We start from the raw sequence: 115,343 nt of genomic DNA on the forward strand, positions 1-115,343 counted from the left end.
GCAAGCTGCGCCTGCCGGGCACACGGCTCAGGCGGTTCAGACGTCTCAGGCATACACCGGAAGGCTGATCCGAAATGACGTCCCTTCCTCCTGCTTGCTCTGAATCTGAATCGAGCCTCCATGCTGTTCGATGATTTTGAAGCTGACCATTAAACCGAGACCGTTGCCTTTTTCCTTCGTCGTATAAAAAGGTTCCCCCAAACGGCGGATGCTCGCCTCCGCCATGCCGCTGCCCTGATCCGTAATCTGCACGACGACGGAGCGTTCGCTCTGCAGCAGCTCAACCCGGATTTCCCCTCCGTTCGGCATCGCTTCAATCGCATTTTTGATCATATTGATGAATACTTGTTTCAACTGGTTTTCATCGCCCCTGATCCCCGAAGCCGGCAGCGGGCAAAAGTACGCAAGCTGCACCCCGTTCAAAATCGCCTGCGCCTCCAGCAGCGTTATGACCTGCTTTAGCATCGGGCCCAGATCGATCTCCCGCACGTTCATCTTTTGATCCGGCTTGGCCAACACAAGCAGTTCGCTGACGATCAGCTCAATTCGGTTGATTTCGTCGAGCATAATGTCGAAATGTTCTTTTTTGCCCCCGGCGCCGGACTGGATAAACTGCAAAAATCCTTTCAGTGACGTAAGCGGATTGCGAATCTCATGGGCAATTCCGGCTGCCAGTTGGCCGGCGATATTCAGTTTCTCGGAAGCTTTCAACAGCTCCTGCGTATGATTCCGTTCGGTAATATCCCGCAAAATCGTATGTACAGCCGGTTCGTTCCGGTAAGTCGTCGGCAGCGATTTCACTTCCGCGTGGATAACGGACCCGTCAAAACGAATGAACTTATGTTCCAGCAGTTCCGGGACTCCGCCCTGCTCGACCTGCCGCAGCCTCTCGGCGATAACGTCCAGATCGTCGGGATGAATGCAGCCGGACGCCCGCTCCAGCACCTCTTCCTTGGACTTCGCCCCGAGCAGCTTGACGGTCGTAGTGTTCACATACAGCCACTTTCCCCCCGAGCTGATAATTACCGCGTCGGGCGAATGCTCAACCAGTTCCCGGTAGCGCTGCTCCTGCTCTCTCAGCTCGTCCTCCGCCAGCCTGCGGTTCGTAATATCGCGGGAAATGCCGAATACTTTTTCGATCCCGCCCTGCTCATTCCGTATCCCTTTGATCAGAGACTCGAGCCAGACGTAGCTGCCGTTCTTGTGGCGCATTCTGAACGTGTACAGCATTGTATCGGAAAAACGGAAAAACTCCGTTTCCTTAATACGGCGCAGGTCGTCGTCATGAACGAAATCCAGCACCGGCAGTCCGATAATCTCATCAGGCTCGTAGCCCAGCAGCGCAGGCAAAGCGGGACTTGCATAGCGGAAAGTGCCGTCAGCCGATACGTAGGCAATCAAATCCTGCGCATGCCCGGTAATGATGTCGAACAGCTCCTGGGAAAGCTTCAGCTGCTCTTCCTGGCGCTTTTGCTCCGTGATATCGCGGAATACGCAAATCGTCTCTATGGGCTCGCCATATTCGTTTTTGACGACGTTGCAGGTCACTTCGATCCAAATGAAGCTGCCGTTTTTGCGGATTAACCGAAACCGCTCCTGTGTCTGTTCGGGAAATTCCCGCATGTTCTGAAAAAATGAAACAATCTCTCCCGCATCGTCGCGGTGAATGATCGACCACGCCTCTTTGCCTTCCAGCTCTTCCGGTTCGTAGCCCAGCATCGGCTTCAGAACCGGGGATGCATACAGGAGCCGGCCATCCACGGAAATGCGGCAAATCAGATCCAGCGAGTGCTTGATTAAAAGCTCGTAAGTATCGTGGAGCCGCCCGCTTTGCTGCAAATAGACGAAAAACACAGGCCGGTCGTCTCCGGTTTGCAGAGACAAGTCGATCGTCGTACCGATCGAATGCCCTTTTTTATGTATGAACCGTTTGTGAAACCGGCAGGAGCTGCGGGCGCCCGTTTGCAGGGCATCCATGCAGGCGGTTTCAAAATCATGGTCCTCTGTCGGCGAAATGCTTTGAAACGTTAAAGCGAGCAGTTCATTTTCCGTATATCCGGTAAAGCGGCAAAACGCTTCATTGACATATATCCAGCGGCCGTCAAGATCGGCGATGCCAATCCCGTCAGGGGCCTTTTGAATCACGCTTTCGATAGGCAATTGCTGCGGCATCCTCATGACTCGTACTCCTCATCATTGTGCACGATTAGGCTTCCTAATATTAACCAAAGCATAAGACGAAAGCCGCCAATAATCAATAACAAGTTAAAAAAAAGTAAACCTTGGAAGAGGTTGCCTTCACAAGGTTTACTTGAATTCGGAGCACAGCGCTCAAACTGTCGTTGCCGCCGTTCCCTGAGCCGCCTGATTTTTGACGTTGACTTTCTCGATAATAAAATAAGCGCAGCCGAAATTGCAATATTCGTTTAAATAATCCTGCAAAGAAGCGATCGAGCTTTCCTTGGTCGCTTTCGGGTGATTTTCCTTAAAAAAGCCCCGCAGCCGCAATTGATTGTAGCCCCAATCGCCGACAATATAGTCGTAGCGCTCCAGCACTTCGCTGAACCGGTCCCGGAATACCTCGAAGTTCCAGCCGTTTTTGTGGTCGGTAACAAGCTCGTATGTTTTATTCGCTATGTGGATCATGCCAGGAACGTATTCCCCTTTCTAAGATCCGGAAGCAGATTGAACCTGCTCATGGGCATGGTAGGAGCTTCTCACCAGCGGGCCTGACTCTACATGTTTGAAGCCTCGTTGCATGCCTTCTTCCTTCAGCGTGGCAAACTGCTCCGGCGTATAATATAGCTTGACTTCCAAATGCGTCGGCGAAGGCTGCAAATACTGCCCGATCGTCATAATGTCGCAACCGACGGCGCGCAGATCGTCCATCGTCTGCAGCACTTCCGCCCATTCTTCCCCGACGCCGAGCATAATGCTCGATTTGGTGGGAATGCCCGGAGCGATGCGTTTGGAGCGTTCGAGAAGCTCCAGAGAACGGCGGTATTTCGCCTTGGAACGGACCCGGTCGGACATGCGCTCTACGGTTTCAATGTTATGGTTCAAAATGTCCGGCTTCGCTTCCAGCACGGCAGCCAGCGAAGCTTCCCGGCCCAGAAAATCGGGAATGAGCACTTCGACGGAGCACAGCGGCATTTTGCGGCGTACCGCCTTGATCGTCTCGGCGAAAATCATCGCCCCGCCGTCTTCCAAATCGTCGCGGGCGACCGAGGTGACGACGCAGTGCCTTAGCCCCATTTGCAGCGCGGCATCGGCCACGCGTTCCGGTTCCTGCAGATCCAGTTCCGTCGGCAGCCCCGTCTTCACGGCGCAAAAGCGGCAAGCCCTCGTGCAAATATCCCCGAGGATCATGAACGTAGCCGTCCGGTTCGCCCAGCACTCGTGAATATTCGGGCATTTCGCCTCCTCGCAAACCGTATGCAGCGTCTTGGAACGCATCATCGATTTGATTTCCTTGAAGTTGTCTCCGGTTGTAAGTTTGATTTTGAGCCAGTCTGGTTTTCTCTCTAAAGGTTTTGTAGGCATCCGTATCCCGCCTTTGTTATATGGTTTCTCATCCTGTCCGGACGTCTGCTTGGCATACTCCCGCGTTCAGGCGCGGCTTGATCTCATTATAGCATGAAAGCTTGACAAAACAATCCACTTTGACTTCCAGTTATGATACACTATGATGGATGACCAAAACAGCCGGCCGAGCAATTTGAAACAGAGCTGTGTGGGAGGGAAGAAAGATGAGCATAACAGAAGCAACGCGCGCGAAAGACCGTCGCCTGGGGGAAATTTTGCAAGGCATGGGCCGCGTGCTGGTCGCTTTTTCGGGCGGCGTGGACAGCACGTTCGTGCTGCAGCGCGCCAAACAGGAGCTGGGCGATCAGGTACTCGCCGTCACCGCAGCGTCCGAGACGTTCCCGACACGGGAATTTGACGCAGCCGTTGAGCTTGCGGAGCAATTAGGCGTCCCACTGTACAAAACAGAGGTCAAGGAGCTGGAAAATGCGAGTTTCGTCGCCAACAATCCGGACCGCTGCTACCATTGCAAGACGGGACTGTATTCACATTTGCAGCAATTAGCCAAACAATTAGGCTATCCTTATATTTTGGACGGCTCGAACGTAGACGATCTCGGCGACTATCGTCCCGGACTTCAGGCCAAGAATGAGCAAGGAGTAAGAAGCACGCTCCAGGAAGCCGGGCTGACCAAAGACGAAATCAGGCAGCTTTCCAAAGAGCTTGGGCTTCCGACCTGGAACAAGCCTTCGTTCGCCTGCCTCTCCTCGCGGATTCCTTACGGAACGCGCATCGAGAAGTGGAAGATCGATCAGCTCGACGAAGGCGAGCATTTCCTGATACAGCTTGGCCTTTATCAGGTGCGCGTCAGACACCATGACAAGATCGCCCGCATCGAAGTCATGCCCGACGAAATTCATAAAGTGCTCGAGCACCGCGACGCCATTTACGAGAAATTCAGCAAGCTGGGCTTCGCCTATGTGACGCTGGATCTCCAGGGCTACCGCACGGGAAGCATGAACGAAGTGCTTTCCAAGGAAACGAAAGAAAAGGTGAAAGAAGCGTCCCTATGATGGATTTGGAAAAAATATTAAAGCTGGTCCAGACGGGCGATCTGGACGTAGAAGAAGCCAAGCGGCAAATCATCAAGGACGGAACCGGTTCCGCTGGCGGCACCGGCACCCTGGACCTTGGATTTGCCCAGCTTGACATCGAGCGCGAGAAGCGGACAGGCTTCCCCGAAGTGATCTTCGGGGAAGGCAAGACCGCCGAGCAGCTCGAGGCGATTTTCCGGCGGCTCACGGAGCACACCGACCGCGTGCTTGCCACGCGGGTCGACGCAGCCAAAGCCGCCCATGTCGTCGCTGCCGTGGAAGGCGTCAGCTACCACGAAACCGCACGGGCGCTGACCTGGTTCAAGCGCCCGATGCTCAAGGTCCACGACGGCTACATCGCCGTCGTGTGCGCAGGCACCTCCGACCTCCCCGTAGCGGAGGAGGCCGCTCTTACGGCGGAATGCCTGGGCAGCCACGTCGAACGGGTGTTCGACGTCGGCGTCGCCGGCATTCACCGGCTGTTCCGCCGGCTGGATCTCATTCGCGGTGCCAACGCGATTGTCGTCGTCGCCGGCATGGAGGGCGCGCTCGCCAGCGTCGTCGGCGGGCTCGTCGCGAAGCCGATCGTCGCGGTGCCGACGAGCATCGGCTACGGCGCGCATCTCGGCGGCGTCGCGCCGCTGTTGTCGATGCTGAACGCCTGCTCGCCGGGCATCTCCGTCGTCAACATCGACAACGGCTTCGGAGCCGGGTACTACGCCGGCCTCATCAACAAAAACATGTCAAAAAAATCATAAGGCAGGAGAGCCTATTATGCGAATATTGTATTTGGACTGCTTCTCCGGCATTAGCGGCGATATGACGCTGGGCGCTTTGGTCGATGCGGGAGCGGATCGCGCTTACATCGAGGAAGAGCTGACCAAGATCAAGCTCGAGCCTTACACGCTGGAATGGAAGCGCGTCGTCAAGCGCGGCATTTCGGCAATGAAGCTCGACGTCATGCTCGACCCGCAGCATCCGCCGAAGCATCACCGCCATTATTCGGAAATCGCGCACGTCATTCGGCATGCCGGCTTCAACGAGCGGGTGACCGCTCTCGCCTTGGCGATCTTCGAAAAAATCGGCATTGCCGAAGCGAAAATACACGGAATTCCGGTCGAAAAAGTACATTTTCACGAAGTCGGAGCCATTGACTCCATCGTCGACATCGTCGGCGTCGCGCTGGCCATCGACTCGCTGCAGATCGAGCGCATTTATGCGTCCCCGGTGCCGCTCGGCTCGGGCACGATTCATATCGACCACGGCATCTACCCCGTGCCGGCCCCGGCTACGCTGGAGATGATGCGCGGCCTGCCCATCGCCTCGACGACGTACAGCCTGGAGCTGACGACGCCTACAGGCGCGGGCATCATTTCGGGCATCGTGGATGAGTTCTCCAAGAGCTTCCCGCCGATGATCGTAGATTCCATCGGGTACGGGGCGGGCACCCGCGATTTGCCGAAACAGCCGAACGTGCTGCGGGTCGTCGTCGGCAAAGCCGATCCTTTTATCGGCAAGTGGCAGATCACGCACGAGCATCTCGCTCATGAGCACGGCCATGCGCATACGCTTGAGGATCATCATCACCATCATCATGAGCATGGACATTCTCACCATGAGCACCATGAGCACGGTCACAGTCACGATCACGGACATGGGCATCATGAGCACGATCATGGGCATGACCACCATGACCACCATGACCATCATACTCACGGGCACGACCACAGCCATCCGCACGTTCCGGCTCCCGGTGAGCTGGACAAGCACAGGCATACCGGAACTTGCAGCGAAAGACATTAACGATGGGCCGCCTGCTCCGCTGCGCGTGACCCTAATAGCAAACGCCTCTTCCCGCACGTCAGGAGGAGGCGTTTATATGTTCGGCCATAAACTGTTTTCTCGCTTCGTCGTACACGCGTTTCAAGGGCACGTTATGCCGCTTGGCGATCTGCTCGCATTCCTTGAACTCCGGCGCATACTGCACCAGCTTGCCTTGATGGTAGCCGACCTTGACGGTCAACGGCCCCCATGCGGTCTGTACATGTCGGAATTCTCTGGCCAGACGATGGCAGGAAGCGTGCATGTAGCGAATGCCCAGCGTCGTCGTTTCACTGAAAATAACCTCCTCGACAGCCTCCAGCACGCCCGCATCGACAAGCACGTTCAGCATGACGCCGGGCCTGCCTTTTTTCATAATAATCGGAATGACATACACGTCATTGGCCCCGGTATCGAACAGCTTGTCCATAATATAAGAAACCCACTCGGGATTCATATCGTCCAGATTGGCTTGAATCAGCAGCATGCCGTCGTCCACATGCTCTTCCCTGTGATTGAACATACCCTCTCTCACCTCTTACCCGCATCATAGCAAAAAACGGCACCTTTGGAAACTCGGTACGAAACTGTTCACCGTTCGTGATAAAAATTCCATGATTGGCGCATGCTAGGAACTGACATTCCAGGAAGGATGGTAGAGATGAAAAGCAGACATGTTTGGCCGCGGGCTCTCGTTCTCAGCTGCCTCCTCATCGTAACCGAACCGGGCATGCAGGCGGATAAATTGCAGGCGCAAAGCGCTCAAACCGCACAGTCGGCGGCCCCCGTTTCTTCAAAAGACATGAAAAAAATCGCGGCGGACCGCAAAGAATTATTCGAAAAAACAAGTCTTGTCACGGGCATCCCATGGACTTACTTGGCCGCCGTCGACCAATATGAGCGGAGTTTGAATATCGCCCGCAAAAGGCCTGCGCGCCAAGGGCTGTTAAACATTTATTTTGCCGAAGCCGAATGGAGCGGTTTGCTGAACCCTGATCAGCAGGATACGAATCCGCATTCGATCGCGCTGTTTCACGGCTATGGCCGGGACGGCTCCGGCGACGGCGCGGCCGACCGCAATAACGATATGGATGTGCTCGCTTCGATGACGGCCATCATCAGCAAGGACGGGACCCGCGAAGACGATATGCAGATCAATTTGTGGAATTATTATCAAAATACTTTGAGCGTGCAGCGAATCAAGCAGTTTGCCCGGATTTACAGCACTTTTGGCACGCTTGATTTGAACGAGCACGCGTTCCCGCTTCCTTTGCAGGCCGATTATTCGTATCGCAGCACTTGGGGAGCAAGCCGGGGCTGGGGCGGCGACCGGATTCATGAAGGCACCGACCTGTTTGCCAGACACGGCGTCCAGGTACGCAGCACATGCTATGGCATTATCGAGGAAAAAGGCTGGAATCCTTACGGCGGCTGGCGGATCGGAATCCGCGATGTGGATAACATTTACCATTATTACGCGCATCTGTCCGCTTTCCAAAAAGGGCTCAAAGAGGGCGATATCGTCAAGCCCGGGCAGCCGATCGGATGGGTGGGCAGCTCCGGCTACGGCAAACCCGGCACATCGGGCAAGTTTCCGCCTCACCTGCATTTCGGCCTTTACCGCGATAACGGCTTGAACGAGTGGAGCTTCGATCCGTATCCGTACTTGCGCAAATGGGAGCGGGAAGAGAGCGCCCGCTTGCAAAGCAAGTAAAACGGCAGTCCGGGCTGATCGTCCTTAGTGGGACGAGGGCTCGGACTGCTCCTCTTTTTTGTCGGCGGACGCCGGTACATCGGCCTTCGGGACGGCTGCGCCCGACTGCGGCTGGACGGGGAGCGACAAATTCGGAGGAACGGCATCTTTGCTGCTGCCAACCGGGTTGCCTTTGTTGTCAAAATAGTAGGTCGGCACATCGCCGACGACCAGCGAGTAGGAAATCGGAATTTCCGTTTCGACGATTTCCGAATCCGAGTCGAACGGAATAATGACGGACACCTCGGCAATGATCCGCACATACACCTCGAACAGCACCATGTTGATGCCTGCGTTTTGCGAGCGCGTGTTCAAATCCACCTTCACGCTGCCGACAGGCAGCAGGCGGATCGGAACGTCCGGACCGAAAGACGCCAGGACGGCGCTGTTCATCGCCATCCCGAGCGGGATGTGCTCCGAAACGGAGCGAAGATTTTTCAGCTCGCTCTGCACGGTGTTGACCGTCTCCGAAGTAATCCGCATATGTTCGGCGTAATTCAGCATAAACCCGGTAATTTTCCCGTTTTTATCCGTTTTCCAATCCATCAGCTGCTCGGCGTTCACCTTCCTTGCAACGTTTTCCGCGATTGCCCTGTTGATCGATTCCGTCGCGATTTGCTTGATGCGCACCTTGGCCAAATTCATCAGCGGAGGACGCAAATTGCGCTCCACGAACGCGAACGATTGAACGGCAAACAAGACAAAGATGAGAAGCCCGATGAGCAGCACCTTTTTGCGGCTTACTTTGCCCGTCGGCCTGCTTCTCCACCGCCGTCTTCGCAGCATCCGATTCCCCCCTTAGCCTGCTTGTCATTACTACCACTTTATGCGGCGGCAGGCCAAAAAAGAAGGAAATCGCCGCTGCCGGGCAGCGCCTACAGCCGGAAGGCTTCCTCGATCTCCCTGATTTTTCCGGAATCGATCGGGATGATAGATCCCAGACATTCGGTGGCGATGACGGCTTTGGCGCTGTACTCCGCCACTTCGAGCCGGTCGAAGGCGTGCAGCAGGCTGTGCCCGGTGGCGATGACGCAATCGTTCTCCGCTATGACGACCGGAACCTCCTTCGTGAACATTGCGGCAGTCTCCCGGGGAGATAGGAACGTCGCGCCGAACGGCAGTTTGGGCAGCCCCCTGAGCAAAATATAGCTCTCGGGAATCGTTCTCGAATCCAGTTTCGCATCCGTGACGGCAAACGCCATAATATGGGGCGGATGGGCCATAATGATCGATTCGATATGCGGCTGCATTTCATAAATATACTGGTGCAGCAGCACCGAACGGCTCGGGACTTTGCCGGCCTCCTTGCGCCCGTCTTCGATTTTGACGAGGTCTTCGGCTTCCAGGTATTTGCGGTCCCGGTTGTACGGCGTAATGACGAACGAACGCTCGTCGATCCGCTGGGAGAATGTTCCCTGGGTGCTGGTGAACAGTTTCTGATCGTAGGCGCGCTGGATGAACTTGCACATGTCGCGGCGGATTTCTTTTTCTTTTGTCGTGCAGCGGTCGGGAACGAAGTCCGGGATGGACGCGGCAGGTTTCGTCCCGAGCTGCTCCGGAGCCAAAGTTTGCAGCGTTCCGATCCGCCGCGCGTTAATTTCCAGTCTGGCGCAGTAATCAAGCGTCTCAAAAGCCATGAACGCCTCGAACAGCGTCCGTCCGCCGACGACAACGCCGTGATTTTCAAGCATTACGGTGTTTATCCCCTGCTCGAAAACAGCCGCAATGTTTTCCCCCAGCCGTTCGCTGCCGGGCAGGCCGTAGGCCGCCATCCCTACTTTGCCGCAAATCAGATGATCGCTCGGCAGCACGTAAAGATTCGGAATTTTTCGCACGATGCTGAATGCGACGAGCGCAGGCGGGTGAGCGTGAACGACCGCCCTGAGATCGTTTCTTTTGCGGTAAATAAGCTTGTGGAACGGGTACTCGCTCGAAGGCTTATGGTGTCCGACTACGGTTCCGTCGGGCTTTACGCACACAATGTCGCGGCGGCTCAGCTCACCCTTGTCAATGCCGGCAGGCGTAATCCACATATCGCCGTTATCGTCGAGAATGGAAATGTTTCCTCCCGATGTCGTCGTCATCCCGTACCCGTAAATTCGTTCCATCATCATCAAAATTTGATCGGCCGGATGCAGCAGTTCGTCCTTCATGCTTCCTTCCTCCCCGGTTCGCTAATTTTCGTAAAATCGGCGGCGGCGCTGCCGCCTGTTGTTTCCTTTCGGTAAGCCAGTCCGTATATTCCCGCTACAAACAAAGCTCCGCCGATCAGGTTGCCCAAAAAAACGGGCGCAAAATTGCTCGCATAAGCGCTCCAGTTCGACTGCCCGGCGAAGATCGCGGCGGGGATCACAAACATGTTCGCCACCACATGCTGAAACCCGATCGCCACAAACGCCATCGTCGGAAACCAGATGCCGCCTATTTTACCCGCGCCGTCCTCGGCGCCGTAGGACAGCCAAACCGCAAGGGCGACGAGCCAATTGCAGCCGATCCCCGACAGCAGTGCGGCCACAAACGGCTCTTCCGTTTTGACATGCGCCAATTGGGCCAGCTTTTGGACAAAAACCCCCTGTTCGGTCAATCCCGCCAAATGCCCGAACGCGTAGGCGACGAACAGCGCTCCGGCAAAGTTCGCCACCGTAATGACGGCCACATTCCAGGCCGCGCTCCTCAAGCTTATCCGCTTGGCCAGGTAAGCGGCGGGTACCGCCATCATGTTGCCCGTCAGCAGCTCGCCGCCGCCAAGCAAGGTAAGAATCAGCCCGAGAGGAAACAGCGCGGCCCCCATTAATCCGCCGACCCCGCTCCACAAAGGCGGAAACGCGGCACTTACCCTGATGTAAAGCAAAAAGCCGAGCGAAATGTAGGCTCCTCCCAAAAAACCGAGCGAGAGCTGGCGTCCCAGGCTCATATGCGCCTTCTTTTCGCCGGCGGCTGCAGCATATTCCCAAATGGTCTCAGGCTTCGCAAACCCCATACCGCACGCACCTCCAACGAAGCTTTCTCGACCTCAGTATAGAAAAAAAGCGCGCCATAGTATGTGAAAATTATCACAATCATAGACGAGAAAAAAGGATACGGACTCCCGCCGCTGCCGCGGGAATCCTGTACTGAAGGACGGTCGTTACCGAAACTATGAGCTGACGGAAAAAATCGGCTTCCAGAACTATTCCTATTTCTCAAGCTGCCCAAAAACCCCCGCGTCAGAGGTGAGCGCTACAATCTGCCTGACTGCGCGAAAAAAAACTGCAAAAATACATGATTTTGCGTCCTTGATCGCTGGCTACGAAAAATTGCTGCAAAAGTGCAGGCTTTTCGCCGAACACATGGACTCAGATTCACTTTCAGCGAAAATTCCTGCACTTTTGCAGGCTTTTCGCCAAAATAAACGAATTTATCAGGAAAAACCTGCACTTTCGCAGGTTTTCTCCCTTTCAAGCTGCTTCCTGCCCCCTGGCGCAGTTCCACGACCTGCGCCAGGACAGGCTCGCACCCGGAAAAAGCGGCTGTCCCCCTAGGTTAGGGTCCCCTCTGGTTCCCCTAGTCCTAACAAAGTGTCTCCTGAGACAGCTTCATAAGCGCCGCTTCTCACTCCGGGACATGTACCCTTGCTTACCTTTTGGGCACAATCAGCGTAATCGCCGTCCCGTTCCCTGCGGCCGAGCTGATTGTCAGCTGTCCGCCGATGCTTTTGGCCCTTTCTTCCATGCTGAACAAGCCGACTCCTTTGGAGCCGCGGTTGCGGATAAAGCCTTTGCCCTCGTCCACAATGCGCGCTTCCACATAAGCGTCGTGGTCGCGGACCTCGACCTGCGCTTCGGACACGTCCGCATATTTGGCGATATTCGTGAGCGCTTCCTGGATCACGCGGTAAATCGCGGTTTCCTCCAGCGCGCCCAGCCGCTTGCGCAAGTTGCTCGTTAATTGGACGCGGATGCCATAATGCTCCGTGTAATTGTCGATGTAGGTTCTGAGCGCGGGAAGCACGCCAAGATCGTCCAAAACGGACGGGCGCAGCTCCCAGGCCAAATCGCGGACCTCCTCGATAATATTGGAGACGGTTTGGCGGATTTTGCCCAGCTCGGGGTTCGCGTCTTCACCGATCAGCCGGTCCATTTGGATCAGCAGAGAGAAGAGGCTTTGACCCACGCCGTCGTGCAGTTCGCGGGAAAATCTCCGTCGCTCCTCCTCCTGAATCTGCATCACCTGCGTCATCATCAGCTGGAGCTCTTCCTCCGCTTTCTTTTGCCGGGTCATTTCGCTGCGAATCGCCAAATACCGGTAGGGCTTGCCCTCCCGATCGAGAAACGGCACAATCGTCGTATTCACCCAATAATACGATCCATCCTTGGCCTTGTTTTTTATGTCTCCGCGCCATATTTGGCCCAAGGAAATCGTTTTCCACAGATCGGCCATAAATTCCTTGCCGTGATACCCGGAATTGATGATCCGGTGATCCCGCCCCAGCAGCTCGGAACGCGAAAATTTGGAAATCTCGCAAAACTTCTCGTTCACATACTGAATGCTTCCTTTATGGTCGGTTATGGCAACGATGGAGGACTCGTCAAGGGCGAATTTCACATCGGCCAACTGCTTTAGCGACTGTCTGACCTCCTCCTGAAAAGAAGGATCGGCGATTTGTTCGTCCAACCGGGCCAAAATATCCGGCACATTTTCCCCTATAGCCGTCTGCCGCTGCTCATTTCGCTCGTTATTCAAAGTTCAACAGCCCTTTCTTCAAAGCGAATTTCACCAGCTCCGGCCTCGTTTTCAGGCCCAGCTTTTCCATGACATTGCTCTTGTGGGTTTCCACCGTCTTCACGCTGATGATAAGCTGCTCGGCAATTTCCTTGTTGGAATAGCCTTTGGCAATCAAAGCCAGCACCTCTCTCTCGCGTTCCGAAAGGGACTCGTACGTGCCGCCGTTCTCGCCGTGCTTGAGTTTGTCGATATACTCGCTCATCAGCCTTTTCGTAGCGGTCGGGTACAAATAAGCGTTGCCTTCCGAAACCGAACGTATCGCGTTCAGCAGCTCTTCGTGCGGGGCGCTTTTGAGAATATAGCCCGATGCGCCGGCATGAATGGCCCGGAATAAATATTCGTCATCGTCATGCATGGTCAAAATCAGCACGGCGACTTGCGGCATCAATTTTTTCAGCTCGGCTGTCGCGGTCAGCCCGTCTTTGCCATGCGGCATGTTCAAATCCATCAGGATAACGTCCGGCTGCAGGCGCTGCGCGGCCCGGATGCCTTCATCCCCGTCCGCCGCTTCGCCGATCACTTCCATTTGATGCTTGCCGTCCAGCAGCATCATAAGACCCGATCTCACAACAGCGTGATCGTCAACGACCAAAATTTTCGGCATGTCCGTCCTCCTCCCGAGTCTTCTCTACTATTGTAGCAGAAAATGGAGCTCCCATCAGGGAATTCACTGATCCGTTTCGCCCATCATGCTGTGCAGCATGCTGCTGACCTCATTCAGTTCTTCCTCCCGGTACCCTGGCGGCGTGCGCTTCCCGATATAGAGCAAGCCCGTCAGCACAGCGCTGTGCTTGACCGGAATCGCCGCAGCGGTATGCAAATGCTCGGCCAACATGACCGGGCAATGCTGCCTTAACCGGTCCGCATCCGAATGCGTATCGTCAAGGCTGATCATTCTTTCCAGCTTGACGGCCGTTCCGGCCAGGCCGTATCCTTTTTTGATTCGCATATGCTGTATGCGGTCGTTCCGGCTGCCCAATGCATATTTCCAACGGATGGACTTCAGCTGTCCCGTTACGGGAGCCCACGCGATAAAATCGCTTGAAGTCAGGCTGCGCAAGCGCTCTAACACATGCAGGATGCTTGCCTCTGCTGTCATGACGACCACCTCCCATTTTTTCATGCTCAACCGGGCACAATGTTTTACTCTTAATTGTAGCCGTTTGCAGAGAACTTGTATGTCAGGGAAAACCCCGAAATCGTGCTCAGGGATTTTCCCGGCGATGGCGGCTGTTTCCCCGCCTCATTGCAGTTCCAAAGCGTAATGCTGTGATGTTTCTCACAAACTTTTAGGGGAATTTTTCCGAAAAGATCAGCGTAACCCCCGATAATCAAAAACGGTCTGCTGCGCTATGATAAATGTAAGCGAAACATAATCGAGGAGGCGGCGGAAAGATGACGAATTGCATAGAAAAACAAACGGTGGGCGGATGTAAAAAAGCGGGAGCGGCAACTTGCGGGGGAACGGGAGCAGGGATCGGAACCGAAAGCCGGGCCGGTAAAGGGATAGCGCAATTTTTTTCGGAGGAAAACTTCGAGAGGCTGCAAAGCATCATGTATACGAGACACGCCAATAAAGGGGACTATTTGTTCTGGGAGGGCGAAACCGCGGATAAGCTTTATTTTGTGAAAAAAGGCGGCGTGCGCATTACGAAGCTGTCGGACACGGGCAAAAGCTTCATTCTGTATTTGCATCAAGCCGGCGATCTGTTCGGCCAGATGGACCCGTTCCGCGATTCGATGCACAGCTTCAGCGCAGAGGTTACGGAAAACAGCGAGATCGGCATGATCCAGCGTAAAGATCTGGAAGTTGTGCTGTGGCAGCACGGGGATTTGGCCGTCGAGTTCATGAAATGGATGGGGCTCATGCACCGGATGACCGAAACGAAGTTTCGCGATTTGCTGATGTACGGCAAGCCCGGCGCCCTTTGCTCGCTGCTCATCCGGCTCAGCAATTCCTACGGCGTGCCGCAAGGGGAACATACGCGGATCGACTACAGAATCAACAATACGGAGCTGGCCGATATGATCGGAGCGACCCGGGAAAGCGTTAACCGGATGCTCAGCGATATGCGAAAAGAAGAAGCCGTCGAGTTTCAGAACGGCCTCATCGTCATCAAAGATTTGGCCTACCTGCAGGATATATGCCACTGCGAGAACTGCCCGGCGGAAATTTGCCGGATGTAGCGCAGCCGCTCTCGCCGGCTTGCCCGGCGTAGGGGCGTCTTCCGGCGCGGTCGACCGACCGCCGTCATGCAGCGCAACACCGCGCGCGGGGTGCTGCGCGCAGTGCGAAAAGATATGGGCGCGAAGCCATATCTGGCGTGCTGCCGCGGAAGACGGCGCGGCTTTTCATTGAGCGGCTTGGCCGAGTGCAGAGCCGACCACAACGCTGACCGCAACGCCGGCCACTGCGCCGGCCACTGCGCTGACCGCAAAGCCGCTTGCAGCGAAAAAGCCTGCAAAAGTGCAGGCTTTTTCGCTGCAAGCGGCTTGTTTTGGGGAAATTCCTGCAATTGTGCAGGAATTTTTAATTTTGAGGGGCTTGAGCCCACCCATCGGCGAAAAAAACTGTACTTTTGCAGGAATATTTCGCTGCAAGCGAATCAACGAGCAAAAGGCTGCACTTTTGCAGGCTTTTCGCTCATCGCCAACTGGATGCGTCCAGTTCCAGCTAGTAGTTCGTACAGGACGACAGATTAGTCTGCGTTATGGTCCGCAGGTTCCCAGCACTAACGGACTGGTCCAGCAGTTCCGGCAGGCGGTGTTCAATGCCGTTCTTCGAGGTAGCCCTGGAACAGCTCCTCTTCCGAAACCAGATGATCCGCCAAAACCGAGCAAGCCACGCTCAGAAGGGAAGCCGCCTCGGTCAGCTGTTTAATATCGGATGTGCAGCAGTTGTCCGCTGCGTGAATAAATGATTTGACAAACCGTTCCGCCAGTTTATGGTCTTCTTCCAAAACCCATTTGGTCGTCGCCAATGCCGGACCTGTTTCCCGGGATACGCAGCCCTCCCAAACTTCGTGCTCCTTAAGCTGGCGCAAGATAACCGCCATCTCCGCCCGGATTTCTTCCAGCAGCATCCTGCAGCGCTCGGTGCCGAGCTGGCTGACCATCAGATCCGCTTTATCCTGAACGGCATCCACTTCTTTTTTCAACGCTTCGTGCTCGGCGATGAACTGTTGAAGCTGCGGCATCGGAGCACTCATATCGATAACCATGGTAAAACCTCCTTCAATGCGTCGCGTCAAGTTACACCTTCATCATACCGTTTCCGCTGTCTGATGCTCTGTGAAGCAAGTCACACCGGATTTGACTATCTCGTGACTTTTATCATAGCTGCATTTCGGCTGCGGATTTAGTCTAGTTTTGGAAGACATCTATGCTGACGGAGGGAACTAATATGGATAACGCAGGCAAAGAAGCGTCGGACACTTTTATGCTGAACGCCAAATTTTTGCTGATCCTGCTCGTTGTAATCGCCAACTGCCTCGAACCGCTTATTGATCAAAATAGAGCAGTAAATACGCTGTATTTGTCGATTTACACTTTTCATATACCGATGTTCGTGTTTGCGATGGGCTATTTTGCAAAAGGCTTTCGGTTCGACGGCAGCGGCTTAAAAAGCCTGAGGACGATTTTTCACCAGTATCTTGTATTCCAAAGCATTTACTCGTTGATGGATGTGCTCGTGTTTCACGCTCCCGGCATCCGGTACTCGTTTTTTATTCCGTACTCGCTGCTGTGGTTTTTGTTCAGCCATCTTTGCTGGCGTCTGCTGCTGCGGGTTTTCGTTTCGTTCAAACACCCGCTGGCGGCGGCCTTTGCGATCGGGATATTGGCGGGTTATTTGCCTTTTTCGGGCGCTATTCTCAGTTTTTCGAGAACTTTGGTTTTCTTCCCGTTCTTTCTGGCCGGCTATTACTTCCGCTTTGACGGGGAGTGGCCGGCGAAAATCCGCGCCCTCCGAGGGCCTGGCATTGTTGCGGCTGCTGCTATCGCCATTGCCCTATATGCCGTTCCACTCGACCCCAAATGGCTCTACAGCAGCTTTACGTACAGCCAATTAAATGCGGCAGGCTGGGCCGCCGGCGCTTATCGCCTGGGCATTTACGCGCTCCAGATCGCAGCTTCCGTCTGCTTTCTAAGTTTTGTGCCGCGGATGCGGAGCATCCTCACTTCCTGGGGCCCGCACACGGGGTACGTGTTTCTTTTGCAGGGGCTCGCGATCAAAACAGCGATCGCCACCGGCATCTATGCCTACGTCAGCGGACCGCTGCACGTTGCGCTTGTGCTGCTCGCAGCGGGCGTCCTGACCTGGATGCTGTCCCAGGCATGGGTGAGACGGCTCAGCCGCCCGCTGATCGAGCCGGATTTGGACCGGCTGAACCGGGCCATTTTCCACCACTATTCCGTCAGGAAAAAGACATGAAAAAAAGACCGTTCCACAAGAACGGTCGAATTGCTCAATTCAGCAGCCGCTTTCTTCGCTTGCCGGCCTGTTTTTCAGCAGCTCTTTGATTTCCGCCAGCTCATTTCTGACTTCAGCTCTAAACTCGGCAAAATCCGCCTCAAGCCTATGCAAATGCCCTTGCATGTCGTCAATTTCCATCTCCGCCTTGTAGTTGATGGCAAAATCAATGACGGCTTCCCGCTTGTCCCTTGCGGCTTGCCTGTTTTGGCTCATCATAATGATCGGCGCCTGAAATCCTGCGAGAAAAGACAGGACCAAATTTAATAAAATAAACGGAAATTCGTCGAAATGAATCGCTTTAGTGAAGGAAAGGGAATTGACGATAATCCATAACACCAATACTGCAAAAAATACGTTGATAAATTTCCAGCTTCCGCCGAATTCAGCAATGTTGTCCGCCAGCTTATCGGACCATTTGGTTGACTTTATATACTCATCATTCAAACTTTTATGAATGTGCGTCTCAAAATCATCCACCAAACGGTTTAAACGCGCGCTGTAATCTTTTATATCCTTTGCCTGTTCTGTCTCCAACTTCTCTCCTCCTTCGCGGCAAGCCGTACATGGAATCAATTATAAAGCTTATTCCGCTCTTTTAGAAGAAGCGCATCTCCCTTTTGAAACAATTGGAAAACAAAAACAGGCCATCCCCTGAAGCGGCTTGTTCAACCGCCTAGAGAATAGCCTTTAATACGGAATGCCGTGCTCTATGTCAGGTTGTCGTAATCAGTCCATAGGACCCGTCATTGCGTCTGTACACAAGCTCCGTTTTGTTGGAGTCGCGGTTGAAGAAGAGGTGGAAATTATGATCCAGCAGGTTCATCTGCAAAATAGCTTCCTCGATATCGACCGGCTTGACGGTAACGGTCTTCACCCGGGCAACTTCAAACGGCTCTTTCTCCGGCTCCTGCGCCCCCGATACGACAGCCAGGTCTTTCAATCCCCCCTGATGGCGAACGCGGTATCTCAGCTTCTCTCTGAGCTTGCGGATTTTCCGCTCCAGTTTGTCAGCAACCAGATCGAGAGAAGCGTACATATCTTCGCGCCGTTCTTCCGCTCTCAGCGTCAAGCCATGGCAGGTGACAGTCACCTCGACTACATGCTGCAGCTTATGCCCTTGTACGGACAGCACTGCATGCAGCTCGCACGTTTCATCGAACCAGGAGCCCAGAGGGCCCAGCTTCCGCTCGGCGTATTCGTATAAAGCCGGAGTCACCTGCAAGTTTTTTCCGTGGACGATCAGTTTCATCGCTCTCATCCTCCTATGAGAAAAAGTAGTCTAAATCCGTGAAAACTTCTTCCGTCAAAGGCAGTACAAGCTGTTCTTCCATCGTCAAATGGTCGTTTAAAATAAGGCACGCCTGCAGCAAATGGGAGGCCGCCTCCACCGCTTGATCTTTTCTTGTGTTTTTGCGGGCGAGCAGTTGGCCTACCGACTCGTGAAACGACTGAAAAAACGAATCGGCAAGCTCATGGTCCCTTTCCAATACCCAAAAGGAAGGCATTATGGTAGGAACGGGATCGCGCCTCATGTACTCGATAAGAAAGGCAAAAAACTCCTTATCCTCCCATTCGGCGTGCCGCTTCAGTTCCGTCATAAATCCGGCCGTGCTTTGCTTCAATTTTGAAAGTATATCAAGACGTTGCTCCGCGTTATCCATCAGGCCGATCTCTTTGGCATGCGTTTCCAAAATTTTGATCTTGGCCCGCAAACGATGATGCTCATCTTTCCAGCGCTCCACGGCAAAGCTCAGTTTATTCGGATTCGTTGAGGCCATTCCCAGTTTGTAGCCGGTAGACTTAAGCGTCATATGCGATCCCTCCATGATCATGCAGTTGGTTCCTAATTTCATAGTAAACCGGCTCGCCTGTTTCCGCTGTGCGATTCCTCACATCAGAAAAAAATACTGGATGCTGCGGGATCGTTATTTTTGTATTATAGTGGAAGTTATTACGGAATGTCAGGAGGAGGAATCATATGGCCAATTTGGATTCATTGCAAACGGAACGATATCTCATTTTGCACGCAGACGATTTTGGAATGTGTCATTCAACCAACCGGGCGGTGCTGCATTTGCTGGAACAGCGGGTGATTTCCTCTGCGACGCTCATGGTACCCTGCCCATGGGCATTGGAAGCGGCTCGCGCCGCTGCAAGCAGACCCGCTCTCGACGTAGGCATTCACTTGACATTGACAAGCGAATGGCCCTCGTACAAATGGGGACCCGTATCGCGCAGCGGTAACGTAGACACGCTCGTTGACGATTACGGGCATTTTCCGGCTGATCCCACTTACGTCATACATGCGGACCTGGAACAAATCAGGGAAGAGCTCGTCGCTCAAATCGAGACGGCCATTCGCTTAGGCGTGGATCCTACCCATCTGGACACTCATATGGGAACGCTGCATTACCATTTGGACCTGTATTTGGAGCTGGCCGAAAAGTATGACTTGCCGTTCCGTTTTATGGCTGGTCCTCCCCGTTTTGAGGTGCCGGCTGCCAATGTGGCAAGCGTCGCGCAAAAAGCGAAAGAGAAAGGAATTGTCCATCCGAACGAAGTGCTCATGCTGCCTTTTTACTACCCGGAAAAAGTGGGCTACGAAACCGTCAAGAAGACGGCCGTCGATCTGATCAAAAGCATCAGGCCCGGCGTGACGGAGCTGCTGTTCCACCCTTCCCTCGATACGGATGAGCTGAAAGCGATAACAGATACGTGGGCATACCGGCGTTTTGAATACGACGTGTTCCTCGACCCGGATGTACAGGAGACGATACGAAAAGAGGGAATCCGCATCATCGGCTGGCGCGAGCTGCGCGATTTGCAGAGGAAGAGATAAGCAGACTGCGCCTCTTGGATATGGGGAGCGATCAAAGCGGCAATCCTTTGGACTTTCTCAACAGCCAGGAAAAATCTCGTCTCCCACGGTTTCTCCGACGGATAATTCCTGCACAAACGCAGGCTTCTCCCAAATGGACCGCTTTTTGAGAAAATGCAGCAGATTACGTTTGAGGTGACAGAGGAGGAGGGGCTGGCTGCGCGGGCACAAGCGTGGGGATAGCCTCAAAAAGCCTCAAAAAACCGCCCCATTTTTTGGATTATTGGAGGGGCCGCTCTTTCCCAACGCGACACCTCCTTCCGCGCAGGTTGCGGTGCTGCACAGAAGGTGCGCGAAGCGGCTTGGGCTTGGCCGGCTTGGCCGAGAGAAAACCTGCAAAAGTGCAGGTTTTTTCTGCGTTAGTGGTTCATTTTGGCGAAAAACCTGCAAAAGTGCAGGAATTTTCGATGAAAATGAACCTGAGCCCCTGTTTGCGACAAAAAGCCTGCACAATTGCAGGAATTTTTTCGTTGCGGCGTAGCAACGAGCAAAAAGATGTATTTTTGCAGGTTTTCTTCGCGCAGTCAGGCAGATTGCGGCGATCGGCGAGAGGTGTAGGTTTTTGCGAGGGGGTAGGGGTTGCGGGGTTCTGTGGCTTCTGTGGCTTCTGTGGCTTCTGTGGCTTCTGTGGGGGTTACGGGATCTGCAGGGGTTGCGGGGGTTGCGGGCTTCCGAGCCGCTTCGCTAGCGGCTGCTGCCATGGTACATTTGCCGGCAACTGTATGCGATACCCGGGTGCGCGCGTTGTAGTGCTGCCGCATAACGGCGGTCACCCCCTTCATTCTTCAGGCTTGTGGGCTTCATCGAGACAAGCCTTTTTGGCACGGCACAAAAAATTCCTCTTCATTTGTGAAAATAATCACATACTTATTCGGACGCACAAGGTATAGTTAAAGTAGAAACCGGACAAGGAGTGATTCATATGAAAACGACACAACCCGATGCCTATGAAATGCTGCGCGACGAATTTTGCTGTGAGTGCGGAGCCGTATTGGCTGAAAAAGCGGGAGGCATTCAAAGAAACCGTCAGCCTGCCGCCGGAGCCGGCAATGATGCCGCGCCGGAGCAGACGGACGGCCATCTGGACTACCTGCACCGCATCGGGCTTCAGGAGGAATACTTGCTGTGACGCTGAAGCTTTATAAAAAATAAGCAGCCCACCGAAACGTTATCGAATCGGCGGCTGCTTATTTTTTTTAATCGGATATTTGAGCTGTTTGGGACTGCTGCATGCTAATGCCTAGTTCTATGATCGACCTCGCCCGGGCTACTTCCCGGTCGGTTGGCGGTTGAACATGCTCCAGCGGGTATGCCTTGCCCATCTGCTGCCACTTGTAGACGCCCATGCGGTGATAGGGCAGCAGCTCCAGCTTTTCCACGCCCCGCAGCGAGCCGATGAACGCCCCAAGCTCAAGCAGGTCCTGGTAATCGTCCGTCCAGCCGGGGACGAGCACGTGACGGATCCACATCGGTTTATTCATCTCGCTCAGATGATAGGCGAACCGCTTGATCCGGTCGTTAGGCTGCGCGGTCAGCGAAATATGTTTGTCAGGATGAATTTGCTTCAAATCGAGCAGCACCAGATCCGTTGCCGCAAGCAGTTCCTCTGCGTGTCCCGGCTCGCAAAAGCCGTTGCTGTCCAGAACGGTGTGCAGCCCCCACTGCCGCTTGATCTCGGCAAACAATCGGGCGAGGAAGGGAGCCTGCAAAGTAGGCTCCCCGCCCGTCACCGTAATGCCTCCGCCCGAACGCCGGTAATATTCCAAATACGGCTCAATTTCCTGCATGATTTCCTCTACGTCCATCTGTCTGCCTGCATGCATATCCCAGGAATCGGGATTGTGACAGTATTTGCACTGCAGCGCGCAGCCCTGCATGAACAGAACAAAGCGGATGCCTGGCCCGTCAACGGTGCCAAAGGTGTCGAAGGAATGGATGCGTCCTTTCATCGGCTCTGCGCTCCTCTCTTGGTCTAAAATTTACATCGTGCCGTGGAACGTGCGGTGAATGACGTCGAGCTGCTGCTCGCGGGTCAGCTTAATGAAGTTGACCGCATACCCGGATACGCGAATGGTCAGCTGCGGATACTGCTCCGGATGCTCCATGGCGTCCAGCAGCTGCGCCCGGTCGAACACGTTGACGTTCAGATGATGCCCTCCGCTGGCCATGTAGCCATCCATCATGGCAACGAGATTGGCGATCCGCGCTTCGTCTTCGCGGCCGAGCGCCTTCGGCACGATCGAGAAGGTGTTCGAGATGCCGTCCAGGCAGTGCTCGTAAGGAATTTTCGCCACGGAAGCGAGCGAGGCCAGCGCGCCTTTGCGGTCGCGTCCGTGCATCGGATTGGCGCCCGGCGCGAACGGTTCGCCGGCTTTGCGGCCGTCCGGCGTGCTGCCGGTTTTTTTGCCGTAGACGACGTTCGACGTAATCGTCAGCACGGACATCGTCGGCAGAGCGTCGCGGTACGCCTTATGTTTGCGCAGCTTGTTCATGAACGTTTCGGCAAGCTGCACGGCGATCTCGTCGACCCGCGGGTCGTTATTGCCGTACTGCGGATATTCGCCTTCGATCTCGAAATCGACGGCAATGCCGCGCTCGTTGCGGATCGGCCGCACCCGCGCATATTTGATCGCGCTGAGCGAGTCCGCGACGACGGACAATCCCGCGATGCCGCAAGCCATCGTGCGCAAAATTTCGCGGTCGTGCAGCGCCATTTCCAGCCGTTCGTAGCAATATTTATCGTGCATGTAGTGGATGACGTTGAGCGTGTTCATGTACAGCTTGGCCAGCCATTCCATCACCTGGTCGAATTTGGGCGCGACTTCCTCATAGCTCAGCACATCGGACAGGACAGGCGCCGCCTGCGGTCCGACCTGAATGCCCAGCTTCTCGTCCACGCCGCCGTTGATCGCATACAGCAGCGCTTTAGCCAGATTGGCGCGCGCTCCGAAAAACTGCATCTGCTTGCCGATACGCATCGCTGATACGCAGCAGGCGATCCCGTAGTCATCACCATAGTAAGGACGCATCAGATCGTCGTTCTCGTACTGGATCGAGCTGGTCTCCGCCGATACTTTGGCGCAGTAAGCTTTGAAACCTTCCGGCAGCTGCGTCGACCACAGTACGGTCAAGTTCGGCTCAGGCGCCGGTCCCAGATTGTACAGAGTATGCAGGAAGCGGAAGGAGTTTTTCGTCACTCGCGTCCTTCCGTCCAGCCCCATCCCGCCGATCGATTCCGTTACCCAAGTCGGGTCTCCGCTGAACAGCTCGTTGTAATCCGGGGTGCGGAGAAACTTCACGATGCGCAGTTTCATGACGAAATGGTCGATCAGTTCCTGCGCCTGCTCTTCCGTCAGCACGCCTTCCTGCAAATCGCGCTCGATATAAATATCGAGGAAGCTGGATACGCGGCCAAGGCTCATCGCCGCGCCGTTCTGCTCCTTGATGGCGGCCAGATAGGCGAAGTACAGCCACTGCACGGCTTCCGCCGCGCTGGCGGCAGGCCGTGAAATGTCGAAGCCGTAGGACTTCGCCATCTGCTTCAGCTCGCCGAGGCTGCGAATTTGCTCGGACAGCTCTTCGCGCAGCCGGATGACATCCTCGGTGATCGCATCGACCTCGAGCTGCACCAGATCGGCGCGCTTCGCTTCGATCAGGCGGTCAACGCCGTACAGCGCGACGCGCCGGTAGTCCCCGATGATCCGCCCGCGGCCGTACGCATCAGGCAGACCTGTGATGATGCCCGCCTTGCGGGCGGTTTTCATCTCGGTCGTGTAGGCGTCGAACACGCCCTGGTTGTGCGTTTTGCGGATGTCCGTGAAGAGGCGGACAAGCTCCTCGGGCAGCTTGAAGCCGTAAGCTTCGCAGGCGTCGACGACCATGCGGATTCCGCCGAACGGCTGCACGGAACGCTTGAACGGCGCATCGGTCTGAACGCCGACGATTTTTTCTTTATCCTTCGCGATGTAACCCGGCGCATGGGAAGTGATCGTGGATACGGTGTTCACATCCACATCCAGGACGCCGCCGTTTTCCCGCTCCCGGCGCGTCAGCTCGCTGACGATGCGCCACAGCTCGGTTGTCGCTTCGGTCGGGCCCGCCAGGAAGGAACCCGATCCCAGATACGGAGCCACGTTCTTATCGATAAAATCCTTGACGTCGACTGCTTTTTCCCACTTGCCGCCTTTAAACCCTTTCCAGGAGCCGGCTTTGCCGGCCTGGATCGCGATGTCTTTTTCCTCAATCGCCATGTTTGTGACCTCCTATCAATTGGTATTAACGGTTATTCAAATTTGCCGTAGAACGCTTTGCGGTACACGTCGGCAAGCTCCGTCACCAGCGGCATCCGCGGGTTGGCCGTCGTGCATTGGTCCTCAAAAGCCCGGTCGGCCAAGTAGTCGACGCGCGATTCGAACTGTTGGGCGTCGAATCCGAGATCCTGGAATTTCTCCGGAATGCCGAGCGATTTGTTCAGCTTGCGGATCGCATCGATCAGGCTGTTCACGCCTTCTTCCGTCGTTTTGGCCGGAAGTCCGAGCATCCGCGCGATTTCGGCGTAGCGCTGATCGGCGACGAAATGATCGTATTTCGGGAACGATGCGAACTTCGTCGGCTTCTGCGCATTGTAGCGGATCACGTGCGGCATCAGGATCGCATTGGTGCGGCCGTGAGCCGTATGGTATTCGCCGCCCCACTTGTGCGCCAGGCTGTGGTTGATGCCGAGGAAGGCGTTGGCAAAAGCCATGCCGGCAATCGTCGAGGCGTTGTGCATTTTTTCGCGGGCAACCGGATCGCCGGTAGCGAACGATTTTTCAAGATTTTGGAACACGAGCTGGACCGCCTTCATCGCCAGGCCGTCGGAATAATCGTTGGCCATCACCGATACGTAAGCTTCGATCGCATGCGTCAGCACGTCCATGCCCGTGTCGGCCACCGCCGTTTTCGGCAGGCTGTACACGTAGTCCGGGTCGATGATCGCCACGTCCGGCGTCAGCTCATAATCGGCCAGCGGATATTTCGTATTGCCTTTCGCCTTGTCGGTAATGACCGCGAACGAGGTTACTTCCGAACCGGTACCCGACGTTGTCGGAATCGCCACGAACTTCGCCTTGTTGCCAAGCCGCGGATATTTGTACACGCGTTTGCGGATGTCCAGGAACTTTTGCTTCAGCGCATCGAAGCTCGTATCCGGGTATTCGTAGAACAGCCACATCGCCTTGGCCGCGTCCATCGGCGAGCCGCCGCCGAGCGCAATGATGCAGTCCGGCTGGAAGGAAGCCATTACCTGTCTGCCGCGTTCCACGGTATCCACGGACGGATCCGGCTCTACGTCGGAGAACACTTCGATGTAGACAGGCAGCTGGCGTTTGCGCAAATAGTATTCGACACGCTCCACATAGCCGAGTTTGACCATCATCGGGTCCGTCACGATCATGACCCGGGAGATGTCGGGCATTTTTTCCAGGTACTGCGTCGCGCCCTTTTCAAAGTACACTTTAGGCGGAATTTTGAACCACTGCATATTGACGGTGCGGTAGGCGACCCGTTTGACGTTGATCAGATTGACCGCGCTGACGTTGGAGGTCGTCGAGTTGTGGCCGTACGAACCGCATCCGAGCGTCAGTGACGGCAGGTTCGTGTTGTATATGTCGCCGATCGCGCCGTGCGTCGACGGCGAGTTGACAATGACGCGCCCCGTCTGCAGCTTCGCGGAGAACGCGCCGATCACATCGGCATTCTGCGAATGGATGACGGAGGAATGGCCCATGCCGCCGAAGCGAACCACTTCCGCCGCCCGTTCGATGCCCTGCTCCGCCGTTTTCACTTTGTAGCAGGCCAGCACAGGGCTGAGCTTCTCGGCGGACAACGGGTAAGCTTCGCCGACGCCGGCCAGCTCGGCGACGAGAATTTTCGTCGATGCCGGCACTTTGATGCCCGCCATCTCGGCGATTTTGACCGCCGATTGGCCGACGATGACGGCGTTGACCGCGCATTTTTCGCTGTTGATCACAAGCTTGGACACGGCTTCGGTCTCTTCCTTGTTCAGGAAATAGCAGCCCTGGTCGATCATCAGCTTTTTCGCCTCGGCGTAGATCGCCTCTTCGAGAATGACCGCCTGCTCGGAAGCGCAAATCATGCCGTTGTCGAACGTTTTGGACAAAATCAGATCATTGATCGCCTGCGGCAGGTTCGCCGTCTTCTCAATGAAGCACGGCACGTTGCCGGGTCCGACCCCGAGCGCCGGCTTGCCTGTGCTGTAGGCGGCTTTGACCATCGAAGATCCGCCCGTCGCAAGCACGAGCGCCACATCGGGATGGTTCATGAGCAGCCCTGTCGCTTCCAGGGACGGGTACTGCACCCACTGGATGCAGTTGTCGGGAGCGCCTGCGGCGACCGCGGCTTCCAGCAAAGTTCTGGCCGCCGCTGCGCTCGATTGCTGAGCGGACGGATGGAAGGCGAAGATGATCGGATTGCGCGTTTTGATCGCGATTAAAGCTTTGAACATCGTGGTGGAAGTCGGATTCGTCACTGGCGTAACGCCGGCGATAATGCCCACAGGCTCCGCCACCATCCGGTAGCTTTCATAGACGTTTTCCTCGATGACGCCGACGGTTTTGTTGTTCTTAATGCTGTGGTAGATGTACTCGGTCGCGAACAGGTTTTTCGTGATTTTGTCCTCGTACACGCCGCGCCCGGTCTCATCGACGGCCATCTTGGCCAGTACCATGTGCCGGTCGATGCCGGCCAGCGCCATTTGCTGAACGATGGCGTCAACCTGCTCCTGGTTCAGCTCGAGGAAAGCTTGCTGCGCTTTCTTCGCTTTTGCCACCAGTTGGTTCACTTCGTCTTTTGCGGAAATTTGTACGTTTACTTGGCTCTCTTTAACTGCCATCTTCTTCCACTCCTTTATATGATCAATAATGGGTGAATAACCTAATGTTGTGTTTGTTTCTACACAAAGAGTACCGCTTTTGGAGGGCTGCAACTATGAGAAAAATCACAAATGAAGCTTCGCAGGCGGCTATATTCGTGAAGATATTGTGAATTATTTCACAATATCTTTGGAGAGAAAAGGCATTCCCCGGCTGACAAGCCGAAATGCCTTCTCTTTTCCCGCATCACCTGTCGTTACCAGGTAATAAATCCTTTGGAACCCGGTGCCGGATTCATCACCATATCCATCAGCGGCAGCGTATAAGCGATGAGGATCAGCGCGGCTGACAAGCCGATCCACACGCCCCACCGCTCCAAATAAGCAGGGGTCGCTTCCGCTTGCTCCATCGGCTCGCCGATCGGATATTCCGTCTCCCCCCGAGGCGCGCGAAGCAGCGCGAATACGTTGTACACCATCATCAGCACCGCGATGAACAAAATCGTTCCGCCGATCGCCATCCATACGTAATAGGATGTCCAGCCTGCCGCGTCCGCATGATTTTCGTAAGTGGTGTACGCGGTTCTTCTCGGAGCCCCGAACAGGCCCACTATATGCATCGCACCGGACATAAAGAACATGCCTATGCACCAGATAACCGTTTGAATCAAGCCAAGTTTGTTCATCCGCGGGGTCAGCACGCGCCCCGTCACTGCCGGAAGCAGCCAGTACGCAATGCCGAAAAACGTCAGCGCCACGCTCGTCGCAACCGTCAAATGAAAATGCCCCGTCACCCACAGCGTATTATGAACGACCGCATTCATCTGGTTGCTCGCATTAATCAAGCCGCCCGCCCCTGCCGGTATAAAGATCAGCATGCCCATGAACGGCGCGAAAAAACGCACATCCTTCCAAGGCATCACCTTGACCCACCCGAACAAGCCCGTCGCGCCTTTGGCCCGCCCGTTCAGTTCGAATGTGGCGAACAGGGAGAACGCCGTCATCAGCGACGGAACCACGACCATGAAGGTCAGCACAACCTGCAAATATTTCCAGAAAGGGCTAATGCCAGGCTCCATCAATTGATGGTGAAAGCCTACCGGAATCGAGAACAGCAGCAGCAAAATGAACGACAACCGCGCCAAAGCATCGCTGTAAATTTTGCCGCCGATAATTTTCGGAATGATCACGTACCAGCACATGTAGGCCGGCATCAGCCAGAAATAGACGAGCGGATGTCCGAAATACCAGAACAGCGTGCGGCTCAGCATGACGTTAATCGTCTCCACCCAGCCGAACGACCACGGTATGAGCTGGATCAACACTTCGGCGGCTACGCCGAGCGTGGCGATTTGCCACATGAGAAAAGTGACGACGGACATGAAGGCGAACAGTGGAGATATCTCGCCCCGATTCGTTCTTTTCCAATAATTGTACTGATAAAACACGCCCCAGCCGCTGATCCAGCTCCCGACAACGACCAAAGCCAATGCGATGTAAAAATACGGAGAAGCTTTGAGCGGCGCGTAAAACGTGTAAAGCACGCTGGCTTTGCCCGCCAAAACCATCGCGACCCCAATGGCCGTGCCGGCCGTCATTAAGGCGAAGCCCGCCCACCCCATGCGGCGCACAATCGGCAGCAGCTTGCCTCCAAGCGTATAAGAAATGCCCGAATAGAGGAAGCCGATAATAAAATAAGTCGTAAAAATGAGCGCCATCAATACCCCATGGGCTGTCAGCAGCTCGTAATAGCCGATTCCGTACGGCAGCTTGACCGTCCCGCTGCGGACCATGCTCTGCAGCAGCCCCGCGATGCCGCCGATCAGCAAAGCGATGAACGCCACGATGATGTGCGCGACGACGAGCTTCCCGTCTTTCAGATCGAATTTCGTGCCGTTTCCGTGCAAATGCGCTACTTTCATGACCATTGCCACCCCCTTTTGCTTGCGTCCCGAATTCATTTGACGATAATCGTCGTTTTCATAAATTCATGCGCCCCGCCGCAGTATTCGTTGCACAGGATGAGGTACTCGCCCGGCTTTGTGAACGTATGGCTCACATGGCTGACCTCGCCGGGCACGATCATCATGTTCACGTTTGTGCCGGGAATTTCAAATCCGTGCACGACATCCTGGGTTGCCACGATAAAATTGATTTTCGCACCGACGGGCACCTCCATCTTGTCCGGAGCATACCCGAACGTGAACGCCGTCATCACAGCTTCGTACTCGTTGTCCCCGATTTTGCGGAGTCCGGGATTGTCAAAAGGAGCCGTTTCCTTCAGCTTGGCCGGATCGATCTGGTGATGGTGCTCGCTCGGGGGCTTGACGCCCATGGCAAAAGCGGACACGCCCAGCACGCCGAGAAACACGAACAGCATAGAGATGCCAATGGTCAACCAAATTTTTTCAAGCTTGTGAATATGCATGGCGATCCACCCTTCACATTTCTAGTTTCTGGAAATGAACAATAAATAAACGGCAACCCAGCTTGCAATCAAAAACGCGCCCAGCAGCAGTACGGCGGCAAACGTTCCATTCAAAACCGGTTCGGCCTTTTCCTTATTGTTATCCATGTCATCTTCCCCTCCATTTGTGGTCCAGCCTCTCATTACCTACATTTTAGTGTCCTTGATCCCCGCCCTCTGTGATATCGGTCACAACAACATCGAGCAAATATGAACAATCCGTTACCTTTACGTTTGGGGGACGGCCATGCGCTGCAAAGCTTCGTAATCGGCAGACGTCTTGATACTGGCGACGAAATTCAATCCCACATCGCGCTCCTGCAAATAGCGGTCATCCAGTTCCCCCCAAAAAATGTGGTTGAGCAGCGCCGACATTCTCGTCTCCCCCCGCTGCAGCAGGCCGACGATCGCCTCCTTGCACTTGCGGTCATAAATGCCGTGAAGCGGATACAACCCTCCGGCAACCAAAGGCACGACGGCGTCAAAGCCGTCCTTTTTCCGCTCCCACAGCAGCTCCGCCGCCTTGCAGGAAAGAAACGGCATGTCGCAGCCGACAACCCACACGGACGAATGTTTGGCCAGAGACAAAGCCGCATGCATGCCGACGAGCGGACCCTGGGCCTTGTAGTAGTCCGTTATGATCCGAACCGAGCGGTCGAGCATGGGCAGGAAAGGCCGGACATCGTTCGTTACGACAATCAGCTCATCGCACAGTGGCTTCATCATTCTCATTTGTCGAATAATCAGCGGCTCGCCTGCGAAAGGAAGCAGCGCTTTCAGCTCCCCTTTCATCCGGCGGCCCGCTCCGCCTGCCAAAATGACTCCGGTCAGCATCTCCCTCACTCCCTTGCTATGTTAAAATGGGTTACGATATCTCAACTTTAGAACAGCGAAACCGTATTGTAAGTGAAAAAGATCACAGTTGCCACAGCAAACAGGGCTGCCCCATCGGCAGCTTTTGCTGCCAGTGGTTCAGCCCTGGTGAAGTCGGTCGGGTCGGTCTTCGGTCTTCGGTCAACATGTTGTTTCGCCATGAATTGGCGAATGGCCAAAGCGCCAGTTAGCTGGCTGGCATCAGAACAGGATGATGCCTGCCAGTCCGGAAGCGACGATGACCATGAACGGATGCATGTTATGCTTCAGCACGCCGTAAATGCAGCCTGCGCAAATGAGCAGCGTGGCGAACGTCGACCACGTCAGGCCCATACGCGCATTCAAGCCGAAATGCAGCGCGGCGTAGACGATCAGGCCGGTTACTACCGGCCTTAATCCGTAGAAGGACGATTTGACCCAGCGGTGCTCGTGCATTTTTTGAAAAAAAGCCGCCAGCAGGATAATAATAAGCAGCGACGGGAACACGATGCCCAGCGTCGACGCAATAGCCCCCGCCAAACCCTCCGCATGATAGCCGACAAGTGTCGCGGTATTGGTCGCGATCGGGCCCGGGGCCATGCCGGCCAATGTAACGATTTCCTGAAAATGGGCGCTGTCCGCCCAGCCGTACTTCGTAGCTTCATTCTGAATTAGCGGAATGACTGCATAGCCGCCGCCAAAGGAGATGCAGCCGATTTTGAAAAATGTGAAAAATAACTGCCACATCCCAGTTCACCTCTATGGCTAAATGTAGTATTCGGGAAACATGATTTCCGGCTTCGGATCGGGAGCGCTCGCTTTCTCGAACGGCGCGCTGACTCCGAGCATGGACTTGATTTTCACGGCAAGCACGCCAGCGATAATCCCAACCGCAATGATAAGTAAAGGATGAATAGGCGTTGCGATCAAAAGCCCTAGCGAAACGACTGCAACCGTAGCGGTCGTTTTATCGATCAGCGACGATTTGGCCATCCTATAGGCTGCAATCAATATAAGTGCGATAATTGCCGCGTGAATGCCTTTCAAGGCAGCTTCAACTTTTGGAAATGCGCTGAACAAAGAGTACATCGAGCTCAAAGCGAACACGATGACAACCGGCGGAAGCGTAATGCCGAGCACCGCCATAACCGCGCCGCCGACCCCGGAGAGCCTGTAGCCGATAAAAGCCGCTGAGTTGACGCCCACTCCCCCAGGCGCGGAACCGGCGATGGAAATCAGATCGCTCATGTCCGACTCCTTGAGCCAATTGCGCTTCTTGACGATCTCCCTTTCAATGATCGGGATCATCGCATAGCCGCCACCGAAGGTCGAAGGGCCGATTCGGCAAAACACCCAAAATATGCTCACCAGCATGGAAATCCGCTGCAACTGTTGTTTCATCACGATGTCACCTTCCTTAGCGTACAACCTTATTACATTCATTATAGCACCTTTATTCCATTTTGGAATGAAGATATCATCCAAAATCGATTCACGTTTGTTTATCGCCTTAATTATTTCTGCTTATAAGGAATTATACCCGCCTATTTATTTCAATTTGAATTAAAGTCGACTATTCAGGGTTGTTTTACAGGTTTGCATGAAATATAGGAGCTGTCCCAAAAGTGTTCATATCGTACGGGATAAAAAATCGAGCAAAAGGACCTCAAAATCCACTACCAAGTGGAGAATGAGGTCCTTTCTTTAGGTGAAATTTCAAGGCAAAGCGGGGCACAGCCGCTCTTTCCCAAACCACACCTATCCCTGCATAGGTTGGGGAGCTGAAGGGGGGGGACGAGGCAGCATGTGCTTGGCTGGAGAAAACCTGCATAAGTGCAGGCTTTTTTCATAAAAAAGGCTCATTTTGGCGAAAAGCCTGCGATTGTGCAGGAATTTTCGGTGTAAATGAGCCTGAGTCCTTGTTCGCGGCGAAAAGCCTGCACATTTGCAGGAATTTGTCGTGGTCAGCGCATTCATCGGGCAAAAACTGTATTTTTGCAGGCTTTTTTGCGTGGTTAGGCAGATTGTGCGACCGGCTCAGTTGGGTGGGTTGCAGGCGTTTCAGCGCTTCACTCGGACGGGTTCGGGGTGACGTCCACAGCGTCATGAGAGTTTTCGCTGGTTTTTCGGGCTGCCGAGCCCGCGAGCCTAGCCGCCTCCGCTTCGCAACCGCCGAGCCGCCGAAAATCCCTCCCCTTCCCGTGGTCGACCGGCGCCGTCATGCAGCGCAGCACCGTGCACTGGGAGCTGCGCGCGGCGCGACGGCCCTGCGCCAAGCAGCAAAAAGCCCGGCTTGCCCGCACGAGGCTGAGCTTGCCGGGCTATTTTTGCCGCTGCGGGGTCAAAACGTTTTTGCCAGCTCCCGGGCGCGGCCGATCGCTTCTTCTTTAATCTGCTGGGCTTTATCGGCGAACTGATTATGCCCCTCTACAAATAGCCCCTGGAAATCCTTGATCCCGAAAAAGGACATAATAATGCTCAAATACCGGTGGCCCATTTCCATGTCCGCTGCCGGGCCTTCCGAATAGATGCCGCCCCGCGCCTGGATATGGAGCGCTTTTTTGTCCGTCAGCAGGCCTACCGGGCCGTTTTCCGTATAACTAAACGTTTTTCCGGCCGTGCAGATCGCATCGATGTAAGCTTTCAAAATCGGCGGGAACGAAAAATTCCACATGGGCGTTACGAATATATACTTATCGGCAGCGACAAACTGATCCGTCAGCTCGGACAGGCGGCTCACTTTCGCTTGCTCTTCGCCGCTCAATTCGGCAAACTGCCGGCCGCCGCGCAGTTTGCCCCAACCGCTGAAGACATCTGCATCAATGTGCGGAACGTTTATTTGGTACAAGTCAAGATGGATAATTTCGTCGCCGGGGCGGGCGTCCCGATACGCGTCTACGAATGCTTTTCCGACTGCCATGCTGTATGAAGTCTGATGATCGTGGGGGTGCGCCGTAATGTGCAGAACTTTAGCCAATATTCACAGCCCTTTCTCTCTGATGATTTCAATTCTTATATATTGTTTGTAGAAAAAGGGGGGGAATATTCGCACCACGCGTTGAAAAACACAAAAAAACAGCCCGGAGGCTTGCGCTTGCCGGACTGCCTTTTCAGCTAAATTACTACGGAAAAAGTTGTCAAGACAATGACCAGAAGAATAAAGAGAACCAAAATTATCGCTGTGCTTGTAGGAAAGCCGCATACTCCAAACATTCCGCTTCACTCCCTTCTATCAGGCTATATTTATTTTATGTGCATGAATATGGATGGACATGGACAGCTTTCCATAGGCCGCGCACAAGAATTGCGATTTGTATGTTTGACCTTTACATAAATTAGCTGTCATTAAGCAGATAATGAGTAACATGGCCGACAGCAAATGAAAAGGAGTACTTGGCAAAATGTTCAGAATCAAAATGCTTTTCAGCCTGACACTCATCCTGCTGCCCATATTGTCGGGTTTCTCGGCTCCGGCTGTTGAACCTGATCCTGTGCTGAGCCGGATTATGAATGAGGCTCCGGCGAAACGGATTCCCCCGACCGATGCCAGAATCGACCACGTATTCAGGGCTATACCGGGCTACAACGGTCTCGAAGTCGATATTGAAAAAACGTATGAATTAAACAAAAATATAGATCCCGGAAACCCGATTCGCTATGTGTATCAGGAGATTCCCCCTGCCGTAAATCTGGAACAACTCGGAGCGGAGCCGATTTACCGCGGAAATCCCCAAAAGCCGATGGTCGCTTTCATGATCAACGTCGCGTGGGGAAATGAATTTATTCCCCGGATGCTCGAAACGCTTAACAAGCATCATGTGAAAGCGACGTTTTTCCTCGACGGCTCCTGGCTCAAAAAGAACATGGACACAGCCAGGCATATAGCGAGCTATGGCCATGAGCTTTCCAACCATGCCTATTCCCATAAAAATATGAGCCAGCTTAGCGACAGTCAGGCCTGGACGGAAATCGCGAGAACCGAAAAACTGCTGCAGGACGGGCTGCAGGTTAAAAACCGCTGGTTCGCTCCGCCATCCGGCGATTTCAACCGGAATACGGTGGAAGTCGCTTGGCGGCTGAAGCTGAACACCGTTTTGTGGACGCTCGATACGATCGACTGGAAAAAACCGAACCCGCAATCCGTCATTCAAAAAGTAGCCGCCAAAGCGAATAACGGATACCTGATTTTGATGCATCCGACTGAGTCGTCCAGCTTGGCCCTCGAAGGCATGATTATGTCCCTCAAGCGCAAAGGATTACAGCTCGGAACCGTAAGCGATGTCCTGTCGCCAAAGCGCGTCACCGGCGGCGAACCCGGTACGGGCAGCTGACCATTGCAGATGCGGCAAGCGCAGAAAGGGCTGTCCCTAGGCCATTATTGATGGCTTTTGAGACAGCCCCCGGATATCGGGTCAAGCAGCTTTGATCAATGCGCGGTCGGGAAAATCCGCGCCACCATTTGCGAGAACTCATCAACAAATCCGGTGACAGGTCTTCCTTGCGCTACGTCCGATACGTATCTGTTGACTCTGTTCACAAACTCGGGATTTGTGGATACGTACACGTTCTGAATGTTCGGGTCTGTCGATCGAACCTGGTTCGCAATCAGGTCCTCAAGCTGCCGTGACATCCCGTTCGTGTGTACGGATGCTGCCACATAGGCGTTCCGCTTGGTTACCAGGACGTTGGCCGCTCTTACGCCGTTCAACCGGACGATTTTGTCCGCCGCATGGTTGGCGATTGCGACGCGGTTATCCGGTGCCGCCGACGGTATCGGCTGCGCCTGCTGCATATGGGTCGCTTGCTGTCTGACCTGATTCGCCGATTTGTTCGCCGTGCAGCCTGCGGCGGTGAACACCGATAGCGAAATGGCCGCCAAAGCTATGCCTTTGGATGCTCGGGTTAACATTTTGACCGCTCCTTTATTTGTTTTTGTCTTTCTCAATGGCTGTTACCTTACTAGCATCCAAAAAGATCGCGCTTTCTATGCAGCAAAAAAAAACATGGAAACTAATGGAATACCTAGAATACCGGGAAAATGGCAACTCTAAATGTGGTTACATTGGAGGAGGGGTAATGTGCGAATTTTTTGCAGCACGGTTCTTACATCTGTTTTAATGGCTGCGTTGTTCTTTCATGCCCAGGAGGCGCCGCAAAGCAAAAATCGAAAATATTACGAAACACGGGGCGAAGTGGTCTGGGAAGTGCCTACGGACGAAAAAATAATAGCGCTGACTTTTGACGACGGACCCGATCCCGCCGATACGCCGGTTATTCTGGACCTGCTGAAGCAGTACGGGGCAAAGGCAACTTTTTTCGTAGTCGGCAATAAGGTTGTAAAGTCGCCGGAACTAGTGAAACGGGAGCTTGCGGAAGGGCATGAAATCGCGAATCATACGTTCAGCCATCGTTATTTTAATAAAAGAGTGCCGGAGGAGAGCGTTCGGAAGGAGCTTTTTCAAGCGGAAAAAGTGATTATGGATGCAACGGGAAGAAAGCCGAATTTATTCCGTCCTCCGGGAGGCTTTTACAGCGAAAACGTAGTGAATGCTTCGAAAAAAGCCGGCTACCTTGTCGTGATGTGGTCCTGGCACCAGGATACGGGGGATTGGAACACGCCGGGCGTGGGCAAAATCGTCAGCAAAGTTTTAAATAACGCACGAAACGGCGATATTATTCTTTTCCATGACTATGTCGAAGGACAAACCCAGACGATAGAAGCGCTCAAGCAAATCCTTCCCAGCCTCAAGGAAAAAGGCTTCCGGTTTGTGACGGTGTCCGATCTGCTGACTTTCCGGAAATCGACAGCCGTAGAGGAGCACTAGGAGTCTGTCCGATGAACCACGTAGAAAGGAATGCGCAAAAGTAACTCCGTCGGACAGACTCCTGGCAAAGCAAATCGGCAAAATGACAAAGAAGCCCCGGTAACTAGACCGAGGCTTCTGCCGGATATGGTGCTGTTTTGTTAATGGTTGGATTCGTACTCGAACCGGTAGCTGCCCGAGCCGAGCCGCAGGACGAATCCGTCTTCGTTTTGAACGGCGTCATGCACGCCTTCGGCCTGCGAAGCCGGCTTGCCGCTTTCCAAAATTTCGCCAGATTTGTTAACCGGCAAAATCACTTCAGCCGTCGTATTCGCCGGAATGACCGCCGTCAGCTCGATCGTGCCGCCGTCTTTTTTCACCCACGCTACTTTGACGTCTCCGTACATGGATCGCAGGGAAGCCTCTGCGCTGGATAGCTGTTCGCCTATATGCGGTTTGATGCGCAGCGCTTTATAGCCGGGCTCGGAATCCGCTTTGTCGATGCCGGCCACAACCCGGTACAGCCAGTCTCCCACCGCGCCGTAGGCATAGTGATTGTAAGAGTTCATTTTGTCGCTCCAGAACGAGCCGTCCGGCTTCGTGCTGTCCCAATGCTCCCAGATCGTCGTCGCTCCTTGGGTAACCGGATACAGCCAGGACGGGTATTCCTTCTGCCAAACTAGCCGGTAAGCGAGGTCCGTATAGCCGAACCGGGTCAGCACATGGCACAGATATGGCGTGCCTACGAAGCCTGTCGTCAAATGCGTTCCGTTGTCCTCGATATGCTGGGCGAGCATCCGGGCCGTCCGCGCCTGGTCTTTTTCCTCCAGCAGGTCGAACATCAGCGCAAGCAGGTATGCCGTTTGCGTCGGAGCGGCGACGCGCCCGTTCGGAGTTACGAACTCCCGGCGGAAAGCTTGGTTGACCTTCGCCTGCAGCTCCGCATACGCTTCCGCTTCCTCGCGTTTGCCCAGCACTTGCGCGGTTTTGGCAAGCAGTCCCGTCGAGTACGAATAGAACGCCGTGGCGATCAAATCTTTGGGCGTCGCTCCGATGTAGCTGCCCTCTTTCGCATCCAGCCCCAGCCAATCGCCGAAGTGAGAGCCCGTGTTCCATAGAAACTCGTCTTCCCCTTGCGCGCGGATGTATTCGACCCAAGCTTTCATGCTCGGGTACTGCGTCTCCAGCACGCGCGTATCTCCGTAGCATTCGTAGATCGTCCACGGGCAGATGACGGCCGCATCACCCCAGGCCGCGGAGTTGTAGCCCGCCGTAGGAATGTCGGGTATGACGTGCGGCACACCGCCGTCCGGCTGCTGGTCGGCCGCCAAATCTTTCAGCCATTTCTCAAAGAACGGCGCCACATTCATGTTGAACGCCGCGGTGCGAATGAAAACCTGCGCATCCCCCGTCCAGCCGAGCCGTTCGTCGCGCTGCGGGCAGTCGGTCGGCACATCGAGGAAATTGCCTTTTTGCCCCCAGACGATGTTGCTCTGGAGCCGGTTGATCCATTCATCCGAGCAATTGAAGCTGCCCGTAGGCTCCAGATCCGTATGAATGACGCACCCGACAAAACGGCCCGCCAATTGCTCCGGCGCAATCCCTTCCACCGATACATAACGGAATCCCTGGAAGGAGAACGAAGGCTCGTAAACCGCAGGGCCGTTTCCACGGCTGATATACGTAATCGTCTGCAGGGCGGAACGCAGGTTGTCCGTATAAAAATTCCCTTCGCGGTCAAGCACTTCCGCATGCCGTAAAGTAATCTCCGTTCCCTCTTCCGCGTCTACGGTAATACGCATCCAGCCCACCATGTTTTGTCCGAGGTCAATCACTGTCTCGCCGCGCGGCGTCGTAATCATCCCGATCGGTTCCAGCGTCTGGATCCGGCGCGTCGGCTCGTTCTCCTGCGCAACCAGTACAGCCTTGGAATACTCGTACCGGGCAACCGGCAGCCACTCCGCATCCGAAAAACCGGGCAAGTCCCATCCGTCCTGCTCCAGTCTGGCATCGTACAAATCTCCGTGATACAGCTCGGACATGCGGAGAGGGCCGTCGTTTCCTTTCCATGTTTCATCCGAGCAGATGACTTCCTCCGTTCCGTCGGCATACTCGATATGAAGCTGTACAAGCAGCGCCCGTTCGGCCCCGTAGTATTCGCTTTTGCCCTCCCAGGCCAAGTTTCCTTTGTACCAGCCGCTGCCCAGCATCGCGCCGATCACGTTTCCGCCTTCGGACAACAGCGCGGTCACGTCGAACGTTTGGTACTGCAGCCGCTTCGTATAGCTCGTCCAGCCCGGATTGAACAAAGTGTCGTCGGCCGCCTGGCCGTTGACGAACAAACGGTACAAGCCGAGCGAAGTCGCATATGCCCGGGCGGACTTTACAGGGCCCGAAAGAGTCACTTCTTTTCGCAAATACGGAATCGGCTCTACGCCTTGATCGCCGGCGGGAAGCCGCAGCGTAATCCAGCCCGCCTGCCACTCCTCCTGCGTCAAAAGCGCGGTTTCCCAGTACGCCGCACCGCTCCAGTCGGAAACCGCATCCGCGCCGTCCCACACGCGTACCCGGTAGTAGTAGCGAGTGCGCGAAGCTAAAGCGGGCCCGGCGTATTCGATATGAATGCTGGAATCGCTTTCCACCTTGCCGGTATCCCATAGCAGCGGCTCCTGAAAGTCCGCTTCAACCGATACTTGAAGATGGTAAGCCGTCTGGATGAAAGCCCGCGCCGCGGAATCGATTTTCCAGCTCAGCCTTGGCCTCCGGTCATCGGTTCCGAGCGGATTTTGCTTGTAATTGCACCGTAAATCATAAACGTTAAATTGCGCCATCTGTTTCGCTCCTTCTAAAAATTCAGTTCGTTGATATGTCTGATTGTACGTTCGGCGCGGCGATAATTACACTTTCGTTCTTGACAATTCTATATGGCAAAAATGACAATATGATTATGCGCACGAACGTTCCGAAGGAGAGTGGCAAGCATGGCAAACAGGCAAAAAACGAAGCTGCTGGGAGCAAATCATTTTCGCCAGGGCATGAGCATATTTGTGAACCGGATGGAAGAAGGGTTTATTTTAGGCTATCATGAGCACGATTTTATCGAAATTACGTATGTCTCCTATGGAAAAGGGTACCATCACATCAACGGTCAAGTCATCCCCGTCTCCAAAGGCGACGTATTCATCGTTCCGGTAGGCGTCCCTCACGTCTTCCGCCCGTATTCGGCCAAACGCGATCAAAAGCTCGTCGTCTACAACTGTTTGTTCACGGAAGCGATGCTCGCGGACATCGCCCGGCTGCTCCCGGAGTTTGACCTTGTTGCGCGGATTCAGCACCATTCGCGTGCGGACAGCGAGCATCTCGCTTTCCACGACCGCCAATTGACGATGGAAACTTTGTTTCACCGTATGTATGAGGAGCATTCAACGAGCCGGCAGGGCTCTTCCGCCATTTTGTTCGCGCTGCTGATCGAGCTTTTGGTCGAGTTCTCCCGCCATATGCTGCATGCGAACCCGGCTGAGATGGAGCAGGACGACCCGATCGGCCACGCCGTCGAATATATCCGCAGCCATGCCGAAGAAGATTTGACGATTCGCGCGGTCGCCGATATGTGCCGGCTGAGCGAAAGGCACTTCTTCCGGCTGTTCAAAGCCCGCGTGGGGCAGCCTTTTCACGAATATTTGCAGCAATGCCGGATACGCATGAGCTGCGAGCTGCTGCAGTGCACGCGGCACAAAATCGATACGATCGCCGGGATGGTCGGATACCGGGACACGCAGTCCTTTTACCGGGTTTTCAAACGGATCGTCGGCATGACGCCGGGGGACTACCGAAAACAGGGAGCGTAAGCTCAAATTGAACGCGAATCATCCGGCAGCGGAACTTTCGTCGGTCGGCAGCATAACGGCTATTCGCAGGCCCGTACTCACAAGCCGCCCTGCTGCAGGCGCTCCAACGCGGCCCGATCGGTGACGATCATATTTTTGTTGTCTGCTATGAGGATGCGTTCCTTTTTTAATTTGTTAAGAAACCGGTTCACCGTCTCCCGGGTCGTGCCGACCATTTTGGCCATGTCCGAGTTCGTAATTTTCAACGTGACCTGGACGCCGCCGTCCGACGGCTCGCCGTAACTGTCAACCAGCCTCAACAGCAGCGCGGACAGGCGAAGGTTGATGTCGTTGCTGCTGAGCTCCTGCAGCTTTGCCTGCAATTCCCTGATTTTGCGGCCCATCTCCCGCATGACTTTGATCGCGATTCCGGGATTGTTCAGCATAATCTTCTCAAAAGCCTGGAGGGGAATGATGCACAGCTCGGAGTCAAGCACGACCTCAGCGGTGCCCGGATACGGATTTTTTTCAAAAAAACCGGCATGGGGGAACATGTCCCCTTCTTTCAGAAAAGCCATAATGTACTCGTTGCCCTGGGCATCGATTTTGTAAATTTTGACGATCCCGCGGTTGATGAAATAGACCGAATGCCGCTCTTCTCCCTCCATGAACACGTGGGATTTGCTTTGGAACGTTCGCAATATGGAAATGTCCGCAATTTTTTGCAGCTCGGAAGCGTCAAAATCGCTAAAAAATAATATTTTGCTTATCGTATCGATTAGCTGCATCTGTCAGCCCCCCGGATTATTGTAAAAATTTTAAACGGCAGCGTTCCGTTTTGGCGAAAAGCCTGCGATTGTGCAGGAATTATAAAGCGGGGCCGAGCCGGCGCATTGGTGGAAAAAGCCGCACATCAGCGGGAATGCTTTCGCTGCAAGCGCATTGACGCGCACCGTGCACAACTCTCAGCGCATGGTGTTGCACTGCATGATGGTGGTCAATCGACCACATGACGAGCAAAAAGCGGCCTTTTCCAGGCTGCCCAGAAACCCATACCCCGGAATCGGTCGCACATCTGCCTAATTACGCGAAGTAGCCTGCAAAAGTCAGAATGTTGAAAAACTCGTATGCTAGGAGGCTGCGCATATTTGACAACGCGCGGAAAACCTGCAAAAGTGCAGGTTTTTCCTCGTTGGCAAGCCAGCAGCGAAAAATTCCTGCAATTGTGCAGGCTTTTCGCCGCGAACATGGGCTTAGGTTCATTTTCATCGAAAATTCCTGCACTTTCGCAGGCTTTTCTCCAAAATGAACCATTTTCACAAAAAAAGCCTGCACTTTTGCAGGTTTTCTCCCTGCCAAGCCGTCTTGCCGCCACTTCAGACTCTATAACCCATCGGGAGAGGCGTGAAATGTTCACTGGTTTTCTCCGCTTCCATTGCCGGAAATGCGTGAACCCGGGCAGGCGGCTACCCAACAGGTCGACCGACCGCCGCCATGCAGCGCAGCGCTAGCACCGCGCGCCGCGCGCCGCATGTGGTAGCACCGGCTGGCTGCGCGCGGTGCGAAAAGCCGCCCGCATCTTGCTTTGCCGGCGGCTTCGCCCGTTACTCCGGCTTCGCCGTCACAGCCCGCTTTGTGCCCGGCATCCGCAAGGTCAGCAGCAGCATCAGCAGGCCGATTGCCGCGCACACCCAAGCCATGCTGTGCAGATGCCCGGTCGTAATATTTTTGCCGAACAGCGCGGCGAGCAGGCTCGATGACAAAATCGTACCAATGAAGCGCGAAGTCATGAAAAGCCCTGAGGCGATGCCGGTCTCCTCCTTGGAGACGAAGTCATACAGCGCCATCTGCATGCCCAAATTGTTAAAGCCGTTGCTGATGCCGAGAACGGACAGGGCAAGGAAAGTCATGACCGCGCTCGTCTGGTCCTTGATCAAAAGCAGCGACAGTCCGCCCAGTACGACCGCGGAAGTGCCGAGCAGCAGCGAAGGCTTCGAGCCGCTCCGGTCGATCCAGCGGCCGGCAAGCGGCGTGATGAAAACGCTGAACCCGGCTATCGAGAGCATGATGACGCCTGTCTGCTGCGTATCCATATGCTGTACCTGCTGCAGGTAGGAAGGGATGCCGAACATAACCGAATAAAAAACGATGTTCGTCAAAATAAACTGCACATAGACGAGCGTCACCTTCGGATTTTTCCGCAAAAAAGCGACATCGATGAACGGCCGGCTTTTGCCCAGTTCGAATCGGTAAAAAAAGATCGTGAGCAGAGCGCTGACCGCCAGCTTCCACAAGCTGAACCCTTCCTCGAAGGACAGGAAAAACAGCAGCCACATGAAAATCGTGAGCGAAAACAGCGCCACGCCCGCCCAGTCCATATCGGAAGCGCTGCCGGTCCGTTTCGGATCGCGGGGGAACATTTTCCACGCCAGAATGAAAGAGCCCGCAATAAACGGGAAATTGAACAGGAAAATGAGCGGCCAATCCCCGTAGTGGACGAGGAATCCTCCGAGCGACGGGCCGAAGGCAGCCGACGTGCTGGAAAAGACGGACAAGATGCCCAGCGCCTTGGCCTGATTGGACGTAATTTGATCGCGGATCATCCCCATGCCTGCGGGATACAAGGCTGAACTGCCGATAGCCTGGATGATCCGAAAGCCGATAAGCCAACCAAAGCTCGGCGAAAGCGGAGCCAGGCAGGACGATAGCGTCACAAGAAGAAGCCCCAGCATGAACACCCGCTTGCGGCCGAACAGATCGCTCCATTTGCCCATGACGGGCTGGGCGATGGCGCTGGCGAGATAGTAAGTGGATATCAGCCACGACAAGTCGGCAAAATTCAGCCGAAATTCTTCCTGCAGCCGGGTTAGCGCAACCGATATCATGGAAGTATTGAGCGGATTGAGCAGCGTGCCGAGAGCTACGGCAGTAATGAGAAGCATTTCGGTTCTTTTTGTGCGGGTCGGTTCGGACGCCAAAGACGTCACCTCATTTTTGCTTTTATCATTTCATTGTATCAGTCCTTCCGTTTTTACGCACGCTATAGCGCCATAACACCCCTGCTGTCGGATTCGTTGAGCGCGAGTCTTATTAAGTGTATACTAGGGATTACTGATAATAGAGTTTGGGGAGTGATTTTTTTGCAAATTAAACTGGATGATTTAACCGGAAATAAAGTGATTGCATTAATCAGGGAACATCTCCAAAGCATGACGCTTCATTCCCCGCCGGAAAGTGTACACGCCTTAGATCTTGATAAATTGAAAAAACCGGAAATTACATTCTGGAGCGCATGGGAACAAGACGAATTGCTCGGTTGCGGGGCGCTTAAGGAGCTTGACGGTCAGCATGGAGAGATCAAATCCATGCGAACTGCGTCAGCGCATACGAGGAAAGGCGTTGCAAGGCGTGTCATGGAACATATCATTGAGGAAGCCAAACAGCGCGGCTATCGGCGGTTAAGCTTGGAAACGGGCTCGATGGAGGCTTTCGAACCGGCCAGAAAACTATATGAAAGCTTCGGGTTTCAATATTGCAAGCCGTTCGCGGACTACATAGAGGACCCGAATAGCGTATTTATGACAAAAGAGTTCTAAATTTATAATGAATCAAGACCGCCTTCCATGGGGCGGTTTTCTTGTCGCGAAGTGTGAGGGCCCCAGTTAGGAGTCTGTCCGGCGGAGCTGCTGAACTTACCGGACAGACTTCTAACTGCTGCTGTCGGCAAAAAAATCGACGCGTGCCATCACATCGGCAATCGTAAATTGACGAAGATATTCGATCGTGTGCCGCTCCGCTTCAGATAACATTTTTTCAAGCACGATGTCGAGCTGTTTGCCGGCTTCGCCGCAGTCGACATTTTCTTCGGCTTCCGTACATTCCGATTTTACAGCTACGTAAACATCGGCGAGCGTAATTTGGTTGGACGGTTTGCCGAGCATGTAGCCGCCATCGCGGCCTTCTCTCGCTTCCACGATCCCCGCCTGTACCAAAGTCTGCAGCACCCGCCGCAAAAATGTAGCATGTGAATTTACCTGGCCAGCTATGCTTGAGCTCGACAATACCCCTCCGCTTTGAGTCAGCCAGACCAACGCATGAATAGCGACCCCGAAACGAGGAGGTCCGATCGATAAACCCCGACCCATCGTCAGCCACCCCTTTATCTATTATGACTTCACAAAAAGCGAGCGTTTGCTTCATTATAACACGGCGAACTTCGAGGAAAAAGCAAGCGCCGCGAACAGCCTGCGGCGCTTTGTGAACAACTTTTATGAAACTAGAACCGCTCAGCCAGCTTTGCAGTTTCGGTCAGACCGGCTGACACGATTTCGGCGGTACGATCTTGGAATTGGTTATGGCCTTCGATGATAACGTCTTCCGTTTGAACGCCCCACAGTCCGAGCGAGCCTTTAACAAAGCGCATCGCAGCTTCGACGGAAGCCATCGGCTCGCTGGAATATACGCCGCCTCTGGCGTGCAGCAAAACTGCTTTTTTGCCGGTCACCAGGCCGACCGGACCTTGAGCGGTATATTTGAATGTTTTGCCTGCTTGCGTAAGGTAGGAAATGTATGTAATTAATGGCGCTGGAACCGTAAAGTTCCACAGAGGGAAAGCAATCGCGATTTTATCGGCTTCCAGGAATTGATCCAGATACTGGTTTACAGTAGCGGCGAGTTTTTGCTCTTCGGCAGTAAGCTCCCAGCCTTGGCCCTGCTTGTACATCGCAGTGATTGCAGCATTGCCGTAGTAAGGAAGTTCGGCGCTGAAAAGGTCCAGCTCCGTAACAACATCCTCCGGATGGGACTCTTTATAGGCTTTGGCGAATGCTTCGTACATTTGTACGCTGATTGCCTGCTCGGCCGGACGATCGTTTGCTTTAATCAATAAAACTTTTGCCATTGATAATTCCTCCAATTATAAAAATTTTGGTCGTACCTTTACTGAGCTTTAACAAAGCACAGTAATTTTTAAAAAAAAGTTGCAGTCAATACGATTAACTGCAATACCTATAAGCACATTATATCGGTTCCGTGCATGATTTTCAACTGCTGATTGTAGGCCATTCATTCCGCCGCCTCCGCGCGAACCTGATAATGCTCCAGACTGATGATGCGACCATTCGTTATTTCTACGCCCTCGGCATGCAACAGAAAAGCTTGCAGCTGAGAAGATTCATCATCCAAAATGCTTATTTCCCCTTTTGAATTGATGACTCTATGCCAGGGAAGCCGGTATTTTTTGCTCATCGAATGAAGGATCCGCACGACCTGCCTTGCACCTCTCGGGCTGCCCGCCAGCGCCGCGATTTGACCGTATGTCATTATCCGGCCTTCCGGTATGCCCCTGATAATCGAAATTACTTTCTCGGTGAAAACAGTCATCTCGTTCCCTCGCGCTTTGGTTATTACTACCATTATTTCACCAAAAGCGTTCCATTTCAAGAAAAGCCCGGCAAGCCGGGCCGCTTCGGGCAGCCAGGGCTGTCGAACCGTTCGCCGACAGCCGCACTTCATTTGCGGGCAGTGTCCAATCTTAAGGTTGCGGACACAGCAAAAACGGCTGACCCCCCTGGCAGATCAACTGCCCCAAGAGTCAACCGCTTTTCAAGTTGCGGGCCTGCATTATTTCGGCTTGTCGGCCGTTTGCAAATGAAACAGCTTGCCGACCGCCTCTTGCAGCCGATCCTTTTGGATCGGCTTGACGACGAAGTCGCTTGCGCCGCTGCGAATCGCGTCCAGCACCATTTGACGCTGCCCCATGGCCGAGCACATAATGACTTTCGCTTCGGCATCGATTTTCTTGATTCGCTTCAGCGCTTCTATTCCGTCCATTTCCGGCATCGTAATATCCATCGTCACCAGATCGGGCCTGAATCTGCTGTACATCTCAACCGCTTCCTTGCCGTTACCGGCTTCGGCTATAACCTTAAAACCCATTGACTCCAACAATGAACACATCATCATCCGCATAAACGCTGTATCGTCCGTCACCAGTACGTTCACTTGATGTCCCTCCTTGTTTGATGCTCTATTCCATATTACCTGCGGCATTTGAACAATTACTAAACAATTGGCGGTTCCGCGATGAAGGAATAGCGTATGTTTTGTCGAAATTACAGAGTATTATGACGAAAACGAAAATAGTTTATTTAACGGCGATTTTTTTCTTGATGATTACGGGAATCCGCATCGTTTGGTACTCGCTCGACGCTGCGCCCGCTTACCCCCGCGCCATCCAGGGGCAGTTGGATTTAAGAAATTGGGATTTCAACGCGAAGGGGCTTTTGACGCTGGACGGCGAATGGGAGTTTTACCCGGGCACGTGGCTGATAGGCAATTTTGCGAGTATGCCGGCGTCCGCTGCGGAGAAAAGCTTTCTTCAAGTTCCCGGCAATTGGAAGCCGGCCCTGTCCCCGAAGCCTGATTCGGCTCTCGGCTTTGGCACGTATCATTTGCGCATTCTGATCGATGGAGACGGCAGGCAAAAATTCGGCATCCGCGTTCAAAACGTTCCGGCTTCGTCCGAGCTGTTCGTGGACGGCCGACTTCTCGGGCAATCGGGCCGTCCGGCGCCTGATGCCGGGCAGTATGAGGGGCGCAACGTCCCGTATACCGCTTTCTTCACTACCGATTCGAATCAGATCGACATCGTCATTCAAGCGGCTAACTTTGACAACAAGCAGCAGGGAGGCATTATCCGCTCCGTCAAATTCGGAACGGAACAAGCGGTCAGCGGCAAACAGCGGTTCACCGAAAGCATGCAGTTGATGGATTGCATCATCTTTTTGATGCATCTCGTGTACGCTTCTATTCTTTATCTGATCGGCATTCGCCCGAAAATTTTGCTTCCATTTTCGCTGCTCATCGTTAGCGCGATTCTTATGGTGCTAGTTGACGACGATAAAATGCTGCTCATATGGGTGCCGCTCAACTACGACTGGAGCGCCAGGCTGCTGCATCTGGCTTTTTTCGGAATTGCTGTGTCCCTCCTGCAGATGACCAAGGAGCTGCTGCCCAGATACTCGTCGGTCAAAGCAATGAATTGGTACTCGGCGCTGTGCGCTGCGGTCGCCCTGGTTATTTTGCTGATCCCCACGCACTACACGTCGCACGTAAACAGTTTGTTTTCCTTCTTGATTTTACCTGTTTTTCTGGGTCTGCCTGTGCTCATGCTGCGCTCTGCGATGAAAGGCGACAATGAAGCCATTTATTTGTTTTTCGGCGTGACCGCTCTGATGACAAACTCCATATGGGGTGTAATCAAAAGTTCGTTCTGGACGGGTTTGAATTTTTACCCCTTGGATCTGCTCGTTATCATGTTCGCTTTTGCCGCGTTCTGGTTTAAACGTTATTTTCGCAATGCCGTTCAAATGGAAGAGTTCGCCCGCAAGCTTCAGCAAGCAGACAAGCAAAAAGACGACTTTCTGGCCAACACATCGCACGAACTGCGCAATCCGCTCCACGGAATTCTCAATATCGCTCAGGCGACTCTTGACAACGGGAAAAAACCGCTGGACCCCGGCAGCGCCAAAAATCTGGAGCTGCTTATTACGATCGGAAAACGCATGTCATTTACGCTGAACGACTTGCTGGATTTAACGCGGCTCAAGGAGAACAGCATCCGTCTGCAGATGCAAAGCTTATCGGTTCAGCCGGTAGTTTCGGGCGTTCTGGACATGCTTCGCTTTATGACCGAAGATAAGCCTATCCGGTTGCACAATCATATCCCGGAACGATTTCCTCTCGTAGCCGCCGATGAAAACCGGCTCATTCAAATTTTGTTCAACCTGCTGCATAACGCGGTCAAATATACGCAAGAAGGGACCGTTACGATTCAAGCTTACGTGCAGGACGGCAAAGCGCATATTGTGATTGCGGATACGGGCATAGGTATGGATGAGGAGACGCGGCAGCGGATATTTCAGCCCTATGAGCAGGGCGATTCCAGCATAACCGCGATCGGGGGCGGCATCGGTCTCGGTCTAAACATCGCCAAGCAGCTGACAGAGCTGCACGGAGGGATGCTGCAGGTCAAGTCCGCACCGGGACAAGGCTCGGCGTTCACTTTGTCGCTCCGGCTTGCCGATTCATCGGCGCAGCGGCATACCGCAACCGTTTCCCCTATCGTCTATGAGGCAAAAGAATTGGCAGCGGCTTCCGGTTTGCCTGCTGCGAACTTTGCGGCGGATGCCGGGAGCACTCGGGACAGGATGAAAATATTAATCGTAGACGACGATCCTGTTAATTTGAATATTTTGGTAAATGCCCTTTCTTATGAGCATTACAACACTCAGGCAGCCTCAAGCGGCAAAGAGGCGCTGTCCCTGCTTGCTTCCCGCAGCTGCGACCTGGTCATTGCCGACGTCATGATGCCGCAAATGTCGGGGTATGAACTGACCCGCACGATACGCGATCGCTTCTCGATGTCCGAGCTTCCTATTCTGCTGCTGACGGCCCGCAGCCGTCCCGAGGACATCGAAGCCGGGTTTCTTGCGGGAGCTAACGATTATGTGACCAAGCCGGTCGATATGAAAGAGCTCCGAGCCCGGGTTCGGGCGTTGACCGGATTGAAACAATCCGTCCGGCAAGGGCTCCGCATGGAAGCTGCGTGGCTTCAGGCGCAAATTCAACCGCACTTTTTGTTCAATGTGCTCAATGCCATATCCGCGCTCAGTGAGATTGATACGGCCAGAATGCGCGGCGTGCTCGAAGCGTTCGGCAGCTATTTGCAGGCGAGCTTCGATTTCCAAAATGCCGAGCAGCTTGTTCCGCTTGAGCACGAGCTGAATCTCGTCCGTTCTTATCTGTTTATCGAAAAGGAACGCTTCGAAGAACGGCTGCAGATCGTTTGGGAAGTGGACGAACAGCTCGAACTGCTGATCCCTCCTCTTTCCATCCAGCCTCTGGTAGAAAATGCCGTAAAGCACGGCATATTAAATCGTTCGTGGGGAGGAACGGTGCTCATCCGAATCGCCGACCGCGGCGATCATGCCGAAATTGCTGTCGTGGACAACGGCGTGGGCATCAACGCGGAAACGCTGCAGCGGATATTGGATCGCCGCCCCGAATCGGGCATCGGCCTTCGCAATACAGACCGGCGGTTGAAGCAAATTTACGGCAAAGGGCTGCACATCCAAAGCTCCGGCGATCGCGGAACGACGGTTGCCTTTCAAGCGGCGAAACAAGCGGAAGCGTAATATTGATCTTCCCGCATACAAAATGGACTGGACGCCTGTGCAGGCATCCAGCCCTTTCTTTTTATACCAAGCACAACGGGTGCTTTTATGGCAATTACTGTTTCCATTGCTCGTACCACTCGGAAATATAAGCCTGGGGAGCAATTCCCAACTCTTCCCCAAGCAGTGTACACAACTTCTGATACTGCTCCTCCACCGCGCTCCTGTCGCCTATTTCCGCATAGAGCACCATCAAAGCATGGTAAGCCTCCTCGTAATAAGGCTGGCGTGTCTGGATGCGGTGATAGACCGACATAGCCTCCATCCGCAGGCCCTGATGAACGTAATACTCCGCCAATTGCTGCGCTTCATTCAGCCACAGCATGCGCAAGCGCTGCCGTTCATTCTCCGCCCACAAATAATCGTAATCTCCCAGATAATCCCCCCGGTAGGCGTCCAACACACGTTGATGCTCGGCGAGATTGCCCGCTTCGATCGGCGCAAGCGCCGCCAGACTCCGCTCCCATTCGGCGGCATCCACGCTCACCGCTTCCGCTTCGATCATATACGCGTCTTCCATGCTGATGGTTTGGATCGGTATTTCGATCGCTTCCTTTTTTAAACATTGGCGGATTTGATAAATGGTCGTATACAAATGAGCCATCGCTTTCTTCTCGTCAAAATTAGGCCATAGCATCTCGTTGAGAACGCTTTTGCGCACCAATTGTCCCCTATGATGAACCAGGTAAGCGAATACCTCCTGCGCTTTGGCAGTGCGCCATTTGACAGGATTAAGCTTCTCTCCGGAAAGATCGATTTGGAACGTTTGAAAGCAGCGAATCACAAAAGATTTCGGAACCGAAACGAGCGGCTTCAAATGTTCCCTGCGCTTCGCCAAACGCTGGACGGTCGCCTTCAGCCGGTCGCTTTTGATCATCGGCTTCATCACATAGTCCACCGCGTTCAATTCAAAAGCCTGCAAAGCATATTCGTCAAAAGCCGTAACGAACACAATGTCCAAATCCGGACAGGCGTTCTGCAGCATTTCCGCCAGCTCCAGCCCTGATATTTCCGGCATGTGAATGTCCAAAAAAGCTACGTCAGGCTGTAATCTCGCCGCCATCCGCAGCGCCTTTTCCGGGTCCAGAAAAGTGTCCACAGCTTCTATTTCCGTTTGTTCCTTGAGCATTTTTTCCAGTTGAATCAGTGCAAGCCGCTCGTCGTCAATGGCTATAGCTCTCACAAATTTCACCGTCCTGTTGTTTCATCACACCATGTATATACAAAAGCCCGACGCAGCATGACTTAAGGCCGTCGAGACTGACTTTGCCGCAGCAAATTGCGTACCGAATCGATGTTATAAAATAAGCTGTATATGGCAATCTTCCTACATTATAGCATTCCTTTTCAGTTTGAAGCCATATTGACGATGGTCAAATGCGAAAAACAGCCTGCCGGAACGATTCCGACAGGCTGTTAATTGGGATAAAATTACGCTGCGTTATTTCTTCAGCAATCTTTTTCTCAGGAGGAACCCAAGAAGGATCAAGACGAGGCCGGCCGCTTCAACGTACCGTTGGCTCGTTTCCCCTGTTTTCGGAAGCGTCGCTACCGGTCCCGGTTTCCCTTTGCTCGGAGAATTGCCGAGCGGAACTTCCTGAACGTCGATGTCGATCAAAACTTCCTTCTCATTTCCGTCCTTGTCTTTGACAAGAATAGTCAACGTATCTTTTCCGATATATCCAGGGTTCGGAGTATACGTCCAATGACCGTCCGGATCTATCGTTGACGTACCGTTCTTCGGCGGCTTGCCGATGGACGGAATGCCTCCGAGCGGCACGTCTACATCACCTTCAATCGGTGTGTCCTGGTCCGTCGTTTTTTGATCGCCCGCAGGCGTCGGAGCCGGTGACACCGAAGGTGCCGGCGTTGCTGACGGCGACGGTGCTACGCTTGGCGCCGGAGATGTCGACGGCGCTGGCGTCGCGCTTGGCGTCGGCGATGTTGACGGCGACGGACTCGCGCTCGGCGAAGCCGACGGTGTCGGCGACGGGCTCGCGCTTGGCGAAGCCGACGGTGTCGGCGATGGCGTCGGCGTTGACGACGATCCGCCGGATGATGGTGTCGGCGACGGCGTCGCGCTTGGCGTTGCCGATGGTGTCGGCGACGGTGTCGTCGTTGGCGTTGCCGATGGCGTCGGCGACGGTGTCGTCGTTGGCGTTGCCGTCGGTGTTGGCGACGGTGTCGTCGTTGGCGTTGCCGTCGGTGTCGGCGACGGTGTCGTGACTGGCGGTGTCGGCGTCGGCGTTACCGTTGGTGTAGGCGTCGGTCCCGCCACTTTAGCGTTCGTTAGGTTCAAAGTAAAGCCCGCCGTCGAACTGATCGTTACAGGATGGTCGCTCGAATCGAGCACGTATCCCGACGGAGCGGCGGTTTCTTTGATAACGTAGCTTCCTGCCAGCAGCTTCTTGAATTCGGCCGTACCTGTCGAATCCGTTGTCAGAGTGCTGATCAATGACCGGGATGTACCGGATATCCGGTACAAGTCAAAAGTTGCTCCGCTTAGCACAACAGTGCTATTGGCCGCGTCGACCTTTTTCACGGTTAACGTGCCTCTGACGCCGCTGCCTGTACCCGATCCGCTTGAGACACCGACTATGATGTCTTTGGTTGTGTCTTTGGTCACTACGCTCACATTGTTGCCGCTAAAGCTGACTTTATTCGAGACCGTATCCTGATCGTTGGCAACAATCAATGATTGATATTCAAGAATGTAAGCCGTATTAATCTCGTGCAGGAAGTTCAACTCGAAAGTTTGCTTGCCGTTATTGTCTGTAAGAATGCTGAGCGTATAATCCGTGCCCTTGGTCAACTCGGCTCCCTTGGACACATCTCCGTTCGCAGCAATTGTCGTTGCAAACAGATGGAACGTGTTCGGCAGCAGCAGTTGGTTATCGGTCGGCGTATCGACGATTTTCGCATCCGCTACCGTAGATTGACCGCGGTTGATGTTGATCGTCCAATTAATTTTATCTCCGTTCTGCACGCCGTTCTTGTTGACGTACTCGCCGCCCTTCGGAATGTTGACGGAGGCCGTCAAATTGTTGGACACAGGGTTGGTTCCATCAAACAATTTGGCCGTATTGCTCACTGTATTGTTGATAAGCTCGCCCTCAAGGGTTGTTTTAAAAACAATAAAGTACGGGGCCGAAATGGCTTGCGTGAATGTAACGACCAGCTTGTTATCGCTGCCTACCGTATAATTGTAGTAAGTATTGTCGACTACTGTGCCTTGAGCTGCATTGCCGTTTGCCGGGATCGTCATGTTGTAGACGGCAAGAGAACCCGCAACCAGCTTCTGCTGCGATTCCAAAAGATCCTCGACTACAGCTCCGTTCAGCGTTTTGCCGTTATAGTTTACCCCTACCGTCCACGTTAGCTGTTTCGTTGAAGCGTTGTAGGTCCCATACTTGAACCCGTTGTTCTTCACTTCGTTCCTTGGAACAAAAGTTGCAGACACCGTTTTCGTATGGGTGTTTGAATCCGCGTCCGTCCAGTCAATTGTCGCATTGTTGATGAAATCGGTCGTGCTTCCGGCCGGACTGATCCAGTCGTTGTTGAACTCGGTCACGTAGCTGATCGAGACAGGGTCTGAAAGCGGATTGACGAAAGTCACTTTAAAGCCCTGATCGGATGCTACAGTACCGTCGAGCGTGTAATCGGTTGTTTCCGCCAGCGTAACGGTTCCCTGCTTGATTACCAACGAACCCGGTACGAGGTGAAGCCCTTTATTCGGAAATGTATCCGTTACAACTACGCCGCTCATCGGCTCGTTATCGCCGTTAATCGCGATGTTCCATGCTACCGTTTTGGCTTGGTAGTTTGCCGCTCCGACGTTCTTGATAAGAACTACCTGGTTAATCCCGCGCGTAGCCGTCTTGCTGTCTCCGCCTCCGGACGTCACCTTGTTCGTAATTGTAGCATCGGTGATAACGCGATCGTTAGCCTTCGTTTGATAGGTAACTTTATAGGCCGAATTAATCGCGCTGTTGAACTGCAGCTTGAATCCGTTTTTGCCTGCAGCGGATGCGGCAGTCACTGCGTACTGAGCGGCAGGCACTTCGCTGCCCAGCAATTCTGCTCCTGTCGAATCCAGTGTAACCGGATATACATGAATGGAGCCCGCCACAAGATCCTGCGTATTGTCGAACAGGTCTGTCAAGAAGGCCGATGCCTGTGCAATCGTTTTTTCGTTGTAATTGTACTTGATTGCCCAGTCAATAGTCTGCGTACTTGAGCTGTAGCCCGTCGACGATTTGTCCAATGCGGTTCCATGCTGTACAGTTACGGTTGCCGAAGCGTTAACCGGAGCTTTGTTGCTGCCCTGAAACGTTGCCGTGTTTACGAACGACGTTGCGTCAACATCGGTAACCGGCGTCGTAAACTGGATACGGTATGCCGAGTCAATCGGGTTGTCTGTGAAGTTGACTGTCAGCGTATTGCCCGTATTGTTCACTGTGTACTTGCTAGGGTCAATCAGTGCTCCCTGGACAACACTGCCATCCAGGTTAACGCCCAGATCGTACACGGCCACCGTAACCGGAATCGAGAGCCCCGCAGGAATCGGGTCGGTTACAACCGCGTTCTGTACGGAATCGAGCGTCTTGTTCACGTCGATGGTCCAGTCGATGTTTTTGGCGTTAAAGCCTTGCGGCACGCCGCTTTTCCCGATCGTCGAAGTGATGTTCGGCTTGAATTTCAGCGTAAAGACTTGTTCGCCGCTTTTGATCGGAATTTTAATAATTTGCGTGGTGCTGCCTGTAACTCTTTGCTTATCGAATTGCGTGTTGAGTGCAAGGATGCCTCGTACGTTATCATGAGTCTCTATGTAGTTATTAAAGGTCATAACGGCTGCATGAGTATCTTTGTTCACGCTAAACGTTCCCACTTCTTCGTTGTCTATTAATAGCGGACTAGGACCGATATTATTGAAAAGCAGAAACTCTTGCGGTAACGTGAACGTAAATGTATCCCCGCTGTGGTAACCATGACCATTGGGGAGCGACCATGTGTAATCCAACTGTACTTTGGAACCTTGCTCGTACACGTTGCCCGTCACCACTTGACCGGCGCTGTCGTATACGGCTAACGACACGCTATCGATAATATTGCTTGAAATCGTCGCAGCGCTCGCTTGATTTAAAAAGCCCGCTCCGGAAATGCTCTGCATAAAAATCAAAAGTGCAATCAGCAGAGCACTTGTTTTTTTCTTCAACATTGTCTTTCAATTCCTCCATTCCCGGTTCAACCTCGCTGAAGTCAATTTCATAATTTCAATCGCTGCGCTCTATTTCTCTATATATTCCGGTCCGCAGCAACTGAAATAGCCGGATCGCGAAATTTCTCCGACCTTCATGATCCAAACCGATCAAGGGAATTGAAGTATGAAATTGACTCCGTTGCTTTGCTTCACGCTTTGTCGGCCGAATTGAAGCCTTTTCCCGCTTCTGCCTCCGGCGCCTGCTTCACTCCCTCCCGGTCGGATTAACTTTTCTTTCTTTTTTCTTTTTTCTCTCTGTAAAAAACAAGTCACATTTTGTATTCTAAAACTTAATACTGAACATAAACTGAACAAACAGCCGCAACAAAAAAAGAACCCGCACTCAGGTTCGAATGCAAGTTCCTTCATCTATTGTATTTCCCGCTCTCGGAGCGGAACTTCGCTTTTAATACATTTTGGTGATCGTATAGTTTGCAGCATCTTTCAGCATCGGCGTGTCTTGTCCGCCTTGTACCCGAGCCGAGTCGTACGTCGTATCGATCGTAACCCATTCGCCCGTATCTTTCAGGAAAACTTGATTCCATGCATGATAAGTTTCCGGCGCTTCAGCCGAATAACCCATAACCAGACGGGTCGGAATGCCTACGCTTCTTGCCATGGCCGCAAAAGTAGATGCATAATCATAGCAAATTCCCTTCGATGCGTCATAAATTTCATCCAAATTCGGGATGTAACCGCCCTCGACGGTTTGCGCTTTATCGTTATCATATGTAATATTTGCCGTAATATAGGCATAAATAGCGGTAATTTTGTCCTTGTCCGTCTCGGCTTTGGCCGTCAGTTCCTTGGCCTTCACAACCGCTTTGGTATCTTTGTTCCAATCGATGAGCGGAATGGATTGCAAAAACACTGCATTTTCGTCGTCCATCTTCAAATCGACCGTTTCTTGCGCGACTACTTTATATTTGTTGCCGCCTGTCGACTCCGCAACGAGAACAGTGTAACTGCCGTTGCCTAATTGCAGAGGATACTGGGCGCCTTCAGCCAGGTTATAATCAAATTTGACGTTCCCTTTGGAAATCCGGACGAGGGCTTTCGTATTTTTCGCATTCGCGTAGTTGACTGTAACGACTCCTTTGTTCAGAAGGCTTTTGTCTACTGCCGCTTGAGCGGAAGCTGCGTAAGTCCCTTTCGGTGCAAGGATCAGAAGAAGTGCAACGACCATCATGGATACAAAGGTTTTTTTGAACATAAAAAACTCTCCTTTCGGTAACTGGCTGCCAACTTAGCGCTTGCTAAGGAAGGCCCTTTAGTTTTGCGTCTCTAGCTTTCGCTAGATTTGCCTTTATCGGTGGAAAGCACCGAAATCTTATTTTTTTAATAGAGCGATTATATCATAGACTTGTCCGTTTAACTAGTCTTAGTTTCTATTAATTTTCCTTTGACTGCGATGCGGTGCGTCGGGTTTTCCATCGGATGGCATGTAATCAGCGTAATCTCGCTGTCTTTGCCGTTCCCGTTCAACACCCAGACATCCTCCGGGAGAACGTACTGTTTGCTTTCGACTTTGTACACGAACTGTTTGCTGCCTGTGTCCACTTCGACCAAATCTCCTACGTCCACTTCGTCCAGCCTATTGAAATTTTTGCCGTAAGTAAGGTTCCTGTGGCCGGCAATGGCATAATTCCCCACTTCGCCCGCTTTGCCTGTATGGGCAATGCTCGCAAGGGACAGCTTCAGATTGACCGGCGTCGCATCCGTTAATATCGGCAGCTTCAAATTAATCTTGTCGATGATTAAAACGCCCTCGATATTTTTCAGCTCCATCGCTGCCGGCATCGCTGTCGGCTCCGCGCTCAAAGGGATTACCGGCGGCATCTCTGCGGATGTCCCGGCCGAAGAAGGAGCGCTGACCGCCGCCGCATCCGTCTCGGGGGCCGGTTCATCGATATGGCGCAAATTTTCCTGCCATTGCCGCAAAATTTTTTGCTGCTGATAGCTCTCATAGCGATCGCTGACCGTCGGGTAAAGAAAAACGATGATGCCGAGGACGATGCATGCCAGGGAAACGATTTTTCTTATCATGCGGGTTTCCTGCCTTTGTTTAGCGCGATTTCATATCTATTGGGCATTATACCTCTTTCTCCTGGCAAAATCCATCACATCGCTTGACGAACCGCGCTTCCCGCTCTCGAAATCCGCACGGCCATAACTGCGGCAAGCAGGCAGACGAATCCCGCGCCGATGAAGGCAATGGTATAAGTCCCCATCCAGTCCCGCATCAATCCGGCGCCATATGCCGCTGCCGATGCGCCTAACTGGTGAGCGACGACTACCCAGCCAAAAATCATCCCGGCCTTTTCTTTGCCGAACTCTTTCGAAGCCAACTTCACGGTCGGAGGGACCGTCGCAATCCAATCAAGCCCGTAAAAGACCGAGAAAATCAAGAGCGACATCGGACTTGAATCAAGCGCATACGGCAAAAAGAGCAGGGAAAGACCGCGCAGCCCGTAATACCAAAAGAGGAGCCAGCGGCTGTCGAAGCGGTCCGACAACCATCCCGAAAGCGTTGTGCCGATCAGGTCGAACAGCCCCATCAGAGCCAGCAGCCCTGCGGCCATCACCTCCGGAATGCCGTGATCCCCGCAAGCCGGAATGAGATGCGTGCCGATCAGCCCGTTTGTGGAGAAGCCGCAAAAGAAGAACGTCCCCGCAAGCAGCCAAAAAGTTTTGCTGCTCATTGCCGACCGAAGCGTACGCAGCGGCGTAAGAAAAATGCTTCCTTGGAACGCATCCGGTTTGACGATCTCTTCCGAACCGTAGGCAGCGGCCCCTACGTCGTAAGGATGGTTCCGCATCCAGACCGCTACGACAACGAGCACGGCCACAACGACCGCCACTGCCGTATAAATCGAATACCTCCAACCGGCTTCCACCGTTATTTTGGCCAGTAAAGGCAGGAACAGCAGTTGGCCTGTAGCCGCGCTGGCCGTGAGCATTCCGACGACAAGCCCTCTCCGTTTGGCGAACCATTGATTGGAGACCGTCACACCAAGCACGTTGGCCATCATCCCCGTACCGAGCCCCGCTACAAATCCCCAAATGAGCTCGAATTGCCACAAATATTTCATATACGGCGTAATGGAAAGGCTTATGGCCAATACCGCCAGCGATATTACCATCATTCTCCGAATGCCGAACTTTGCCAGCAAAGCCGCCGAAAAAGGGCCTACGATGCCATACAAAAATATGCCGATCGATACGACTCCGGATATGCTGCCGCGATTCCAGCCGAACTCTTTTTCGAACGGAAGCATGAAAATGCTCGGCATGGAGCGGATTCCCGCCGACACGAGCAAAGTAACAAAGGTGATGAGCACAACCACCCATCCATAATAAAGCTTCGACGATCCCACGCTTCGGTTCACTCGCTGGTCACTCCTTTTTTCGTTGTACAACCAAAATACTAAAAAAATCGAAATGCTTACTTTTCCAATTGCTCGCTCGTCGCTTCAAGGTTTTTGGACAATTGATCCGAAGCTTCCGCACCCAAAATGGCTTCATATTTGAGGCGCAAATTTTTCGAGGCTTGACGAATGTCGCCTTCCAGCTCTTTTCCCTTGCTTGTCGGATATACGAGCACGGTTTTCCCCTGTACCTTGCGCTCGACCAAACGTCTGGCTTCCAGCTTGTCGATAAATCTTGTAAGCGTGGAGGGCGTTATATAGAGCTTTTCGGCCAATTCTTTTTGGGAAATTCCGGGAGTACCGATGACGAGTCGGATCAAAAATCCGTACATGGGACTAAGTCCGGTCGATGCGAATTCTTCTTCGGCCATTCTCGTAATGGCACGGCTTAAACGGTTCGTGGTGAAAAATAAACAATTGTGCAGAAATCCTTCATCCATTGAAACGGCGCCCCTTTCCGAACCGCGCGCAGCTCCCAGCGCGTTTTTTATTTTGTATGTACAACGAATATAAAACTTCCCGCTGCGATTGTCAATGCAAAAAAAGATGGAAGCGCCGTTCGCGAAAAAGTCGCGGCACTCTATGAGGGCTAGGGAAACACAAGTGTAGCTAATTTGGAGGACAGCCGCTTTTTCTGGGCGCACGCCTTTCCCGGTGTAGGTCGTGGAACTGCACAACTGGGCAGTAAGCAGCTTGCTAGGGAAAAAACCTGCGAAAGTGCAGGTTTTCCCTCCGAAATTAGCTTATTTTGGCGAAAAACCTGCAAAAGTGCAGGAATTTTCGCTGAAAGTGAGTATGAGCCTATATGTTTGGTGAAAAGCCTGCATTTTTGCAGGAATTCTTCGTGGCCAGCGAACAAGGACGCAAATTCATGTATTTTTGCAGGTTTTCTTCGTACAGCCAGGCAGATTATCGCTATCTCCTCTACCGTGGGGGTGTTCAACAGCCTAAGAATTGCAGGAATATCGCTCCTCAAACGCATCCACGGGCAAAAAGATGCACTTTTTGCAGGTTTTCTGCGCGAAGCACTGCTCAAAGATGCGCAGGCTCTCGCTCCCGGCTTGTTGCCGCTTCGCGGGCCGCCTGGCCGCTTGGCCGACTCTCGCGCCGGCTTCGGCGGCTTCCGGCGCTTGCGGTTGCCCCGCCGGAGGGATCCGGCCGGACATCCGTCAGAAAATGCGGTGCTTCCATCCGTTCAGTTTGGAAATCGCTTCCACATAGTAATAATCGCCATAAATAAGCGAAACATCGATAAAGGAAGTGCCGCTTCCGGTGGCGTGGAGCAAAATCGCTTCATGCTCGGGCCGATCCCATGTCGCATAGTTCTCGGTCAGCGAACGCAGTATCCGCTCTGCCGCTCCGGCATAGAGCCGCTTCTCCCCCGCAGGCACGAAGTCCGCCAGATCCAGCAGCGCCGATGCGGCGATCGATGCGGCGGAGCTGTCCCGCGACATACCTTCCAGCGACTCCAGACGGAAATCCCAGTACGGCACATGATCTTCAGGAAGCGCCGCGATAAAATAATGCGCGATCCGTTTCGCCGTATCGAGGAACCGCTCGTCGCCGGTGTGCCGGTACGTGTTGGCAAAACCGTACAGCCCCCACGCCGTACCGCGGCTCCACGACGATTCCGCCGACAAGCCCTGGCCGCCGAAATTTTCGATGTAGGCGCCGGTTTCGGGATCGAACGAGAGGATGTGCTTGGTCGATCCGTCTTCCCGGACACCGTGCCGCATAGTAGTCTCGGCGTGCCGGATGGCGATATGCTTGTATCGGGGATCGCCGGTTGCCTTATGCGCCCAGAACAGCAGCGAAATGTTCAGCATGCAATCGATAATGACCCCGCCGGAATCCGTCGGCATCGCCTGTCAGCGTATGCTTGATGACGGCCGTCGGCAGAAATTGAAAGCCTACGTCGTGATGAAGCTCTTCCGTCGGCTTCACGAACCATTGTTCCAGCTCGCCGTCCCATCGCCAGGCGGCTTCCTTGTAGATGTCCTTGCCGGTCATGTCATGCATGATCCACAGGATGCCCGGCCAAAAACCGGTCGTCCACCAATCGGAACCGATGTCGTCGAATTTGCCGTCTTCTTCGGCAAAATGCGGGCATTTATCGCCCATTTGAGCGATGGTCCGGGTTATTTTTTGATCGAGCTTTTCCATGATACCCTGCCAATAATTCGTGTTCATTTTGAATAACTCCAGCAATTTTTATCCATTATACTCCTCCGTATCGCCCAAAAGTTATGATACAATGTAAGAAAATGTTGATATTTTGTCATTTTGGGGGCCAGGTCATGAATCAGCTTTTCGAGCCAGTAGTCTTTGACCGCAAGGAAATCGTCTGGGACTACCGTATACGGTCGGAACACGTTTTCAAAGGCTATTACCATTGGCATCAATGCTGCGAAATTGTTTTCGTACACGAAGGGCAGGGCAGCATCGTCCTTAACCGGCAGGCTTACGATATCAAGCGCGGCATGTTTTTCTTTTTTCAGCCTTTTCAGCTCCACCGCATCCACGCCGTAGTCAGTCCGCAAACGCCATATGTCCGCTCGATCTTCTATGTGGATCCGAATCTTATAGAACGGCAGCTTCGCCCCTTTCCTAAGAAGTGCGCCCTGTTCGCGGCTTTGTGGCAGGGAAGCGACCGTAACAATGCCTTCGATCTGTCCCCGATCGTAGAACAAATGGAATGGATTTATTGCTCCTACGACCGCAATAACCGGAAGGGCTTGCCCGACAGCGAAGACATCACCTTGCTGCTGCTGCAAATTTTAAATGCGGTGGATATGGCGCACCCCGGCGCGGAAGAGAAATTCAATCAGGAGGCGGCGCGCAGAACTCCCCGCTACTCGGAGACGATCATGCGCTGGATCGAAGCGCATTACCAAGAGGAGGTGAGCCTGGAGCGGTTAGCGCAAGAAACGCATCTGTCCACCAGCTACATCTCCAGAGTGTTTCGCCATGAAACGGGCAGCAGCATTACGGATTATTTGACGGCCAGACGCATGAAACAAGCTTGCCGGCTGCTGGAGACGACGGGCCTGGCGGTCGAGGAAATCGGCATACGCATCGGCATTCCGAATGTGTCTTACTTTATTCAGCTGTTCAAACGGGTAGTCGGAACGACCCCGCTCAAATATAGAAACAGGTAGTGGCGCAAACGACAAAGACAGGACGAATGCTTTTTTCGCCCTGTCTTTGTCTATGATGCTGCTATTTGTTCATCTGGTTATACTTGACCAGCGATTTCGTACTATTTTCCGCTGCTGCATTGAGCGCTTCTTGCGGGGATTTTTTGCCGTTCAGCACTTCCTCGATCGCATTTGCAACGAACTGCCGCTGCTCCTGGAACACGCCGATGGCGGCTCCCTGGGTGGCGAAGTTCGATTTGGACTGGTGCAGCTGATCGACAGCCGTTTTGAATTGCGGATATTTCTCAAGATTGTCTTTCACAATTTGCTCATCGTACGCCTTCTTCGTGATCGGGAAATAACCGCTGCTAACGTGCCACAGGGCTTGCACTTTAGGCGTCGACAAATATCGGATAAAGTTCCATGCTGCGTCCTGCTCTTCCTGCGGTTTGTTGCTCATGATCCAGTTGCTCGCCCCGCCAATGACGACCCCGCCTTCGGTAGAGGCGCCTTCCGGCACCGGTAAAAAGCCGGTTCCGACTTCGAACTTGCCTTTGGCCGAATCGACGATTCCGCGCATCGCGCCTGTCGAGTTCATCATCATGGCCGTTTGTCCGGCCAAAAACGCCTTTTTCGCGTCATCGCCCGATCTTCCGAAATTGATCGCAATTTTGTCGTCGGCCATCGTCTTCCACCAGGTCATCGTTTTAAGGCCCGCTTCTTTATTCAAATACGATTCGGTCGCAGGCGCCGTACGTCCGTTGTTGTTGTTGACGTATTCCGTTCCTTGCTTGGCAAAGGACTGCTCCATAAACCACGGCTCGATATACAGACTGAAGCCTGTAACGCCCCCTGAGGTAAGCGTCTTGGCCGCTTTGATGACTTCTTCATACGTCTGCGGAGGCTTTTGCGGGTCCAGCCCTGCCGCTTTAAACAAATCTTTATTGTAGTACAAAATGGCATTCGAAGTGTTGAACGGCATGGAATACAGTTTGTTGTTGACCGTGTAATAGTTCAGAATATGTTCTTCGAACTGGGCCGTGTCGAACTTGTCGCGGTCGATAAAAGTTTGCATCGGCGTAATGGCTTTGGAATCGATCATGAAACGGGTGCTGACGTCGTTGCTCATGACCATCGTAGGTCCGCTTTTCGAATCCATGGATGCTTTCAATTTGTTCAGCGACTCGTCATAGGTGCCCTGGAACTGTGTTTTCACGATGACTTTCGATTGGGAGGCGTTATAGTCGCTGACGATTTGATCGAGCGCCTTGCCGAGCTCTCCCCCCATCGAATGCCACCAAACGATTGTGACCGGAGCTTTGCTTGCCTGGGCGGCCGGGGAGGCGGAAGCCGCAGCCGATGCCGGCTGCCCGTCCGGGGACGAAGGCTTGGCTGCGCTGCCGCACCCCTGTACGAGCAGCATCGCTGCGACGCTTGCAACTGAGATAGACGCTTTCCAATTTGTGCGGTTCATAAATGTTCGGTCTCCTTTGTATTGCCGTTATGATTGGGACGATATCTATGTTAAACCGGTGTCGGATCGACCCGGATATTGTAGCGGCGCTACCCTTTGAGCGACCCCAGCGTAATATTGCCGACAAGCTGCTTCAGCCCAAGCGCCAGCAGCACGAGCGGAGGCAGCATCATGAGCGTCACACCGGCCAACACCAGATTCCATGAGGTAAAATCTTCAAATTGCAGCATGTTCACGCCGATTTGCACCGTCCGCATGCTCTGATCGTTCGTAATCAACAGCGGCCACAAATACATGTTCCACGCTCCGATGAAGCTGTATAAGGCCAATGTCGCAAAAGCGGAACGCGATAGCGGCAGCACGATGCTGCTAAAAATGCGGACATGCCCGTATCCGTCCATTTTGGCCGCTTCAAAAATTTCCCGGGGCAGCTGCATGAAAAACTGCCGCAGCAAAAACGTGCCGAATCCGGTCGACAGAAAAGGTACGATCAGGCCTGAATACGAATCGATCCATCCCCAGCTGCGTATCGTCAGGAAGTTGGGGATCATCGTGACTTCCCACGGAATCATCATCGTGGCCAAAAACAGCGAGAAAATAAACGGTTTGCCCGGAAAGCGGACGAACGCAAAAGCATAAGCCGCCAAACTGGCCGTAAGCAAATGGCCTCCCGTAATCGCGAAGGAAACGATGAAGCTGTTCAGCGTAAACCTCGCAACGGGAACGAGCGACAGCACTGTTTTGAAGTTCTCCAGGTACAAACTTGACGGCCAAAGAACCGGCGGCAAGGAATCCATCTCCGCAGGAGTCAGCAATGACGCGGAAAAAGCATAATACACTGGATAAAGGATCACTATCGCTATGAAGCCCAGCAAAACCAATAAAGCCGAATGCTGCCAAGTTTTTTTCATGAATAATGGACTCTCCTTTCCGCCGCCCGGAACTGAATGACCGTGAGCAGCAAAAGGATCAGAAATAATACGATCGCTTGCGCGCTTCCCGTATCGAAACGGTAATTGACGAACGCTTCCTGATACAAATCGTAGACGACGACATTTGTCGCATTCATCGGCCCGCCTTTTGTCAGCATCGAGATTTGCCCGAAGCTTTGCAGGGCGCCGATGACGGAAATGATCGTTACAAAAAATAAAGTCGGCGACAGCAGCGGCAGCGTAATTTTGAAAACCGAGGATAATGGGCCGGCCCCGTCGATTTTGGCGCTCTCGTACACTTCTTCAGGTATCCCTTTGACCCCGCTCAAAATGACCAAATACGTGAACCCGATATTCAGCCAAACCGTCATGATGGAAACGGACAGCATCGCGAACGCCGGATCGGTCAACCATCCGACCGGAGACATGCCGGCAAAACCCAGGAAATAATTGAGCATCCCTGCGGAAGGATGGAATAATATTTTCCAAATGACGGAAGCTATGCCGACCGGCATCGCAATGGAAATCGAAAATATGAATTGAAAGATGAGATTGATTTTGCTCTTTTTATGCGTCACGATCGCCAGAAACACGGAGATGATGATGCACGCCGGTATCGTCATCAGCGCAAACACGAATGAACGCTGCAAGCTTTCGTAAAAATGCCCGGAAGTGAGCAGCTCGGCATAATTGGAAAGCCCGGCAAACCCCGTAATTTTCCCGCGCAAATCCGTATGGTGCACGCTTAAATAGACCGACATCAAAAACGGATAAAACATAAAGACGCCGAATCCCAGCAGGGAGGGAAGCAAAAACCCGTATCCGACCGCCGCTTCCCTCATTTTGTAATCACGTTTAATCAAATCGCGCAAGCCTCCCTGAACATTATGCTTTTTCCGCTATTTGCCCGGCCCGTTTAAAAATGCGAACAGCTCGTCCGGCAAATCGGTTTGAATCATATTGACGCCGCGTTCGATATGCCAGCCCCAACCTAGCGACTTATTCGTAAGCGAAAGTTCATCGGCGTGCCCGCCGCATAACGAATCCCACATCGTATTGGTCCAAATTCTGCCGGACCCCTGCAAACGCCGGATCGTCTCCGCCGCAATAATGATGCTGTCGTCCTGCTCAAACAGCAGCTCGAAAGCCCGCGGTTTGATTCGCGCCAGCAGATCATCCAAGTGCCCGAGCAAATGCTGATTGGATTCATCGATAATTTGCATATATTCCGGGCGCTCCGCTTTGTTTTCGAGAAACTCCCATACTTCTTCGATCTCTGCCGTGCTTTTGAACAACCCCTGCTTCACCGTTCCGGTCTCCGCCAAAACCCGATAAACCTCTTCGCGCACGTTCCAGCATTTATCCAAATTGATCATAATTTTATTTTTTGCCAGCAGCATGGCCTCGGCCAGCGTAGGAATCGTTTCGTCAGTCAGCATGGCATTCCGTTCGCCTTGACCCTCCTTGAGACGAAGCGCCCGAAGCTCGTTAAAAGTGAGGTCGCTGATCCGGCCGGAGCCGTTCGTCATGCGGTCGACCGTTTCGTCATGCATCAGGATAAGGCAGCCATCTTTCGTTGGCTGCACATCAATTTCGACCATATCTATTCCTGCATCGATCGAATGTTGTATGGCTTTCAAGGAGTTTTCAGGCGCCTGCCTCCAATTCCCCCTGTGCGCCACAATCATGGTCCTGCCGCTGCAATCCAGGAAATCGGAATAAATGTTTTCAAAAATCGTTTGATTAGCTTGTTTGCCTTGTTTGCGGTTCAATTGCTTCAGCCTCTATTCTGTGTCTGTTTTTAGGGTAAGCAGTTCGAAAATGACAAAAAAACAGCTTGATTAAAGTAAAATTTTTATCTTTAATATAGTGTTTAATTTACTATAGTATTGTAAAATCTAATCATCGATTATATTAATGTTTTGTGAATGTGAATGATCTTAACACTTCCCGCTTCCCATTTATAGGAATATTGATTATAATGGGTTGATATGAAGTAAAATTATCACTAAAATTTTTAGGAGTTTGATGTACATGGCAACAATTAAAGATATCGCCCAGCTAGCCAATGTTTCGGCAACTACCGTATCGCGGGTGCTGAATAACGATCAGTCTCTGAGCGTTTCCGATAAAACCCGGAGCAAAGTGCTGGAAGCCGCCAGGCAGCTGGATTACAAAACCGTCGTGGAACGGTACGCCAAAAAATATTACCGGCTCGCTCTCATATACAAACCGAGCATCTTCTACAGCCATCTGGAAAATGATTTTCATTTCTCGATCCGCAACGGCATCGATAAAATTTGCCTGCAGTACGAAATCGACATCGTCAACGTATTCAATGTGTCCAACACGTCTTTTGAAAATTTGCACGGCGCCATCATTCAGGGAAATTACACCAATGAAGAAATCAGGGAAATGACGGCCGGGCTTCAAGCAAAGCACGTTCTGATTGTCGGCAGATGCCCGGACGACAACAAATACGACTGCGTCTGGTTCGATGCGAGGCGGGCCGTTTACTCGGCGCTGAACTATTTAACGGGGCTCGGGCACCGCGACATCGGCTTTATGGGATGCTACGAAAGCCCGGATCTCGACATGGAGGATCGAAGAGATCAAATATTTCTTCGCTATATGTCGAAGTTTTCGGAGAATGCGGCTTCGCGGGTATATGTAGGGGAACACGGCCTTAAAAACGGCTACAAATTAATGGAGCGCGCCTTTCATGACGGACCGCTGCCGTCAGCCTTTTTCATTGCGAACGATCCTACGGCGCTCGGGGCGTTGGAATTTTTGAAGGAGCACAACATTTCGGTTCCCGAAACACTCAGCATCGTCAGTTTCGACGGCCATCACATGACGCAATATACGACCCCGGCGATGTCGACGGTGCAAATACCGACGGAATACATGGGCAAAGTTGCCGTACAGACGATCATCGAAAAAATCGAGGAAATCCGCAGTTTGACCAAAAGGGTGCTCGTTCCGACGGAATTGTGTATCCGCGACAGCTGTAAAGCTTACAAGTAATGTATGGCTTTGCCGGAAAATACAAAACGCGCCGTACGCGAGCCCCTCTTTTGGAGGGGCCGGCATACGGCGCGGCTGTTCTTTTTCTATTTAAAATCCACCCAATTAGCGCCGTTGAAAGACGATCGTTTTGTTGTTGTGGCAGGGGGGGTTTTGGCTTTGATAAAAGGAAAGGATGGTGATTGCATGGGACTCCCCCAGGAGCGAGAAAGTCTTTCATATAAAAAATATTTGGCTCTAGGCGACGATGCGAGATGCGAGGTTATTGACGGTCAAATCTACGATATGTCAGCGATACCGTCTACAAAACATCAAGCCGTGCAAAGGGAATTGCTGACCGAGTTCAACTTGTTTTTGTGGGGAAAAACATGCAGTGTGTTCGGTTCGCCGATCGATGTCTGCTTTTCGGAAGAAGACAATGACATAAAGAACGTTAAAGAATGGGTAGAACCGGATCTGGTTGTTATATGCGACAAATCTAAAATTCAAGAGAAGCGCATCGTCGGCGTTCCCGATCTCGTAATCGAAATCCTTTCCCCCTTCACATCCAGAAGGGACAAAATCATTAAATACGACCGTTACCAGAGAGCAGGGGTAAAAGAATACTGGATCGTCGATCCTTCCAGAAACCCGCACTCCAGAGCCGGTCGGACAATCCGTCTGGTTGCCTGGTTGCGTGAAAAAAACCTGTAAAAGTGCAGTTTTTGCTCAATGGATACGCTGTTCGCGGTGAAAAGCCTGCAAATGTGCAGGCTTTTCACCGCGAACATGGGTTCAGATTCAATTTTGCGGAAAATTCCTGCACAATCGCAGGTTTTTCGCCAAAATGAACCATTTACATGGAAAAAGCCTGCATTTTTGTAGGTTTTACGTTGCCAAGCCGACTTGTCCCCCCACTTCAGTTCCACAACCTATGAAGGAGAGACGTGGTCCACTTCAGCTCCACCCCCGTGCAGGAGATATTTCAAAAGAGCTCGGCTATCGCAATCACCCCTCCGGCAAATGCGGCAGGAAGCGGTAGCCGATGCCAGGCTCGGTTTCGATAAACTTCGGCCGCGTTGGATCTTCTTCCAGCTTCTTCCTCAGATGACCGATGTAGATGCGCAAATAGTGGCTATCCGATTCATGATGATGCCCGCCCCACACTTGCTGGAGCAGCTGCCGCTGCGTGACGACTTTGCCTGCGTTGGAGGCGAGTGCTTTCAGAAGATCGTATTCCGTCGGCGTCAGCTTTACCCGGCTGCCGTCCAGCTCTACTAACCGCTGAGCCAGATCGATCACCAGATTGCCGAATTGCAAAATCGGCTCGTTCGCCGTTTTCGCCACGTGCCGCAGCGCTACGCGGATTCTGGCGACAAGCTCCCCCATGCCGAACGGCTTGGTGACATAATCGTCGGCTCCGCTGTCCAGCGCGGCGATTTTATCTTCTTCACGGTCTTTCGCCGTAAGCACGATAATCGGTATCCGCGACCATTCGCGGATTCGGTGCAGCACCTCCATCCCGGACATACTCGGCAGCCCGAGATCCAGCACGACGAGGTCCGGATGCACGATGCTCGCCTGGTATACGCCGTCTTCTCCCGATGCCGATTCATGGATTTCAAAGTTGTGGGCTTGCAGGGTCACTTTTAGCAGCTTCCGGATTTGGGGCTCGTCATCAATGATTAATATGCGTGCTCCATTAGTCGTTGTCATGATGCTCATTGTCCCCTTCCGGCATTGGTCTATGAAAAAAACGATGATCTCCCTTGGGCAAAACAATCGTAATGACAGTGCCTTTGTCTACATTCGGTTCCGCGGCGATCGTTCCTCCGTGGGCTTCGACGATGCCTTTGCAAATGGCAAGCCCCAAGCCTGTTCCGGGTACGTGCCTTGTCGCGACCGCGCGATAAAATTTATCAAAAATCCGCTCGCGGTCGGCAGCCGCAATCCCCGCCCCCGAATCGGCCACGGCCATCGTTACGCGGTGCTCGTCCTGCCCGACGGTGATGACGATTTCGCTGTAATCCGGCGAATATTTGATCGCATTGCTGACTACGTTCACCAGCACCTGCTCCAGCAGCACTTCGTCGCCCAGCAGGAACGGGGCGGGTTCCGGCAGCATGACGCGGATTTTGCGGTGCTGCTGAAAATCTTTCACCTGCGCCAGAACGACGCCGATGATGTCCTCGGCATCGCACCACTTTTTGCGCAGCCGGAGCATGCCGCTTTCCAGCTTCACCATGCCGAGCAGGTTCGTGACCAGCCGGTTCATCCGCAAAGCGCCGTCCCTGATCGTAGCCAGCAGATCAAGCCGGTCCTCCGGCGAAAACATACGATCGCCCTCGATCAGGCCGGTCGCCGATCCGATGATCGTCGCCAGAGGCGTGCGCAGCTCGTGGGATACGGAATCGAGCAGCGCCGTTCGGATTCTCTCCGATTCGGCGGTCAAATGGGCAAGCTTGGCCTCCTCGCCCAATTTCACGCGGGCAATGGCGCTTGCAGCCAAGCCCCCGATCGCTTCCAGCAATCGCACATTTTCCGGCGCGGCGCCTGCATCCTGTCCCTCCATATCGAGATTGACGGCCAATACGCCGTATACCCGATCTTCCGTGCGCAGAGGAACGTATAAGCCTGGGGATTCCCTGAGCGTGTTGGACCCCCTTCCGGCCATTTCGCCATGCTCATATACCCACTTCGCTATTGCCATTTCCGATTCTCCCCTCCCCCAGTCCGAAGGGCCGGGAGAATAGACGGTCACCGCCAGCTCGTCTTTGCTGTCCGGCAAAAAAATCGCGACTTGCGTATGGATCGTATCGGACACTTGGCGGGAAACATTCTCCAAGAGCGAATTCAAATCCGTTATCGCCGTCATTTGCCGGCTGATCGCATACAGGGAGGCCGTCGTCGCCTCCCTTTGCTTGGCAAAATTCAGCTGCTGTCTTAGCCGGGCGGCGAGACTGGCTGTCAGCGCGGCGACGGCCATATACACGGCGAAGGAAAGCACATAGCGCAAATCTGCGACCGTAAAGCTGAGAAAAGGCGGGACAAAAAAGAAATCGAAAGCAAGCACGCCCGCGCTGGCCGCGTAGATAGAAGGCCCGAGTCCCCAATATACCGCACTAAAAAGAACGGGCAGCAAATACATCAACGCAATATTGACCGTGTCAAACGATTGCTCGAAAGTTTGCAAGATAACGGTTAAAAGGATAACGGCAAAAGTAACCCATGCATAAGGCTTCCAACCGAAAATGCGCGGCGGGCGGGCCGCGCCTTCTTTGTCCGGGGACCCTTTCGGCTTCCCCGGTATGACGTGGATGCTGATCCCGCCGCTGCCCCGGATCACTTGCTCCACAACGGAACTGCGGAACCATTCCACGATGCGGGAACGGTTCGGCTTGCCGATAATGATCTGCTTCACATTGCGGGCGCGCGCCAAAGACAGCAGCTCTTGGGCGACATCGCTGCCTGTAACGGACATCACCTCGGCGCCCAATTGTTCGGCCAGCTGCAAATTGCGCGCAAGCTGGTCGTGCTGCCCTTCGCCGCCCGGCATCCCTTGCGGCGTCTGCACGTAGACGGCTATCCAGTCCGCTTTGAGACTGGCGGCCATTTGCCGCCCCGTCCGGAGAAGCTGATAGGAGAAGGGGCTTGCGCTTACGCAAACCATCACCTTCTCCGCAACGGGCCAGGGGCCTGCAATATCCTTGGCGTGCATATACCGCTCAAGCTGGCTGTCCAGCCGCTGGGCGGCATAGCGGAACGCCATTTCGCGCAGCGCGTTGATGTTCCCGATGCGGAAAAACCGCTGCAGCTCGGCTTGCTTTTTGCCGCCAAGAAACAGCCGCTCCATTCGCCCGATCCACTCGTCCGTCGGTATATCGACCAACTGAATTTGGTCCGCCCGCTCCAGAAAAGTATCAGGCACCGTTTCAGCGACTTCGCTTCCGATAATCCGGGTCACCGTATCGTTCAAGCTTTCCACATGCTGGATGTTGAGCGTGGTGTAGACGTCTATTCCTTGCGAAAGAACGGCCTCCACGTCCAAATAACGCTTGGGCTTCAAAGCACCCGGCGCATTCGCATGTTCGAGGCGGTCGATGAGCACCAGCCCCGGACGTCTCCTTATAATTTCTTCCGTATCCATTTCCCGGGCAATGCGGCCCCGGTACTCAACGGCGCGGGGCGATACGCGCGGAAACATCTCCCGGGAGAGCAGCTGCTGCGTTTCCGGGTAATCCCCGGCGTCCACCCACCCGAGCAGAACGTCGGTCCCTTTGTCTCTTTGCCGTTTGGCTGCCGCAAGCATCGCGTACGTTTTGCCCGCACCGGGAGCGGCGCCCAGAAATAAAGTTAATTTCCCTCTTTCATTGCGTGAGGAATCGATCCTGATCACACCCTGTGCACACTCGTATATTCAACTGTTCCATTCCATTATAATGCGATATTGGGATCAAAATCAGCTACAATTAATATATCCCTATGTCTGGAAAAACGAATCAGCCGCTTCACAACGGAACCGTGACGCAGCTCTTGCCGCCAAGAAAGCTTCGATTGGCCGATCACCAGCTGCGTCGCCTCCGCCTCATCCGCTTTCGCCGATAAAACTTTAGCGATATCCCCCTGCGTCCCGCTTTCATGAACCGCGAACTTGCCGCCCAGTCTGACCGTCAGCCTCTCCATGGCGTCCAGCCTCTGCTTCAGCTCATCGGTAACGGCGCCGCCAACCTGGACGTAATTGACGTACCAGGGGGCTTTCAGCCGATAAGCGGTGCGGAAGCCGCGCCGAATTAACCGTTCGGCATGCGGCGTGCTGTTCACGCACACGAATATCACTTCTTTTCTTCTCCACGGGCCGCGGAGCGAGCTTTTTCGTTCCAGCGATTCCAGCCTTTCGTCGACATCGTCGGCGATTTCGCGCAGCGCAAGCTCGCGCAAGGCGATGAGATTTCCCGTTTTAAAAAAGTGATGCAGCGCCTGCTCGATTTTGGCCGCGGCATATATTTTCCCCTCGCGCATGCGCTGCTGCAGCGCTTCCGGGGCGACGTCGATCAACTGCACTTCATCGGCCATTTGCAAAATGCTGTCCGGCACCGTTTCCCTGACGCGGATGCCGGTTATTTGCTCCACAGCATCGTTCAAGCTTTCCAAATGCTGCACATTCACAGTCGTAATAACGGATATTCCCGCATCCAAAATTTCCAGAACATCTTCATATCTTTTTTTGTTTTTGCTCCCGGGGACGTTCGTATGCGCGAGTTCGTCGACCAGCACGACCTCAGGACAGGCGCGAATGATCGCCTGCGTATCCATCTCCTCCAGCGTTACGCCCTGGTACACCGTGCGCTGCCGCGGGATGACCGGCAAATTCCCGGTCTGGGCGATCGTCTCTTTGCGGTTGTGCGTTTCCAGCAGGCCGATTCGCACATCGATGCCTTTTTTCAGATGGTCGTTGCCCTCGCGGAGCATCATATACGTTTTCCCTACGCCGGGCGCGGCTCCGATATACACTTTGAACTTGCCGCGCTTGATTTTGCCGATTTTTTCGGCAACCTCCTGCTCGCTTAACCGGCGGTATTTGTGCTGTTCTTTGGCGGCTACGATTTTGGCCGGAAGAATCCGTTCGCCTTCATGCTCCGCGCGGTCGGCTACCAGAAAGACGTCGATATTTTTTACAATTTTCAAAAGCGCGTTGACGACGGAACCCTGCCAAAACTCCTGCCATCTCGTATGCTTCGTATGGCCCATCACGATGCGCGTGACATGATGACGGGCCGCGTACTGAACGATCGTCTTGGGAATGCGACGGCGATGTTGAAAAGGATGCTCCGCGAACTCGCCGCCGACTTTTTCTACGAGCTTGATCATATTTCTGCGAAAAGTGGCCGCTTCTTTCGATAACGGCTTTTTAAAATCGCGGAACGTGATCACCGCCAGATCGCCGTTCAACCTTTTGGCCACTTGCTGGCCCCTGCGGACGTAAATCGAGCCGTTCCAATGATACTGCGTGGACACCAGAATGCGCTCGGCGGCCCCGGACGGGCCCAGAAGCCCCATTTCTTCCCGGTGCTCCTTCAGGGACTCGTTCACATCCTCGGCGACCAACCGCAGGGCAAGCTCCCGCAAAACGCCCAAATTGCCGCGCTCAAAAACCGGCGCATCCTTGTTTATTTTCAGATGCCCCTCGGCAAGCCGGTTCAGAACCGTTTCGGGCGTAACATCGATGAGCCTTACTTCGTCGGCAAGCTCCAGCGTGTCCGCGGGAACGGTATGCTCGACCTCGATCCCCGTCAGCTTTTGGGCAAGCTCGGTGTACCCCTCCAATTCATACACGTTAACCGTCGTGATCACGCTAATGTCATGGGCGAGCAAAAACTTGATGTCGTCCAGCCTGGTCGGAAAACGGGCTTCCGGACGGTTCCGGTGGGCCAGCCCGTCAACGAGCACGACTTCGGGATTTCGCGTGAGTAAGGCATCCAGATTTAAATCTTTCATTTCGGTATCATGGCGGAACCAATGCAGGCTGGAAACCCTCTCCAGATCGCCCAGCTGCTCCACGGTCTCGGGCCTTTGCAGCGTTGAAACCGCGCAAATGACGACGTCGATCCCCTGCTGCCTGAGCGTATGTCCTTCGCGCAGCATATGATACGTCTTCCCGGAACCGCTGACAGGACCGATATAAATTTTTAAAGTGCCGCGGTGGAGCTTGGAGATCGAGTGCAGGATTTCCTCCGGCGTCTTTCTTTTAAAGCTTTCCACTGCCTATCAGCTCCATGTTCAATTCCGTTACGTTTACGCGCGGTTCGCCGAAAATGCCAAGCTGCCGGCTTTTCGTATGGGCGTCGATCATTTGATACAGCTGCTCGCTGCCGATTCCCGTTTCCCGGCTGATTCTCGGAACTTGCGCCCTCGCCGCTTCCGGAGACAAATCCGGGTCGAACCCGGAGCCGGAAGCCGTGACCAGATCGGTGGGGACGCTTTGCATATCCGGGTTCTCTTTTTTCACATCGCCGATTTGACCGGCAACGCCTTTTACATAATCGTCGGAGGCGACCGCCACATTCGAACCGGCGGAAGCGGCAGGATCGTATTTGGCGTTCGACGCTCTGGGGTGAAAAAGCTTCGGCGACTCAAAATTTTGCGCCAACAGCTCCGAACCGACCGTTACGCCTCCCGATTCGATCAAACTGCCGTCAGCCTGCTTGGGGAATAGCGCTTGAGCGACCCCGGTCGTAACCAGGGGATAAATGAGTCCGCAAATAAGCATCAGCACTACGGATACGCGGATCGCAGTCCATATCGTTTTCATATTCATATCTCCTAATTTATGTTTTTAGACGATGTGCAGCCCGGAAAGCACCAGATCAATCGCTTTAATGCCGATGAACGGAACGATCACGCCGCCGACGCCGTAGATGAGAACGTTGCGCGCAAGCAGTCTATCCGCTGTCATCGCGCGGTATTTCACGCCTTTCATCGCAATCGGGATGAGCAGCGGGATAATGACGGCGTTGAAAATCAATGCCGATAAAATGGCCGACTGCGGCGAGGCCAAATGCATGATGTTCAGCGCCGCGAGCTGCGGCATCGCCAAAATGAACATAGCGGGAATGATCGCAAAATATTTGGCGATATCGTTGGCGATGGAAAAGGTCGTGAGTGCGCCGCGCGTAATCAGCAGCTGTTTGCCGATGGAAACGACGGACAGCAGCTTCGTCGGATCGGAATCCAGATCGATCATGTTGGCGGCCTCTTTGGCGGCCATCGTGCCGGAGTTCATCGCGAGCCCGACATCCGCCTGCGCAAGAGCCGGGGCGTCGTTCGTGCCGTCGCCGGTCATGGCGACAAGCTTGCCCTCCATCTGCTCTTTTTTGATCGCAGCGATTTTATCCTCCGGCTTCGCTTCGGCGATAAAATCGTCCACGCCCGCCTCCAGCGCGATCGTGGCCGCCGTAAGCGGATTATCGCCCGTGCACATAATCGTCTTGATCCCCATCGCCCGAAGCTCCGCGAACCGGTCTTTCAACCCGGGCTTTACCGTATCTTTCAGGTAAATCACGCCATAGATGCGCTCGCCGACCGCTACGGCCAGCGGCGTACCCCCGGCCTTCGCGATGCGGCTCGCGATCTCTTCCAGGTCGGCGGGAATCCCGCCGCCTTGGGCCAGCACATGCTTCCTGATCGCATCGACCGCGCCTTTGCGGATTTGCGCGCCGCCGGCCAGGTTAAGGCCGGACATCCGCGTCTCCGCCGTAAACTCGACGGCTTCGGCGCCGGCATATTCGCTTTCGGCCCACGATTCTCCGAGCTTGCCGGCAAGCTCCACGACGGAACGCCCTTCAGGCGTTTCATCCTTGACGGAAGCTTTCAAAGCGGCCAAGGTCATTTCTTTGGACGATACGCCCTTGACGGGCACGAACTCCGCAGCCATCCGGTTTCCGTAAGTGATCGTCCCTGTTTTGTCCAGGATCAGCGTATCGATATCACCGGCCGCTTCAACCGCTTTGCCGGACATCGCCAGCACGTTGAACTGCGTAACCCGGTCCATCCCCGCGATGCCGATCGCGGACAGCAGCCCGCCGATCGTCGTCGGAATCAGACAAACGAGCAGGGCGATCAAAGTCGCCAGATCCAATTGAATGTTCAAGTACTGCGCCATGGGAACCATCGTCATAATAACAATAAGGAAGATGAGCGTTAATACGGCAAGCAGCGTCGTTAAAGCGATCTCGTTCGGCGTTTTTTGCCGTGTGGCGCCTTCGACGAGGGAAATCATCCGGTCCAAAAAAGATTCGCCGGGGTCGGTCATCACTTTCACGACGATATAGTCCGAAGCGACTCGGGTTCCCCCGGTAACGGAAGAAAAGTCCCCGCCCGCTTCTTTAATGACCGGCGCGGATTCCCCGGTTATCGCCGATTCGTCGATGGAGGCGAGCCCTTCGACGATTTCGCCGTCCGTAGGAATGATTTCGCCGGCATCGACGCGGACGATGTCTCCTTTTTTCAATTGAGTGGACGATACTTGCTTATAAGAGCCGTCTTTTTGCACGAGCTTCGCCATCGTCTCGGATTTCGTTTTGCGCAGCGTATCGGCTTGCGCCTTGCCGCGGCCTTCCGCCAGCGCTTCGGCGAAATTGGCGAACAGCACCGTGAACAGCAGGATGAAAAATACGGCGATATTGTAGCCCCGGCCTGCATTTGAAGCGACAAAAAGATCCGGCTTGACCGATAGCAGCAAAGTGATGAAAGTTCCTACTTCTACAATAAACATCACCGGATTTTTAATCATTGTTGCGGGATTGAGCTTTTTAAAAGCATCGATGATCGCCTGTGAGACAATTTCTTTCGTTAATGTTTTTTTACGTGCAGCAGCCATATGGATCCTCCCTCTTCTCTGCGCCGCGCTTAATGCGGCATGGCCAAATGTTCGGCAATCGGTCCCAATGCAAGTGCGGGGAAGAACGTAAGCGCCCCGATCACGACGATGATCACCACCAATATTCCGGTGAACAATGGGGTATTCGTCCGCAAAGTCCCTGCGGTTGCCGGAACCGTACGCTTGATGGCCAAAGAACCGGCGATCGCCAGCATCGCAATGATCGAAATATACCGGCCGAACAGCATGACGAGCCCAATGCCCACATTGTAAAAATCCGTATTTGCATTCAAGCCCGCAAAGGCGGAACCGTTATTGGCAGCCCCCGACGTAAAGGCGTAAAGCACTTCCGAAAGGCCGTGCATGCCCGGGTTGGCAATCGAAGCGACCGCTTCCGGACGCATGAGCGCCAAAGCCGTAGGCGCAAGAATGATGATCGGATGGACGAGCAGCGCGATGGAAGCCAGCTTGATCTCTTTGCCTTCGATCTTTTTGCCGAGAAATTCCGGCGTCCGCCCGACCATCAGACCGCAAATAAAAATGGACAAAATAAGATACAATAAACCGTTCAAAAGCCCTACGCCTTTGCCGCCAAAAACGTTATTGAGCATCATCTCAGCAAGTGCGGTAAAACCGCCCATCGGGGTCAAAGATTCATGCATATTGTTGACGGAGCCTGTCGTCGCGGCGGTCGTCACCGCTGTGAACAGCGCGGATTCCGCCAGCCCGAACCGGACCTCCTTGCCCTCCATGTTGCCGTGAACGCCCATTGCATCAAGCGCGGCAACCCCGCGGTACTCGGAGACAAACACCGTCGTCAGCATGACCAGAAAAATGAAGCCCATCGCCGCAAATACGGCCCAGCCCTGCTTTTTATTTTTGATCATGAGGCCGAAAGCATAGACGAGCGCCGTCGGCAGCAGCATCATGCAAACGATGTGGACCAGGTTGGCCAGAGGAGTCGGGTTTTCAAAAGGATGCGCGGAGTTCGTACCGAACCACCCGCCTCCGTTCGTGCCGAGATGCTTGATGGATTCAAGCGATGCTACAAGCCCGCGTGTTATCGTCTGCTGAGCGCCTTCCAGCGTCGTCGCCGTCACTGCGCCCTGCAGCGTCTGCGGTACGCCCTGGAACACCAGGAATAGGGCGACAATAAAACTGAGCGGCAAAAAGATGCGCGTAATCGAGCGGACCAGATCTACGTAAAAGTTGCCGAGATTATCCTCGCGGCCGATTAATCCGCGAATGAACGCGATCGCAACCGCAAAGCCAGTCGCCGCCGATGTGAACATCGGAAACGTGATGGCGAGCATTTGCGATAAATACGACAGCGCGTTTTCCCCGCTGTAGGACTGCCAGTTCGTATTGGTAATAAAGGACGCCGCCGTATTAAAAGCTTGCGCGGCCGGCATATTATCAATCCCGTCCGGATTGAGCGGCAAATACTTTTGCAGCCGCAGGACGAGAAACAGCAGAATGAACATAATGAAATTAGAAAGAAGCATGGCTGCCAAATATTGCTTCCAGCCCATGGACTCCTGTTCGCGAACTCCCATCGTCCGGTAAACGATCCGCTCGAACGGACCGAAAACCCGGTCCAGACCGGTCTTTTCATGACTAAACACTTTAACCAAATAGCTGCCCGCAGGCTTAACCAATAACATGATGATGACCAGCGTTATGGCTACCTGTAACAATCCCATGCCCATGCAAGATTTCCTCCTCGCTCGACTAAACCCATAATCTCTTTAAAACTTCTCCGGCTTCACCAGAACAAACCCAAGGTACACAATCAAGGCAAAAGCAATAATCCCTATCACCGTCATGGGGCTACCTCCTCTTGGCAACAACTGTCGATTGAGTCCGCTGTCCCCTTAAACAATCAATCGCATACGAACTCCCCCTCGTCGCCACAGTGAAATCTTAATACGGATCGGCGTAAAAAGGGGGTAAATAAACGGGGCCAGGGTGTAAAAAAAACATAAAAATCGCACGCGAAAAGTGTATCCGCCGCGAAAAAGGCAACAGCCCTTTTATCCGATGCAAAGGGCTGGGAGGGGCGGCCGGTGAGGCGAACGCCGCCATGTAGCGGTACGCTACGCGCCGGGATTCGTTGGCTCCGCGAACCCCGCCCGTTGGGCCCGCGCCACGCTACGCCACACCTGTGCGCCGGGATTCGCGGGCTCCGCGCCCCCGCCCACTGGGCCCGCACCACGCTCCGCTACACCTGCCCGCCGGATTCGCGGGCTCCGCGCCCCCGCCCACTGGGCCCGCACCACGCTCCGCTACACCTGCCCGCCGGATTCGCGGACTCCGCGCTACGCGCCCGCTGGGCCCGCGCCACGCTCCTCCACACCTGCACGCCGGGATTCGCGGGCTCCGCGAGCCCCGCCCGTTGGGCCCGTGCCACGCTCCTCCACACCTGCACGCCGGGATTCGCGGACTCCGCGCTACGCGCCCGTGCCTTCCCTCAGGGATTACGTCGCCGCAAGACGGGCGGTCCGGCAAGACGAAATCAGGAAAAACCTGCAAAAATACAGGTTTTCCAGCGGAAATGATTCATTTTGGCAAAAAGCCTGCAAAAGCGCAGGCTTTTTCGGCGAAAATGAACCTGAGCCTATGTGCGCGGCGCAAAACCTGCACAATTGCAGGAATTCTTCGCGGCCGGCGTACAAAGGGCGCAAATTCATGTATTTTTGCAGGTTTTCTTCGCGCCGCTAGGCAATCCGCTAGCCGGAATCAGGAAAAACCTGCAAAAATACAGGTTTTCCAGCGGTAATGATTCATTTTGGCTAAAAGCCTGCGAAAGCGCAGGCTTTTTCGGCGAAAATGAACCTGAGCCTATGTGCGCGGCGCAAAACCTGCACAATTGCAGGAATTCTTCGCGGCCGGCGTAAAAAGGGTGCAAATTCATGTATTTTTGCAGGTTTTCTTCGTGCCGCCAGGCAGATTGCGGCTGTTCGGCTCTGGCGCGGGGGTTTTTAGGCTTGATCTCGCTGTCGGTCTGCCTGTCGGGCGGCTGCGCCATCTTTGAGCGGCATGTGGCCGACCGACCGCCGTCATGCAGCGCGACACCGCGCGCTGGGAGCTGCGCGCGGTGCGAACCGCCGCGAACCGCCGCAACCCACCGCCGGACGAGCCTCGGGTGGGCTTCGGGCGAGTCACGGACGGGCGCCTGCGACACCATTGGATGAAGGACATCGGTGAAGGCGTCGAGTTTTTAGAATAAAAAAAGACAGACCCCAAAGGATCTGTCCCAAAGTTACTGCCGCCTTGCAAGAAGGCTGTTTATTTATCCAAATAACTGATCAATCTGTGAATCAATACGGCTGTTTCTTCCCGGGTCATCGGGTTCGAAGGCCTGAACGTGCCGTCTTCGTAGCCGTCCATGAATCCGCTCTGACGGATTTGCTTGACATAGGAACGCGCATATTCCGGTATGTCGGCCGCATCTGCGAACGGCTTCCCGTCTCCCGCCGCACTGCTTGCGCCGCTCACAACTCTGCCCAAAAGCGCAACGGCTTCCGCGCGCGTAATCGGCGCATCGCTATCCAGCACGAGTCCGCTAGCGGTTTGACGGCCTCCCATAATATTTTGAACCACGGACGTATACAGGTAAGGCTTGGCCCAGTCTGCAATTCGATTCCAATCTTTAAACTCATTCTCCAGATTGCCGTTTTGCAAGGCCAGTTTTTTCGCCGCAACGAGCAGTTTCATAAATTCCGCCCTTGAAATGCTGCGCTCCGGCTCGAAAAGGAGATTATCGCCTTGGGAAACGCCGTCGACGACGCCCAGCGATTGCAGCGCGTAGATGCCTGCAGCGGACCATCTGCCTTTGGCAACATCTTTAAAGTTGACAGGCTGTGCGACATTAAACAATGCAAACTTGCCCAGACGCCCGGCCTGCACGGTGACCTCGCCGTGAGCGGCGTCGTTCACGCCCTGAACCATTTCCCATTTTTGCATATAGTCGTTAAAACGGTATACCGTCAAGCCGCTTGAATCCGGGAATTGCGAAGCGTCGTAATGGAACTTCACTTCGGCCGGCTTGCTCGTCTGCTTGCCGCTGCGGACAATACCCAGCTCATAAATGCCGGAAACAAGCTGTTTGGTGCGCTTCTCTTCGCTGCTGACGTATTTGCCGGCGTCGCTTGCTTTGCCGACAACCAGTTTGTCAGCCTGGCTGACCGTACCTTTATAGATGGAAACGGTAATTTCTTCAACCCGCTTGCTTTGCAAATCGGTATCCGGATACAGATCGAATACGCCTGTTTCCTTGATGCCTTGCGTTTTGAAGCGGTCGAGCATTTGCTGCAGCAGCGCATCCAGATCCTTGTCCTTGTTCCCGTCTTCGGCGGGAACAACCGGACCGGTGATCGGCGGTGTGCCGCCGCTATCCGAGGAATCGCTTTTGGCCTCGATCTTAATCGTCTTCGTATCCTGCAAGGCGGTTCCGTTATCCAGCGTGTAGGTGGCGAGTACGCTGACATCGCCGGCCTGCAGCGCCTTCAGCTTGCCGGATGCATCTATAGATGCGATCTCTGAGCCTTTGGTCAGCTCCCACTTGATCTGATCCGGTTTGAGAGCTACCGTGGAACCCTCGTCATCGATGCCGGTAAGCTTCAGCTGAAGCGATTCGCCTGCTTGCATTTTGGACACATCCAGCGACTGTTTGACGCCGACAAGCTGGATCGTTTTCGGATCTCTTTCAATATGAATCGTCATTTCGTCTTGGGCCGTCGCACCGCTGATCAACTTGTAGGAAGCGCGGACAGTAACATCCCCCTTGGCAAGCGCCGTCAGGCTGCCGGAACGGTCGAGGCTGGCGAAGGTATCGCCGCTCGTGAGCTCCCAGGTCACCCTGCTGTCATCGAGTGTGACGGCGGTGCCGTCATCCCTCAAGCCGGTGAGATCCAGTTTGACCGTGTCGCCGATGAACATTTTTTGCACGGTCGGAGACAGCTTCACTTTGCTTATCGGTTTGATGTCCGTTTCCCCGCCGACCTTCACAACGACGGCGTCCTGGAACGAATACGTATCCGCCACTTGATACGAGGCAAGGAGAACGACGTCCCCTTCCTGGTTTACCGTCAGCTTCCCGCTCGCATCCACTTGGGCGATCGACTCGCCTTCCATGAACTCCCATTTTACATATTCCGGATCGACGACCATTTCAGTTCCTGCGGCATCGTTTTGAATGCCGATCAGTTGAAGCTGCACGGAATCCCCGGCTTTCATCTTCTCCACATTCGGCGTCAAGCGCACTTTCTTGAGCGGCTTGATGGAGCCGTTGATAACCTGCAGCCTGGAAGTAGTCGTATTGCCTACGGCGTCCGAAGATGAAACGGCAATCTGACTTTTGTATTGATTGCTCAGCGGTATGGACGCATGGAAATTGCCTTTGTCGTCAACGGACACTTCGCGGCCGTCAACGACCACTTTGGCGCCCGCTTCCGTACTGCCTTGAATTTCCGCGGTGCCGCTTGGCGCAATCGAATCGGATGCAGGGCTGTCGAGCATCACTACAGGCGCCTTCGTATCGACGACGAACTTCACCCGTTTCACGGCGATGTCTCCGTCTTTGTTTTTGGCGACCACATCAACATAATGAATGCCGTCCGTCAGCTGATAAAGGGTAAGCTCATCGCTTGTGCCCTGCAGTTGCTTGCCGTACTTCACGGAATCGACGTAAATGTCGGCCGTAACCTCTTCCCCGGCGCTCAGCTTCAGCTTCACATCGCGTTCGCTCACGCCCGTCATTTGCGGAGCGGAGCCCTGTACGATGTCGATGGCTTCCGTATCGGCGATAAGGACGCCCTCCTTCGTTTTGCCTGCGACGCTGACCGCAATCTGCGGAGGATTAGGCTTCGGCAGCTCCACGGCGGCGCTGATGACGGTCGGTCCGTAGTAAGTTTTGCTCTTCTTGTTGTCCTGACTGTCCGTCTCCTGTCTTACCGGCGTAACCCCGATCTTGTAAGTTTTGCCAGTTTCCAGCCCGAGAATTTCAGGCGTTTTGCTGGCACTGGCCGGTCTTTTGTAAGTACCGCCAATAATGACGTTGTAATTACCGTTCTGGTCTTTCTTCGTATTCTTCGCGTCAACGTAGGCGGCGCCGAATGTGTCGACCGCTTTACCGTCCGCGTCGAACACTTCGATATTGTAGCCCGTAGTCGCCGGATCGGCGCTTGCCGGCCAGGTAGCGCGCAGCATGCCGTTGCCGTTCTTGGCGCCCTGCACGGAGCCGACGGCTGCCGGAGCTTTCGGATTCACGATATGCAGCAGCTCCGAATCCTTTTCGCTGTAGGACATTTTCTCCGTCGACAGACCGAAATGGACGTAGTAATCGCCGGATTGCACATCGTCCGGTATATCGATCGTCTGCCCGCCTGTCTGCGGGTCCAGCGTGGCGATCACTCGGCCGGCGTTCTCCTTCTCCGTGGACAAGGAGACGATAAGCTTCGACGCTTCGTCGGGGTTGGCCGACGCTTTATAATGCTCGCCGCTCCAGCTCAACTGCAGCTTGTTGCCGGCTGCAAGCTCCGCGCTTGCGGCTGTCAGCTTCGGCACAGGCATCACCTGCGCCAGCTTCGTTTCGACTTCGCGGTCGGAAGTCAGCGTATAGACACCTGCTTCCGGCTTTTCGAAGCCGATCACCATGTAATGCTTCTCGACGCCGTTATCGGTGGCCTTGCGAATGAAGTAATTTCCTTTCTCTACCAGATCGATAGGCGTGCCGTCCGGCTTGGTAACACTCACCTGAGGGAGAGCGCCCTCATACGCCACTTCGACCAGATAGCTGCTGGAAGCGTCATTCATCGCAAAAGTATGCGTCTTTTTGTCGTCGGCTGCCGCAAGCGCCGCGCCCGTACCGTAGATCGGCGACTCGTTGTCGAAAATTACGCCGTTCTTCGAAGCCAGCAGCGATGTCGGCTTCGAGCTGCCGATAATCCGCATATTCGTGCCGTACATCATCGTGCCTTTTTGGTTCCCTTTTCTGACCGGCATGGAATAAATGCCCCTGTTGCGGTTGGTGCGAGGAATATAACTCGGATCGGAAGATGCGATACCAACCCCGACATCCAGACCGCCTGACCAATAATAATCGGCCGACAGTTCGATGGATACGAGAAGCAGGTTGATCTGCGCCGCGGCCCAAATTTCCTCGTTGTTGATGCCCGCGGAAGCTCTCGCCAGCGTTTCCCCGCCGACAAAAGGAACCGCATCCGGGATTTTCAGCTCAATGCTGGCCCTTCCGTCAAAACGCTTATCGGATACATAGACACTGCCGCCGCCGCTAATGAGCCCGCTCAAAATATCGATCGTACCGCCGCCGGTGACATAGAAGCTCTCATCCGTCCCCGTATCCCAGGAAGCTTCCAAATAGGCCGTCTTGAAAATCGGCAGGGAGGCAACGTCCAGATTGCCGTCGATGCGCATTTTTCTCCGGTCGAATTTCCCTTCGAATTCTCCCTTGAACACCATATCTCCCTTGATGTCCTTTATCGCGCCGATATCGCTGAGCACGACCACCGTGAAAATATCGGCTCCGCCGTAGTACGGATTCGTCAGCTCGGCCAAATTCTCGACGCCGCCGCCCAGCTTCGTCACGTATACGCTGCCGGGGACGACCGGAATGCCTGGATCGCCTTCACCCGAAAGCACGAGCTTGTTCAAATACCACGTATCGTTTTGCCGTTCGCGGATAATCTCAAAGCTGACCTCCGCTTTCACGACGCCGATTTCCGCCGACCCGTCCACTGTGTAATGGCCGTTGAAGGTGTCGACGCCCACGTTAGCCTCGACGCCTTTGACTATCCCGTAGTTGGATAGCGACAGCTCGCCCTTGGCGATCAGACCTTCATAGCCTTTGCGGGAGAAAAGAATGTCCTTCGCATCGATGGACAGCGTTCCTTTCGATTCTTCTCCGTCCGCATTTTTCTTGCCGCTGCCAAGGAACGGCAGAGACACCTTCGCGCCGAAGGACAACACGTCCTTGTCATTGCGGTTCGCCAAAATCAAATCGTTAACGTCGACCGGCAAACCGGACAACATGACGTTCAGGAACTTGCCGACGCCGTCCATATGCACGACGACTGCCTCGTCCTTCGCCTTGTCGCGATCCCCGTCCAGCGTATATTTGAGGCCGTCCTGGAGCGCAATGTTGAAGTTGTCGTACCAGAAATCAAAGCCGTTCTTGGCGTTAACGCTGAGCAAGCCTTGTCCTTGAATATACACGTACGTTGCTTTCAACTGGCTCATTTGATCCTTATTCAGCCCGGATTGACCGCTATTATAAGGATAATCGATATCAAAGCCTGTGTTGGTCGAAGTAAAGACCTTGTTGAAGCCGAACTCCGGCAGACCCAGATCGGCGTTCGCGGCAGGCTTCACTTCCGTTCCCTGCTGAAGCGGACTGCCGATAACATCGAAATTCCACTCGAAACCGGGATTGAAATTCGGCTGCAAATCGTAAGCAAAGCCGAAATTGTATGTGCTGTCGATGTTGCGCACCTGCTGCTTGTTGTCCGAAATGATCATCGGAACCGGCGAGCTGTAAGTCATGACATCGTTGATAATGGCCTTCTTGTTCGCCGAGTAAACCAAATATTTCGATACTTGCCCCGCCGGGGTGCGCACCTCGCGAATATCGCCCTTAATGGTGAGAAGCACGCTGCGTTCCGGATCGCCTTCCTTATGATTGGTCAGAAGGCTCGCTTTGAGCTTCTCCAGCTGACTTTCGTCTTTCAGCGGCAGAACGCGGTAAATAAACGTCGGCTCGCTGCCCGAACTCTTGAGCGCAAAATCTTTGAGAACGGCAAGAACGCCGTAATTTCTCGAAATATACGATTTATCGTTCGTAGACATCAGCTTGAACGGCAGTTGGGTTCTCGTGCCGTCGTTCTGTTCGACAATAATGTTGTATTCGCCTACCGGCTGCTCGTCTTCCAGCGTCGCCAAAATGGTCGTATCGTCAGGCACCGAAATTTGGCTGGACGGTACTTTCAGCTCCTGCTTGGTGCCCGTATGCTGGAGGAACAGCTTCCATTTGGTCGTGTCCTTATACATCTCGAAGCCCGTTCCTTTAATCGTAAACGAACGTTTGCCGCTGTAGTAGAGCTTGTCCGGGCTTACAGTGTTGTAAACCGTTTTCGGCGGTCCGCCGTTCACACTTGGCAGCAGGACGAAACGGCTGGAAGTGTAAATGTCCGAAGTGCTTACCTTGCCGTCGGCCCCGATCTGTCTGCTGTCGTACACATCGACGCGATATTTCTCCATTTTGTAAATATCCTGCGGCAAAGCCTTGACCCGCCATGTAAACGCCTGCTGCTCGCCGACCTTGAGAAGCCGCTTGACCTTGGTGCTCTCCTCGCCTTTGACAAGCTGCAGCCCTTTTTCAAAGCTGATGGACGCCGTGACGTTGTATACCTCGGCCGAGTTCGGAAGATTGTTTTCGACAAATGCCGTAATCTCGAACTCTTCTTCCTTATAACCGTCATACGTATCGTTCACATTCAATTTGGAGATGGAAGACAACTGTACGTTATAGCTGTACGTCTTGTCGGGCACTTCCCCGATGCCGTAGTACGTTTCAAAAACGGTGCGCTCTCCGCTCGGAAGCTCTGTAGGATTCCAGTAAAAAGCGACAGCCGTATCCTTCTTCCCGTAGCTTGACTCAATCGTAAAATTGAGATCGGGATTCGCCTGGTAATCCCATGTCGATTTGGATAATCCCTGCCAGTGTCCGATGATCATCGAATCCGGCGCTTTGTTGCCCCAACCGCTGGTCAACCCGTATGAAACGACGTTTGGCGCAAATTCGTTGTCGCTCGCGCGCCAAATTTTGGGCACGTCGCCGCCTTTGAAAACCTTCTCGGTATCGATAAATTGATTCCCGATCTTGATGCCTGCGCCGTCATTCGTTCCGGTCATCACATCAAGCAGGATGCGGCTGCCGACCTGTACGGACGCCGCGGATTTGTTCGTTACGCCGTATTGAATGAACACATTGCCGTAATTCGGATTTTCCTTATCGATGATGAGCTCCAGCTTCTGCTTGATCTCGACGCCATCGACATCCCACGTCGTTACAATCGCTTTGCCTTGAATTTCCGGGCGGCCCTGCAAAGCGGCCTTGCGCGCCAGACTGAACCCGTAGCCCTCCCCGAAAATGTAATCCTCGTCATTGATCCGGAACGTCGTAAACGACGTATCCGGACTTTTATCCTGAAACAACAGCCATTTGTCATCATCGCTCTTTCTGAGCGGGTTGCCTTGAACGGTTTTGATCGTATAATGGCCCTTGCCGTCAACGACCATCTTCACAATCCCGTTGTCCAGCTCCAGAGGCGGATCGGTTACGACCGCCGCATGAACCAATTCAGCGGAAGAATACATAAACAGCATGAGGACGACTAAAAAACTGCTAATCCATTTGTACACAGCCTGGCTCCTTTCTCACCACATAAGAATGCGTTCGCTCATCCTCGAAATCCTTCGATTGAAGTTTTTCTCATTGGCCTCCAAGGAAGTAAATGTTGATCGTCACCGTTCTCCGGTTCAAATCCTGGAAATAAAACGTATGCCAGCCTGGCTGCTTGGCCTGGAATTGGATTTCCTTGGCGACAGGCGCGCCGTTTACGTCGTGTTCCAGCGTCTCCGGGCTGAGCTTGAAATCTCCGCTTTTAAGCATGCCGTCGCCCTTTTTGTAGAAGGCTTTGTACTGCTCGACGAAGTTCACGATTTTAAAAGTGGCCTGATTGCCTTCGACCATGTACTGCGCGCTAGGCTCGAATTGGCCGTTCACCAGAACCAGAAAATCGCTCGGCGACAAAACTTTGACAGGCCGCTTCACCTCGGCGGTATTGCCTGCCTGGTCCGTCGTACTGTACGTGACTACGTACTCGCCGCCCTTCGAGGTATCCAACTGCGGCGGATTCAACGTAACGCGGTCGGGAGCAATCGCGCCGTCCCGGTCGTCGTAAGCTTCAAAATCATTCAAATTGATCGTCTCGCCCGGCATGAAAACCATTACGGAATTGGCGAATTTGACGACAGGCGCCGTTTTGTCGATGTTTTGCACCTTCGCGCCGACACGGACCCGATTGCCCGCTTCGTCCGAGACGATGAAGGTGAAGGAGCCGTTTTCCTTAAATACGAGACTCGTTTTCTCGTCGTTATTGATGCCTATCAGCTTTTTCCCATTCTCGCTGTACACGGAGGCCGTGACGCTCTGATTGGTCAACTTCGTCTCGCTGTACTTGACGGTGACGATTGGCGGCGTTCTGTCGATCTGGTTGACCGTTGCTTTGACGGACGACGTGTTGCCCGCTTCGTCCTGCAGATCAAACACGAACTCGCCGTTCTCTTTGAACACCACCTGCTTGCCGCCGTTGTTGTTTAACACCTTGAAGTCTTCACCAGCCGTCACCGTGGCGATCACGTCTTTGTTCGTAGGGCCGTCCGTGCTGTAAATGATTTGCCCGACCGGCGCTTTGCGGTCGATATTGCCTACATGATATGTGAATTCCGCCGTATTGCCAAGCGCATCGGCTGCTTGGAACGTGTAGTCGCCGTTTTCATGCGCCACCATCGTATTGCTGCCGCCGTTATTGACAATATCGCCCCCGTCCGGCAAATTCAGCGTCAGCGTGACATCCTCCCGGGTAGGGCTCGTTTCGGAGGCGGTGATCGTTCCGCGAGGCGGCGTTTTGTCGATCCAATTGACGCCGGCGACGACAGTTCCCTCATTTCCGGCTTTGTCTCTGAAAGTGTAAGTGAACACGCCGTTTTGCTTAAACGTATGCTGCGGGCCGCCGTCGCTCGTGATCGTCACCGGTTCGCCGCCGTCGTCAACCGCCGTCAAATTGACGACTACATCCTGGTTCGTCAACGATTTGGTGCTGTATACGACAGTTCCTGTCGGCTTGACCTTGTCGATGTTTCTAACCTCGACGGGGATGCTGCTTTCGTTGCCGGCCTGATCCCGAATGATGAAAGCAAAAGTTCCGTTCTCCGTAAACGTATAGCTCGCTTGTCCGCCGTTATTGACAATCGTCACAGGCGCACCCCTGTTGTCTGCCGTTTGAATGGTCGCCGTGACCGGCCCGTTCGTCGGCCCCGTCGTGCTGTAGGCGACCGTGGCGGTCGGCGCTTCTTTATCGATGTGAGTGACCTCCGCCGTCACGGAAGACCGGTTGCCCGCCGCATCCTGGAACTCAAACGTAAACGTGCCGTTCTCCTCCAGAACTATGTAATTGCTGCCGCCGTTGTTCAAAATGGTCGCAGGCGACTCATCCTCCAACTGAAGCGTGACGCCGACGCCGCTTCTTGTCCAGCCGGTGCTGCCGTAGCGGAGCGTCGCGGCCGGCGCCGTTTTGTCGATGTTCCACACCGGCACCTTGACCGGCTGATCGGCCACCGCTCCGGTCGTATCCCGGAGAACGAAGGAAATGATGCCGTTATGCGAAATGGTGTACACGGATTCCGTGACCGACAGGCCGTTCGTTTGGCTGCTGACGAGCTGCTCGCCCATCCCTGTTTCGAACGTCATATCCGCCAACGAAAAGCGGTTGTTGTATGTGGCGATCGTAACCGTAACATCGTCTTTCGTAAGGTCTGTCGTCGAAAAGGAAACATTCGCTTTCGGCAGCGCCGGATTGATCTGATCGACCGTCGCCAGGGCGCTGCTGCGGTTGCCCGCCTCGTCCTCATATTCAAAGGCAAAGGAACCGTTCGCGTTGAACGTATAGTACGGGATACCTCCCGGCGTATTGAGCACGCGAACGCCGGCTTTGTCAAACGTGATATGCGCCGTTACCGTATTTGCCGTAGGCTCTGTCATCGAATACGCAATTGACGCCATCGGCGCAGTCCGGTCGACAATCAGCCTGTCGCTCGTTCGAATAGCCGCATTGCCCGCTTGATCGACCGCCTTCACGTGCAAATACCATTCCCCGAACTCGAGGCCGCTCTCGGTAATGACGGTTTCGTTCGCCGCAGCTATCCACCCGCCGTCCAATGCGTCAGGCGCCGACTGGGATTTCGCCCATTGGTAATACACCTGGAGATCGCCCTTGGCGGTCCGGTTATCGTCGGCATAAACGGCAGCGCTCACAGTTTGGCTCGGCTGCTGCTGCCTATCGGCGTCGATGCGGATATTCGGAGCGACGTTATCGATGTTCGCCACCTGCACGGGAATCAAACGCTCGTTGCCGGCCTTGTCTACTACCTTGAACGTATAGCTGCCGTTCTCCGCGAACACATGGCTGTCGCCGTCAGGTGTTTGCAGCTCATTCGCAGGCGTCACGTTGTCGCTGAGATTCGCCAGACGAACCGTGACCGGCCCGCGGGTCAGCGCCGTTTCGCTATAAACGGCTTCGGCTACGGAAGGCGTCTTGTCCACGACGATGGACCGGGGTACCGTATAGCTGCGGATGCCGACTTCATTTTCAAAGCTGAAATCATACCCGTAGGTCCCTTCGACCGCAGGCAGCTCCAGCGTAAATAACGCCGAACCGTCCGTTACCGGGCCGCTTTGAATTTCTTGCCCGTTCCGGTCTGCAACATGATACATATAAGGCTCCTTCGATGCCGTGCCGATCCTTATTTTCACTTCACTCGCGTTCGTTTGCTCCGGCATGTCGATCTGAAAATCGGAGCTTTTCGGCGCCGTATTGCTCAGCTTGAACGCCCGGGAGGTGCTGATGCTTTCATTGCCGAACGAATCCACCGCTTTAATATGAAGGTACCAGTCGCCGTCGGCGCCACCCTTCGTTAATGCCGCGCCGTTCGTAAAGGAAGCCCAGCCGGCATCCGTCGAAGGAGGCTTGACCTCGGAGCTCGTCCATTGGTAGTACAGCCCCGAGATCGTGTTCGCATCCTTCGCCTTCACAGCCGCCTTCGCTTCCTTAACCGATGCGGTCACCGACGGCGCATATTGAAAAACAACGGAAGGCGGCGTATTGTCAACGTAAAACGCCCTGCTCTCCACGGCCTCATTGCCCCAAATGTCCGACGCCCGGACATGCAGATACCAGATGCCTTCCATCGGCTGGCTCTCATTGTCGGTCGAAACCTCGTACTGGGAGCCGAGCTCCTTCCATACCGCATTTTTCGCTTCGGCGTCCTGACTCCAGAAGTACTGGATCGGCTTCAAGGTGCTGTTGGCGTCCACGGCGCTGATCCTTGCTTTTTGCGTCCGCTGCTGCGTTAAATTGCCGTCAGGCGTCATGCTGATTTCCGGCGGTTTCGCATCCAGATAAAAGGGCAGCGTAACAGCCTCGGATTTGTTCCCTGCACGGTCAAAGGCGCGCACATACAAGGTGTATCGGCCGTGCTCCGGGAACTGAGGCGTCTGCACGGGCTGGCCGTTACGGAACGGAAGCCATCCGGTTTCGCTGAGTTCGTCGTCGTAATACACCCACTGATACTCCAGCCGGGCGTCATCCGGACCGGCCAGCGCATCGGTGACCGTCACTTGCGGCGTCAGCGAACCTATATATGCGCCGCCGCTTCCGTCAGGCGTAATGGCAATGTCGGGCTTAACGTTGTCAAAGCGAATGGCCGGGCTCGTAATCCGGTTGACGTTGCCGGCCTTGTCCTCCAGCAGGACCGTTACAAACCAGTCTCCGTTGGTATTGTCTTTGAAGACGGTCGGCAATTTGCCGTCCATGACCCCATATGTCACCCATGCAACGCTCTGCTGGTCGGGGGACTGCACCCATGCATACTTGAGAACATCGCCCTTCAGGCCCGACCCTTGCTCGATCACATTCAGCTTGACCGTATGCTGGCGTTCATAGGTGCCATCCGTATCCGGCAAAAATTGCACGGTCGGCAGCTTCGCATCGACGCAAATCGCTTCGCCTTCAAGAGACAACGGGGGCGTATAGTTGTTTTGCACTATCGCCGTATTGCCGAAATCGTCGGTAACGCCCAGATTCGCGACGAAGTTCTTGTAAGCCAAATCGTTGCCCTCGTCCTCAGGCTGCACCACGTATTCGTAGGTCACTTCCTTCGTGCCGCTGCCCGATTTGTAAACGGCTCTTTTGCCGTTGTTGAATTCGATATACCCTTTCGTTCCCGTAACGATATCGTCCAGCAGCAGCTTGACCGTGAGCTTGTCGCCGGCCTTCAAATATTTCGTTCCGGTGGACGTCGCCACTTGAACTTCGTTAATGATCGGCACGACGCCGTCCACCTGCAGCATGCTGCTGTCCAGTTGGTTAGAGTAACTGGAACCGCCTGTGTAATTGTAAGAAGTATCATACTTACTTTTCCAATTCATAGGATTTGCCATCGTACTGCCCAGCATCTCATTGTCGGAGAGATCCTTCACATTTGGCGGGAGAATCGAGCCGATTTTGTCGTCTCCGCCCTGCTGGCTGTCCCATTCGCTAGCAGACCGGGTGCCGATGCCGAGATATCTTCCTTGATTGTAAGGCTTTTTGCCAACGTCGCTGCGCGTCATATCGTCCGCTGCGACGGTGTAGTGAAACGTAATGTCTTTCGTTCCGTTGCCTGAATAATAGACGGCTTTTTTCCCCGTGTTCATCGGCAGCTCGAATGACGTGTCGATATTCACGATCTCATCAAAATGCAGGACGATGTCGATCGTCTCGCCCAGATGGAATTTGCCGCTGCCTGCGTTCGGCACGGTGATGCTCTGCAAGCCGGGTCCAACAGTATCGACAAGAGACAGCTTTATGCTCTCAAAATAACTAAGAGGAGTCCGCGAATCGTCCAGCACAAATTGAACGCTATTGCCGCCGGGTTTAAAGGGAGTCCACCCCGAGGTCATCGAGTACGACACCGCTAGCCCTCCGTCATCGCTATTTTTTTGTCTCTTGACCTGGTCTCCGTTTGTGACCAGAATCATCGTATCGTTGTCATCAATCCTTACCGAGGTGTCGACCTTGAATTCCAACTGTCCCATCTTCGCAAGCTCCATCAGAGGCGCCGGAAGATCCGCAGGCGAGATCGTTCCGCCCAGGGCAAATCCATCGTCATCAGAACCTGAATTTTTCGTCCTTAAGCTCAGATTGTTGGGAAACTTCGGAATATAGGATGCATTTGCCTGCAAATTGCTCTCGTCATAGTCGTCATTTTCATTCGAAAACTTGGACAACGCGCTGTTGTAAGTCACATATTGAAGAAAATTATCATCCGCCCAGGCAGGTTTGGCTTCCACCCTATCGGCCAGCATCGCATGCAAACCCAGCGCCGCCAGCATGGCAACGAGATAGGAATATTTTTTCTTCATCCTTTCCTTTTTTCTGCGCTTCCGTTTCTGTATCATTCGCTGTTCCTCCTTGGAAATGAGATGGTGGGATCCTTAGAGTCATTTTGCATAGTTCCTTTTACCCAGGAGTCTGTCCGACGGAGTTACTTTTGTGCATACCGAATGAATAATGACTGCATAATTGCTGTCATTTTGCATTTATATACCTTCTACGTGGTTCATCGAACAGACTCCCAGATAACACTTTCAAAATGTGACAAAATATTTATTGTCTTGGATATTACCACAAGCGTCTCTCAAAATTCTCACAAACAGCCCCAATTATTTCCTGAAACAAAAAAAGAGCAAGGAGATCGCTCGCTCTAAACTGGTCCGAATAGACTGGACACTTAGAAAAAAGGTATTTAGGCTGTGGGAAGCGCGGACCGCTGGAAGAAAGCCTACGAGAGGGACGGAATTATTGGCTCACGGCTGTATAGAACCGTAAGGTGATTATGCCGTGACGGAGTCGGCTTGAACTAGTTTTTTTGGTGTGACTAACGGTGGTGGAAAATCAAAAAAGAACCTAGGAATTTTCACCAGGTTCTTTTTGTATTGCATATAAACAATCACGATGATATAATCGGATTACGACTTTTGATATTTGAAAGAACAAAGTTATCGCATCTTACAATTTTATTGTACCACGTCGGGCTAACTCTTGTCAAATGGTTTTTCTCATTTTAATGGTTAGGAGAGATGTAGAATGTGTTCTTTGGTTCTCGGCTTTCAGGAAATGGAAAAAACGCAGCTTTTGCTCGTTGGCGGAAAAGGGTTAAATTTAGGGGAATTATCAAAAATTGAAGGAATACAAGTACCAGAAGGATTTTGTGTTACAACAGCGGGATATCAAAAAGCCATCGAACAAAACGAAACGTATCATGCTTTGTTGGATCAACTAACCGTGCTAAAAGTAGAGGATCGAGCGCAAATTGGTGAAATCAGCCGGGAGATTCGACAAACCATTATGGGAGTAGAAATTCCATCCGATGTTGTAAAAGCAGTTACTCACTATCTCTCCCGGTTTGGCGAGGAGCATGCATATGCAGTACGTTCTAGTGCGACTGCTGAAGATTTACCGCATGCTTCTTTTGCCGGCCAGCAAGACACCTATTTAAATATCATCGGCAAACAAGCAATCTTGCAGCATATCAGTAAATGCTGGGCTTCCCTATTTACGGATCGCGCGGTAATCTACCGTATGCAAAACGGATTTGACCACAGCCAAGTTTATTTATCCGTAATCGTTCAGAGGATGGTTTTCCCGCAGGCTTCAGGGATTTTATTTACCGCTGATCCGATTACCTGCAACCGAAAATTGTTATCCATCGACGCCAGTTTTGGACTTGGAGAGCTACTTGTCTCTGGCTTGGTATCTGCCGATTGTTATAAAGTTCGCGATGGGCAAATCGTCGATAAGAGGATAGCAACCAAAAAATTGGCGATCTATGGACGAAAAGAAGGCGGAACCGAGACGCAGCAGATCGAACTTGATCGGCAAAAGACTCAGACACTTACTGAACAACAAATTTTACAACTGGAACGCCTCGGAAGACGGATCGAAGCTTATTTCGGCCAGCCGCAAGATATCGAATGGTGTTTGGCCCATGATACATTTAATATTGTCCAGAGTCGTCCGATCACGACTTTATACCCGATCCCTGAAGCGAATGATCAAGAAAATCACGTCTATCTATCTGTCGGTCACCAACAAATGATGACAGATCCCATGAAACCGCTGGGATTGTCTTTTTTCCTGTTAACGACTCCTGCACCCATGCGCAAAGCTGGTGGAAGGTTGTTTGTTAATGTTACATCCAGGTTGGCTTCACCTGTCGGCCGGGAAACTTTATTAAATACCCTGGGATCCGATCCGCTCATAAAAGGCGCACTCATGACCATAATAGAGCGAGATTTTATAAAATTGTTACCAAATGATCAAACAGCACCGAGTCCAAGCAGAAGCAATACAGATATGCTGGCACAATTCGAGAACGATCCGACAATCGTTTCTGATTTGATTAAGCGTAGTCAATCATCGATAGATGAATTAAAACAAAACATCCAAGCGAAATCGGGTTCCGATTTATTTGATTTTATTCTGGAAGATATCCAGCAGCAATTAAAGAAGATTTTATTTGCCCCACAAAGTTCGGGTGTGATTATGGCTGCTATGGATGCTTCATCATGGATCAATGAAAAAATGAACGAGTGGTTAGGTGAAAAAAACGCAGCAGATACGCTTTCTCAATCCGTACTGGGCAATATTACTTCGGAAATGGGTCTGGCGCTATTGGATGTCGCAGATGTGATTCGTCCTTATCCGGAAGTCATTGATTATTTGCAGCATGTAAAAGATGATAACTTTTTGGATGAACTGGTTAAGTTTGATGGTGGACAGGAAGCCCACGACGCTATCGATGCTTATCTCAGCAAATACGGAATGCGATGTGCCGGAGAAATCGATATTACTAGAACTCGTTGGAGCGAAAAACCAACTACACTTGTCCCCATGATTCTTGGTAATATCAAAAACTTTGAGCCTAATGCCAGCAATCGGAAATTTGAGCAAGGGCAACAGGAAGCTTTGGCAAAGGAACAAGAGTTATTAGATCGATTGAAGCAATTGCCGGATGGTGAACAAAAAGCCAAAGAAACAAAACGAATGATCGACCTCGTCCGCAATTTCATCGGGTATCGGGAATATCCCAAATACGGCATGGTTACTCGCTACTTCGTTTATAAGCAGGCTTTGCTGAAAGAAGCCGAGCAGCTCGTACAAGCGGGCGTTATTCTTGAAAAAGAAGATATATACGATCTCACTTTTGAAGAACTTCACGAAGTCGTACGCACAAATAAACTGGATTATCAGATCATCACCAAACGAAAAGACGATTACAAGTTTTTTGAAAAACTAACTCCCCCACGTGTAATCACGTCTGATGGTGAAATCATTGCAGGTAAGTACAAACGTGAAAATCTGCCGGCCGAAGCTATTGTAGGTCTACCTGTTTCTTCCGGAGTTATAGAGGGACGGGCACGTGTCATTTTAAACATGGAAGATGCCGATCTGGAAGATGGAGATATATTAGTCACCTCCTTTACAGACCCTAGCTGGACACCATTGTTTGTATCCATAAAAGGCCTGGTCACCGAAGTTGGCGGACTGATGACCCACGGAGCAGTTATCGCACGTGAATATGGCTTACCGGCAGTTGTCGGAGTGGAGAATGCTACCAAGCTGATAAAAGACGGGCAACGAATTCGCGTGCATGGAACAGAAGGGTATATCGAAATATTGTAAATACGACAAGTATAAATTCCTTGAACACTAAATCATCAAAAGCTCGCGAATTTCGTCTTCCGACAAGGCGGACAAACCTTCTTGCCCGGGCTTAATCACTTCATCAATCAAGTTCTGCTTCTTCTGCTGGAGCGCGTACATCTTTTCTTCCACCGTGTCCTGGGTGACGAGGCGGATCACTTGGACTACGCTTTTTTGCCCGATCCGGTGCGCCCGGTCCGCCGCCTGCTGTTCCACCGCCGGATTCCACCATAGATCGTACAGGATGACGGTGTCCGCTCCGGCCAAGTTCAGCCCGGTCCCCCCGGCCTTCAAGGATAAAAGAAACAAATCCCGCTCGCCTGCGTTAAATTTGCCGCACAACTCAACACGTTCCGCGGCGGGGGTCTGCCCGTCCAGGTAAAAATACGGCACACCCCGACGCGAAAGCTCGCGGCCGATAAGACCCAGCATCTCGGTGAACTGCGAGAAAACGAGCATCCGCTTCCCCATGCTTCGGAACTCTTCGATCAGCTCCATCAGCTGATTGAACTTGGCCGAACCTCCCGCGTAGTCCTGCACGAACAAGGCCGGATGACAGCACAGCTGGCGCAGCCGGGTTAAACCGGCCAATATTTTGATCCGGTTTTTGTTAAAGCCGTCCGTGCTCAAATGCATCAACGTCTCCTGCTGCAATTTAGCCAAATAGGCCGCGTACAGCTTCTTCTGCTCCGGCAGCAGCCGGGAAGCTTGCAGCGATTCGATCTTTTGCGGCAGCTCCTTCAGTACGTCGGTCTTCAGCCGGCGCAGTAAAAAGGGACGCACTCTTTTCGCTATAGCTTCCCTGGTCAATTCGCCGAAAGACCTTCTGTCCGGAAATAGCCCGGGCATGACGACATCGCAAATCGACCAAAGCTCCTCCAGCGAATTCTCGAGCGGAGTTCCCGTGAGGGCGAAGCGGTGCCGGGCTTTCAACATTTTGACCGCCTGCGCCGTTTGCGTAGTATGGTTCTTGAAAGCCTGAGCCTCGTCCAGGATGAGCGTATGGAAGGAAACACCGGCGTAATGCGCAATGTCTCTCCGCAGCAGCGGATACGAGGTGATGACCGCGTCTACCCGGGATACGCCATTCAGCGTACCGCCCCGGCTTTCTTTGCTGCCATCGGCAATGACGGCGCGAATTTCGGGTGCGAATCGCTTGAGCTCGTTATGCCAGTTGTACATTAGCGAAGCAGGCGCGACGATCAGCGCCGGCATTCCCTCGTTCCGGATTACAGGCAGCTCGGCGGCCACAAAAGCGATGCTTTGGACCGTCTTGCCCAGACCCATCTCATCCGCCAAAATCCCCCCGAACCGATAGTGGGCAAGCGTCTTCAGCCATTGATAACCGTACTTCTGATAATCCCGAAGCGTACGGACGAGCCCGTCGGGAACCGGAAAATCCAGATAGTCCGGATTCCGCATATTTTCCAAGAGGCGGCGGAGCGGTTTGCCTAATTGTACGGCATTTCCCGTTTGAAAGGCGTCCACAAAATGGAGTCCGCGAACGGCCGGAAGACGAAATTGGGCCCCTTTTTCATCCATTCGGTGTAGACCTATATCGTTGATTAGGCGAATCATTTCTTGAAACTCGGCGCTTTCCAGCGGCATTAACGAACCGTTAGGCAGACGATGGTATTTGCGCCTTTCTTCAAGCGATTTAATGAGATTGCGAATCTCCGATTGCGGAATTCCGTCGATATCGAACTGCAGCTCCAACCAGTCGGTTCGTTCATCTACGTCGACTTTGACTTTCGGAGGGACATCGCCGGGGTGAAGTCTGACTTTCACCGCTGATGTTGCATAGATGTGGACCAGCTTTTCCAGCTGTGGAACGATATGATACAGAAAATGGTATTCCGCTTCTTCATCAGCCAAAAAATACCCGCCTTCGGTCTGAATGAAAGAACTGCGCTCGATAAGCTCCAGAATGCGCCGCTCCCGGTCTCCGTCCCGCAAAAGCAAGCGCCCCTCGCCGCGGCTGCGGCCGCCCGTTTCCAACGGATTGATAATCACATCGCCATATTGAAACTCCAGGCCCGCAAGCAGCCGGTCCTTCAGCCTGTCCAGGAACAGCTTGGCTTTCAGCGGCGTTTGCTCCATCCGGTCCGAAACGGCTTGTGCGATGGTAACCCTTCCCAGCTTCATCAAGCCGGGAATTACTTTTTCCAAATAAGCTTCCGCTTGCTCCGGCATGATGTGCAGTTGGTGTTTGCGGGCCTCTCCGAATATTTGCTTTAATTCCATTAAACGCTTGAGCTGATCTGCCGCTAGTTGAAACAGCTTTCCTTCCGCAACGGCAACTCCGTATGATTCCATAACTGTAATTGCATCCAAACCTTCCACGTCCAGTTGATAACTTTCTGCCGGGCCTGGAGTGCGGTCGAATGCAAAAACGATCGGAACCGGTTCGTCCGTTACACAAATTCCGTGATAAGTGTTTTCGTTGTGGCCGAGTTTTGCCGATGGAGCTTGAGCAAGCAATGAAAGAAGCTCTTCCCATGAGGCCGGCGGAATCGCAAGCATCCGGTCGGCATCCCGGCTTCCGGGCCCATTGTAAAAAGGGGCGCTGTCCCCGATTCGGATTAACATATGAATGACCGCATCATCGGCCGCCTGAAAACTGTGGAGCTCCGGATCGTAAGTGAAATGCCTGGAGACGGCGCAGCATCCCCTTCTTTGGATCTGATGCAGAAATTCCCTCACATGCCGTACGGCATACAACCTTTTAGTCCCGACCTTCATCTCGATGCCGAACATGTGCTTCCGATCCTTGTACAAAAAAGGTTTGCAAATAAACTCGACCTCCAGAACTTTCCTGGAATCGAAAAGCGAACGGGCCCCCGTCGGACGGAGCGGTTTGTCGCTAAATAGCTCCAGCATTTTGTCCGCCAATTCCATTTGTTCCAGCGGCCTATGCTCAGAATCGCCTATGCTGAGCAGAACGGCGGCGATATGCTCACAGTATTGGTCGTCAGGATGAAATACGGGACAGGAACATGTGGCAACCGGCTCCTCCCGCGAGCAATCGACGGAAACCTGAATGTTTCCTTCGACCGCCGCTTTGAAGAGCGATGCTTCGGGCTCCGCCGTCGTAAACGTTACTTTGCCGGCTTGGCAGAGAGCCGTGCCGGCTTCATAAGAGAATCGGCCGCACAGCCGTCTGATCACCTGATCGTTTAATTGAAAGCTCATCGTTTCAATCCTGCCTTTTAGATTCACATGAGATGTCCCGGTAGGGTTCTTTTCTACATGTTAACATATATAAGCAGCGGCCGCCGCCTGTCATTTTCCCCGCGCGATTAAGACTTCATCTAGCCGGCAAACAATGGTATGTTTGGAAACTGTTCGTGCCATTCTTGCTTCAAAGCTGCCAGGATCGCTGTTTTTTCTTCATGCGTTATCCCATAATTGATGAAATTGGATCGACTCCAAAACGGATAATTCATGAAAATACATTTCCATTGCTCTTTAATCTCCTGCTTTAAAATATCCAGTTTATGTATCTCTCTCCAAATCGCGAATTGCTCCATAGGGTCTTTAGCTTCAAAATTCACTCCTTCCGAAGTTAACCCCTCATAGTCCCGACCATAAAATACATCAACTAATTTGATTTGACCGATGATGTTGCGATTGAATTCATCCATCTCTTCGGCAGGGATCCATAATTCGTTATGCTGACTGCTCCCGACCACTTGCTCCTCAAATCGATCAATATAGGGACTGGCAACTTCAAATTCGGTTACAAAGCCGACATATCCCGAAAATTTGTCTTTTGTATTCCACTCCCGTGCGATTTGATCCGCATAGAGCTTATTGAGCACAGGATAAAAAATGGGCTGCTCCGGCAGTCTTGGCGGGAACCCTCTCAAATCCAAGTCCAGAATCAACTTCATCTCAAAAAGTCCAACGGGTCGATACAGTGTCTTCATACTTTTACTTCCTCTCCGTCTTCCGCAAAATAAATTAGGGCAATATCTTGGGTAAAAGATCACGAAAAACGCTTGAAAAAATCAATGCACAAAAGCCTAACAAACCATTGCTACGACTGGGTTTCCGGTTGAAATAACATTCGAGATAAAACCGAAGAATCCCTGCATTGTTGCCGCGGTGAATGAAAAGGACCGGAACAATGCCTTGAGAAACGACTTTGCAGGAATTAGTGTATAATTATGGAACTTCTACATCAAAAGATTTTATAGCCGGGGCAATGATATGAGCGATGTGAAACGATTAATTCAAAAAGCAAGGACGCTTGGCGATTGTGAAGTTTACCCAGCCTCCGGCTTACCGAAAGTACGGGCATCACATGTTTTACCACGAGAACTGATTATATAGTATAATTTACTGGACTACTCGAATTGGGAGGCGTTACGATGAGGTACAACTTGCAGAAAAGGGCACAAAAAATAGGGGAATTCGCATCATTGGCCCTATAAACTGCGTGATTCCCCTTGAAAGATTAAGGGGCTATCCAATTGAAAAAGTTATTCAAGGCGGCCGGCGATTCCAAATCGATCGTTTGGCTTAGTTTTATTGCGTTTTTCAGCGTTCTCAATGAGACCATATTTAATGTGTCGTTGCCGGATATCGCTGCCCAGTTTGACATCGCGCCTTCGTCTGCGAATTGGGTAAACACCAGTTTTATCCTTACGTTCGCAATCGGTACTGCACTGTATGGAAAGCTGTCCGATTTATATGGTGTGAAGAAACTGCTCCTGTTCGGTCTGTGGATCTACGGTGCGGGCTCCTTGATCGGAATTTTATTTCATTCGTGGTATCCGGGCGTCTTGACGGCCCGATTGATACAAGGGGCAGGAATATCTGCGGTTCCGGCATTGATCGTGGTCATCATTACCCGGTATATCGATACGAAACACCAAGGAAAAGCTTTTGGCATGATAGGTTCGATGGTAGCCTGCGGCGAAGGAATCGGCCCTGTGATTGGCGGGCTCGTAACCGAATATCTCCATTGGTTCATGTTGTTCCTTCTGCCGATGATGACGCTTCTCACGATTCCTTTTTTCATGCGAACGATGCCTGACGAAACTGCAAAAAAAGGAAAGACCGATATCATCGGTGCCTCTTTGTTAAGTGTCGGGATTGTAGCTTTTACGCTGTTCACAACCGTATACCAATGGGGATTTCTAGCCGTTTCTTTGCTGCTGCTCATCGCGTTTGGCTTGCGTATTCGATATGCGGAGCAACCTTTTATAAAACCTTATTTGTTTGAAAAGCGCACGTTTATTGTCGGTGTGCTCACGGGAAGCTTGCTGTTAGGCACAGTCGCCGGTTATGTATCCATGGTTCCATATATGATGAAAGAAGTTTATCAACTGCCGACAAGTTTTATCGGAGTCGGCGTCCTGTTTCCCGGGACAGTCAGTGTGGTACTATTCGGATTTGTCGGCGGGGTGTTGGTCGATAAGTTAGGGACAGTATTCACCATGTTGGTCGGCTTATTCATGATCGGCGCAAGTTTTCTGAGCGTTTCATTGTTCCCGGATCAAACGCCATGGCTTGTTTCCGTCGCCATGGTTCTGACATTCGGCGGACTTTCGTTTGTGAAAACCGTCGTATCCGCCAGCGTTGCGGGAGCCTTGGATTCCGAGGAATCCGGTTCGGGCATGGGCTTTTTGAACTTTGCCTGCTTCCTGGGCGAAGGGATTGGCGTGGCCGCTGTCGGAGGCTTGCTGACAAAATCTTGGCTCGCCTTCCCTCTCCTTCCGACTGTGACCGTTGCTGCCGCATTTCATTACAGCAACTTGATGCTGATCTTTATTGCAGCTCTGGTTGTGGGAGCGATCGGCTTCCTTTATGGATACGGCCAGTCACAAAAATCATCCGAAATGACGTCCGCAAGGTAGTTTGAATCGAATAACGTCCCGACCTTTCCCACGAAAGGCGGGACGTTATTGTTCTCTAATTTGAAAAACCTTGCTTTTCCAGCCACCGCTGACAACGCTGCGTCCAATATTTGGCGCTGGGGTGATCTGCTGCGAGCCCTAAACCGTGACTTCCACCCTCAAAAACGTGCATTTCGCACGGCACCCCATGTTCTTTAAGAACAGAGGCAAAACGCAAATTGTGCTTGACCGGTACCTTACTATCATTTTCAGTTATCCATAGGAATGCCGGAGGTGTTTTCGAAGTGACGAGCTTTTCGTTCGATAAGAGCATCACCGCATAGCAAAGAATCATCAGATCGGGCTTCGAGCTTTCTCTCTCAACGGGATCATCGGCATCGGGCGTACCGGCATCGTAGCGGGTCCCGACCATAGCGGCCAAATGGCCGCCTGCGGAAAAACCCATGATGCCTATTCGCGATGGATCAATGTTCCATTCTTGCGCTTTGTTACGAAGAAGCCGGATGGCCCGTTGCGCGTCCAGCAGAGGGCATGGATAGTCATAAGGAGCCACGCGATAATGAAGGACAACGGCCGAAAAACCAATCTCATTCAACCATTTCGCAATGTTCATCCCTTCTTTGGGCTCTGCCAGATATTTATTGCCACCGCCAGGACACACGATGATGCAGGAGCTTGGTCTATCGCTTTTCAACAAGTATGCAGTCATTGACGGGCAATCTGCGGGTTTATTACTTCTCGCCAGCGGCGCGCCATTGGGCCACAAAAGGATAGACATGGAATCACCTCCGTCATTAATTTACCTCATTTGTATGTATAGAGCACATGGTGTTATTACACTAAATTGTTGTCCAGTCCAAGTCATAAGCCTAAACCTAAAAATGACGCCCCGATTCCCGGGACGTCATCTTTGCCTTCAATATTAGCGGCTTTTGACCAATAAATCGACCGCTTGTCTGACCATTTTGCTTGTATCTCTTCCGGCTTCCTTTTCCTCGCGAATGCAGTTCTCCAAATTAACCGCAACAATGTAGGCAATCGCTTTATCCGCCGCACTTCTGACAGCAGAGATTTGACTGACCACATCCTTGCAATCTTGCTCTTCTTCCATCATTTTTAAAACTCCGCGAATTTGCCCTTCCACGCGTTTTAGCCTTTTTTTTACATCGTCATCATATTTCATAGCAACCCTTCCTTCCAACATACCTGTATAGGTATATTATTACCGATGTAACTTCGGAAAACAATATAGAGGAAGCGCAAGGAGAGACTAAATAAACAGATTCACTCTTGCATCCGAGGCGTCACCCAAATAGGCGGCAACGCCTGCGTAGTGTATGCCGTCCATCAACTCTTCCGCCTGCAGGCCAAGCAAGTCCATCGTCATCGTACAGGCTACCAGCTTGATGCCTTGTTCTTGAGCCAGTTCAATTAATTGCGGCAGCGGCAGCGCATTGTGTTTTTTCAAGACGTGCTTGATCATTTGGGGGCCTATTCCGCCGAAATTCATTTTGGACAATCCGAGTTTATCGGCGCCGCGAGGCATCATTTTTGCAAACATGTTCTCCAGCCAGCCCTTCTTGACTTGAACGGCTTCATCTTTGCGAAGTGCGTTAAGACCCCAAAACGTGAAGAAAATCGTAACCTCATGATCATATGCCGCGGCGCCGTTAGCTATAATAAACGCAGCGATCGCTTTGTCGAGTTCCCCGCTGAAAAGAACAATCGTCGTTTTTTCCTTTGCCGAATCCATTTCGTTCACCCACGCCCTGTATCGTTATCATTTTTTCACTATAAACGTAAATACTCCGTTCTCTTCTTTTGCTTCAATCAGCTCGTGTTTGGTTTGCCGAACCCATGCCTGAAAATCTTTCATCGAACCTTTATCGGTCGTCTGAAGTTCCATGATTTGTCCTGGTTCCAACGCGGCCATACCCTTTTTAGCTTTTACGATCGGCATCGGACATGCAAGACCTTTAGCATCGACAATTAAGTGCGCCATTTCTGTTCCTCCTGCAAAATGATTGTTTTTTTCCACTTCGTGCTCCCATTGAGACATGCCGGGCAAAATATTGACAACACTTTTGAACCCGTTTTCCGCAAGCTTCCGGCAGGCCATATCGCTCCGGTTGCCGGTACGGCATACCAAGTAATACGTTTTGTCCGGGTCCAGCCGGGTCATTGTTTCTTCCAGATCTCCCAGAGGGATCGAAACCGCGCCGGGGATATGCCCCGAATCATATTCGGAAGGCTCCCGCACATCAAGGATAATCAATTGCTCTCCAGTCATTAACTTGGATTGAACCTCCAGATTCGTCGCCGTATGCGGATGGTTGATTTCTTCATGCGTCTCGGATACGCCGGCCTTGCGAATGTAGTGATGAATGACGCCATTCTCTTCATTTAGCCCAAGATAGTGATGTCCTGTACGAGCGGCCCACCCCCGAAGATCGGCAATAGAGCCTTTATCGGTAGCCCGAATCTCCAGCACTTCTCCGGGATTCAGTTCCTCTATCGTTTTCTTGGTTTGAACTACCGGAAGCGGACAAGCAAGTCCAACACACACTAAAATGCGGTCTGCACGCCAACTAGTCATCGGTTAACCTCCTTTTTTAATCTTGGATTGCGCATCGGTTCGGGCCGATTTCCATTTCCCGTTGTTCTTCCGGCGAGGGCGCGATTTTCCCCATATTGGCGAGCCTTATCTGCACATAAGAATTAGGTTGCGGAGGAAGATTTTCGGTTACAGCCCGCCTAAATGCTGATTCGTTTGCTATTTTCAATCCATCGTTATCTTGATATAAGTCACCTAACCGCGCAGAAACTTTGCCGCCTTCACCCAATTCCGAAACACGGCCAAAATGAGCCGGAAGCACGATCAAATGCTCGGGCAATTGTTTATACCGCTCATATAATGTTTTTCTGAGGTCTGCTACCCAGTCTTCCGCTTTGCCAGCCAAATCGGGACGCCCAATCGATCGGACAAATAAAATATCCCCTGTAAGCAAATACTGATTATCGACGATCAAGGATGTACTGCCAATGGTATGGCCCGGCGAATATACGGGTTGAATATGGATTTCCGTATTTCCTACTGTGAGAACATTTCCTTCTTCAAGCTTCATATAATCGAAGACAACTTCATCTGCATCTTTAGGCGACAGCCAATAGGAAGCTCCTGTTTGTTCGGCCAGTTGCAGACCGCCGGAAATATGATCCGCATGAAGATGAGTATCGATCGTATATTTAATGCTTGCATGACGAGCCTTGGCAAAATCTTCAAACACGCCGGTCATCCGGACGGCATCAATGACGGCTGCTTCACCGTTTGAAATGACCATATAAGAGAGACAGCCTTTGCCGATCCGGACAAATTGATAAATTTCGCCTCCGTTCTTCAGATCGCCTACTTTTACAGGTTCCAAGTGCTCGCTCCATGACTTCATTCCGCCTTTTAAATAGGACACATTGTTTTGCCCATGCTCCACCAGCTGTTCCGCTACAAACATGGAAGAACCTTCTTTCGCACACACGACCACAATCTCACGATCGTCCGGAAGCCGGGGAATAACAGCAGCGACACCGTCCAAAAGATCAAAATAAGGAACGTTGATCGAATCAATTTCATTCCCTTGGATTTTCCAGTCGTTATAGTCCGCTTCATTCCGCACATCCAGAATAAAAGTGGGTACGTTGTTTATCGTTTTTTTAGCAAGTTCCGATGCCTGCATAGCCTTCAAATGAATATTTCCCATGAATAATCCCTCCATGAATCAAGTTAAGATCCGAATTGCCACTAGGCCCGCCATATACCCCATAGGGTATTAAAAATCGCAAAAAAAATTCCTGTTTAACACAGGTGCTCACCCCTTTAATTACATATACCCGTATAGGTATATAGACAATATAATAAAAGTTCTCTGCTTCGTCAACCCTTGCTATTAAATAATCATACAAAAAAAAGCGGATCAACCATTGAGACAAGACGTTATATAGATTTATATTTTTAACCAATACATATATATGAAATCTATTAGTGAAAATTGTATTAGTAATATATGAAAGTTACTGGTAAAAATTGCATTAGAAAAATATGGGTGATATAATCGGAATTGGAGAGGGATTTTACAAAAGTAGGAAAAAATAACTTGTTTAGGAGGATTTAAAATGAATAAATTTATTAAGAGGACAGCTATTGCACTATCTTTAACCATGGGGATTAGTGGTCTTTTGTCTGTAGCAAATATTGCTACTACTAGTGCATACGCAAGTGATTATATCAACAGCGGAAGTGCAACAACGAGCAGCGACGATTATGTTGTGCTTGGCTCTTACTACCTTTCAAAAGACCAAGTAAAAGACCTGGCAGCTAATATGAAAGGTTTAACAAGTCCATACGCAACAGTAGCAGAAGCTTTAGCAAGCTTTTTAGGTCCTAATGCATGGTTACCTACGCTAGCTGCAACACTTTCCGCTAATACACAGTATAAAAATGAAGTGGTGTATGCAGCAGATCACGATATGAGAGTCTTAGTTACCATTAAAGACGCGAAAGTGCATACTTCGTATTCAACAATCGTAACATACGAGGCAGTTTATTAATAAATTAAGCCCCACGCAAGGCGTAAGATGCTTTAACAGAAACATCTTAAATCAAGTCATCAAATATTTTTCGTAATTCTAAATAACTACTTTTTCTGCCCTCAACCAAACCATGAATTTTTAATAAACCAAATCTTCATCAAAAATTTTAGTTTCAGAATGGCCCGATAAACCCACGTCAATTAAACTTGACGATGGGTTTATCCTTTTTCTTTTTTTATGGGCTTCAGCCCGTTTCCCACGCGAAGCGCGGGAAACGAAAAACCATCTGCTATGCACGCACCTGGTGGCAGAGGTAGCCCGTGAGCTAAAGATTAACGACAATACTCTTCTTTAGGGTTGGACTTAGAAATTCGGGAGCGCAGAAACAGTTGAAGGTCTATTCCATGAACAGCAGCATGAGCTGTAAAGAAAATTGTTATGACATTGCTCGTATCGAATCGTTTCACAGTAATCGGAAATGCTGGCCACGCCTTGAGGACAAGAGCCTGAAATGGAGAAGGGCCTACGAGTATCGGAAAACGACCGGCAAGCGTGAAAAGGATCTATCCAAGCTACCGATTGAAACGGTAACGTACGAACTTGCGGAAGGCGAGCAAATCTGTGCCTGTTGCGGCGGTTCGCTGCATAAGATGAGTAACGAGACTCGCAGTGAAATCGCCATCGTGCCTCCGCGAGTAAAGGTCCTTCGTCATGTAAGACAGGTGTAGCTTGCCGTCATTGCGTACGCAACGCAATCAAGACGCCGATCGTGACCGCTCCGATGCCAAAGCCTGTGTATCCGGGCTTTCTGGCCTCACCTTCGGCGATGGCTCATGTGATGTGTCAGAAAATACGTAGACGACCTGCCCCTGCATTGGCAGGAGCGGCAGTTTGCCCGATTGGGTTATACGTTATCGCGACAAACGATGGCAAACTGGATGATCTATGGAACTGAGCAAGTGGCTGATGCCGATGGTGTCGGAAATGAAGCGGTATCTGCTTGAGCAAGACAAGCTACATGTGGACGAGACGACACTACAGGTATTGCCGGAGCCAGGGAAGTCGGCGGAATCCCACCTCGTATCTGTGGTTATACCGAACGTGGGATGACGCAAGGCCTGGTGGGGTGTTGGACGCATGCACGGCGTAGATATGACGAAACGATAAAAGCGGCACCGGAGGCCAAAGGCAATCCGGAAACCGAATATCAGCCCAATGACTGGCGTATTGCAATCAGCTCTTTGTGATTGAGCGAGATCTGCAGGGAAGCTACACCCGGAGAGAGCCACCTGGAACGGGCCGAGCGATGCAAGCCGTTTACTATGCGTGGCTGCGCCAGCAGAAAACCCGGACGATGCCCAAGAGCCTGATCGGCCAAGCGATTGCTTATAGTCTGAATCAGGGGGAGAAGTTGACCGCGTTTCTGAAGGACGGGCGTCTTGAAATAGACAACAACCGCAGTGAACGTTCGATCAAGCCGTTGTGATTGAGCGCAAAAATTGGTTGTTTGTGAATACCCCGCGGGGAGCTACAGCAAGTGCAGCCATTTACAGCGAGATTGAGACGGCAAAAGAAAACGGCCTGCATCCGTTCAGGTACCTTGTATACCTGTTTGAGCAATTGCCTCAGCTTGCAAACCCGAAAGAAAAATCTCTTTTCATCATACACTCGCTCCCATCTGATTACTAGGTGGGGGCTATTTGACGCTCGCTCTTGATTTTATAGCTTTCGAAATTCAGGGGTTATTAATTTTTTTTTCTTTATTTTTTTTCTCAATATGTTCCCAAATATAATGTACTACCCAAAATACTACTGCTACAATTAATGTAAAGGGTCTTAATTCCCGTGGTAAATAAAATGCCATAAATATTGCAACCAACAAAAAAGGAGGTAAAAGGATCCAATATTTTTTATTTCGCACAGTTCAACACTTCCTTCCTATCGTTAATGTATTTACCACTACTATTTTACCACACTACCTTAATTTCCAAAAAAAAACTTATCTAAAAAATGTCATGAAGTTTATGACATTTCTTTACTTAGAATATCAAAATGAGTCATCAGACGGTGCGGCAGAGCCGCTTGGTTATTGAATGGAAACGGATGGTAACACATTCCCCCTCTACTCCTAAACCTTCATTAAAGCCGATACAACCTCTTGCATGTCTTCGGTGAATGCCACGGCGCTATCTTCATTTTCCTCAAAGCTCCCCGGATGATCTTGTTTCAATCGGATTAGGTTTTCACGCTCAACACCCAACTCCATATAGACCCTCTTCTTTCCTACGGAATCCAGTACGAAGTCTTTGTACAGCGCTTCTAATTCATCCCACTTCTCATCGTGTACACAGTATCGGTTGATTCTTGGAACCATCTCGCCGCCACAGACAGGACATGTGGGAACGAGCTCGGATGGTATTTTACAATCAACTGTCGTCTCAATCATGTCCTTTACCAGTCCTTCATTAGGATACAGCTTGTCATGGCAGCCTTTTGCACATTGCAGGTAGCCGCAATTGCCCTGGAGCTCGAATACTTTGTATGGCGGAAATCCCGCCTTCTCAAACCGGCTTTCGACATTGGTTGTAATGACGAAATATTTTTTGTTTTCAACCAACCGATATAAATCCTTGTAAAGCTTGGTAGGGCCGGTTTCATAACGATTGAGGCTGATATGTTTGGCCCAGTACGCCCATCTTTCCTCCTGTGTACGAAACGCGTAAAAAGCCGACGAATACATGTCGGCAGATAAGCCTGCCCCACCGCCTAACAAAATATATTCAGCCTCTTCTATCGCCTTTTTTGCCTTGTCTATGCGCGTCTGATAATTTCCCTCCACTCCTGTTCCTCCCAATTATGGATTTAAACTATCGTACACTCTGGAGTTAACTCCAAGTCAATACAAATCAACACTACTGGCCGTTCATTTCTTTTTTTCGGCACACATATACGAAAGCCGGAGGGATATTTCCCATGACTAAATGAATGTCGACAATATGAAAATCCCGTGAATGAATCGGGTAACGGGCCCTGTGCCGGCTCCGAGCTCTGCGGCGTGATGCACCTCATCCCAAGGGATGGAGGAAACCATCTTTTTCACCAATGCCTTTGAGCTCGGAATAACGCTCCCTATTTGTTTAGGAAAACGGAGGAACTTAAATAGAAATAAACACTTTTGACAGGTTGAAGCCATCGCAGTCATTTGAAACCTCTTCCCCCTTATTTTCAGGTCCTCCAAAAGCATGCAGGCGAACGATTTTTGTCATTTGAGGTACTCCTTTCAGTTGTTTCAAAGATTGCGTTTGGGTTCAGAACATAATCACCTCCTTTCGTAATATCCATTCTCCAGAGAGGATAACATAATTTTAATCGAACGTTCGTTTATTTACGATCAAAATAAAGAGGGACACACTTATGCTTTAATGGCATCCCAACACATTTGAACCAAGTCCTTCACATTCTTATCTGTAAATTCAAAATCGCCCTTGAAATGCAATTTAGCCAGTTCTGATAACGGATTTTGAATATATACGAACAACAAACTATCATCGCAATCTTTAAACAGCAGTTGTTCCCTGCCTTTCTCAACTAGCTTATAAAACGGCTGGGACATCAAATCGACGTCTTCCAGATTCAAATTCTCAACAAGCGGTGAATTGTTAAATTGTTCAAGGAATAAAAAATCATCTTTATGTTCAAAAATAAACGTGATGTAGTTTCTAATCACTAACTCAAGTCCGGCTTTGACGGGCATGGATTCATCTATTCCCGCAAACATTGTCGAACTCATTTTTTGTTTCACATTCAAAAACAGCTTGCCCAGCATGTCCTCCTTGTTCTCGAAATACACATAAATGGTCGATGGCGACACGTTCGCTCGCTTGGCGATCTTGGACATGGATATATCGGAAAAGCATGAGTCTATAATAAACGTTTATTCGATTAAAAGCCAACTAGCTCATAGAGCAGCTATCGATTGCCGTTTTATTCCTGCGGTCTTTTTAGATTTTTTTCTGTTTCGCCTATGGTCTCTTCATATCTTGAAATTTTGTAGTCCAGACGTTCCAATGTTTTCTTCATAATTTCCATTCTTTCAGCGAGCTGCTTACGCTCCTCGATCAACAGCTCTTTCCTTGTCTCAGCGGTCTCATCGCCTTGTTGAAACAGCCCGACATATTCAATCAATACTTCAATGGAAAGACCTGCACCTCGCATACATTTGACGAATTCGACCCACCTGCAATCTTCTTCCGAATAATCTCTGATTCCGCTTTTATTGCGGTTCACACGAGGAATCAGTCCGATCCGTTCATAATAGCGGAGCGTATCCTGCGAAAGATCAAATTTTTCACTTACTTGTGCAATTGTCACCGCCATGCGGTTTCACCTCCTGATATCAGATATTATTGCATTTGGAGCTAACTCCAAGTCAAGAGGAAAAAACACCTTTTTTAAATTGCGTGAAACTTAATTTCAGGAAATAAAAGATGGGCTAACCAAATAACTGGCCAACCCACCTCTCATCAAAGCCGCTTCAAGATGATAAAAGCATCTTTACAAGTTACAGGGTAGAGATGTCAATGACGAATCGGTACCGCACATCGCTGCGGAGAACACGCTCATAAGCTTCGTCTACCTGGTCAGCGCGGATTACCTCAATTTTAGGGGCAATGCCATGTTGAGCGGAGAAATCGAGCATTTCTTGCGTTTCTCGGATTCCGCCAACGAGTGAACCGGCAATGCTGCGACGACGCATGATTAAGGAAAATACATGGTATTTATCCGGTTGGCTTGGTGCGCCAACATTTACAAGCGTTCCGTCTACACGAAGCAGGGATAAATACGCATCAACGTCGAGATTTGCAGACACGGTATTTAAAATAAGGTCAAAACGACCGGCTAACTCGCTAAATGTAGCGGGATCGCTGGTTGCAAAGTAATGATCCGCACCAAAACTCAGGGCTTCGTCTTTCTTATTCAAAGACTGGCTCAAGACCGTTACTTCCGCACCCAAAGCATGCGCATATTGCACCGCCAGGTGGCCAAGCCCGCCCATTCCTACAATGGCAACCTTCTTGCCCGGACCGGCGTTCCAATGTTTCAAAGGAGAGTACGTGGTGATGCCGGCACATAAAAGCGGGCTTGCAACATCCAAATCCAGTGCGTCCGGAATGCGGACAACGAAATCTTCCTTTACAACGATTTTCTGGCTGTAGCCGCCATATGTTGGATTGCCGTCATAATCCAATGAATTATATGTGTTGATTACGCCTTTTGTACAAAATTGCTCCTCGCCGCGAAGACAATATTCACATTCTCCGCAGGAGTCAACAAAGCAGCCAACGCCAACGCGATCGCCAACGGCAAATTTCGTAACTTTCGGTCCGACAGCCGTCACGACACCTGCAATTTCGTGACCGGGAACCATCGGGAACATGCCACCCCCCCACTCATCGAATGCACTATGAATATCGGAATGGCAAATACCACTAAACTTAATATCGATTAAGACGTCATCCGGTCGTAATTCTCTCCGCTCAATAGTAGTCCTTTCAAATGGCGCTTTAGCATTTGAGACACTTAGAACATGGGTTCTGCACATGATTTCTCTACTCCTTCTCTCTTGGAAAATGTGAGGCCGCTGACCTATTCAGCCACCTGCAATTTAATGAACAAATGAAATTAAATGTCATTTATCAAATCCTCTCTCCGGTTATATAGAAAAGCTTACACTCTGGAGTTAACTCCAAGTCAATACCCTTCTGCTTGATATGCAGCTTGGGACTTCCACCGTAAAGATGACACCAAAAAAGCATCATCATTACCTGATGATGCTTTCTCACGCAAAAGGCGAATGTAAGCGATGCATAATTGATTTCCGCAAAAAATAACACCGGCGAACTCAATTTCTTTAAACAGCAGTGAAATTTTGCATTGCATACAGATCATAATCTGATTTATAATTTAAAAACAGCCAATATTTAACAAAGGACGACAATTAAGCCAATAATTTGACACATTCTAACAACAAATACTGTCGAAAATTACCAACTTTTGTCCTATTATTATTTCATATCATTCTTGAATTCGTTTTTAATCCGGCAATTGTGATCCCACCAAAATGGCTAAGCTGTTTTGGATACATACATACCCAAATGGCAAAGGAGAGAAAGTATGAAAAAAATCACTCATCTATTTTTAGCACTGACTGCAATCCTATTGTTGGTTCTTCCAGGTATGGCAAGTGCCAGTACAACAACGGCTCCGCAATGGTTGAATAGCGCTATTGCCTCCAAAGTCAATTTGGAGACTCAATATTACGTGTTTGGCCAAAATGAAACGGGAACAAAATACAGCCTTCTTATTGTCGATAAACAAACATTTGACACCTCTGCTGCAAAAGACGGCAAACAAGTATTTCGTCATGACGGTCAAGTTCTCTACTCTGACCACTCTCCGAACATTCCCGCAATCGTTTATCAATATGATGCTTCGGGAAATCTTGTAAAAACTTATGCTACTTACAAAATTGGCAGCCAATTCGGAATCAACGGCGGTGGCGGTTTAAACTTGCCAAACTTGATTCAAAGCAATAAAGACATCCTCAATTACAACACAGATGATATCACTCTTGCCGCCACTAACTAATTAACATTTTTCAAAAAAACTGGGCTTGGGATCACCCAGTTTTTTTGTTGCGGTTTTCGTCGTGTTCTTCAAGTTCATCACTTAGCCGCCATCCGTGCGATTCACCGCATAGCCCAAAGCTTTTCTCTCAGATTGCACCCTCTATCTTGACAGAAGTCCAACTACATTCTATTGTAAAGAAAGTTCTTGAATTTATTGACAAAAAACGACATAAACAAACATTTTTTTAACGATACAGGTTTTTCTCAAAATTATAGAAAAAGTTCCATTTTGTAGATCTGGACGAGGTACAATATAGAGGGGATCGGGTGTGTTGCGGAGCGAAAAAACATGCCGGAAAACTTTTGGAGGAACGCAGATGCTTGATTTTGTCGAATAATGGCAGCGGTAAGCGCGGGGTGTTTCCGAGAATAACCGGGGGCTTGGCTGAGGGTAATTGAAATGCAAAAGTCTGTAACATCGAGGGCAAGAACGGAGGATATGGATGAAAGGCTCGAATCAAAATAAGCGATGGATTCTTGTATTCGTGCTTATTTTAGGAGTGGCTCCCGGCGGGAATGGGTTTGCTGCGGATTCGCCTGTTTTAGATCAAGAGCAGGCAAATAAGGCAGGAAATGTATGGGTAGTAAATCGCGATTCCCCCCGTCATCAAACTTTTACCCCGGCTATTACGGGCGAGCTCAATAAGATCGATCTATGGATAGATAATATTTCCGGATCGCCCGGCGCAATAAAGGTGAGTATTTATAAGAACGATAATCTCGCGACACCGCTTGCTACAGCACAATTGACGTCGTACAGTGCAGGCTGGATAACGGTCGATTTCTCAGGAGCGCCGCCTTATTTGAAGAAAGCTACGTTGTATAGAATGGTTGTTTCCTCGGAAAATGGAGGAAGCACTACGGGTTTTGAATGGTACGGCAGTACTGGCGATCCTTATAAACGAGGATACTCCTTTGTTGCGGGATATGACCTTGCCTTCAGGACCTACATGATTCCGGATTATTCGTTATCCTTGGAGGAGAGTAAGGTTTACAGCGCGCAGTCCAGTCTCGCAGCCAATGGGACAAGTAAGACGACAGTTACCGTGAGGTTGAAGGATGCGCAGGGCAACGATTGGAAGACCGGGGGGCTACCTGTCACCATCACTTCGACGGCGGGGACGGTTGGCCCCGTAACGGACAACAATAACGGTACCTACACGGCGACGATCACTGCTTCGGCCACGGTCGGTACGGCGACGATCACCGCAACGGTCGGCGGTAGTGCGGTACCGTCGACAGCGAAGGTACAGTTCTTGGCGGGCCCGCCGTCGGCGGCGAACAGCTCAGTTGAAGCGGGCAGCACTTCGCTTACCGCTGACGGGACAAGCCAGACGGCGGTGACCGTCAAGCTGAAGGACGCTCAGGGACGAGCCATGACGACCGGAGGGTCGGCGGTCGCCATCACTCCGACGTTAGGTACGCTTGGCCCTGTGACGGACAATAGAAATGGCACCTATACGGCGACGCTCACGGCCCCGACGACGATAGGTACGGCGACGATCAGCGCATCGGTCGGCGGCAGCGCGATACCAGCGACGGCTAGCGTTCAGTTCGTGCCGGGCGCGCCGTCGGCAGCGAACAGCACTGTCGATGCGGGCAGCGCTTCGCTTAACGCTGACGGGACAAGCCAGACGACGGTGACCGTCAAGTTGAAGGACGCTCAGGGACATGCTTTGTCGACCGGAGGGTCGGCGGTCGTCATCAGCTCGACGTTAGGCACGTTAAGCGCCGTGTCGGATAACGCCGACGGCTCCTATACGGCGACGCTCACGGCTCCGACGACGATAGGTACGGCGACGATTAGCGCAACGGTCGGCGGCAGTGCAATACCAGCGACGGCCAGCGTACAGTTCGTGCCGGGCGCGCCGTCGGCGGCGAACAGCACTGTCGATGCGGGCAGCGCTTCGCTTACCGCTGACGGGACAAGCCAGACGACGGTGACCGTCAAGTTGAAGGACGCTCAGGGACATGCTTTGTCGACCGGAGGGTCGGCGGTCGTCATCAACTCGACGCTAGGCACGCTAAGCGCCGTGTCGGATAACGCCGACGGCTCCTACACAGCGACGCTCACGGCTCCGACGACGATAGGTACGGCGACGATCAGCGCATCGGTCGGCGGCAGCATGATTGCATCGACGGCTAGCGTTCAGTTCGTGCCGGGCGCGCCGTCGGCAGCGAACAGCACTGTCGATGCAGACAGCGCTTCGCTTACCGCCGACGGGACAAGCCAGACGACGGTGACCGTCAGACTTAAGGACGCTCAGGGACATGCTTTGTCGACCGGAGGGTCGGCGGTCGTCATCAATTCGACGCTAGGCACGTTAAGCGCCGTGTCGGATAACGCCGACGGCACTTATACGGCGACGCTCACGGCTCCGACGACGATAGGTACGGCGACGATCAGCGCATCGGTCGACGGCAGCGCGATTGCATCGACGGCCAGCGTTCAGTTCGTGCCGGGCGCGCCGTCGGCAGCGAACAGCACTGTCGATGCAGACAGCGCTTCGCTTACCGCTGACGGGACAAGCCAGACGACGGTGACCGTCAAGCTGAAGGACGCTCAGGGACACGCTTTGTCGACCGGAGGGTCGGCGGTCGTCATCAACTCGACACTTGGCAC

General features: G+C 52.4%; 92 protein-coding genes, 3 pseudogenes and 1 riboswitch (1 of these 96 running past the window's edge). Of the genes and pseudogenes, 27 read left to right on the forward strand and 68 right to left on the reverse strand.

The genetic code is table 11. The annotated features are described in order from the left end of the window. Positions 1-45 precede the first annotated feature (45 nt). The 3 genes from AC3G2T_RS09335 to lipA form a co-directional block, all read right to left on the reverse strand. Entirely contained in the window at positions 46-2,178 is a 2,133-nt protein-coding gene (locus tag AC3G2T_RS09335; RefSeq protein WP_488435254.1) for a PAS domain S-box protein, read from the reverse strand. Positions 2,179-2,331: 153 nt separating this feature from the next. Further along, positions 2,332-2,646 carry a YutD family protein gene (locus AC3G2T_RS09340; RefSeq protein ID WP_474680023.1) on the reverse strand — a complete coding sequence of 105 codons (315 nt, stop codon included), beginning with the start codon at positions 2,644-2,646 and terminating at the stop codon, positions 2,332-2,334. Positions 2,647-2,667: 21 nt separating this feature from the next. Next, positions 2,668-3,549 carry a lipoyl synthase gene (gene lipA / locus AC3G2T_RS09345; protein WP_474680256.1) on the reverse strand — a complete coding sequence of 294 codons (882 nt, stop codon included), beginning with the start codon at positions 3,547-3,549 and terminating at the stop codon, positions 2,668-2,670. Positions 3,550-3,749: 200 nt separating this feature from the next. Here lipA and larE point away from each other — a divergent pair, with 200 nt between their 5' ends. The 3 genes from larE to larC are packed head-to-tail and all read left to right on the forward strand — an operon-like array spanning position 3,750 to position 6,422. Continuing rightward, complete coding sequence (gene larE, locus AC3G2T_RS09350) at positions 3,750-4,598, forward strand: ATP-dependent sacrificial sulfur transferase LarE (protein ID WP_474680022.1); 849 nt, start codon at positions 3,750-3,752, stop codon at positions 4,596-4,598. Next, positions 4,595-5,377: a nickel pincer cofactor biosynthesis protein LarB gene (gene larB, locus AC3G2T_RS09355; protein ID WP_474680021.1), complete on the forward strand. Its 783-nt coding sequence runs from the start codon at positions 4,595-4,597 to the stop codon at positions 5,375-5,377. The genes larE and larB overlap by 4 nt, the downstream gene beginning before the upstream one ends. 16 nt (positions 5,378-5,393) lie before the next feature. After that, positions 5,394-6,422 (forward strand): nickel pincer cofactor biosynthesis protein LarC, encoded by a 1,029-nt coding sequence (larC, locus tag AC3G2T_RS09360; RefSeq protein WP_488435255.1) that lies wholly within the window; start codon positions 5,394-5,396, stop codon positions 6,420-6,422. Positions 6,423-6,480: 58 nt separating this feature from the next. Here larC and larC2 read toward each other — a convergent pair whose 3' ends face one another. After that, on the reverse strand, positions 6,481-6,963 hold the full coding sequence (gene larC2 / locus AC3G2T_RS09365) for a nickel pincer cofactor biosynthesis protein LarC2 (RefSeq protein WP_474680019.1): 483 nt from the start codon (positions 6,961-6,963) through the stop codon (positions 6,481-6,483). A 138-nt stretch (positions 6,964-7,101) separates the two neighbouring features. Here larC2 and AC3G2T_RS09370 point away from each other — a divergent pair, with 138 nt between their 5' ends. Then, on the forward strand, positions 7,102-8,154 hold the full coding sequence (locus tag AC3G2T_RS09370) for a M23 family metallopeptidase (RefSeq protein WP_488435256.1): 1,053 nt from the start codon (positions 7,102-7,104) through the stop codon (positions 8,152-8,154). Between the two features lie 24 nt (positions 8,155-8,178). Here AC3G2T_RS09370 and yunB read toward each other — a convergent pair whose 3' ends face one another. From yunB to AC3G2T_RS09400, 6 genes are all read right to left on the reverse strand, one after another. Further along, positions 8,179-8,979 carry a sporulation protein YunB gene (gene yunB / locus AC3G2T_RS09375; RefSeq protein WP_488435257.1) on the reverse strand — a complete coding sequence of 267 codons (801 nt, stop codon included), beginning with the start codon at positions 8,977-8,979 and terminating at the stop codon, positions 8,179-8,181. An 89-nt stretch (positions 8,980-9,068) separates the two neighbouring features. Then, complete coding sequence (locus tag AC3G2T_RS09380; RefSeq protein WP_488435258.1) at positions 9,069-10,346, reverse strand: class II aldolase/adducin family protein; 1,278 nt, start codon at positions 10,344-10,346, stop codon at positions 9,069-9,071. Further along, positions 10,343-11,173, reverse strand: a complete 831-nt coding sequence (locus AC3G2T_RS09385; protein WP_488435259.1) for a formate/nitrite transporter family protein — start codon at positions 11,171-11,173, stop codon at positions 10,343-10,345. The genes AC3G2T_RS09380 and AC3G2T_RS09385 overlap by 4 nt, the downstream gene beginning before the upstream one ends. A gap of 635 nt (positions 11,174-11,808) precedes the next feature. Then, complete coding sequence (locus AC3G2T_RS09390; RefSeq protein WP_488435260.1) at positions 11,809-12,915, reverse strand: PAS domain-containing sensor histidine kinase; 1,107 nt, start codon at positions 12,913-12,915, stop codon at positions 11,809-11,811. Further along, a complete protein-coding gene (locus AC3G2T_RS09395; RefSeq protein WP_474680013.1) occupies positions 12,908-13,561 on the reverse strand; it encodes a response regulator transcription factor in 654 nt (217 codons plus the stop codon). The genes AC3G2T_RS09390 and AC3G2T_RS09395 overlap by 8 nt, the downstream gene beginning before the upstream one ends. Before the next feature lie 63 nt (positions 13,562-13,624). Further along, positions 13,625-14,056: a GAF domain-containing protein gene (locus tag AC3G2T_RS09400; RefSeq protein ID WP_488435261.1), complete on the reverse strand. Its 432-nt coding sequence runs from the start codon at positions 14,054-14,056 to the stop codon at positions 13,625-13,627. A 296-nt stretch (positions 14,057-14,352) separates the two neighbouring features. Between AC3G2T_RS09400 and AC3G2T_RS09405 the strand changes: the two genes are divergently transcribed. After that, positions 14,353-15,144 carry a Crp/Fnr family transcriptional regulator gene (locus AC3G2T_RS09405; protein WP_488435262.1) on the forward strand — a complete coding sequence of 264 codons (792 nt, stop codon included), beginning with the start codon at positions 14,353-14,355 and terminating at the stop codon, positions 15,142-15,144. A gap of 165 nt (positions 15,145-15,309) precedes the next feature. Here AC3G2T_RS09405 and AC3G2T_RS09410 read toward each other — a convergent pair whose 3' ends face one another. Next, a complete protein-coding gene (locus AC3G2T_RS09410) occupies positions 15,310-15,567 on the reverse strand; it encodes a hypothetical protein (RefSeq protein WP_488435263.1) in 258 nt (85 codons plus the stop codon). Between the two features lie 158 nt (positions 15,568-15,725). Then, the gene (locus tag AC3G2T_RS09415) at positions 15,726-16,178 is read right to left on the reverse strand and encodes a hypothetical protein (protein ID WP_474680010.1); all 453 of its coding nucleotides are present in this window, start codon (positions 16,176-16,178) and stop codon (positions 15,726-15,728) included. 182 nt (positions 16,179-16,360) lie between these two features. Between AC3G2T_RS09415 and AC3G2T_RS09420 the strand changes: the two genes are divergently transcribed. After that, on the forward strand, positions 16,361-17,389 hold the full coding sequence (locus AC3G2T_RS09420; RefSeq protein ID WP_488435264.1) for an acyltransferase family protein: 1,029 nt from the start codon (positions 16,361-16,363) through the stop codon (positions 17,387-17,389). A gap of 39 nt (positions 17,390-17,428) precedes the next feature. On the opposite strand, the gene AC3G2T_RS09425 is transcribed toward AC3G2T_RS09420, so the two are convergent. The 3 genes from AC3G2T_RS09425 to AC3G2T_RS09435 all read right to left on the reverse strand — a co-directional run bounded on the left by AC3G2T_RS09425 (position 17,429) and on the right by AC3G2T_RS09435 (position 19,242). Further along, positions 17,429-17,965: a DUF1003 domain-containing protein gene (locus AC3G2T_RS09425; RefSeq protein WP_474680008.1), complete on the reverse strand. Its 537-nt coding sequence runs from the start codon at positions 17,963-17,965 to the stop codon at positions 17,429-17,431. Between the two features lie 178 nt (positions 17,966-18,143). Then, positions 18,144-18,680 carry a ribosome hibernation-promoting factor, HPF/YfiA family gene (hpf, locus tag AC3G2T_RS09430; protein ID WP_488435265.1) on the reverse strand — a complete coding sequence of 179 codons (537 nt, stop codon included), beginning with the start codon at positions 18,678-18,680 and terminating at the stop codon, positions 18,144-18,146. 13 nt (positions 18,681-18,693) lie between these two features. After that, positions 18,694-19,242, reverse strand: coding sequence for a hemerythrin domain-containing protein (locus AC3G2T_RS09435; protein WP_474680006.1), 549 nt, complete (start codon positions 19,240-19,242; stop codon positions 18,694-18,696). Positions 19,243-19,409: 167 nt separating this feature from the next. On the opposite strand from AC3G2T_RS09435, the gene AC3G2T_RS09440 reads away from it, so the two are divergent. Then, positions 19,410-20,270: a polysaccharide deacetylase family protein gene (locus AC3G2T_RS09440; RefSeq protein WP_488435266.1), complete on the forward strand. Its 861-nt coding sequence runs from the start codon at positions 19,410-19,412 to the stop codon at positions 20,268-20,270. 961 nt (positions 20,271-21,231) lie between these two features. Beyond that, positions 21,232-21,438, forward strand: coding sequence for a hypothetical protein (locus AC3G2T_RS09445; RefSeq protein WP_474680003.1), 207 nt, complete (start codon positions 21,232-21,234; stop codon positions 21,436-21,438). A gap of 67 nt (positions 21,439-21,505) precedes the next feature. On the opposite strand, the gene pflA is transcribed toward AC3G2T_RS09445, so the two are convergent. The 11 genes from pflA to AC3G2T_RS09500 form a co-directional block, all read right to left on the reverse strand. Beyond that, a complete protein-coding gene (pflA, locus tag AC3G2T_RS09450) occupies positions 21,506-22,258 on the reverse strand; it encodes a pyruvate formate-lyase-activating protein (RefSeq protein ID WP_488435267.1) in 753 nt (250 codons plus the stop codon). 30 nt (positions 22,259-22,288) lie between these two features. Then, complete coding sequence (pflB, locus tag AC3G2T_RS09455) at positions 22,289-24,559, reverse strand: formate C-acetyltransferase (RefSeq protein ID WP_474680001.1); 2,271 nt, start codon at positions 24,557-24,559, stop codon at positions 22,289-22,291. 32 nt (positions 24,560-24,591) lie between these two features. After that, the gene (gene adhE, locus AC3G2T_RS09460; protein ID WP_474680000.1) at positions 24,592-27,201 is read right to left on the reverse strand and encodes a bifunctional acetaldehyde-CoA/alcohol dehydrogenase; all 2,610 of its coding nucleotides are present in this window, start codon (positions 27,199-27,201) and stop codon (positions 24,592-24,594) included. Positions 27,202-27,437: 236 nt separating this feature from the next. Further along, positions 27,438-29,102 carry a cbb3-type cytochrome c oxidase subunit I gene (locus AC3G2T_RS09465; RefSeq protein ID WP_488435268.1) on the reverse strand — a complete coding sequence of 555 codons (1,665 nt, stop codon included), beginning with the start codon at positions 29,100-29,102 and terminating at the stop codon, positions 27,438-27,440. A 35-nt stretch (positions 29,103-29,137) separates the two neighbouring features. After that, positions 29,138-29,608, reverse strand: a complete 471-nt coding sequence (locus AC3G2T_RS09470) for a cytochrome c oxidase subunit II (protein WP_474679998.1) — start codon at positions 29,606-29,608, stop codon at positions 29,138-29,140. Between the two features lie 21 nt (positions 29,609-29,629). Further along, the gene (locus AC3G2T_RS09475) at positions 29,630-29,755 is read right to left on the reverse strand and encodes a cytochrome c oxidase subunit 2A (RefSeq protein ID WP_474679997.1); all 126 of its coding nucleotides are present in this window, start codon (positions 29,753-29,755) and stop codon (positions 29,630-29,632) included. Between the two features lie 120 nt (positions 29,756-29,875). Then, the gene (gene mobA / locus AC3G2T_RS09480; protein WP_474679996.1) at positions 29,876-30,481 is read right to left on the reverse strand and encodes a molybdenum cofactor guanylyltransferase; all 606 of its coding nucleotides are present in this window, start codon (positions 30,479-30,481) and stop codon (positions 29,876-29,878) included. A 240-nt stretch (positions 30,482-30,721) separates the two neighbouring features. Further along, positions 30,722-31,246 carry a chromate transporter gene (locus AC3G2T_RS09485; protein WP_474679995.1) on the reverse strand — a complete coding sequence of 175 codons (525 nt, stop codon included), beginning with the start codon at positions 31,244-31,246 and terminating at the stop codon, positions 30,722-30,724. 18 nt (positions 31,247-31,264) lie between these two features. Beyond that, positions 31,265-31,900: a chromate transporter gene (locus tag AC3G2T_RS09490; RefSeq protein ID WP_474680254.1), complete on the reverse strand. Its 636-nt coding sequence runs from the start codon at positions 31,898-31,900 to the stop codon at positions 31,265-31,267. A 940-nt stretch (positions 31,901-32,840) separates the two neighbouring features. Beyond that, positions 32,841-33,476 (reverse strand): FMN-dependent NADH-azoreductase, encoded by a 636-nt coding sequence (locus tag AC3G2T_RS09495; protein WP_488435269.1) that lies wholly within the window; start codon positions 33,474-33,476, stop codon positions 32,841-32,843. Between the two features lie 137 nt (positions 33,477-33,613). After that, entirely contained in the window at positions 33,614-33,712 is a 99-nt protein-coding gene (locus tag AC3G2T_RS09500) for a YjcZ family sporulation protein (RefSeq protein WP_474679993.1), read from the reverse strand. Positions 33,713-33,900: 188 nt separating this feature from the next. Between AC3G2T_RS09500 and AC3G2T_RS09505 the strand changes: the two genes are divergently transcribed. Beyond that, the gene (locus AC3G2T_RS09505; protein WP_474679992.1) at positions 33,901-34,830 is read left to right on the forward strand and encodes a polysaccharide deacetylase family protein; all 930 of its coding nucleotides are present in this window, start codon (positions 33,901-33,903) and stop codon (positions 34,828-34,830) included. A 95-nt stretch (positions 34,831-34,925) separates the two neighbouring features. On the opposite strand, the gene AC3G2T_RS09510 is transcribed toward AC3G2T_RS09505, so the two are convergent. Then, complete coding sequence (locus tag AC3G2T_RS09510) at positions 34,926-35,408, reverse strand: YhcN/YlaJ family sporulation lipoprotein (protein ID WP_474679991.1); 483 nt, start codon at positions 35,406-35,408, stop codon at positions 34,926-34,928. A 208-nt stretch (positions 35,409-35,616) separates the two neighbouring features. On the opposite strand from AC3G2T_RS09510, the gene AC3G2T_RS09515 reads away from it, so the two are divergent. Further along, positions 35,617-36,324, forward strand: a complete 708-nt coding sequence (locus tag AC3G2T_RS09515; RefSeq protein ID WP_474680253.1) for a polysaccharide deacetylase family protein — start codon at positions 35,617-35,619, stop codon at positions 36,322-36,324. A 140-nt stretch (positions 36,325-36,464) separates the two neighbouring features. Here the strand turns inward: AC3G2T_RS09515 and AC3G2T_RS09520 are convergent, their stop codons facing one another. Next, a complete protein-coding gene (locus AC3G2T_RS09520; protein ID WP_488435270.1) occupies positions 36,465-39,134 on the reverse strand; it encodes a family 78 glycoside hydrolase catalytic domain in 2,670 nt (889 codons plus the stop codon). A gap of 150 nt (positions 39,135-39,284) precedes the next feature. Between AC3G2T_RS09520 and AC3G2T_RS09525 the strand changes: the two genes are divergently transcribed. Continuing rightward, positions 39,285-40,151 (forward strand): helix-turn-helix domain-containing protein, encoded by an 867-nt coding sequence (locus AC3G2T_RS09525; RefSeq protein ID WP_488435271.1) that lies wholly within the window; start codon positions 39,285-39,287, stop codon positions 40,149-40,151. A 77-nt stretch (positions 40,152-40,228) separates the two neighbouring features. On the opposite strand, the gene AC3G2T_RS09530 is transcribed toward AC3G2T_RS09525, so the two are convergent. Beyond that, entirely contained in the window at positions 40,229-40,918 is a 690-nt protein-coding gene (locus AC3G2T_RS09530) for a Crp/Fnr family transcriptional regulator (RefSeq protein ID WP_488435272.1), read from the reverse strand. Positions 40,919-41,278: 360 nt separating this feature from the next. On the opposite strand from AC3G2T_RS09530, the gene AC3G2T_RS09535 reads away from it, so the two are divergent. Further along, entirely contained in the window at positions 41,279-41,641 is a 363-nt protein-coding gene (locus tag AC3G2T_RS09535; protein ID WP_488435273.1) for a hypothetical protein, read from the forward strand. Positions 41,642-41,734: 93 nt separating this feature from the next. On the opposite strand, the gene AC3G2T_RS09540 is transcribed toward AC3G2T_RS09535, so the two are convergent. Beyond that, on the reverse strand, positions 41,735-43,117 hold the full coding sequence (locus tag AC3G2T_RS09540) for an MFS transporter (protein ID WP_488435274.1): 1,383 nt from the start codon (positions 43,115-43,117) through the stop codon (positions 41,735-41,737). Between the two features lie 153 nt (positions 43,118-43,270). Here AC3G2T_RS09540 and AC3G2T_RS09545 point away from each other — a divergent pair, with 153 nt between their 5' ends. After that, on the forward strand, positions 43,271-43,726 hold the full coding sequence (locus AC3G2T_RS09545) for a GNAT family N-acetyltransferase (protein WP_488435275.1): 456 nt from the start codon (positions 43,271-43,273) through the stop codon (positions 43,724-43,726). A 111-nt stretch (positions 43,727-43,837) separates the two neighbouring features. On the opposite strand, the gene AC3G2T_RS09550 is transcribed toward AC3G2T_RS09545, so the two are convergent. From AC3G2T_RS09550 to AC3G2T_RS09565, 4 genes are all read right to left on the reverse strand, one after another. Continuing rightward, on the reverse strand, positions 43,838-44,275 hold the full coding sequence (locus tag AC3G2T_RS09550) for an RrF2 family transcriptional regulator (RefSeq protein WP_474679984.1): 438 nt from the start codon (positions 44,273-44,275) through the stop codon (positions 43,838-43,840). 131 nt (positions 44,276-44,406) lie between these two features. Continuing rightward, the gene (locus AC3G2T_RS09555) at positions 44,407-45,045 is read right to left on the reverse strand and encodes an FMN-dependent NADH-azoreductase (protein ID WP_488435276.1); all 639 of its coding nucleotides are present in this window, start codon (positions 45,043-45,045) and stop codon (positions 44,407-44,409) included. Positions 45,046-45,194: 149 nt separating this feature from the next. Continuing rightward, positions 45,195-45,512, reverse strand: coding sequence for an MGMT family protein (locus tag AC3G2T_RS09560; RefSeq protein WP_488435277.1), 318 nt, complete (start codon positions 45,510-45,512; stop codon positions 45,195-45,197). A 240-nt stretch (positions 45,513-45,752) separates the two neighbouring features. Continuing rightward, positions 45,753-46,133, reverse strand: a complete 381-nt coding sequence (locus AC3G2T_RS09565) for a response regulator (protein ID WP_474679981.1) — start codon at positions 46,131-46,133, stop codon at positions 45,753-45,755. Positions 46,134-46,234: 101 nt separating this feature from the next. On the opposite strand from AC3G2T_RS09565, the gene AC3G2T_RS09570 reads away from it, so the two are divergent. Continuing rightward, a complete protein-coding gene (locus tag AC3G2T_RS09570) occupies positions 46,235-49,327 on the forward strand; it encodes an ATP-binding protein (RefSeq protein ID WP_488435278.1) in 3,093 nt (1,030 codons plus the stop codon). Positions 49,328-49,421: 94 nt separating this feature from the next. Here the strand turns inward: AC3G2T_RS09570 and AC3G2T_RS09575 are convergent, their stop codons facing one another. From AC3G2T_RS09575 to AC3G2T_RS09605, 7 genes and pseudogenes are all read right to left on the reverse strand, one after another. Then, complete coding sequence (locus tag AC3G2T_RS09575) at positions 49,422-50,549, reverse strand: response regulator (protein WP_488435279.1); 1,128 nt, start codon at positions 50,547-50,549, stop codon at positions 49,422-49,424. 258 nt (positions 50,550-50,807) lie between these two features. Then, positions 50,808-54,584, reverse strand: coding sequence for a collagen binding domain-containing protein (locus AC3G2T_RS09580; RefSeq protein ID WP_488435280.1), 3,777 nt, complete (start codon positions 54,582-54,584; stop codon positions 50,808-50,810). A 448-nt stretch (positions 54,585-55,032) separates the two neighbouring features. Beyond that, positions 55,033-55,839 carry a transglutaminase-like domain-containing protein gene (locus AC3G2T_RS09585; RefSeq protein ID WP_488435281.1) on the reverse strand — a complete coding sequence of 269 codons (807 nt, stop codon included), beginning with the start codon at positions 55,837-55,839 and terminating at the stop codon, positions 55,033-55,035. 13 nt (positions 55,840-55,852) lie between these two features. Continuing rightward, positions 55,853-55,941, reverse strand: a riboswitch (cyclic di-GMP riboswitch). 56 nt (positions 55,942-55,997) lie between these two features. Continuing rightward, positions 55,998-56,672: a class D sortase gene (locus AC3G2T_RS09590; RefSeq protein WP_488435282.1), complete on the reverse strand. Its 675-nt coding sequence runs from the start codon at positions 56,670-56,672 to the stop codon at positions 55,998-56,000. A 74-nt stretch (positions 56,673-56,746) separates the two neighbouring features. Then, positions 56,747-58,015 (reverse strand): MFS transporter, encoded by a 1,269-nt coding sequence (locus tag AC3G2T_RS09595; protein WP_474679975.1) that lies wholly within the window; start codon positions 58,013-58,015, stop codon positions 56,747-56,749. A gap of 56 nt (positions 58,016-58,071) precedes the next feature. Then, positions 58,072-58,494, reverse strand: a complete 423-nt coding sequence (locus AC3G2T_RS09600; protein ID WP_474679974.1) for a MarR family winged helix-turn-helix transcriptional regulator — start codon at positions 58,492-58,494, stop codon at positions 58,072-58,074. 729 nt (positions 58,495-59,223) lie between these two features. Continuing rightward, a pseudogene (locus tag AC3G2T_RS09605) lies at positions 59,224-60,244 on the reverse strand (glycoside hydrolase family 88 protein). Positions 60,245-60,351: 107 nt separating this feature from the next. Here AC3G2T_RS09605 and AC3G2T_RS09610 point away from each other — a divergent pair. Beyond that, positions 60,352-61,212 carry a helix-turn-helix domain-containing protein gene (locus tag AC3G2T_RS09610; RefSeq protein WP_488435283.1) on the forward strand — a complete coding sequence of 287 codons (861 nt, stop codon included), beginning with the start codon at positions 60,352-60,354 and terminating at the stop codon, positions 61,210-61,212. A 61-nt stretch (positions 61,213-61,273) separates the two neighbouring features. On the opposite strand, the gene AC3G2T_RS09615 is transcribed toward AC3G2T_RS09610, so the two are convergent. The 4 genes from AC3G2T_RS09615 to AC3G2T_RS09630 form a co-directional block, all read right to left on the reverse strand. Then, complete coding sequence (locus AC3G2T_RS09615) at positions 61,274-62,665, reverse strand: ABC transporter substrate-binding protein (protein WP_488435284.1); 1,392 nt, start codon at positions 62,663-62,665, stop codon at positions 61,274-61,276. 89 nt (positions 62,666-62,754) lie between these two features. After that, complete coding sequence (locus AC3G2T_RS09620) at positions 62,755-63,576, reverse strand: carbohydrate ABC transporter permease (RefSeq protein WP_474679969.1); 822 nt, start codon at positions 63,574-63,576, stop codon at positions 62,755-62,757. After that, positions 63,573-64,460, reverse strand: coding sequence for a carbohydrate ABC transporter permease (locus AC3G2T_RS09625; RefSeq protein ID WP_488435285.1), 888 nt, complete (start codon positions 64,458-64,460; stop codon positions 63,573-63,575). Before AC3G2T_RS09625 ends, AC3G2T_RS09620 begins: the two co-directional genes overlap by 4 nt. 36 nt (positions 64,461-64,496) lie before the next feature. Next, positions 64,497-65,369: a glycerophosphodiester phosphodiesterase family protein gene (locus AC3G2T_RS09630; protein ID WP_488435286.1), complete on the reverse strand. Its 873-nt coding sequence runs from the start codon at positions 65,367-65,369 to the stop codon at positions 64,497-64,499. A gap of 262 nt (positions 65,370-65,631) precedes the next feature. Between AC3G2T_RS09630 and AC3G2T_RS09635 the strand changes: the two genes are divergently transcribed. After that, positions 65,632-66,624 (forward strand): LacI family DNA-binding transcriptional regulator, encoded by a 993-nt coding sequence (locus tag AC3G2T_RS09635; protein WP_488435287.1) that lies wholly within the window; start codon positions 65,632-65,634, stop codon positions 66,622-66,624. Between the two features lie 3 nt (positions 66,625-66,627). Continuing rightward, the gene (locus AC3G2T_RS09640) at positions 66,628-67,317 is read left to right on the forward strand and encodes a Uma2 family endonuclease (RefSeq protein WP_488435288.1); all 690 of its coding nucleotides are present in this window, start codon (positions 66,628-66,630) and stop codon (positions 67,315-67,317) included. A 294-nt stretch (positions 67,318-67,611) separates the two neighbouring features. Here AC3G2T_RS09640 and AC3G2T_RS09645 read toward each other — a convergent pair whose 3' ends face one another. From AC3G2T_RS09645 to AC3G2T_RS09690, 10 genes are all read right to left on the reverse strand, one after another. Further along, entirely contained in the window at positions 67,612-68,319 is a 708-nt protein-coding gene (locus AC3G2T_RS09645; protein ID WP_488435289.1) for a response regulator, read from the reverse strand. Next, a complete protein-coding gene (locus tag AC3G2T_RS09650) occupies positions 68,306-70,999 on the reverse strand; it encodes an ATP-binding protein (protein WP_488435290.1) in 2,694 nt (897 codons plus the stop codon). The genes AC3G2T_RS09645 and AC3G2T_RS09650 overlap by 14 nt, the downstream gene beginning before the upstream one ends. 38 nt (positions 71,000-71,037) lie before the next feature. Next, a complete protein-coding gene (locus AC3G2T_RS09655) occupies positions 71,038-73,362 on the reverse strand; it encodes a histidine kinase (protein ID WP_488435291.1) in 2,325 nt (774 codons plus the stop codon). Next, on the reverse strand, positions 73,349-73,912 hold the full coding sequence (gene kdpC, locus AC3G2T_RS09660) for a potassium-transporting ATPase subunit KdpC (RefSeq protein ID WP_488435292.1): 564 nt from the start codon (positions 73,910-73,912) through the stop codon (positions 73,349-73,351). The genes AC3G2T_RS09655 and kdpC overlap by 14 nt, the downstream gene beginning before the upstream one ends. Positions 73,913-73,936: 24 nt before the next feature. Then, positions 73,937-75,979 carry a potassium-transporting ATPase subunit KdpB gene (gene kdpB, locus AC3G2T_RS09665; RefSeq protein ID WP_488435293.1) on the reverse strand — a complete coding sequence of 681 codons (2,043 nt, stop codon included), beginning with the start codon at positions 75,977-75,979 and terminating at the stop codon, positions 73,937-73,939. Positions 75,980-76,008: 29 nt separating this feature from the next. Then, a complete protein-coding gene (kdpA, locus tag AC3G2T_RS09670) occupies positions 76,009-77,682 on the reverse strand; it encodes a potassium-transporting ATPase subunit KdpA (RefSeq protein WP_488435360.1) in 1,674 nt (557 codons plus the stop codon). A 45-nt stretch (positions 77,683-77,727) separates the two neighbouring features. Then, positions 77,728-77,805, reverse strand: a complete 78-nt coding sequence (locus AC3G2T_RS09675; RefSeq protein ID WP_474680251.1) for a potassium-transporting ATPase subunit F — start codon at positions 77,803-77,805, stop codon at positions 77,728-77,730. A gap of 860 nt (positions 77,806-78,665) precedes the next feature. After that, the gene (locus tag AC3G2T_RS09680; protein WP_488435294.1) at positions 78,666-79,166 is read right to left on the reverse strand and encodes a hypothetical protein; all 501 of its coding nucleotides are present in this window, start codon (positions 79,164-79,166) and stop codon (positions 78,666-78,668) included. 101 nt (positions 79,167-79,267) lie between these two features. Continuing rightward, positions 79,268-86,419 (reverse strand): S-layer homology domain-containing protein, encoded by a 7,152-nt coding sequence (locus tag AC3G2T_RS09685; RefSeq protein ID WP_488435295.1) that lies wholly within the window; start codon positions 86,417-86,419, stop codon positions 79,268-79,270. Positions 86,420-86,489: 70 nt separating this feature from the next. Next, positions 86,490-92,276 (reverse strand): Ig-like domain repeat protein, encoded by a 5,787-nt coding sequence (locus AC3G2T_RS09690; RefSeq protein WP_488435296.1) that lies wholly within the window; start codon positions 92,274-92,276, stop codon positions 86,490-86,492. Positions 92,277-92,964: 688 nt separating this feature from the next. Between AC3G2T_RS09690 and ppsA the strand changes: the two genes are divergently transcribed. After that, the gene (ppsA, locus tag AC3G2T_RS09695; protein WP_488435297.1) at positions 92,965-95,562 is read left to right on the forward strand and encodes a phosphoenolpyruvate synthase; all 2,598 of its coding nucleotides are present in this window, start codon (positions 92,965-92,967) and stop codon (positions 95,560-95,562) included. 27 nt (positions 95,563-95,589) lie between these two features. Here ppsA and AC3G2T_RS09700 read toward each other — a convergent pair whose 3' ends face one another. Together AC3G2T_RS09700 and AC3G2T_RS09705 are read right to left on the reverse strand one after the other, a co-directional pair. Then, a complete protein-coding gene (locus AC3G2T_RS09700; RefSeq protein ID WP_488435298.1) occupies positions 95,590-98,775 on the reverse strand; it encodes a DEAD/DEAH box helicase in 3,186 nt (1,061 codons plus the stop codon). 119 nt (positions 98,776-98,894) lie between these two features. Then, a complete protein-coding gene (locus tag AC3G2T_RS09705) occupies positions 98,895-99,512 on the reverse strand; it encodes a hypothetical protein (RefSeq protein ID WP_488435299.1) in 618 nt (205 codons plus the stop codon). 546 nt (positions 99,513-100,058) lie between these two features. Between AC3G2T_RS09705 and AC3G2T_RS09710 the strand changes: the two genes are divergently transcribed. Then, entirely contained in the window at positions 100,059-101,447 is a 1,389-nt protein-coding gene (locus AC3G2T_RS09710; protein WP_488435300.1) for an MFS transporter, read from the forward strand. A gap of 55 nt (positions 101,448-101,502) precedes the next feature. On the opposite strand, the gene AC3G2T_RS09715 is transcribed toward AC3G2T_RS09710, so the two are convergent. From AC3G2T_RS09715 to AC3G2T_RS09740, 6 genes and pseudogenes are all read right to left on the reverse strand, one after another. Continuing rightward, on the reverse strand, positions 101,503-102,225 hold the full coding sequence (locus AC3G2T_RS09715) for an alpha/beta hydrolase (protein WP_488435301.1): 723 nt from the start codon (positions 102,223-102,225) through the stop codon (positions 101,503-101,505). 144 nt (positions 102,226-102,369) lie between these two features. Then, the gene (locus AC3G2T_RS09720) at positions 102,370-102,630 is read right to left on the reverse strand and encodes a metal-sensitive transcriptional regulator (RefSeq protein WP_474679952.1); all 261 of its coding nucleotides are present in this window, start codon (positions 102,628-102,630) and stop codon (positions 102,370-102,372) included. Between the two features lie 87 nt (positions 102,631-102,717). Further along, complete coding sequence (locus tag AC3G2T_RS09725) at positions 102,718-103,200, reverse strand: DsrE/DsrF/DrsH-like family protein (protein ID WP_488435302.1); 483 nt, start codon at positions 103,198-103,200, stop codon at positions 102,718-102,720. Positions 103,201-103,227: 27 nt separating this feature from the next. Beyond that, positions 103,228-103,449, reverse strand: coding sequence for a sulfurtransferase TusA family protein (locus tag AC3G2T_RS09730; protein WP_488435361.1), 222 nt, complete (start codon positions 103,447-103,449; stop codon positions 103,228-103,230). A 27-nt stretch (positions 103,450-103,476) separates the two neighbouring features. Continuing rightward, positions 103,477-104,043 (reverse strand): annotated as a pseudogene (locus tag AC3G2T_RS09735) (sulfurtransferase TusA family protein); the annotation flags it as partial. Positions 104,044-104,059: 16 nt separating this feature from the next. Further along, the gene (locus tag AC3G2T_RS09740) at positions 104,060-105,193 is read right to left on the reverse strand and encodes an MBL fold metallo-hydrolase (protein ID WP_488435362.1); all 1,134 of its coding nucleotides are present in this window, start codon (positions 105,191-105,193) and stop codon (positions 104,060-104,062) included. Positions 105,194-105,614: 421 nt separating this feature from the next. On the opposite strand from AC3G2T_RS09740, the gene AC3G2T_RS09745 reads away from it, so the two are divergent. From AC3G2T_RS09745 to AC3G2T_RS09770, 6 genes are all read left to right on the forward strand, one after another. Then, positions 105,615-106,049, forward strand: a complete 435-nt coding sequence (locus AC3G2T_RS09745; RefSeq protein WP_474679951.1) for a hypothetical protein — start codon at positions 105,615-105,617, stop codon at positions 106,047-106,049. A 386-nt stretch (positions 106,050-106,435) separates the two neighbouring features. Beyond that, positions 106,436-106,759 (forward strand): IS66 family transposase zinc-finger binding domain-containing protein, encoded by a 324-nt coding sequence (locus AC3G2T_RS09750; protein ID WP_488435303.1) that lies wholly within the window; start codon positions 106,436-106,438, stop codon positions 106,757-106,759. A 141-nt stretch (positions 106,760-106,900) separates the two neighbouring features. Then, the gene (locus AC3G2T_RS09755) at positions 106,901-107,035 is read left to right on the forward strand and encodes a hypothetical protein (protein ID WP_488435363.1); all 135 of its coding nucleotides are present in this window, start codon (positions 106,901-106,903) and stop codon (positions 107,033-107,035) included. After that, positions 107,016-107,141, forward strand: a complete 126-nt coding sequence (locus tag AC3G2T_RS09760; RefSeq protein ID WP_488435364.1) for a hypothetical protein — start codon at positions 107,016-107,018, stop codon at positions 107,139-107,141. The genes AC3G2T_RS09755 and AC3G2T_RS09760 overlap by 20 nt, the downstream gene beginning before the upstream one ends. Before the next feature lie 133 nt (positions 107,142-107,274). Further along, positions 107,275-107,517 (forward strand): IS66 family transposase, encoded by a 243-nt coding sequence (locus tag AC3G2T_RS09765; protein WP_474679948.1) that lies wholly within the window; start codon positions 107,275-107,277, stop codon positions 107,515-107,517. A 23-nt stretch (positions 107,518-107,540) separates the two neighbouring features. Further along, the gene (locus tag AC3G2T_RS09770) at positions 107,541-107,720 is read left to right on the forward strand and encodes a transposase domain-containing protein (RefSeq protein WP_488435365.1); all 180 of its coding nucleotides are present in this window, start codon (positions 107,541-107,543) and stop codon (positions 107,718-107,720) included. A gap of 439 nt (positions 107,721-108,159) precedes the next feature. Here the strand turns inward: AC3G2T_RS09770 and AC3G2T_RS09775 are convergent, their stop codons facing one another. The 5 genes and pseudogenes from AC3G2T_RS09775 to AC3G2T_RS09795 all read right to left on the reverse strand — a co-directional run bounded on the left by AC3G2T_RS09775 (position 108,160) and on the right by AC3G2T_RS09795 (position 111,633). Next, positions 108,160-108,870, reverse strand: a complete 711-nt coding sequence (locus AC3G2T_RS09775; protein WP_488435304.1) for an SIR2 family NAD-dependent protein deacylase — start codon at positions 108,868-108,870, stop codon at positions 108,160-108,162. A gap of 573 nt (positions 108,871-109,443) precedes the next feature. Further along, positions 109,444-109,857 (reverse strand): TetR family transcriptional regulator C-terminal domain-containing protein, encoded by a 414-nt coding sequence (locus AC3G2T_RS09780; protein ID WP_488435366.1) that lies wholly within the window; start codon positions 109,855-109,857, stop codon positions 109,444-109,446. 6 nt (positions 109,858-109,863) lie between these two features. Next, positions 109,864-109,929 (reverse strand): annotated as a pseudogene (locus tag AC3G2T_RS09785) (TetR/AcrR family transcriptional regulator); the annotation flags it as partial. A gap of 86 nt (positions 109,930-110,015) precedes the next feature. Continuing rightward, complete coding sequence (locus AC3G2T_RS09790; RefSeq protein ID WP_474679944.1) at positions 110,016-110,408, reverse strand: MerR family transcriptional regulator; 393 nt, start codon at positions 110,406-110,408, stop codon at positions 110,016-110,018. Between the two features lie 184 nt (positions 110,409-110,592). Then, positions 110,593-111,633, reverse strand: a complete 1,041-nt coding sequence (locus AC3G2T_RS09795) for an NAD(P)-dependent alcohol dehydrogenase (RefSeq protein WP_488435305.1) — start codon at positions 111,631-111,633, stop codon at positions 110,593-110,595. Positions 111,634-112,205: 572 nt separating this feature from the next. Between AC3G2T_RS09795 and AC3G2T_RS09800 the strand changes: the two genes are divergently transcribed. Next, positions 112,206-112,679 carry a hypothetical protein gene (locus AC3G2T_RS09800; RefSeq protein WP_474679942.1) on the forward strand — a complete coding sequence of 158 codons (474 nt, stop codon included), beginning with the start codon at positions 112,206-112,208 and terminating at the stop codon, positions 112,677-112,679. 484 nt (positions 112,680-113,163) lie between these two features. Continuing rightward, positions 113,164-115,343 carry the start of an invasin domain 3-containing protein gene (locus AC3G2T_RS09805; protein WP_488435306.1) on the forward strand. Its footprint extends 3,547 nt past the window's final position, so only the first 2,180 of its 5,727 coding nucleotides appear in the window; its start codon is at positions 113,164-113,166; the stop codon falls past the right edge of the window.

The organism is Paenibacillus sp. sgz302191 (genome assembly GCF_057749925.1).

Bases quoted from the DNA above. Each gene is read 5' to 3' on its own strand.
- AC3G2T_RS09335 (WP_488435254.1), bottom strand. From the start codon at position 2,178: ATGAGGATGCCGCAGCAATTGCCTATCGAAAGCGTGATTCAAAAGGCC.
- AC3G2T_RS09340 (WP_474680023.1), bottom strand. From the start codon at position 2,646: ATGATCCACATAGCGAATAAAACATACGAGCTTGTTACCGACCACAAA.
- larE (WP_474680022.1), top strand. From the start codon at position 3,750: ATGAGCATAACAGAAGCAACGCGCGCGAAAGACCGTCGCCTGGGGGAA.
- larB (WP_474680021.1), top strand. From the start codon at position 4,595: ATGATGGATTTGGAAAAAATATTAAAGCTGGTCCAGACGGGCGATCTG.
- larC (WP_488435255.1), top strand. From the start codon at position 5,394: ATGCGAATATTGTATTTGGACTGCTTCTCCGGCATTAGCGGCGATATG.
- larC2 (WP_474680019.1), bottom strand. From the start codon at position 6,963: ATGTTCAATCACAGGGAAGAGCATGTGGACGACGGCATGCTGCTGATT.
- AC3G2T_RS09370 (WP_488435256.1), top strand. From the start codon at position 7,102: ATGAAAAGCAGACATGTTTGGCCGCGGGCTCTCGTTCTCAGCTGCCTC.
- yunB (WP_488435257.1), bottom strand. From the start codon at position 8,979: ATGCTGCGAAGACGGCGGTGGAGAAGCAGGCCGACGGGCAAAGTAAGC.
- AC3G2T_RS09380 (WP_488435258.1), bottom strand. From the start codon at position 10,346: ATGAAGGACGAACTGCTGCATCCGGCCGATCAAATTTTGATGATGATG.
- AC3G2T_RS09385 (WP_488435259.1), bottom strand. From the start codon at position 11,173: ATGGGGTTTGCGAAGCCTGAGACCATTTGGGAATATGCTGCAGCCGCC.
- AC3G2T_RS09395 (WP_474680013.1), bottom strand. From the start codon at position 13,561: ATGCCGAAAATTTTGGTCGTTGACGATCACGCTGTTGTGAGATCGGGT.
- AC3G2T_RS09400 (WP_488435261.1), bottom strand. From the start codon at position 14,056: ATGACAGCAGAGGCAAGCATCCTGCATGTGTTAGAGCGCTTGCGCAGC.
- AC3G2T_RS09405 (WP_488435262.1), top strand. From the start codon at position 14,353: ATGACGAATTGCATAGAAAAACAAACGGTGGGCGGATGTAAAAAAGCG.
- AC3G2T_RS09415 (WP_474680010.1), bottom strand. From the start codon at position 16,178: ATGGTTATCGATATGAGTGCTCCGATGCCGCAGCTTCAACAGTTCATC.
- AC3G2T_RS09420 (WP_488435264.1), top strand. From the start codon at position 16,361: ATGGATAACGCAGGCAAAGAAGCGTCGGACACTTTTATGCTGAACGCC.
- hpf (WP_488435265.1), bottom strand. From the start codon at position 18,680: ATGAAACTGATCGTCCACGGAAAAAACTTGCAGGTGACTCCGGCTTTA.
- AC3G2T_RS09435 (WP_474680006.1), bottom strand. From the start codon at position 19,242: ATGACGCTTAAGTCTACCGGCTACAAACTGGGAATGGCCTCAACGAAT.
- AC3G2T_RS09440 (WP_488435266.1), top strand. From the start codon at position 19,410: ATGGCCAATTTGGATTCATTGCAAACGGAACGATATCTCATTTTGCAC.
- AC3G2T_RS09445 (WP_474680003.1), top strand. From the start codon at position 21,232: ATGAAAACGACACAACCCGATGCCTATGAAATGCTGCGCGACGAATTT.
- pflA (WP_488435267.1), bottom strand. From the start codon at position 22,258: ATGAAAGGACGCATCCATTCCTTCGACACCTTTGGCACCGTTGACGGG.
- pflB (WP_474680001.1), bottom strand. From the start codon at position 24,559: ATGGCGATTGAGGAAAAAGACATCGCGATCCAGGCCGGCAAAGCCGGC.
- adhE (WP_474680000.1), bottom strand. From the start codon at position 27,201: ATGGCAGTTAAAGAGAGCCAAGTAAACGTACAAATTTCCGCAAAAGAC.
- AC3G2T_RS09465 (WP_488435268.1), bottom strand. From the start codon at position 29,102: ATGAAAGTAGCGCATTTGCACGGAAACGGCACGAAATTCGATCTGAAA.
- AC3G2T_RS09470 (WP_474679998.1), bottom strand. From the start codon at position 29,608: ATGCATATTCACAAGCTTGAAAAAATTTGGTTGACCATTGGCATCTCT.
- AC3G2T_RS09475 (WP_474679997.1), bottom strand. From the start codon at position 29,755: ATGGATAACAATAAGGAAAAGGCCGAACCGGTTTTGAATGGAACGTTT.
- mobA (WP_474679996.1), bottom strand. From the start codon at position 30,481: ATGCTGACCGGAGTCATTTTGGCAGGCGGAGCGGGCCGCCGGATGAAA.
- AC3G2T_RS09485 (WP_474679995.1), bottom strand. From the start codon at position 31,246: ATGTGGCAGTTATTTTTCACATTTTTCAAAATCGGCTGCATCTCCTTT.
- AC3G2T_RS09490 (WP_474680254.1), bottom strand. From the start codon at position 31,900: ATGAAACAACAGTTGCAGCGGATTTCCATGCTGGTGAGCATATTTTGG.
- AC3G2T_RS09500 (WP_474679993.1), bottom strand. From the start codon at position 33,712: ATGTTTGGAGTATGCGGCTTTCCTACAAGCACAGCGATAATTTTGGTT.
- AC3G2T_RS09505 (WP_474679992.1), top strand. From the start codon at position 33,901: ATGTTCAGAATCAAAATGCTTTTCAGCCTGACACTCATCCTGCTGCCC.
- AC3G2T_RS09510 (WP_474679991.1), bottom strand. From the start codon at position 35,408: ATGTTAACCCGAGCATCCAAAGGCATAGCTTTGGCGGCCATTTCGCTA.
- AC3G2T_RS09515 (WP_474680253.1), top strand. From the start codon at position 35,617: ATGGCTGCGTTGTTCTTTCATGCCCAGGAGGCGCCGCAAAGCAAAAAT.
- AC3G2T_RS09520 (WP_488435270.1), bottom strand. From the start codon at position 39,134: ATGGCGCAATTTAACGTTTATGATTTACGGTGCAATTACAAGCAAAAT.
- AC3G2T_RS09525 (WP_488435271.1), top strand. From the start codon at position 39,285: ATGGCAAACAGGCAAAAAACGAAGCTGCTGGGAGCAAATCATTTTCGC.
- AC3G2T_RS09530 (WP_488435272.1), bottom strand. From the start codon at position 40,918: ATGCAGCTAATCGATACGATAAGCAAAATATTATTTTTTAGCGATTTT.
- AC3G2T_RS09550 (WP_474679984.1), bottom strand. From the start codon at position 44,275: ATGGGTCGGGGTTTATCGATCGGACCTCCTCGTTTCGGGGTCGCTATT.
- AC3G2T_RS09560 (WP_488435277.1), bottom strand. From the start codon at position 45,512: ATGACTGTTTTCACCGAGAAAGTAATTTCGATTATCAGGGGCATACCG.
- AC3G2T_RS09580 (WP_488435280.1), bottom strand. From the start codon at position 54,584: ATGTTGAAGAAAAAAACAAGTGCTCTGCTGATTGCACTTTTGATTTTT.
- AC3G2T_RS09585 (WP_488435281.1), bottom strand. From the start codon at position 55,839: ATGTTCAAAAAAACCTTTGTATCCATGATGGTCGTTGCACTTCTTCTG.
- AC3G2T_RS09590 (WP_488435282.1), bottom strand. From the start codon at position 56,672: ATGATAAGAAAAATCGTTTCCCTGGCATGCATCGTCCTCGGCATCATC.
- AC3G2T_RS09600 (WP_474679974.1), bottom strand. From the start codon at position 58,494: ATGGATGAAGGATTTCTGCACAATTGTTTATTTTTCACCACGAACCGT.
- AC3G2T_RS09610 (WP_488435283.1), top strand. From the start codon at position 60,352: ATGAATCAGCTTTTCGAGCCAGTAGTCTTTGACCGCAAGGAAATCGTC.
- AC3G2T_RS09615 (WP_488435284.1), bottom strand. From the start codon at position 62,665: ATGAACCGCACAAATTGGAAAGCGTCTATCTCAGTTGCAAGCGTCGCA.
- AC3G2T_RS09620 (WP_474679969.1), bottom strand. From the start codon at position 63,576: ATGAAAAAAACTTGGCAGCATTCGGCTTTATTGGTTTTGCTGGGCTTC.
- AC3G2T_RS09635 (WP_488435287.1), top strand. From the start codon at position 65,632: ATGGCAACAATTAAAGATATCGCCCAGCTAGCCAATGTTTCGGCAACT.
- AC3G2T_RS09640 (WP_488435288.1), top strand. From the start codon at position 66,628: ATGGCTTTGCCGGAAAATACAAAACGCGCCGTACGCGAGCCCCTCTTT.
- AC3G2T_RS09645 (WP_488435289.1), bottom strand. From the start codon at position 68,319: ATGACAACGACTAATGGAGCACGCATATTAATCATTGATGACGAGCCC.
- kdpC (WP_488435292.1), bottom strand. From the start codon at position 73,912: ATGAAAACGATATGGACTGCGATCCGCGTATCCGTAGTGCTGATGCTT.
- kdpB (WP_488435293.1), bottom strand. From the start codon at position 75,979: ATGGCTGCTGCACGTAAAAAAACATTAACGAAAGAAATTGTCTCACAG.
- kdpA (WP_488435360.1), bottom strand. From the start codon at position 77,682: ATGGGATTGTTACAGGTAGCCATAACGCTGGTCATCATCATGTTATTG.
- AC3G2T_RS09675 (WP_474680251.1), bottom strand. From the start codon at position 77,805: ATGACGGTGATAGGGATTATTGCTTTTGCCTTGATTGTGTACCTTGGG.
- AC3G2T_RS09680 (WP_488435294.1), bottom strand. From the start codon at position 79,166: ATGGTGTCGCAGGCGCCCGTCCGTGACTCGCCCGAAGCCCACCCGAGG.
- AC3G2T_RS09690 (WP_488435296.1), bottom strand. From the start codon at position 92,276: ATGATACAGAAACGGAAGCGCAGAAAAAAGGAAAGGATGAAGAAAAAA.
- ppsA (WP_488435297.1), top strand. From the start codon at position 92,965: ATGTGTTCTTTGGTTCTCGGCTTTCAGGAAATGGAAAAAACGCAGCTT.
- AC3G2T_RS09700 (WP_488435298.1), bottom strand. From the start codon at position 98,775: ATGAGCTTTCAATTAAACGATCAGGTGATCAGACGGCTGTGCGGCCGA.
- AC3G2T_RS09705 (WP_488435299.1), bottom strand. From the start codon at position 99,512: ATGAAGACACTGTATCGACCCGTTGGACTTTTTGAGATGAAGTTGATT.
- AC3G2T_RS09715 (WP_488435301.1), bottom strand. From the start codon at position 102,225: ATGTCTATCCTTTTGTGGCCCAATGGCGCGCCGCTGGCGAGAAGTAAT.
- AC3G2T_RS09720 (WP_474679952.1), bottom strand. From the start codon at position 102,630: ATGAAATATGATGACGATGTAAAAAAAAGGCTAAAACGCGTGGAAGGG.
- AC3G2T_RS09725 (WP_488435302.1), bottom strand. From the start codon at position 103,200: ATGGATTCGGCAAAGGAAAAAACGACGATTGTTCTTTTCAGCGGGGAA.
- AC3G2T_RS09730 (WP_488435361.1), bottom strand. From the start codon at position 103,449: ATGGCGCACTTAATTGTCGATGCTAAAGGTCTTGCATGTCCGATGCCG.
- AC3G2T_RS09745 (WP_474679951.1), top strand. From the start codon at position 105,615: ATGAATAAATTTATTAAGAGGACAGCTATTGCACTATCTTTAACCATG.
- AC3G2T_RS09750 (WP_488435303.1), top strand. From the start codon at position 106,436: ATGAACAGCAGCATGAGCTGTAAAGAAAATTGTTATGACATTGCTCGT.
- AC3G2T_RS09760 (WP_488435364.1), top strand. From the start codon at position 107,016: ATGAAGCGGTATCTGCTTGAGCAAGACAAGCTACATGTGGACGAGACG.
- AC3G2T_RS09780 (WP_488435366.1), bottom strand. From the start codon at position 109,857: ATGCTGGGCAAGCTGTTTTTGAATGTGAAACAAAAAATGAGTTCGACA.
- AC3G2T_RS09790 (WP_474679944.1), bottom strand. From the start codon at position 110,408: ATGGCGGTGACAATTGCACAAGTAAGTGAAAAATTTGATCTTTCGCAG.
- AC3G2T_RS09795 (WP_488435305.1), bottom strand. From the start codon at position 111,633: ATGTGCAGAACCCATGTTCTAAGTGTCTCAAATGCTAAAGCGCCATTT.
- AC3G2T_RS09800 (WP_474679942.1), top strand. From the start codon at position 112,206: ATGAAAAAAATCACTCATCTATTTTTAGCACTGACTGCAATCCTATTG.